The organism is Mesorhizobium sp. ISC11 (genome assembly GCF_037162595.1).
Classification (GTDB): domain Bacteria; phylum Pseudomonadota; class Alphaproteobacteria; order Rhizobiales; family Rhizobiaceae; genus Mesorhizobium; species Mesorhizobium ciceri.
Window position 1 is genome coordinate 5,310,774 of sequence record NZ_JAVSPW010000001.1, and the last position, 115,343, is coordinate 5,426,116.

94 protein-coding genes and 5 pseudogenes (1 of these 99 only partly in view) are annotated in these 115,343 nt (G+C 60.1%); 59 read left to right on the plus strand and 40 right to left on the minus strand.

The window, feature by feature from the left end; genetic code table 11:
- The first annotated feature begins 440 nt into the window (after nucleotides 1-440).
- From RPF88_RS25675 to RPF88_RS25685, 3 genes are all read left to right on the plus strand, one after another.
- Nucleotides 441-1,562 (plus strand): DUF418 domain-containing protein, encoded by a 1,122-nt coding sequence (locus RPF88_RS25675; protein ID WP_024505387.1) that lies wholly within the window; start codon nucleotides 441-443, stop codon nucleotides 1,560-1,562.
- Between the two features lie 1,056 nt (nucleotides 1,563-2,618).
- Nucleotides 2,619-3,629 carry an IS110 family transposase gene (locus tag RPF88_RS25680; RefSeq protein ID WP_337123401.1) on the plus strand — a complete coding sequence of 337 codons (1,011 nt, stop codon included), beginning with the start codon at nucleotides 2,619-2,621 and terminating at the stop codon, nucleotides 3,627-3,629.
- A gap of 816 nt (nucleotides 3,630-4,445) precedes the next feature.
- Nucleotides 4,446-4,658, plus strand: coding sequence for a cold-shock protein (locus RPF88_RS25685; protein WP_127249593.1), 213 nt, complete (start codon nucleotides 4,446-4,448; stop codon nucleotides 4,656-4,658).
- A gap of 228 nt (nucleotides 4,659-4,886) precedes the next feature.
- Here the strand turns inward: RPF88_RS25685 and RPF88_RS25690 are convergent, their stop codons facing one another.
- From RPF88_RS25690 to RPF88_RS25715, 6 genes are all read right to left on the minus strand, one after another.
- Entirely contained in the window at nucleotides 4,887-5,357 is a 471-nt protein-coding gene (locus tag RPF88_RS25690; RefSeq protein ID WP_024505385.1) for a MucR family transcriptional regulator, read from the minus strand.
- An 894-nt stretch (nucleotides 5,358-6,251) separates the two neighbouring features.
- Nucleotides 6,252-6,794 (minus strand): tetratricopeptide repeat protein, encoded by a 543-nt coding sequence (locus RPF88_RS25695; protein WP_081714429.1) that lies wholly within the window; start codon nucleotides 6,792-6,794, stop codon nucleotides 6,252-6,254.
- A gap of 53 nt (nucleotides 6,795-6,847) precedes the next feature.
- Entirely contained in the window at nucleotides 6,848-8,911 is a 2,064-nt protein-coding gene (sctV, locus tag RPF88_RS25700) for a type III secretion system export apparatus subunit SctV (protein ID WP_063169272.1), read from the minus strand.
- Nucleotides 8,912-9,143: 232 nt separating this feature from the next.
- Nucleotides 9,144-10,034: a SctD/MshK family protein gene (locus tag RPF88_RS25705; protein WP_024505382.1), complete on the minus strand. Its 891-nt coding sequence runs from the start codon at nucleotides 10,032-10,034 to the stop codon at nucleotides 9,144-9,146.
- Nucleotides 10,035-10,151: 117 nt separating this feature from the next.
- The gene (locus tag RPF88_RS25710; protein WP_224570034.1) at nucleotides 10,152-10,394 is read right to left on the minus strand and encodes a nodulation protein NopA; all 243 of its coding nucleotides are present in this window, start codon (nucleotides 10,392-10,394) and stop codon (nucleotides 10,152-10,154) included.
- Between the two features lie 72 nt (nucleotides 10,395-10,466).
- Entirely contained in the window at nucleotides 10,467-10,796 is a 330-nt protein-coding gene (locus RPF88_RS25715) for a hypothetical protein (protein ID WP_081714433.1), read from the minus strand.
- Between the two features lie 1,348 nt (nucleotides 10,797-12,144).
- Here RPF88_RS25715 and RPF88_RS25720 point away from each other — a divergent pair.
- Nucleotides 12,145-14,259: a hypothetical protein gene (locus tag RPF88_RS25720; RefSeq protein ID WP_224570035.1), complete on the plus strand. Its 2,115-nt coding sequence runs from the start codon at nucleotides 12,145-12,147 to the stop codon at nucleotides 14,257-14,259.
- Nucleotides 14,260-14,784: 525 nt separating this feature from the next.
- Here the strand turns inward: RPF88_RS25720 and RPF88_RS25725 are convergent.
- The 12 genes from RPF88_RS25725 to RPF88_RS25780 all read right to left on the minus strand — a co-directional run bounded on the left by RPF88_RS25725 (nucleotide 14,785) and on the right by RPF88_RS25780 (nucleotide 24,335).
- Entirely contained in the window at nucleotides 14,785-15,588 is an 804-nt protein-coding gene (locus RPF88_RS25725) for a hypothetical protein (RefSeq protein WP_024505378.1), read from the minus strand.
- 355 nt (nucleotides 15,589-15,943) lie between these two features.
- Entirely contained in the window at nucleotides 15,944-16,981 is a 1,038-nt protein-coding gene (locus RPF88_RS25730; protein WP_024505377.1) for an EscU/YscU/HrcU family type III secretion system export apparatus switch protein, read from the minus strand.
- On the minus strand, nucleotides 16,978-17,796 hold the full coding sequence (gene sctT, locus RPF88_RS25735) for a type III secretion system export apparatus subunit SctT (protein ID WP_063169270.1): 819 nt from the start codon (nucleotides 17,794-17,796) through the stop codon (nucleotides 16,978-16,980). Before sctT ends, RPF88_RS25730 begins: the two co-directional genes overlap by 4 nt.
- Nucleotides 17,797-17,804: 8 nt before the next feature.
- Nucleotides 17,805-18,053 (minus strand): EscS/YscS/HrcS family type III secretion system export apparatus protein, encoded by a 249-nt coding sequence (locus RPF88_RS25740; protein ID WP_081714428.1) that lies wholly within the window; start codon nucleotides 18,051-18,053, stop codon nucleotides 17,805-17,807.
- A gap of 29 nt (nucleotides 18,054-18,082) precedes the next feature.
- Nucleotides 18,083-18,748: a type III secretion system export apparatus subunit SctR gene (gene sctR, locus RPF88_RS25745; RefSeq protein WP_029354851.1), complete on the minus strand. Its 666-nt coding sequence runs from the start codon at nucleotides 18,746-18,748 to the stop codon at nucleotides 18,083-18,085.
- Complete coding sequence (gene sctQ / locus RPF88_RS25750) at nucleotides 18,741-19,769, minus strand: type III secretion system cytoplasmic ring protein SctQ (protein ID WP_095769044.1); 1,029 nt, start codon at nucleotides 19,767-19,769, stop codon at nucleotides 18,741-18,743. The genes sctR and sctQ overlap by 8 nt, the downstream gene beginning before the upstream one ends.
- An 89-nt stretch (nucleotides 19,770-19,858) precedes the next feature.
- A complete protein-coding gene (locus RPF88_RS25755) occupies nucleotides 19,859-20,371 on the minus strand; it encodes a hypothetical protein (RefSeq protein WP_063169269.1) in 513 nt (170 codons plus the stop codon).
- The gene (gene sctN / locus RPF88_RS25760) at nucleotides 20,347-21,705 is read right to left on the minus strand and encodes a type III secretion system ATPase SctN (RefSeq protein WP_063169268.1); all 1,359 of its coding nucleotides are present in this window, start codon (nucleotides 21,703-21,705) and stop codon (nucleotides 20,347-20,349) included. The genes RPF88_RS25755 and sctN overlap by 25 nt, the downstream gene beginning before the upstream one ends.
- On the minus strand, nucleotides 21,702-22,325 hold the full coding sequence (gene sctL, locus RPF88_RS25765; RefSeq protein ID WP_024505371.1) for a type III secretion system stator protein SctL: 624 nt from the start codon (nucleotides 22,323-22,325) through the stop codon (nucleotides 21,702-21,704). Before sctL ends, sctN begins: the two co-directional genes overlap by 4 nt.
- Entirely contained in the window at nucleotides 22,322-23,008 is a 687-nt protein-coding gene (locus RPF88_RS25770; RefSeq protein ID WP_210326671.1) for a nodulation protein NolU, read from the minus strand. The genes sctL and RPF88_RS25770 overlap by 4 nt, the downstream gene beginning before the upstream one ends.
- Nucleotides 22,953-23,816: a type III secretion system inner membrane ring lipoprotein SctJ gene (gene sctJ, locus RPF88_RS25775; RefSeq protein WP_024505369.1), complete on the minus strand. Its 864-nt coding sequence runs from the start codon at nucleotides 23,814-23,816 to the stop codon at nucleotides 22,953-22,955. The genes RPF88_RS25770 and sctJ overlap by 56 nt, the downstream gene beginning before the upstream one ends.
- A gap of 9 nt (nucleotides 23,817-23,825) precedes the next feature.
- The gene (locus RPF88_RS25780) at nucleotides 23,826-24,335 is read right to left on the minus strand and encodes a nodulation protein NolB (protein WP_024505368.1); all 510 of its coding nucleotides are present in this window, start codon (nucleotides 24,333-24,335) and stop codon (nucleotides 23,826-23,828) included.
- 187 nt (nucleotides 24,336-24,522) lie between these two features.
- Here RPF88_RS25780 and RPF88_RS25785 point away from each other — a divergent pair, with 187 nt between their 5' ends.
- The 11 genes from RPF88_RS25785 (at nucleotide 24,523) to RPF88_RS25840 (ending at nucleotide 40,076) form a co-directional block, all read left to right on the plus strand.
- Nucleotides 24,523-25,221, plus strand: a complete 699-nt coding sequence (locus tag RPF88_RS25785; protein WP_024505367.1) for a secretin N-terminal domain-containing protein — start codon at nucleotides 24,523-24,525, stop codon at nucleotides 25,219-25,221.
- A 301-nt stretch (nucleotides 25,222-25,522) separates the two neighbouring features.
- Nucleotides 25,523-27,457, plus strand: a complete 1,935-nt coding sequence (locus RPF88_RS25790; protein WP_024505366.1) for an HrpF/NolX family T3SS translocon protein — start codon at nucleotides 25,523-25,525, stop codon at nucleotides 27,455-27,457.
- 1,056 nt (nucleotides 27,458-28,513) lie between these two features.
- Nucleotides 28,514-28,858: a helix-turn-helix domain-containing protein gene (locus RPF88_RS25795; protein WP_082826567.1), complete on the plus strand. Its 345-nt coding sequence runs from the start codon at nucleotides 28,514-28,516 to the stop codon at nucleotides 28,856-28,858.
- 37 nt (nucleotides 28,859-28,895) lie between these two features.
- A complete protein-coding gene (gene glyA, locus RPF88_RS25800) occupies nucleotides 28,896-30,233 on the plus strand; it encodes a serine hydroxymethyltransferase (RefSeq protein ID WP_063169266.1) in 1,338 nt (445 codons plus the stop codon).
- A gap of 57 nt (nucleotides 30,234-30,290) precedes the next feature.
- Nucleotides 30,291-31,466 carry a methionine adenosyltransferase gene (gene metK / locus RPF88_RS25805; protein WP_063169265.1) on the plus strand — a complete coding sequence of 392 codons (1,176 nt, stop codon included), beginning with the start codon at nucleotides 30,291-30,293 and terminating at the stop codon, nucleotides 31,464-31,466.
- 100 nt (nucleotides 31,467-31,566) lie between these two features.
- The gene (locus tag RPF88_RS25810; RefSeq protein WP_063170366.1) at nucleotides 31,567-32,580 is read left to right on the plus strand and encodes an adenosine kinase; all 1,014 of its coding nucleotides are present in this window, start codon (nucleotides 31,567-31,569) and stop codon (nucleotides 32,578-32,580) included.
- Nucleotides 32,581-32,645: 65 nt separating this feature from the next.
- The gene (tdh, locus tag RPF88_RS25815; RefSeq protein WP_063169264.1) at nucleotides 32,646-33,680 is read left to right on the plus strand and encodes an L-threonine 3-dehydrogenase; all 1,035 of its coding nucleotides are present in this window, start codon (nucleotides 32,646-32,648) and stop codon (nucleotides 33,678-33,680) included.
- Nucleotides 33,681-35,368: 1,688 nt separating this feature from the next.
- Complete coding sequence (locus tag RPF88_RS25825) at nucleotides 35,369-36,055, plus strand: response regulator (protein WP_063169262.1); 687 nt, start codon at nucleotides 35,369-35,371, stop codon at nucleotides 36,053-36,055.
- A gap of 26 nt (nucleotides 36,056-36,081) precedes the next feature.
- Complete coding sequence (locus RPF88_RS25830) at nucleotides 36,082-37,548, plus strand: type II and III secretion system protein family protein (protein ID WP_082826566.1); 1,467 nt, start codon at nucleotides 36,082-36,084, stop codon at nucleotides 37,546-37,548.
- A 12-nt stretch (nucleotides 37,549-37,560) separates the two neighbouring features.
- Entirely contained in the window at nucleotides 37,561-38,121 is a 561-nt protein-coding gene (locus RPF88_RS25835) for a CpaD family pilus assembly lipoprotein (protein ID WP_063169261.1), read from the plus strand.
- Between the two features lie 83 nt (nucleotides 38,122-38,204).
- Nucleotides 38,205-40,076, plus strand: coding sequence for an acyltransferase family protein (locus RPF88_RS25840; protein ID WP_127213821.1), 1,872 nt, complete (start codon nucleotides 38,205-38,207; stop codon nucleotides 40,074-40,076).
- Between the two features lie 106 nt (nucleotides 40,077-40,182).
- Here the strand turns inward: RPF88_RS25840 and RPF88_RS25845 are convergent, their stop codons facing one another.
- Together RPF88_RS25845 and RPF88_RS25850 are read right to left on the minus strand one after the other, a co-directional pair.
- Nucleotides 40,183-41,136, minus strand: a complete 954-nt coding sequence (locus tag RPF88_RS25845) for an IS481 family transposase (RefSeq protein WP_063169259.1) — start codon at nucleotides 41,134-41,136, stop codon at nucleotides 40,183-40,185.
- A 460-nt stretch (nucleotides 41,137-41,596) separates the two neighbouring features.
- Nucleotides 41,597-42,736 (minus strand): porin, encoded by a 1,140-nt coding sequence (locus tag RPF88_RS25850; RefSeq protein WP_063169258.1) that lies wholly within the window; start codon nucleotides 42,734-42,736, stop codon nucleotides 41,597-41,599.
- Nucleotides 42,737-43,417: 681 nt separating this feature from the next.
- Between RPF88_RS25850 and RPF88_RS25855 the strand changes: the two genes are divergently transcribed.
- Nucleotides 43,418-43,774: a hypothetical protein gene (locus tag RPF88_RS25855; RefSeq protein WP_024505577.1), complete on the plus strand. Its 357-nt coding sequence runs from the start codon at nucleotides 43,418-43,420 to the stop codon at nucleotides 43,772-43,774.
- Between the two features lie 464 nt (nucleotides 43,775-44,238).
- A pseudogene (gene hemN, locus RPF88_RS25860) lies at nucleotides 44,239-45,565 on the plus strand (oxygen-independent coproporphyrinogen III oxidase).
- 234 nt (nucleotides 45,566-45,799) lie between these two features.
- Here the strand turns inward: hemN (RPF88_RS25860) and RPF88_RS25865 are convergent.
- The 10 genes from RPF88_RS25865 to RPF88_RS25910 form a co-directional block, all read right to left on the minus strand.
- Complete coding sequence (locus RPF88_RS25865; RefSeq protein ID WP_063169257.1) at nucleotides 45,800-47,443, minus strand: MFS transporter; 1,644 nt, start codon at nucleotides 47,441-47,443, stop codon at nucleotides 45,800-45,802.
- A 173-nt stretch (nucleotides 47,444-47,616) separates the two neighbouring features.
- Nucleotides 47,617-48,600 (minus strand): beta-ketoacyl-ACP synthase III, encoded by a 984-nt coding sequence (locus RPF88_RS25870; RefSeq protein WP_063169256.1) that lies wholly within the window; start codon nucleotides 48,598-48,600, stop codon nucleotides 47,617-47,619.
- Nucleotides 48,597-49,862: an adenosylmethionine--8-amino-7-oxononanoate transaminase gene (locus RPF88_RS25875; RefSeq protein WP_063169255.1), complete on the minus strand. Its 1,266-nt coding sequence runs from the start codon at nucleotides 49,860-49,862 to the stop codon at nucleotides 48,597-48,599. Before RPF88_RS25875 ends, RPF88_RS25870 begins: the two co-directional genes overlap by 4 nt.
- Nucleotides 49,862-50,497 (minus strand): dethiobiotin synthase, encoded by a 636-nt coding sequence (gene bioD, locus RPF88_RS25880; RefSeq protein ID WP_063169254.1) that lies wholly within the window; start codon nucleotides 50,495-50,497, stop codon nucleotides 49,862-49,864. The genes RPF88_RS25875 and bioD overlap by 1 nt, the downstream gene beginning before the upstream one ends.
- Entirely contained in the window at nucleotides 50,494-51,633 is a 1,140-nt protein-coding gene (locus RPF88_RS25885) for an 8-amino-7-oxononanoate synthase (protein WP_024505572.1), read from the minus strand. Before RPF88_RS25885 ends, bioD begins: the two co-directional genes overlap by 4 nt.
- Complete coding sequence (bioB, locus tag RPF88_RS25890; RefSeq protein WP_224570943.1) at nucleotides 51,630-52,598, minus strand: biotin synthase BioB; 969 nt, start codon at nucleotides 52,596-52,598, stop codon at nucleotides 51,630-51,632. Before bioB ends, RPF88_RS25885 begins: the two co-directional genes overlap by 4 nt.
- 174 nt (nucleotides 52,599-52,772) lie before the next feature.
- On the minus strand, nucleotides 52,773-53,654 hold the full coding sequence (nadC, locus tag RPF88_RS25895; RefSeq protein ID WP_063169252.1) for a carboxylating nicotinate-nucleotide diphosphorylase: 882 nt from the start codon (nucleotides 53,652-53,654) through the stop codon (nucleotides 52,773-52,775).
- Nucleotide 53,655: 1 nt separating this feature from the next.
- Nucleotides 53,656-55,197: an L-aspartate oxidase gene (locus RPF88_RS25900; protein ID WP_063169251.1), complete on the minus strand. Its 1,542-nt coding sequence runs from the start codon at nucleotides 55,195-55,197 to the stop codon at nucleotides 53,656-53,658.
- Complete coding sequence (gene nadA, locus RPF88_RS25905) at nucleotides 55,194-56,168, minus strand: quinolinate synthase NadA (RefSeq protein WP_063169250.1); 975 nt, start codon at nucleotides 56,166-56,168, stop codon at nucleotides 55,194-55,196. The genes RPF88_RS25900 and nadA overlap by 4 nt, the downstream gene beginning before the upstream one ends.
- 62 nt (nucleotides 56,169-56,230) lie before the next feature.
- Entirely contained in the window at nucleotides 56,231-57,193 is a 963-nt protein-coding gene (locus tag RPF88_RS25910) for an NUDIX hydrolase (protein WP_024505567.1), read from the minus strand.
- Nucleotides 57,194-57,364: 171 nt separating this feature from the next.
- Here RPF88_RS25910 and panB point away from each other — a divergent pair, with 171 nt between their 5' ends.
- The 4 genes from panB (at nucleotide 57,365) to RPF88_RS25930 (ending at nucleotide 60,649) form a co-directional block, all read left to right on the plus strand.
- A complete protein-coding gene (panB, locus tag RPF88_RS25915; RefSeq protein WP_063169249.1) occupies nucleotides 57,365-58,201 on the plus strand; it encodes a 3-methyl-2-oxobutanoate hydroxymethyltransferase in 837 nt (278 codons plus the stop codon).
- On the plus strand, nucleotides 58,198-59,106 hold the full coding sequence (gene panC, locus RPF88_RS25920; protein ID WP_063169248.1) for a pantoate--beta-alanine ligase: 909 nt from the start codon (nucleotides 58,198-58,200) through the stop codon (nucleotides 59,104-59,106). The genes panB and panC overlap by 4 nt, the downstream gene beginning before the upstream one ends.
- 98 nt (nucleotides 59,107-59,204) lie before the next feature.
- Entirely contained in the window at nucleotides 59,205-59,924 is a 720-nt protein-coding gene (locus RPF88_RS25925) for a LuxR family transcriptional regulator (RefSeq protein ID WP_063169247.1), read from the plus strand.
- 92 nt (nucleotides 59,925-60,016) lie between these two features.
- A complete protein-coding gene (locus RPF88_RS25930) occupies nucleotides 60,017-60,649 on the plus strand; it encodes an acyl-homoserine-lactone synthase (protein ID WP_063169246.1) in 633 nt (210 codons plus the stop codon).
- A 365-nt stretch (nucleotides 60,650-61,014) separates the two neighbouring features.
- On the opposite strand, the gene RPF88_RS25935 is transcribed toward RPF88_RS25930, so the two are convergent.
- Nucleotides 61,015-61,263 (minus strand): DUF6074 family protein, encoded by a 249-nt coding sequence (locus RPF88_RS25935; RefSeq protein WP_063169245.1) that lies wholly within the window; start codon nucleotides 61,261-61,263, stop codon nucleotides 61,015-61,017.
- 599 nt (nucleotides 61,264-61,862) lie between these two features.
- On the opposite strand from RPF88_RS25935, the gene RPF88_RS25940 reads away from it, so the two are divergent.
- From RPF88_RS25940 to RPF88_RS25950, 3 genes are all read left to right on the plus strand, one after another.
- Nucleotides 61,863-62,333 (plus strand): Crp/Fnr family transcriptional regulator, encoded by a 471-nt coding sequence (locus tag RPF88_RS25940; protein ID WP_224570941.1) that lies wholly within the window; start codon nucleotides 61,863-61,865, stop codon nucleotides 62,331-62,333.
- Nucleotides 62,326-62,460 (plus strand): hypothetical protein, encoded by a 135-nt coding sequence (locus tag RPF88_RS25945; RefSeq protein WP_256754986.1) that lies wholly within the window; start codon nucleotides 62,326-62,328, stop codon nucleotides 62,458-62,460. Before RPF88_RS25940 ends, RPF88_RS25945 begins: the two co-directional genes overlap by 8 nt.
- A 174-nt stretch (nucleotides 62,461-62,634) precedes the next feature.
- Nucleotides 62,635-62,880 carry a hypothetical protein gene (locus tag RPF88_RS25950; RefSeq protein ID WP_063169243.1) on the plus strand — a complete coding sequence of 82 codons (246 nt, stop codon included), beginning with the start codon at nucleotides 62,635-62,637 and terminating at the stop codon, nucleotides 62,878-62,880.
- Between the two features lie 189 nt (nucleotides 62,881-63,069).
- On the opposite strand, the gene RPF88_RS25955 is transcribed toward RPF88_RS25950, so the two are convergent.
- Nucleotides 63,070-63,459 (minus strand): hypothetical protein, encoded by a 390-nt coding sequence (locus RPF88_RS25955; protein ID WP_024505560.1) that lies wholly within the window; start codon nucleotides 63,457-63,459, stop codon nucleotides 63,070-63,072.
- Between the two features lie 703 nt (nucleotides 63,460-64,162).
- Between RPF88_RS25955 and RPF88_RS25960 the strand changes: the two genes are divergently transcribed.
- Nucleotides 64,163-65,380, plus strand: coding sequence for a cation:dicarboxylate symporter family transporter (locus RPF88_RS25960; RefSeq protein WP_082826565.1), 1,218 nt, complete (start codon nucleotides 64,163-64,165; stop codon nucleotides 65,378-65,380).
- Between the two features lie 6 nt (nucleotides 65,381-65,386).
- On the opposite strand, the gene RPF88_RS33470 is transcribed toward RPF88_RS25960, so the two are convergent.
- Entirely contained in the window at nucleotides 65,387-65,809 is a 423-nt protein-coding gene (locus tag RPF88_RS33470) for a hypothetical protein (RefSeq protein ID WP_063169242.1), read from the minus strand.
- A 759-nt stretch (nucleotides 65,810-66,568) separates the two neighbouring features.
- Here RPF88_RS33470 and RPF88_RS25970 point away from each other — a divergent pair.
- The gene (locus RPF88_RS25970; protein WP_063169241.1) at nucleotides 66,569-67,570 is read left to right on the plus strand and encodes an ArdC family protein; all 1,002 of its coding nucleotides are present in this window, start codon (nucleotides 66,569-66,571) and stop codon (nucleotides 67,568-67,570) included.
- Between the two features lie 157 nt (nucleotides 67,571-67,727).
- On the opposite strand, the gene groL is transcribed toward RPF88_RS25970, so the two are convergent.
- Entirely contained in the window at nucleotides 67,728-69,383 is a 1,656-nt protein-coding gene (gene groL, locus RPF88_RS25975; protein ID WP_063169240.1) for a chaperonin GroEL, read from the minus strand.
- 65 nt (nucleotides 69,384-69,448) lie between these two features.
- Nucleotides 69,449-69,742, minus strand: a pseudogene (gene groES / locus RPF88_RS25980) (co-chaperone GroES); the annotation flags it as partial.
- A gap of 1,420 nt (nucleotides 69,743-71,162) precedes the next feature.
- Here groES and RPF88_RS25985 point away from each other — a divergent pair.
- The 7 genes from RPF88_RS25985 (at nucleotide 71,163) to RPF88_RS26015 (ending at nucleotide 79,130) form a co-directional block, all read left to right on the plus strand.
- Nucleotides 71,163-71,486: a DUF736 domain-containing protein gene (locus RPF88_RS25985; RefSeq protein ID WP_024505644.1), complete on the plus strand. Its 324-nt coding sequence runs from the start codon at nucleotides 71,163-71,165 to the stop codon at nucleotides 71,484-71,486.
- Between the two features lie 181 nt (nucleotides 71,487-71,667).
- Nucleotides 71,668-71,937, plus strand: coding sequence for a helix-turn-helix transcriptional regulator (locus RPF88_RS25990; RefSeq protein ID WP_024505645.1), 270 nt, complete (start codon nucleotides 71,668-71,670; stop codon nucleotides 71,935-71,937).
- 92 nt (nucleotides 71,938-72,029) lie between these two features.
- Nucleotides 72,030-72,482 carry a S26 family signal peptidase gene (locus tag RPF88_RS25995; protein ID WP_244514236.1) on the plus strand — a complete coding sequence of 151 codons (453 nt, stop codon included), beginning with the start codon at nucleotides 72,030-72,032 and terminating at the stop codon, nucleotides 72,480-72,482.
- On the plus strand, nucleotides 72,470-73,153 hold the full coding sequence (locus tag RPF88_RS26000; RefSeq protein WP_024505647.1) for a lytic transglycosylase domain-containing protein: 684 nt from the start codon (nucleotides 72,470-72,472) through the stop codon (nucleotides 73,151-73,153). The genes RPF88_RS25995 and RPF88_RS26000 overlap by 13 nt, the downstream gene beginning before the upstream one ends.
- Before the next feature lie 178 nt (nucleotides 73,154-73,331).
- Entirely contained in the window at nucleotides 73,332-75,302 is a 1,971-nt protein-coding gene (gene rlxS / locus RPF88_RS26005; RefSeq protein ID WP_063169238.1) for a relaxase/mobilization nuclease RlxS, read from the plus strand.
- 355 nt (nucleotides 75,303-75,657) lie between these two features.
- Nucleotides 75,658-76,644 carry an AAA family ATPase gene (locus tag RPF88_RS26010; protein ID WP_024505649.1) on the plus strand — a complete coding sequence of 329 codons (987 nt, stop codon included), beginning with the start codon at nucleotides 75,658-75,660 and terminating at the stop codon, nucleotides 76,642-76,644.
- Between the two features lie 17 nt (nucleotides 76,645-76,661).
- On the plus strand, nucleotides 76,662-79,130 hold the full coding sequence (locus RPF88_RS26015) for a S8 family peptidase (protein ID WP_063169237.1): 2,469 nt from the start codon (nucleotides 76,662-76,664) through the stop codon (nucleotides 79,128-79,130).
- A 206-nt stretch (nucleotides 79,131-79,336) separates the two neighbouring features.
- On the opposite strand, the gene RPF88_RS26020 is transcribed toward RPF88_RS26015, so the two are convergent.
- The 4 genes from RPF88_RS26020 to RPF88_RS26035 form a co-directional block, all read right to left on the minus strand.
- Nucleotides 79,337-80,896, minus strand: a complete 1,560-nt coding sequence (locus RPF88_RS26020) for an E2 ligase fold family C protein (RefSeq protein ID WP_024505651.1) — start codon at nucleotides 80,894-80,896, stop codon at nucleotides 79,337-79,339.
- A gap of 3 nt (nucleotides 80,897-80,899) precedes the next feature.
- Nucleotides 80,900-81,286 (minus strand): Mov34/MPN/PAD-1 family protein, encoded by a 387-nt coding sequence (locus RPF88_RS26025; RefSeq protein WP_236383243.1) that lies wholly within the window; start codon nucleotides 81,284-81,286, stop codon nucleotides 80,900-80,902.
- Between the two features lie 98 nt (nucleotides 81,287-81,384).
- Nucleotides 81,385-82,002: a putative metal-binding protein gene (locus RPF88_RS26030; RefSeq protein ID WP_024505653.1), complete on the minus strand. Its 618-nt coding sequence runs from the start codon at nucleotides 82,000-82,002 to the stop codon at nucleotides 81,385-81,387.
- Complete coding sequence (locus RPF88_RS26035; RefSeq protein WP_024505654.1) at nucleotides 81,995-82,291, minus strand: DUF2604 domain-containing protein; 297 nt, start codon at nucleotides 82,289-82,291, stop codon at nucleotides 81,995-81,997. Before RPF88_RS26035 ends, RPF88_RS26030 begins: the two co-directional genes overlap by 8 nt.
- A gap of 902 nt (nucleotides 82,292-83,193) precedes the next feature.
- Here RPF88_RS26035 and RPF88_RS26040 point away from each other — a divergent pair.
- The 18 genes and pseudogenes from RPF88_RS26040 to RPF88_RS26125 all read left to right on the plus strand — a co-directional run.
- Nucleotides 83,194-84,087, plus strand: a pseudogene (locus RPF88_RS26040) (terpene synthase family protein); the annotation flags it as partial.
- An 88-nt stretch (nucleotides 84,088-84,175) separates the two neighbouring features.
- Nucleotides 84,176-85,220: pseudogene (gene fni / locus RPF88_RS26045) on the plus strand (type 2 isopentenyl-diphosphate Delta-isomerase).
- An 86-nt stretch (nucleotides 85,221-85,306) separates the two neighbouring features.
- A pseudogene (locus RPF88_RS26050) lies at nucleotides 85,307-85,538 on the plus strand (IS5/IS1182 family transposase); the annotation flags it as partial.
- A 667-nt stretch (nucleotides 85,539-86,205) separates the two neighbouring features.
- The gene (locus RPF88_RS26055; RefSeq protein WP_337123457.1) at nucleotides 86,206-88,512 is read left to right on the plus strand and encodes a S9 family peptidase; all 2,307 of its coding nucleotides are present in this window, start codon (nucleotides 86,206-86,208) and stop codon (nucleotides 88,510-88,512) included.
- Between the two features lie 833 nt (nucleotides 88,513-89,345).
- Nucleotides 89,346-92,810 carry a Ulp1 family isopeptidase gene (locus tag RPF88_RS26060; RefSeq protein ID WP_063169234.1) on the plus strand — a complete coding sequence of 1,155 codons (3,465 nt, stop codon included), beginning with the start codon at nucleotides 89,346-89,348 and terminating at the stop codon, nucleotides 92,808-92,810.
- Nucleotides 92,811-93,029: 219 nt separating this feature from the next.
- Nucleotides 93,030-95,054, plus strand: coding sequence for a conjugal transfer protein TraG (locus tag RPF88_RS26065; RefSeq protein WP_063169233.1), 2,025 nt, complete (start codon nucleotides 93,030-93,032; stop codon nucleotides 95,052-95,054).
- A 116-nt stretch (nucleotides 95,055-95,170) separates the two neighbouring features.
- Complete coding sequence (locus tag RPF88_RS26070; protein ID WP_063170364.1) at nucleotides 95,171-95,584, plus strand: CopG family transcriptional regulator; 414 nt, start codon at nucleotides 95,171-95,173, stop codon at nucleotides 95,582-95,584.
- Nucleotides 95,581-96,549 (plus strand): P-type conjugative transfer ATPase TrbB, encoded by a 969-nt coding sequence (gene trbB / locus RPF88_RS26075; RefSeq protein WP_024502850.1) that lies wholly within the window; start codon nucleotides 95,581-95,583, stop codon nucleotides 96,547-96,549. The genes RPF88_RS26070 and trbB overlap by 4 nt, the downstream gene beginning before the upstream one ends.
- Nucleotides 96,550-96,561: 12 nt before the next feature.
- Nucleotides 96,562-96,870, plus strand: a complete 309-nt coding sequence (locus RPF88_RS26080) for a TrbC/VirB2 family protein (protein ID WP_024502851.1) — start codon at nucleotides 96,562-96,564, stop codon at nucleotides 96,868-96,870.
- The gene (locus tag RPF88_RS26085; RefSeq protein WP_024502852.1) at nucleotides 96,870-97,142 is read left to right on the plus strand and encodes a VirB3 family type IV secretion system protein; all 273 of its coding nucleotides are present in this window, start codon (nucleotides 96,870-96,872) and stop codon (nucleotides 97,140-97,142) included. The genes RPF88_RS26080 and RPF88_RS26085 overlap by 1 nt, the downstream gene beginning before the upstream one ends.
- A complete protein-coding gene (trbE, locus tag RPF88_RS26090; protein WP_063169232.1) occupies nucleotides 97,136-99,586 on the plus strand; it encodes a conjugal transfer protein TrbE in 2,451 nt (816 codons plus the stop codon). Before RPF88_RS26085 ends, trbE begins: the two co-directional genes overlap by 7 nt.
- Nucleotides 99,583-100,308, plus strand: coding sequence for a P-type conjugative transfer protein TrbJ (trbJ, locus tag RPF88_RS26095; protein WP_024502854.1), 726 nt, complete (start codon nucleotides 99,583-99,585; stop codon nucleotides 100,306-100,308). Before trbE ends, trbJ begins: the two co-directional genes overlap by 4 nt.
- Before the next feature lie 33 nt (nucleotides 100,309-100,341).
- Entirely contained in the window at nucleotides 100,342-101,664 is a 1,323-nt protein-coding gene (gene trbL, locus RPF88_RS26100; RefSeq protein WP_063169231.1) for a P-type conjugative transfer protein TrbL, read from the plus strand.
- Nucleotides 101,665-102,396, plus strand: coding sequence for a conjugal transfer protein TrbF (gene trbF / locus RPF88_RS26105; RefSeq protein WP_063169230.1), 732 nt, complete (start codon nucleotides 101,665-101,667; stop codon nucleotides 102,394-102,396).
- Between the two features lies 1 nt (nucleotide 102,397).
- The gene (trbG, locus tag RPF88_RS26110; protein ID WP_164548809.1) at nucleotides 102,398-103,423 is read left to right on the plus strand and encodes a P-type conjugative transfer protein TrbG; all 1,026 of its coding nucleotides are present in this window, start codon (nucleotides 102,398-102,400) and stop codon (nucleotides 103,421-103,423) included.
- Entirely contained in the window at nucleotides 103,420-104,634 is a 1,215-nt protein-coding gene (locus tag RPF88_RS26115) for a TrbI/VirB10 family protein (RefSeq protein ID WP_063169228.1), read from the plus strand. The genes trbG and RPF88_RS26115 overlap by 4 nt, the downstream gene beginning before the upstream one ends.
- A gap of 12 nt (nucleotides 104,635-104,646) precedes the next feature.
- Nucleotides 104,647-104,889: a DUF2274 domain-containing protein gene (locus RPF88_RS26120; RefSeq protein WP_024502859.1), complete on the plus strand. Its 243-nt coding sequence runs from the start codon at nucleotides 104,647-104,649 to the stop codon at nucleotides 104,887-104,889.
- 335 nt (nucleotides 104,890-105,224) lie between these two features.
- Complete coding sequence (locus RPF88_RS26125; protein WP_063169227.1) at nucleotides 105,225-106,571, plus strand: IS5 family transposase; 1,347 nt, start codon at nucleotides 105,225-105,227, stop codon at nucleotides 106,569-106,571.
- Nucleotides 106,572-106,681: 110 nt separating this feature from the next.
- Here the strand turns inward: RPF88_RS26125 and hemN (RPF88_RS26130) are convergent, their stop codons facing one another.
- Nucleotides 106,682-108,031 carry an oxygen-independent coproporphyrinogen III oxidase gene (gene hemN / locus RPF88_RS26130; RefSeq protein WP_063169226.1) on the minus strand — a complete coding sequence of 450 codons (1,350 nt, stop codon included), beginning with the start codon at nucleotides 108,029-108,031 and terminating at the stop codon, nucleotides 106,682-106,684.
- A gap of 152 nt (nucleotides 108,032-108,183) precedes the next feature.
- Here hemN (RPF88_RS26130) and RPF88_RS26135 point away from each other — a divergent pair, with 152 nt between their 5' ends.
- The 8 genes from RPF88_RS26135 to RPF88_RS26170 all read left to right on the plus strand — a co-directional run.
- Complete coding sequence (locus tag RPF88_RS26135) at nucleotides 108,184-108,927, plus strand: Crp/Fnr family transcriptional regulator (RefSeq protein WP_024502861.1); 744 nt, start codon at nucleotides 108,184-108,186, stop codon at nucleotides 108,925-108,927.
- Nucleotides 108,928-109,421: 494 nt separating this feature from the next.
- A complete protein-coding gene (ccoN, locus tag RPF88_RS26140) occupies nucleotides 109,422-111,041 on the plus strand; it encodes a cytochrome-c oxidase, cbb3-type subunit I (protein WP_063169225.1) in 1,620 nt (539 codons plus the stop codon).
- Nucleotides 111,041-111,772, plus strand: coding sequence for a cytochrome-c oxidase, cbb3-type subunit II (gene ccoO / locus RPF88_RS26145; RefSeq protein WP_063169224.1), 732 nt, complete (start codon nucleotides 111,041-111,043; stop codon nucleotides 111,770-111,772). The genes ccoN and ccoO overlap by 1 nt, the downstream gene beginning before the upstream one ends.
- 11 nt (nucleotides 111,773-111,783) lie before the next feature.
- Nucleotides 111,784-111,933, plus strand: coding sequence for a cbb3-type cytochrome c oxidase subunit 3 (locus tag RPF88_RS26150; RefSeq protein ID WP_024502864.1), 150 nt, complete (start codon nucleotides 111,784-111,786; stop codon nucleotides 111,931-111,933).
- 2 nt (nucleotides 111,934-111,935) lie between these two features.
- A complete protein-coding gene (gene ccoP / locus RPF88_RS26155) occupies nucleotides 111,936-112,799 on the plus strand; it encodes a cytochrome-c oxidase, cbb3-type subunit III (RefSeq protein ID WP_063169223.1) in 864 nt (287 codons plus the stop codon).
- 167 nt (nucleotides 112,800-112,966) lie between these two features.
- Nucleotides 112,967-114,526: a cytochrome c oxidase accessory protein CcoG gene (gene ccoG / locus RPF88_RS26160; protein WP_063169222.1), complete on the plus strand. Its 1,560-nt coding sequence runs from the start codon at nucleotides 112,967-112,969 to the stop codon at nucleotides 114,524-114,526.
- Entirely contained in the window at nucleotides 114,523-115,020 is a 498-nt protein-coding gene (locus tag RPF88_RS26165) for a FixH family protein (RefSeq protein WP_063169221.1), read from the plus strand. The genes ccoG and RPF88_RS26165 overlap by 4 nt, the downstream gene beginning before the upstream one ends.
- Nucleotides 115,017-115,343: the 5' end (the start) of a cation-translocating P-type ATPase gene (locus tag RPF88_RS26170; RefSeq protein ID WP_063169220.1), read on the plus strand. The gene runs 1,953 nt beyond the window's last position; 327 of the gene's 2,280 nt are visible here — the first part of the coding sequence; it begins with the start codon at nucleotides 115,017-115,019; the stop codon falls past the right edge of the window. The genes RPF88_RS26165 and RPF88_RS26170 overlap by 4 nt, the downstream gene beginning before the upstream one ends.

Genomic DNA, 115,343 nt, shown 5'->3' on the forward strand with positions numbered 1-115,343 from the left:
GGCAACAGCCACATGGAAGAATATGATTGGCTCGACCATGCGCCGAGCTTTGTCGAACGGATTGGTCGCGGGCGCACCACCACAGATTATGGCAGGTTTACGCCCTGGCCTTGACACCCGGGGTGATCGTCACCGGCGGAGCCGCGGCGTACTGATCGGATATCCAACGTCGCTGAGTCTCTCGTCGGTGCAGTGGATCTCTCGGCTTAGCCATCATGCAAAAAACGACGGTTCCGCGACACCACTTTTCAGGTCCGTGACACAGGCTTTGTGAGCCGATCTGTTGTTCTTACCCCAGGCTAATGGCTGAACAGCTCTGTCGCCGGCTCGATGCGCCAGATGGCGCGATGTTTTGAACCCTTTCACGAGGCGACGGCAGCAGCCGACCGGCTCTCCTATCGCGGCTCCCGCGATCCACACACCCAACAAGGGAATCTACCATGGTAATGAAGGCACCGGTTGCCGACGCTAGGAATGGGTCGGTAGTAGATCGGCTGGTCGGCATCGACCTCGCTCGGGGCCTGGCTGTCTTCGGGATGTATGCCGCCCATCTCGGTCCCGACCCCGGCGAAGGAGGACTAGTCGGGTTTCTGATGGAACTAACCCATGGGCGGCCGTCGGCCCTGTTTGCCGTATTGGCCGGTTTTTCAATCCTCCTGATTACAGGTCGCAAGGCGCCGAAGTCGGGGATAGCCGGTAGACAGGCCATCGCCAGAGTCGCAATTCGTGCCCTTGTTTTGCTCGCGCTTGGCTCAATCCTGGGCTGCCTCGGTACCCAGGTCGAAGTCATCCTAGAATACTACGGAATTTGCTTCTTGTTGGTATTGCCGCTCCATCGGCTCAGCGCATATCAGCTGGGCTTGATCGCTGCCGCTACGGCATTAGTTCTCCCGCAAGTCCGTTCCTCCCTTCTGTCGGTTGCCCCCAACCTCCTCGACCCGGTCTTCAACCTCATGGTCAACGGCTACTATCCCGCGGTGACCTGGGTTCCTTTCCTCATCGCTGGCATGGCCATCGCGCGCCTTAATCTTAATACGCTAGCAGCGCATTGGCGCCTTGGTCTGGCGGGGGTCGCGCTGGCCGTGTTGGGCCATGGGGGATCCTTGCTCGCGCTGAGTTCCCGCGCTTTGACTGAAACCTCCTTGTGGTGGTCTGACGTTGACGGCGCTTTTGAGCCTTCCAAGTCGTCATTTATAGTCAAGTCGTCATGGATAGCCGCACCTCATAGCGAAACGACGCTTTCGATCGTGGGCAGCACCGGTTGCGCAATGATCATCTTGGCGGCTTGCATGCTCGCTGTGGATGCGCTCCCGCGTCTGCGAAAGCTGGTCTGGCCAATAATCGCAGTCGGCTCGATGTCTTTGACGGCCTATGTGCTGCACATTGCGGGAATAGCCTATCTTATGAAGATAAACATTTTCAAAGACGAGAGCCTGTCCACGCTCTTTGGCTTCGTTGTGGTTATCAGCACTTTTGCGGTGCTTTGGCTGCGCGTCTTCCAGCGAGGACCGATGGAAGTGCTGATGGGTAGGGTCGCAGATCTCGCGCGTCACATCCGCTGAGCACCGCCGCGCCCCGGCCTCCCGATCACATTACGGACAAGGTGGGGCTTTGTCCAAAGCTTGTTCGCGGCAGGGGAGGGTACTTCCTCCCACCCTGCCGCCTTGTTGATGGAAGCTAAAACGGTCGCGCAGGCGCTAGAGTTGCATCGGCATAATCAGCTTAAACTCGCGAAGTTAAACCCGCGGTTGGTCTATCTCGGCCCGCCTCACCTGAAAGGCTAAGGTATCCGTTTCGGTCAAGGGTTTTAGGGGCCATTTTCGCTGCGCCTTGAGGAGAGCGTTTGCTAGGATGAGGAGCTTTCGCAACAAGATGATGACCTTTGCGGGTTTGCCTGCCGCCTTTAGCGCCTGGTATTTTGCCTTGAGGTCGGGGTTGAAGCGCAGGGCGAAGGGCCGGGCATGTAGAGGGCCTGGCGAACATTGGCCCGGCCGCCCCGGAGAAGGCGCGGCCGCTCCATTTTTTGCCGAGGCCGGCGAGGCTTGCGGCCTTTGGTTCCGAGTTCCGGCATGTCGATGGTGAGTGTGCAGGCGGTGGCATCCGATGCGCCATATGCTGGTCAGGATTTCGCGGCGCTGGACAGCGTCGGGATCGGCTTTCATGAGGGTAAGCATCGTCTGATCGATATCGCTGAGTTCACGTGGATCTGCTTCCAGCCACTCGTTGTTGTGGCGCCTGAGCAAGGCAAGCGGTCAAGGTCTGGCTCTGGTGCTGGCTGCGGTGCGATCCCCGCACGGGCCAGGTGCCGATCGTGTCGACGATCCACCTCGCCGCGACCAGAGAGCTGCTACTCTCTTCCGCTGTTCATTCTGGCCTCTTCGCAATGAATGTCATAAAATCACCTGTCGCAATTAATGGTTTTTGATTTTGCTCCAACAGCTGGCAGATATCGCCGAGAGTTCCGCAGAGAGCGTCGAAAGTTTTGGCCGCCTTCTTCCGCAGCCGCGCCTTGAGTTTTGAGCAGACCTGTCTTGATTGATGGTGTGGATGGCTCCTGCTCCCGGCGTCGCATTGCGCCATAGTTGGGATGTTGTCATCCCCGAGCAAAGGAGCCATCCATGTCAGAACTTGCCACAGTAGGCATCGACCTCGCGAAGAGTGTCTTCCAGGTCCATGGCGTCGACGAGAACGGTCGGGTTCTCGTGCGCCGCCAGCTTCGCCGAAGCCAGTTGCTGGCGTTTTTCCAGAAGCGTCCGCGATGCCTGATCGGCATGGAGGCTTGCGCAGGTTCTCACGACTGGGGGCGCCGGCTTCAGGATATGGGGCATGACGTCCGGCTGATGCCACCATCCTACGTGAAGCCTTACGTGAAGCGCGGGAAGACGGATGCTGCGGACGCGGCCGCCATCTGTGAAGCCGTGACGCGCCCCTCCATGCGGTTTGTCGCGATCAAGAGCGAAGCCTGCTCGTCGGTTCTGGTTCTTCACCGCACGCGGGACTTTCTGGTTCGCCAGCGCACGCAGATCGGCAACGCGATTCGAGCCCACATGACGGAGTTCGGTGTCATAACGGCGAAGGGCGCGCAAAATGTCGATCGTTTGCGGGAACAACTGGATCGGCTGCCGCAAGCGGCTCGGCTGCCCATAACCCTGCTTTTCGAACAGTTGGCCGAGACGAACGAGCGGATCGAACGGCTGACCGAAGAGATCAAAGAGACCCACGAGCAAAATGAGGCAAGCCAGCGTCTGGCTACGATCCCGGGCGTCGGCATGCTTTCGGCGACGATCATCGCGGCGACGACACCTGATGTCAGCAATTTCGACTGCGCGAGGGACTATGCAGCTTGGCTCGGCCTTACACCCAAACCGCACTCCACCGGCGGCAAGCAGAAGGTCGGCCGAATATCGAAGATGGGTAATCGATATATCCGCCGGTTGCTCTATCTGGGCGCCATGGCACAGATCATGCTCAGATGTAGACTGAAGCGCGAGCCCGGATCGGACTGGCTATCAAGCATGTTGATGCGGAAGAAGACGAAGGTCGTCGCCATCGCTTTGGCGCATCGCATGGCAAGAACAATTTTCGCCGTCCTTAGGGACGGATCACGCTACGAGCCACAGGCAGCCTGACAGGCTCTCGGAATGGTCAGGGCAAAGTGAGGTGATGGCGAACAAACGGAGACGAAGAACCAGGACACCCCGATCAATCCGAAGCGCCTCAAGCGCGCTCGATTGAGTGGGACCTGTTCTCCAAGCGGATATTCATCAGGGCGCGCAGCGATCCCGTTGCACATTCAGACGCCGTATACATGGCCGCAACCGACCTGTTCACCAAACCCGATCTGACACCCTTGACCCGCAGGAGCCATCCATACACGGGTTGAGATCGGGCGAGCATGGCGGCAGGATCAGGAGCCAGTGCCCCTTTGGCCAACCAGTGGGCGGCGCGTACCTTGCCGACAATCTGGGGTTCCGAACCCGACAGTTGGTTTTCAACCCGACAGTGGCCCGCCTCAGAGCAGGCTACCGCCCTTCGGAGCAGGCAGAAGCTAATCGAGGTTCGCGGGTTCCGGTTTGAATGTGCAGGTCGCTGCGCGCCTGATCTTTCGGTCTGGCGGCACATGACAAAAACCCTCATTTTGGCCGACGATACCCGGTCAGGAGCGGGTATCGCAGTCGAGAAGCGACCCGAGCACGTCCACAAGATGTGCCGAGTTTGCAAGGTGTGTCATTGTTTCTGTCAACGTTCGAGCGACAGCGCACGACGAAACGTCTGGCATACGCCTCGTCTGGCACGCGCCTCGCATATGTTGCAGTTGCTGCTGGAGATCAGGCGATCGAGTGGGCCTTGCAATTTTCCGATTTTGATGCGCCTAAAGTCTCGTGTACAAATCAGGCTGGCGTGAATGGCCTGCCTAAGTTGCGACTTATTACAAAGGAATGGATATGGCGACTGGAACGGTGAAGTGGTTCAACAGCACGAAGGGTTTTGGTTTTATTCAGCCTGACAACGGCGGTCAGGATGTCTTTGTCCACATTTCCGCTGTTGAACGAGCGGGCCTGTCGACCCTTAATGAGGGCCAGAAGATCAACTACGAGGTGGAACAGGATCGCCGCACGGGAAAGTCCTCTGCAGGCAGCCTCAGCAAGGTTGGCTAACGGTCCGGGAAAGCCTTGGCAAGGTTCGTCATCGCCGGAACGCATTGACGGCTCGAAACCCGGGCCGGAGCATGCAAGTTAATGCCGCGGCAGGGATTGCTGGAGCCATCATGAATTACTCTGGAAATGAGGCTCTTGGACGGGAAAGGCGGGGCTCATCCCCGCCCTTTGATTCCGCGCAGATTGGGCCAACGGCTGCTGCGCGTCCGAACGACTGTTGATACGGATTTAGGCTGCGACCTTCTTGCGGGTCCGTTTCGCCGGCGCCGTGGCTGGGGCTTCCGGCTCTTTCGGTTTGCGGCCGAGTCCCATGGTCTTGGCCAAGGCGGAGCGCGCAGCGGCGTAATTCGGCGCCACCATGGGATAATCCGACGGCAGACCCCATTTGGCGCGATATTCGTCTGGGGTCAGACCATAGTGCGTCGCCAGATGGCGCTTTAGCGATTTGAATTTCTTGCCGTCTTCAAGGCTAATGATGTAGTCCGGTTCGATCGACTTTTTGATCGGGACAGCAGGTTTTTTTACAGGCACAGGCTCTTCTGCCGGTATGAGTCCAGCCGTGCCGTTTAGAGCCCCGTGCACTTGGGCGATCAGGGCAGGAAGCTCCCCCGCCGGGACGGGGTTGTTGGAGACGTAGGCTGATACAACATCGGCAGTGAGCTCGATGAGGATGTCGGTCTTGTGGGGTTCTTCTGTCATAAACTTCTCCGGGCAGCTTAAAACACAGTTGGGCGAAGTGTCGCTTCATAGTGGCGGTTGCCGCTGAAAGCAAATGGATCGACGGGTGCGCTGCTCCTCCACCATTGAAGTCTCGGCGACGCATCCCGTCATCGTCCATCGCTAAAGGCAGCGTATTGAATTATGGGAGCGGTCGCGCCCGCCCCACCATAGCGATACAGCAAGACAATCAAAAAAGCCGGTCTTTGCTTGGCCCCAAATCTTTTCTCCTTTCGTGAACGCTGAGCTGCCAAGCTGCTACAGTTCACCTCGCGGGGCAACCGTGCACAACACAGGAGTCGCCCGAGCGATACATTCTTCACTTGCCGCTTATCAGCGCTGGTGATTGCACTTTGCAGCCTGCCTCCGGACCCGCAGCGCTCACGCTGTTGGTTTTGCGCCTGCAGGCGTCGGAAGTCGGATCGCCGCAGCTAATTTCCTCAGGCGGACGAATTCAACAAATCGATTGTTTGGATCGAAGGCATCCACACCATCGATGCCTCTAGAATATGATCCAGCTACAATCACCGTGCTGTAATGGCAGGGACGGCCAGCACAAGCGCGACACGATCCGGCGGGTCCATCGCTGCGTTACGTATTCATGGCTACTGCATCGGGCGCTCGGTCGACCGCCTTAAGCCAGGTCGCCGCATTGCGAGACGGTGACCGGCGAGGGAGAGGGCGCTCTGGCAACGAAGCGAGGCGGGTGGCCTTGCGGGTGGCCGCGTGATGTCATCCGGCTCTCCTGCCGATCTCTGCCGGCCAGATCTGGAGCAACTGTTTTGCATAGATATGGCTCTCTTCAGGGGGCCATCTATGATGGGAGCCGAGCGCGTGTTCGAGCCGGGGAACAGGCTGCGCATGCACTGTGCCCACCTATTGCGATCGTGCTAACCTTGGTTGTTTGGACTTGCCGTTAAAGGCAAGCGACAGATTGAAGTTATGCTGCACCATCTGATTGCCTGGCTCGTTTTCGAGAGCTCGCCGATACAGGGCCTGTGCCGCGTCATGCCGCCCCTCAATGTCCAAAATCACGCCCTTCGCATTCAATGCACGTACGTTTCCTGGGGCTGCAACCAAGACGCTGTCGAGCACCTCAACCGCTTCGTGCGGGCGCTTCTGGCCCACCAAGGCATTTGTAAGTCGTATCGCCGCATCAACATTGTCCGGGTGCTGCTTCACCTCATCCCGCAAAGCCCGCTCTTGAACATCCTGACCAACTTCGCGCAAAATGCGTTCGCGCATAGCCGGATCGATTTGATCGGCGCTGAGCAACTCGGGGGAAGATGTCTCCTGCACGGAAAGAGCCGGCTTTTGCCAGCTGGCGCAACCGCCCAAAGGCAGAATGGCGAGTACGGCAAAAAGAAGTGAGTTCCGGCGCAGAAACATAGGCGATGGAGAAACTGTATTGCTATTCATGTTATCTCTCAGTTATCGGGGAGGCGCGTGGCGTTCAGTTAGGAAAGGTGGGACTACTCTAACAATCCGCTGTTCGATCCGTGCGGGAGTGTGACGGATCCTGCGGGGCGAATTGTAAAGTCGGAGGCGAGGTCTTGATAAGACAGCACGGCGAGATCAACCCCGTTTCGCGTCAGAAAGCCGCGGACGAAACGTCGGACATCCATCGACGTCAACAGAATAGGGCGGGTTTGACCCGGTTCTGCGTTCGAAAGGACCTGACGTATCTGTGATAGCATCGCTTCGCTTTGCCGATCCTCCAGTGCGAGATAGGGGCCTGCATCCGAATCTCGAACCGCGCCACGCATCACATCCTCGCTCTCGCGCTCGACGACCAGGGCGGACACGATGCCCTCCGTGTTGGCATGGCGGTGGCAGATCTGTCGCTTCAAACCAGAACGGACATATTCCGTCAGCAGGGCAACGTTTTGCTCACGCTCGCTCCATTCGGCCAATGCCTCCAACACGAGACGGGTGTGGCGGATTGGGATACCTTCCTCCAGGAGGCGGCGCAGAACATCGGCAATCCGAGGAATCGGCGTCGTGCGTAGCACCTCTTTCACAAGCTCAGAATATTCCTGCTCCATTCGGCCCAGGAAATGTCGGGTCTCTTGGATGCCCACCAATCGCGGTGCGTAGCGGGTCAACGCTGCATGGACGCGCAAGGCGAGGAGTTCGCCGGGAGCCCTATGCTCCGTGCCGGCGCCCGTAAGGGCCTTTGCAGGGGTATGTTCAACCGGGAGTCTGTCCGTTTTCGGCTCACGTCTAAGGGGGACACCGCTCGAGTCGACGTGCGCTACATCGGCTCGGAGCGCCATCTGGTTTGGATCTAAGGCGTCCTGTTCGACTGGCACGCCCTCGACATCAATTCGGAATTGCGATTCAGGCAGCTGCTCGTCAACCAAGACAGGGATGCGAGGAACGATAATGCCCAGATCGGCTGTGACCAGGAGCGAAACGCGCCCAATATGTTTTTGCAATTCGGCTTGATCGACCGCCTGCATAAGATCTGGCGCTAGAAAAAATGCGATCGGGAATTCCTTCGCAGGCGCGGCTTGCTTAGGCTCCGCTGCAGTTCCACCTTTCGCATCGGCAGTGCCGGCGCCCAGCACATCAGCCTTGACAATGCTTACCGCAGCGAACACTGCGGCCAGCATCAGAAAGACGGGGAGGGGAAACCCAGGAACGAACCCCATTACAACCAGGACGCCGGCCGCCAGTCGCAAGGCTCGAGTGCTGGCCGTGAGCTGACTGACCATTTCTGTACCGAGGTTGATCCTCGCCGTCCCAGTCACACGGGTGACGATGGTCGCCGCAGTAATGGAGAGCAGAAGGGCCGGAATCTGCGATATCAATGCATCGCCTATCGTCAGCAGAGTGTAGTGATGCAGTACCTCGCCGAAGGACATGCCCTTGGAGAGCAGGCCGATCGAAATTCCACCCAGCATGTTGATGCAGATAACCACCAGCCCGGCGATGGAATCGCCCTTCACAAATTTCATCGCGCCGTCCATCGCGCCATAGAGTTGGCTTTCCTTCTCCAATTCGGCGCGCCGCCGGCGGGATTCGTTGGCATCGATGTGGCCGTTGCGTAGCTCTGCGTCGACCGCCATTTGCTTGCCCGGCAGAGCATCCAGCGTGAAACGCGCCGCCACTTCTGCCACCCGTTCGGCACCCTTCGCGAGGACCATGAATTGCACCATGGTGACGACCAGAAATATGACGAAACCCACCACGATATTGCCTGAAATGACGAAATCGCCAAAAGTATGAATAATGCTGCCGGCCTCCCCCTCGGCCAGAATCAGTCGCGTCGTTGCGACCGTGAGCGCGAGACGGAATACAGTGGAAATCAAAATAACGCCGGGCAAAGAGGAAAAATCAAGTGGAGTACTGACATACAGGGCAACCATCATCAGCAGTATGGCCAACCCCATATTGAATCCTATCAGGGCGTCGACCACCACGACCGGGATAGGCATGACCATCATCGCGACAGCCAGAAGCAGCATCAACGCAACCATTAAATCCGGGCTGGCCGGCGCACGCTTGATGAAGTCACGCAGGACGTTGGCCATCGAGACACCTTTGCAATCGGTTGAGACTTACTCTGCTGTTACGCCATGAAACGTGGCTTTCGAACTCCGAAGGCGCCTCAGCCTTGGCCAGCGCGTGACCCTGCATGAGAGCCACAAGCAGGCGCGAAATGGCTGGGCAGCAAATGTTTCCAACGCAGCCAGCTTGTCAGCACCGAGCGCGACAGGATGTTTGGCTGGCCATAGAGTGCTGCTTGATGGGGCCTGCGAGCTTTCAATATTGGAGAGCAGCAATGCGGCCATTCCTGCTCAGCAGCACACGGCTGTCCTCAATACGTTCGACCACCCATCCATCAGCCAAAATGGCGCCGACAAAATACTTCTCGCTGTCGATGACAATATATGGTTGGACCCCATGCCACACAGCTTCGACCGCGATTGCGGATGGCGCCTTCTCCTCTTTGATGAGCACTCCGTTCACCAGTGTTAGAGTACCCTTGGTGCGACGATCGAACGATTGCTGAAGCTTCTGCCAACTGATGACCGATTCAGACGTGACGGTGCCTTCGGCGGTCACAACACCCTTTGCCGACCCAATCTTGACGTCGAGAAGACCCGCTCGATCGACTTCCTCCTGCAGCTCTTGGGCCGCTGCCTCCGTAAGTTCATTGTCAGCGCGGTGACTGATCGTTCTGGACGCGACTTCAGCCCGAAGTGAATTGGGGCTCGATCCACTTGCATTGCCAAGATAGGAGATCGTGCCTGAAAGCGCGCCGATCCCGAGTGAGCTGATTATGACCATGGCGAGCACACCGATCGGTAGGCGCGGTATGCCGGTCGAACCAGGCGGCTCTGCATCCTGCACGGACAAAGCAATGGACATCTCGCCTACGAGCAGGACGACAGGAAGGGGCACAACAACGGACTGGCCTGCGGCGATATTCCGGTTGCCCTCGATACTGAGTCCGGGTGCAAGCGCCTCCAGTTCGATCGACTTGCCAAGAAGAGTTACACGAAGGTGATGCGGTGCCAGTCCCTGCTCGACAAAGACCAAATCGGCATCGAAGCCGCTGCCGATTAAACACTTTTGAAGATCCGTCTTGCCGGTCAGACCGCAATAGTGCCCCGAACGCACTTCGAAACGGAGGGAAACGGCGTCATCCACAGAGCATCTCTCAAACAGGATAGAAGCCGCATGGCAATTGCCATGCGGCTCATTTCGGGACTACGTCGCGTCAATAAGGAGACGCGCTAGGGGGCAGTCTAAAACCCGCTTCCGACATTACGAAACGCGTTCGTCGGCGGCCTTCTTGATGGTCTGGAGATTGGTCGTTAGAGTGCGCAACTGGACACTCCTTTTCGTCGCCTCCAAGCTAACATTGGTTAGTTCCTGCACTTGCGCCTGAAAAGCAGTAGCATCAGCTCCGCTTGTATTGCCGGGAGTGCCACTGTTAGTTTTATCGGTATTGCCGGCGCTACTGGTATTGGTATTGCCTGATTTTTTATTATTATCAACTGCAGCCATGATCATTCCTTTTTCTGTTGGAGTTGTGCCGTCAATAACGGCCTGTATGACCTCACGCCGGATTTTCCCGCGTCAGGCATCTTCTGTGTCATCCAAAGCTTCATCGGCCTCAGCCATCGCATCGTTCGCGAATTGGAACGCGAACGATCGCAGGATACTTTGGAAGGCTTCACTTTGTGCTGCAGACTGTGAGTTGTCTTGAAGTTGATCATTTGAAACGGTCCGGTTATCCGCCCGATCGTTCCCGCCAGCTGCCTTGCCATCATTCCCACCAGCTGGCTTGCCATCATTGCCATCAGCCGGCTTGCCATCACCAGAATGCTCGGATTTCGAATCCCCATGGCCCTTTCGGATCAAGGAAGTCCCGAGGTTGCCAACTCCACTCCCAATTGCTGCTATCATCAGGTACTCCGGCATTTGCCATTGGCGGCGACGTGTTAAAGGTTAGCCTCGATCAAGCTAAGGGCGGGAGCTTTCGAGAACCTGACGGCTTTTGACAAAAACCGGCCAGCGCAAAAACGTATGCTCTGCAGGATGTTGCTCTCGCATCGAACAGTCGACCACGATCTCGGCTGTTCGGCCAATCCCGCCGTCCACGCATGCCGCGACCGAATGGCAGCCGCAGCAGCTCGTTTGCATCCTCGATGCTGTGGTGTCGAACAGGAGACACGGTCCACGTGCTGCATGACCGCAATGACCGTATTCTTGCTGGCTCCACGGGCGCACGCAACGAGCAGGAACTCGGTCTTTGCATCACCATTCTCTCGCCTGCACATCACGGCCCGGCGCGGTGAGCTCATTGGCTTCGAGAAGGTCGGCGACCGTACGAACATGGGATGGTCTGCCGGCTTTGGGAGGCCGGTGCGGATCCTCTTCTCACCATATCGAAAGCTTGAAGCGGTCGGATTTTCTTGCCCTGTTCGTGAGAACTCCCATCGTCAGCTAATCGTCAGCCAAGCGGTCTATCTAGGCCGGCCGTGCCTGACCTTCGGATCCAAAGGTCCCGTCTCGACACTTTTTGTAACTATAGATCGAAATGGTCCGCGTGATACGCAACGCACACGCTTCTCTGAAGCAAATGTGTGACTTTGTCGGTGGCGAACGAGAGGAGTGACGCATCAATAAAATCGTCAGGCACGTGTCTAGGAAGGGGAGCTAGCCGAGTTGGTCTGATTTCATTCGCTGTTCCTGGAAATCGGCGGACTGAAGCGCTGATAATCTCAGGACATCGATGGCAACGTTGCGAAAGTCCTGTGAGCTCGGGCCAATCTTGGCCTGCTACTGAGAAGCACTTTGGCGGGAACATTACGCCGTCGCGGGTCTGGCTGACCGTGACGTTAACCGAAAGATGCCGCTGGTCTCGTCAGCCGCCAGCACAATAGCAGCACATTCTCGCCTACTACGGAGACGCAATATGAAGGGCATTGGCCGACCACGGAAATCGCAGGCTGAAACTGGAGCCAGCCGCGCGGGGCGGGCGAGCAGTTCCCTTTCGCAATCAAGTCTTGCTGCGGGAGAAGGTGGACAGTCATTCGATTCCGTTGTGGAGCAGATGCGCTCTGGGGACGCCGATAGGAGGCCCTCCTCCCTTCCAGTTGCGCGCGGTCCAGGCGATGCCCGCGAAAGTCTGCCAGGCGCCTCGATTGGCGAAGATCAAATCCTGAACACACCGCCACGTGGAGCCGCTGCGCCACCACGCGGAACCGTAGCGCCACGTGGCGCAGCCGCAAGGCGGCGCGGTTCTCCCTCCATGTCTGAGGGCGAAGCCATGGCGCCGGTCGGTAGCCAACTATCAACCGCGCAGGTGGAAGGCACCAGCTCATCGTCAAATAAAGATATCAGTCCGACACAGCTCAGAATGAACAGTCTTGTTCAACAACTGACTGATTGCGAGGCTGCGGCCAGGAAAACCGACGTCCCCGAGGAGGCGGTGGAGCTGATCAGTGGGGTCGTCGATGCAGCCTCAGCAATTCTGGAGTACCGCGCTAGCCTGCCTGCGGCTGAGGCGCAGACAATTATGCCAGACGACAAGGTGCGTAGATGTTGCCAGATCGTGTGCGACGCCGCGAATGAAGTAGACAAACTTGGCCTGTCGACGATCACGAAATTGGACAAAAAGACCAAGAAAGCGGCAGGTATGGTCGATAAACTCTACTCCTACTCCCAGGCGGACCGGCAGGAGCTGTTGATTTTAAATGTGGAGAACCACCATACGGCGGCAATTAAGTGGTGGGAAAAAAAGGCATGGCGCTCCGAACGGCAGCGATCCGCCTGCGCTGCCACCGCTAGCCTATCCAGTGGAACGCCCGTGATGCGGGAAGCCGAGCGGTGCGCACTGCGGCTGCGTGCCGGCTCGGTACTGAGTGTCAGGATCTGGCTGGTCCGTGAGCGGATCGGTCTTGCGCGGGCCAAGATTGAACTGCGGGCGAGCAGGTTCGAGCCAGATTTGAAGGAACTCCTCGTCGGTCGAAATGGAGTGGTGCAGCTGATGGCAAGCGCCGCTCAAGAAGCTCTTCGCGCCCTCTCTTTGGCGAAGGGCATAATGGATGATGGCAAAACACTCAACGCTCATGATTGCGCGGTTGTAGAAAAAATCATGGAGCGGCTTTCGGATTTTGGATTGGCGTTGCACGAGGTGCATACCAAGCTAAGCCATACCTACCCAGATGCCGGCCTCCCATTGAAACTGTTCGAACGGATCGTGGACGATGCATGGATCACTGCGCACGATGCCATGCACTTGTTGAACCTGCAGTCTCCGCCGTCAGCCATCATGGCGCCACAGGCCCAGGCGGGCGCTGCGATGCCGGCCAGGGCAGGCGCTGCGATACCGGCTGACACTGCTGGTACGGCTGCAGTGTCAGAAGGCACTACAGCGCGAAGGAAAGGGAAGTCAAAGCATAAGTCGGCAGCTCGCGCCGGGACTTCTGCCGCCGGGCAGCCATCAACACCAGTCGCTGCGAACGCCGGCACAGTGCCAGCAGCCAAGGTTCTCGCGCGCTCGGATCAAGTTGCGAGTACACAGGTGAGAGCGCAAGAGGTGGCTGCGAGTTCGTCGGGGGCAGGCTCGACAATCGGGGGCGCCGCGTTGTCAATGGAGGTATTGACGGAGCGGCTCAAACGATTGGACGAACTTTTGCAGTTCGATCTGGCCGGTCAGCAAAGCGTCGTCTCCCAAGTGCGCCAGATGAAGCCTGAGGAGGCCGGTAAGGTCGTGGACGATGTGGCCCAGTACCTGCGAGCCCAGGCCATTGAGATGCAAACCTGTCTCGCCGGGTTGCAGGGGCGTAATGTACGCCTGCTACTCACCTCCACCCAGCTACCCAAAGTGCACGAACGCACAGACCAGCTCAAAGGGTTGCTGAACATGGTGCTGGGACAGGCCAACGCATTGAATGAAGGAAAAGCCGGCATTACGACTGATTGCATGAAGACCTACGCATTTCCGGCGCAAAAATACCTGGAACATTTGTGCAATGCCGACGAATTGATGCCGCCGGAGGCACCGGTCGCGCTGCGTGGCGAGCCAGGAAAGCTGTTTGAGATGAAGCTGCAGCCCAAGATGCTGGTCAATGGTGCGATGCCGAGCCCGATGTGGGTGCACATCCACACGAGTCGCCCCGTCATGGCCAGAAACTTGGAAGGGCTGGCTGATTCCGAATTCACCGCTTGCCACGTTAAATCCAACGAACAGCGCGGCTACAATCGAGAGCGAGAGGAAGCCGATGCTAGGTCCGGTCGCGAGAAGGTCATAATTCATCGCGGCAAACTCACCCCCGCTTTCTGTAAGTCCTTGTTGACCTCAGGGCTTGGCCGCCAACCACGCCATTCGCGTGCCGAGCTCCCGTCGGCGCAGGCTGCATGACAGGGCACTCAGAATGCGGCCGGCCACGCTGTGAGTCAGCGAGCATTTCTCCTGGCCAAACCGCGAATGCCGCTGCGCGAGTTGCGGTCCGGCGATTGGAGTCGATCGGCTACCGTCAGGGCCGATTTGCGATGTCGCGTTACCGGCTGTTGACGTGGCGGCGTATCTTGCCTCCCATCCAACTTATCGCCGAGATCGCGCCGCCAAGATCGAGGCGGAAGGTCTTCCTGCGAGCGCGGAGCAGGCATAGCCGATCCGATCGGGATCGGCGCATCGCAACGACCCAACGGTGTGGTGGAGAAAATTGGATTCGGGAGAGCTCGGTTCCAAGAGGCGGAGTTCCGGCCCGAATACAATCCGCTCGCAAGCACCCACGATGCGCATCCGCAGTTTATTGTCTGGGAGATGGGCTGGATTGCTCGGCGGCGCTGGCGCTAAGGCGGGGCTGTCGCCGGACAATTAGCATTCACTGCCAACAGCCTTGCAACCGTCACCAGTTGCAAGGCTCGGCGGCGGGTCGACAAATCACATGAAATCGTCGTCGGACCCGCTATCGCTGCTGTCGCTATCCTCGGTTTTGTGGAGATAGAGTGGAGGTTTGCCTGCACGCTGCCACTCACCGGCACTGTTCTTCGTCCATTTGTCGGGATGCTGCGTAGGGTCAAGCACCAGGTCGCCATGATCCACTTCAACAAACCCCATCGTCTGCGCGCGCGCTTGTGCTTCCGGATTAGCCGCACGCCAATTCAGCAACGGTCGGTCGCCGTCTATCCGAAGTTGATGCTCCAGCAGAATATCGCCCGCATTTTCGACGAGCGGATGGGCGACTTGAAGATCCACTATGGAAGTGACCTCAGTTCGACCAGGAAATTGTTCCCGCCAACTTTCCGATTCGAACTCGTTCATGCTGAATCCGCCTTCCATTCTCAGCAGTCCGGCACTCCGGTCTCCCAATTGGTAACTGAAATATCGCGCGTGCTCCGTATCTCGACGGATGCCATATTGCTGAGCAACGTCCGCGGTGCGCCTGGCTCGTGACGATACGAACTCCGAATACTCTTGAGGATTGTCGGCGATGTGCGTGATTTCATCACCATGAAATTGCCTCACCTGTCTCCTGAAGGAAGTCCTGTTGATCTCCACCACAGGAGGTCGGGAATTGAGGGAGTATGCTTGGGGAGCCGCCGATGATGAGGCGCCGCTACCTTCCGATCCGGATAAGTGCATTCGGGCAAATGTGTCCGCGAACCCTTCGCTTCCTGCATCCGATTGCTCGCCGGCATTATGCGCGCGGTAACTATCGGATGAGCCACCAATTCGACCATACATGACGATTCGTACTCCTATGTTTCGCAACCGAGCTCAAGTTAGCACGGCTGTTCAACATAGGGCGCTTAGTTGACGACTAGCTGACGAGGGCATTCCAACGGCTGCACCAATCAAATCCGCACTGCCGGCCTCAAAACCTCGGACTGCGCCACGCACCGGCCAGCAGAGGCTGCAAGGTCATGCCCGGAGGACTTGCCGTAGTTGCTGGGTGGCAGATCCGAGGGGAGTGATTGCCCCAGGCCCGCGGTTGCGCGGTTGGCCTGACAGAGACACTGGGGCACGGATGGCCAGCCGACATTTGCCACTAGCATGGAGCCAGGTCAGTTTTGAACTGGGCAGTCGTGGACTTCCATGACTAGGCCAAGCCTGCGGCAAAGAATGCTTTCGCGACAGGCTGGAAATATTGCATAGGAACCGCGTGGCCGAGTTTTGTAGTGCCTATCAGCTGACGCGCTAAGACATGGTCATGGACGATCGTCAGGCGTAGTGCCCGCGCCTCGCTCAACACATGTGAAACGCGCTCACCTTCGGCACGGCAAACTAAGAACGGCACCCCGGTTTCACCGCGAACGTAACGCAGACCGATCAGGACCGCCCTTCCTGTTAAGACCAGCGTGGCGCGATGCACGCCAAGCGCAGGCTCGTCGGCCGCCTCCTCGCGGATGCGACGCTGTTCACCTTTCAACTCTGGCGCTCCTTGCTGATCCTTCGACTCGCGCGTCACTTCGGTATTGGTCATGCGCATTTCGCGCAGATACAACGCGCGCTGGAGCAGAAGATCGATCAGTCCGCCGACCAGCAGTGCGCCGGCGCCAATTCCCATCAGCAATTTTGTCTCCATAAAGATGAGGCCAACACAGCCCATGCCGCAGATCGGCAGAGGGACCATTGTCTTCCACATCCCGAGAAGGACAATGGAAAAGGTTGCGCTGAGAACCAATACCTTGAACATGGTCTTGCAGACTTCGACCATGGAACGAGCAGACCCCAAGCGCTTCAGCCCTTCAAAGGGGTCAATTTTCTTAAAGCTGAGCTTCATCGGCTCCAGAGAGAAGACAAATCCACCATTGGCTAGCAGGCTGGCCAAAATCACCGCGGCGACAAGGGTTCCAAGCAGCGGGCCAACAGCCGCGACTGTGAGTTGGACGAGCACAACCAATGCCTGCGGCACCGCGGTATCGAAAGGTAGGCTCTGCAACTTGGTGGCTAATAGGAGCGCTTCCCGGCATTTGTCCTCGATCACGCTGCCTCTTAGCCAAAGGTAGCCGAGCCCAGCGCAAGTCCCGACCGCGCGGACGAAATCGGAGCTACGTGGCAGCTGTCCTTTTTTGCGCGCTTCACTTAACTTCTTCGGGCTGGCGGCGTGTGTCTTCTCTTCACTTGTGTCGCTCATGGCAGCAATTTGTCGAACCACTCCAGCACGCCGTTGGCACGTGTGACCTCCAGTTTCATGCTCTCCACCAGATAGGCAGCGTAGGTGACCATGAGAACTGGAAAGACAATGTTCTTGATTGCCGGAGACAGTTGGCTCGCCTTAAATTGCGGGGCAAAGCGACGCAGCAGCATCATCGATATATCAATCAGTATCAGGAAGAACACGACAGGCCCCGAAACCAATAATGCCGTGCGCATTATGCTGTCGAGAAGCCCCAACAACTCCATTGCTCCTGGCCCGCTCAGTGTCGGGTGAAACTGATACACCGGCCAGATCAAGTAGCTGCGGTACAGGACACTGATCAAAGTTTCCAGGCCTCCTGATCCGACGAATATGGCAATCGCAGTGATCCCCAGAAAAACGCCCATCGCGGAAGCCTGACTGTTCGTCGCGGGATCGGCCGAAGCGGTCGGGCTGCTGATGCCGCGTTGGTTGTCGATAAGCTCCCCGGCAGCCTGAAGGCCCCAAAGCGGAATGCCAAGAAAAGTGCCAAGGAGTACACCGACAAAAACTTCCTTGAATCCGAGCAGGGTTAGCTGGATCAGGCGCGTATCAGGATCCAGCGCCGGCAATCCGCCGCTGACGTGTGCCAGGCATGGTAGTGCGAAGCCAACAGCCAAACAGCCCCGGATCAGCCCACTGATCTGCGAGCGTGTGAATACGGGAAAGATCAGCATGATGCCCATCGCGCGGGCTGCCCCAAGACCTGCCGCAACGACGAGTTCGAAAGCCGTCTGGATCAGAATTTGAATATCGGCCGATGGCGCGTCCATGGGGCGGACTAGTAGCTAAGTGTCATTGCGGGAAACTCGGTGAAGATCTGATCGGCTAGCTCTATGAGCGGGGCGCTTAGCACAGGAGCAAACAGCCCAATCACCGCGACAACGACCAGAAGCTTCACGGTGAGCGGCAAGCTTTCATCCTGGATCTGCGTCGCCGCCTGGAGGATGCCGATGACGAGGCCGACAACCACTGATGCAATGAGCGGCGGTAGAATCCAGATCATGAAAACCACCAGTGATTGGCTCATAAGAGTAATGATGCTGGATTCAGTGATGATCAGCCTCCCGGTAACGTATAACTCAGCACAAGCCCATGCATCAATTTTGACCAACCATCAATGGCAACAAACAAGAAGATCTTGAACGGGACAGATATAACAGTTGGTGAGACCATCGACATACCCATTGCCATCAAGATAGTTGTCACTATCAGATCTATAACAATAAAAGGCAGATAAAGTAGAAATCCTATCTCAAATCCGCGCTTCAATTCTGATAGCAAGAAAGATGGTACAAGTATTGCAAAGTCATCAGGCGTGGCTGCAGCGTGCATTTCCTCTGGCCAGACCTTTTCTGTCGAAGATAGGAAAAATCGCCGCTGCTCTTCATTTGTGAATTTCTTGAGATGCTCGCGCAAGGGCTCACTTCCGGCTTTAGCGGCGCTTACCCAGTCGTCGAATGTCTGATAGTGGAGCTTGGGATCCGACATGCGGTCATAGGTCTGCTCAGCAACGGGCGCACTAACGAACATAGTGAGGATCATCGCCGCGGCGTACAGCACCACATTGGGTGGTATGGTCTGGGTCCCGAGCGCATTGCGGACGAGGAAAAGAACAATTGATACCTTTACAAAGGCCGTTGTCGTGGCAACTGCTAAAACCAGCAGACCGAGTCCGGCGGTAACCGCAAGAAGCGCCAGGATTGTCGGCTGAGCTTCACTCATTGCATGCAAACCCGCCACGCAGCCTGATGCCCAGCTCTTCTCCGATGCGGACAATGTCGCCACGCCCGATACGCTGACCATTGGCCACTATGTCGACCGGGCCGTCGATCGGCCATCCAAGTTCAAAAATATGCCCTTCGCCGGCACTTCTTAATTCCCCAAGAGAAATAGGCCAGCGGCCGCATTCAAAGACAAGCACGATCTCGACATCGTCGAGATCCTTAGTAAGCTCCAGTTGCGATCCGGGTTGTGTCATATGCGCACTCTCCAAAGGACACGGTCGCGGGCGGAAAGGCCCCCGCAAGATTAATTCATCGCCGTCAAGATCCGCCTCGGCGCACAACTGGCCGACAGCTAGGGTGATCTGGCCGCGGCCGAACGGCGCAATATCGGGCAACAATGCATCACCGACACATGCGCTTCGAAGAAGCGCCGCAGGAAGGCGAAGCGTGCCGACCTCTCCTGCAACAATGAGCGGGAGCTCTGGAGGCAGCCCGCCCAGCTGCCGCGGCAACTGGGCAAGCAGTTCGCCTAGCGCGCGAAACGCAGGCGGTACTAAGCCGTCAAGTGGCGTGAACAGGAATAGACGGCCCTTGCCCTTGACCGCGCCGAAAATGATGTCGAGTTCAAGATGAGGAGCCAGCATCGTGGCTTCGCATACCCGCACGAGTTGCACGTTCAGACGCGTCGTCTCCTCCAGTCGAGTGACAAGCGGCTCCAGAGCGAGTTCGAGAATTAGCGAAGCAGTTGGCTCGGAAGGGAAGGCCAAGCCGTTCTGCACTGTCGTGATGAACTCCTCTACGAGCGGGCGCGACAGTGACAAGATGACCGTTTCGGCTCCCACTCTCCAGACGCAGTCAAGCATCGGAATGGCAGCAGGTTCCTGCTGCCAGACAAGCCCTGCCGTTCGCACCGATAGCGGCACCTCGTTGATCCGGCTTTGAAACGGCGTGCGCGGCGCTGCTGTATCATTGAGCCACGAGACAACCGTGTGGGACAGTTTCAGAACTGGTTCGAACATGGCGGGTGTGACCGCAGCGCCTATCAAAGACTGCACGGTCGTGTCATTCGGACGACCTCTTGCGACCGTCGGATCCGGTTGCGCGGCATTTAGGCAAGCGACCCCCTCGCATATTTCAGCAGTATCTCATCGTCGGCCTCGATCTCGGCTGCGGCCTCCGAATGAGTCTCGACGGCGCGCCGCACGTCGTCCTCGATTTGTTGCCATTTGTCCCTTGCCGCCGAACATATGACCCATAGCTCCCTCGTCCTGGACGCCGCCATCTCAGCCTCCTCTTGAGCGATTTGGGTATCATCAAGCATCTGCCGTCTGGAATTGATCTCAGCGGCAAGTTGTTCAGTGTGAAGGCGGTGACGGTCGAGCGCTGCGCTAGACAAGTTGTCGAGTGACATCAGATGCTGATAGAGCGCTGCTTCTTTTCTTGAACAATGTTGCTGTATCATTGCAAGCTCCCTAGAGGCATTTTGTACGGCTGAGGCGGCCACATCGCGCTGGGCTTCCTTCTTGGACAGCTCGCCAAGGGCACGACGCTCTTGCATTTCCTTCAGAAGCCGTATACTCGAAGACTGAATCCAGTTTACGCGGTCAGACGCGACATCCATGCGACCGTCTCCTCGAAATCTGACGCGTCATCTTCGCTCTGGCGCAGAAACTCCCTCAGTTCGTCGATTGACGCGACAGCCCGGTCAGTCAGGGGATCTCCACCTGGCTTGTATTCGCCAACATTGATCAAGAACTCGGTCTCGGCATAGCGCGACAGGAGCTCGCGGAAAATGGATGCTGCCTTGCGATGTGTCCCCGAAACGACTGCATCCATGACGCGGCTGCGACTCTGCAGCACATCAATAGCGGGGAAATGCGATCGCGCCGCAATAGCGCGTGAGAGGATGACATGGCCATCGAGAATACCACGCGATTCCTCGGCGATTGGATCACCCGTGCCATCACCCTCTACAAGCACCGTATAGAAGGCCGTGATTGAGCCCCGCTCACCCATGCCGGCGCGCTCGAGCAGGCCTGGCAGCATGCCAAAAACGGAAGGAGGAAAGCCCCGTCGCGTCGGCGGCTCACCCGCAGCAAGGCCTATTTCGCGCATAGCGCGGCAGAAGCGCGTCAGCGAATCCAGCATGAGAGCAACGCGTAGGCCTTGATCGCGGAAATATTCCGCGAGCGCAGTCGCCATTGGAGCGCATTGCGCACGCTCTACCGCCGAGCGGTCGGATGTTTCAACCACGACGACCGTACGGAGAAGGCCCTCTTCACCAAGATTCCTTTCGATGAATTCACGAACTTCCCGTCCACGTTCGCCTATGAGCGCCACTATGACGACGTCAGCGGCGGCACCCTTTACGATCTGTGACAACAGCGTCGACTTGCCACCACCTGGCTCGCCATAAATCCCGATCCGCTGGCCCTCGCCGCACGTCAGCAGACCATCGAGGACACGGACCCCAAGCGGGAATGGCCGCTCAATCATGCGCCTCGTCATCGGATTGGGGGCTCTGCCATGCAGGGGCCGAGTTTCGACGGTCTTGATTTCGCCTTTGCCGTCCAATGGGCGGCAACGACTGTCGATCACGCGACCGAGCAAATCGCCGCCGACGGGCACCTCACGCATTCGGCCAGTGGCCACGACCTCTGCGCGGCTGGATAGGCCCACCAAGTCCCCGATCGGTGTCAGCAATACACCATCACCCGACAGGCCGATCACCTCGGCCTCGAGCGACAGCCCGGTTCGCGGGTCCTCTAGGAGGCAAAGTTCCCCAATACGAGTGTCTGGCAAGACGGCATGAACCAGTGTGCCGATAGCCCGCGTGATCCGACCGCGCACCGCACGCGTGTCAATTCGCTTGGCCGCAGCCCTCAAAGACGAGATTGCTGGAACGAGAGCTCGAGTGTGGGCGTCAGCGTTATGTTCTGGGACGGGCTTTCTCATAGCTCGCCTTTCTCACAGAGCGTCCCGAAACCAAGGCGCAGCGCGCGCATCTGGGCGTCAAGTCCAAGGTCAACATTGCCGTACTCGCTCCACAGCACGCAGCGTTGCGGCGACAATGTCGGGTCGGGCTCGATCCGCACCCTTGGTCGACCATCCTGGCCGTCGCATCGAGCAAACTCTCGTGCAAGCATGTCGACTTGCATGGGAGAAACATGAAGGCAAACGTCGGCGCCGCTGTATTGACACTCTATGGCGTGACGAACAGCCCTCACCAATAGCTCGCCCGGATCGAAAGCGCCGATAAGATCGCTCAATATTTCCATCACGAGCTGCGGCAATTCCTGCTCCAGAGCCGCCTTTCGTCGCGCGATTTCGGAGATTGTCTCCGCAATCAACCCTGCCATCTCCTCGGTGCCTGCATTCGAGCCCTCCATGTGGCCGCGCGCCCACGCCCGCTGGTAAACCGCGCGTGCCCAGTTTCGAACGCGCTGCCGATGCCGTTCTGCCGCGGCAAGGGCTTGCGCGGCGCTGTGCCAGGTTTCGAGCTCGCTCGCGGGTATCAGTGGTCCGACTGGACGCATCTGCGGCGCTATTGGCCCCTCGGAAAGTTCGACTGTCATTTCACCGGGGTCTCTGTCTCAAAATGAGCTACTACAAGTGAAAGCAATTGGCCGGCGGCGGTCCAATGCTCATGTGCTGGAGTCTCCGCGGCAGTCCCCTCGGGCAATCGAAGAAGCACGCGGTTACGCTCGGTCGCTGAACTGTCCTGGAGCCAAGCTCCAAGACATGCGTGTCCATCGTATTCGATTTGCTGAGCGAGTTTTTCTGGGTCCGAGATCAGTCTTTTGTCAACAGCATGCAGCAGGTGTCGGATTCCGAATGCGTGTGCATCCACGCCGATGCGTTTAACAAGGATGGCAAGCTCAGGCTGAGAGACAAACGCGACCAGCGAACGGGCATGCCAGATACTACCAGCAAGAAGGGTCGCTCGATATGGATCATGCCCGCGTAGAAGGTCCGGCCTGCAGCCGATGTGGTTCAGATCCACGTCATCGTTGCCCAGCAATTCTGCCAGCCTTGGATGCAGTCTGGAACACTTCTGCAACTTCACTAACGTTTCGGCCGATAACGCTGGATCAAGACGCGCCGCAAGACGGGTTGGATGGGCCGAAGCCGCAAGCTCGCTCGCGCCCGGAAAGTGCGGACCATCAGGTCGGGCGGTCTGTATAGGCATTGGCAATGAGATGTCACCCACGTCCAATTGCAGGCATTCTTTTGCGAATGGCCTCGACAGCAGAAGCATCCCGGCGCCCCTCGACCTTGGAAACGCCGGTTGATTGCTTGCGCCGACGCGTAACAACGCCGATCAAGAGATAACAGGCCACGGCGAATACGGCTGCGGCAAAACCTGTTACGGTCGCCAGAAGTGGCGCAGGAAGAGGTAGTGATGCTTGTGGCAAAACAGCAGTCGGATCGGGCCGTTGCTCGTGTGCGGAACGTTCTACCGGCACCAAAACCACTTCCACCTTATCGTAGGACAGGCCTTCGATGCTGTCGGCTACAAGCATCTTTATCTTTGGCAGCAGAGCCGCGACATTTGTTTTTGCGTCGTGCCTGATAAACACCGAGGCCGAGGATGGCGTGGCACCGGCTCGCACAAGGTCGTTATGCGGCAGCACGACGTGAACACGTACAGAAAAAACGCCATCGATATCGCTGATCGTCCGCGACAACTCTTCGCTCAGGGCATACACGTAACGGGCACGCTCTTCGGTCGGCGAGGCAATCAGGCCTGATCCTTGGAATATCTCACCGAGGTTCTTGAAGGATTGGCGCGGCAGCCCCTTGGCGTTCAGAAGGTTGATTGAGAAGGCGAGCAGCTTTTCGTCAACCTGGATCGTGCTGGTTCCATCCTTGGCGACCACCCGGATCGCGGCGACCCCGTTGTCTTCAAGAAGTGCGAGCATTTCATTTGCCTCACGCTCTTGCAATTGCGTGTAGAGGTCGGCTTTGCAAGCAGTGAGGGCGACGAGAACTGGCAGCATGACAAGTCTAACCGACCGCCACCCTGACAGGCCACGCATGATTTCGCCCTCGGCCAAGCCAATCATGCGCGCGGTTCAGCCTTCCTTCAAAAGTTTATTCACGGATGATGTGACGCCGCTGACGCCTTTGGAGATAAGCGCCACCTGGGTGACGCCGTTGTAAACATCCCGAAGACCAGCCATCATCGTTTCGAAGTCTTGCCCTTGTTGGGGAATGCCCGAGATTCCGGTTCCCGCCTCACCTGGAACGGGAAGCTTCTGCGCCGGTCCCGGTAGAGCGCCCTTCGAAAGGGCTATGTCATGGTCGAGCGCGGGGAAGGAAACAGTGTTGTGTGGATATAGGGAGGAAATCGTCTGCAACACGCGATCGCCCATGCCGCTCGTCGGCGCAGCCGCGCGCTGAACATCCATCGCCGCAGCAACTGGCGCCGCACTCGCTGGCCCCGCGGCGGCATCGTTTTTCAGCGAGTCGGCTGCATGCCCTAAGGCGCGCTCAAACTGGGCCTGCTCGACAATCGACGGTGATCCGACCCTGGGGAGGCCAGCCGTTAGAGTGGCAGAGATCGACGTGACAGGCATCATCATGTAAGGACTCGGTTGCTCTCTCTGACCGGGCGAGCCCCGCCCATTCATCACCCGGTGTCGGCGCAACACTCCTAGGGGGGCAAGCTGACAACAAGCTGACTAACGGCGGCGTCATTTCGACAATCTAAAATCTCTTCGGCAATTTAGTCACTTGTGATGATTTCAGCGTTTGGTTTATCAGTGCGACATGCCGAGAACGCTTATCCAACCCGTCACCCTGCATGTTTTGAGACTTCTTTGTGCCGGGTTTTTTCTGTCCACCGGGATTCACCCGGCGCATGCAGTCCCGCTGTCCCTTCCGGCGACACCCTATAGATACACGGTTCTGGATCAGGAGCTCGCTGCAGCGTTGCAGGAATTCGGCAACAACCTGAATATCAGGGTCAACATCAGTCCTGCGGTGAAGGGGCGAATTCGCGGACGTATGCCTGATTTGCCACCGCGCGCGTTCCTCGACCGCTTGACGAACCTTTACGGTCTACAATGGTACTATGACGGCCTTGTGCTCTATGTGTCTGCTGCACAAGAATCGCAAACTCGAATGCTTTTGATGACGTCGATTCGCTTCGATGCGTTCAAGGGGGCTCTCGACAAGCTTGATATCTCCGACGAGCGCTATGTGGTCAAACCCGTGCCAGGCAATGGCCTCGTCTTCGTTTCCGGTCCACCGCGCTTCGTCGCACTCGTGGAGCAGACCTTTAACGGCTTGGTGGCGCAGGCGCAGGCGCAGACTCACATAGCGGCAACGCCAAAGGAATCAGTGCTGATCTTGTTTCGCGGCTCCTCCACTACGGTCGTTCGCGACGGACGACCGGATGCTTCTTATTCTTCTGACATCCCACAACAGGATAGCGTTGGCGGGAAGCCTGAGCTGGGCAAGAAATGAACATTGAGGATTTCCCGCAGCTCTGAAGAACATGACTGCGGCTACCCCTTTGTGAACTCTTCGCAAACTCGTCAGTTTCTCGAAAGCTAATCCGCTCATGATGAGTCCCGGCAGCTCTCGCGGTGACTCCGGCCATTGTGTTGGACCGAACCTTGGAGCCGGCCCGGAACACAGCAATTGAAGGCAGGGCAGGCGCATTCGTGACCTGCCGACGCTTGGAATTGTCGAATTTTGTGAAACGCAAGGGATCTTCTGTCGGGGTCTCTTGTGGGGATTTCAACGTCACGTCTGAGGATGCATAATGTCGGCCAGTAATCTTTCAACTTTCTACCGCTCAAATTCGCTACAGTCCGCAAGGGGTTGGCCGGGCCTGAAAGTTTCCCATTTTGCGACCCAGCATCAGCAAAGTGCATCGTGCTTCGAAGCGATGCTGTCCACTTGTGTGCTGGCAGACAAGCCCGGCTCTTTCGCGCAAGGGGATCTGCCAGCGTCGAATCTTGATTCGACAATGGATAAATTGCGGCAGGACCCTTTGGGCCATCTGGCACCGGATGTCTTGACATTGAATGGCTTGGAGCAACACCCACTGGATCTGCTGCCGCCAAATATGAGGGCGGCTCTCAAGGAGGACCAATCGCAACGCTCCAAGGCGACTGAAGCCCAACATCTGCTCGGCGTCACTCCGAAGATCGAGCCGGCTCCCAGGCCGAGCCCCGGAATCACGTGGAACGGTGGGTCGCTGACCACGGCTGAGTTGCAGATTGTTGCGGTACTCAACCGTCACAAGGACCAATGCCCGCTTACTTGGAAGTCGTTGACCGACAAAGCCAATGATCCCTCTACGCCACCGGATCTGAAAGCGGCGATCCAGGGACTGCAGCAGGATTCGGGACTTTTTTATGCGATTGGCTCGCAGGGCGACGGCCGCTGTGGAGGCAAGATCAACGCCAAGGACTTGGCCGGATTTTCAAACCACCACCCACAAGTTGCTGCATTTCAGGAAGCCCAAGCGCGAAGCTACGAGCAGAACTACATACCATCCGACGGCAGCGGAGGTTTGCAGCCTTCGGTCATGACCTTGAGCGATGCCTTGCGGGAGTTTTACCGGTACTCCGAAAATCTGTCCAAGGACCTGAGTCTGGATGAGTTCAAGAAAATGGTCGGCGGCGAATCGAAAAACGGCAAATTTCCGCCCCAGGTCATTGCGGCGGCGCAATATTTCCTCGATCACCCCGATGCTTGGAACCAGTTGTGCGGTGGCTCGAAAGGGAAGATGCACAAAGAGGATTTCCTGCAAGTCGCCTCATCGTCGATGAGCCTCACGCAAACTGAGCTGAATACGGTCGAGATGATCAAGGACCATCAGGACACGTTCTTTGGAAGCGGTGTTCTGACTCGCGACAAACTGGCGAAAATGAAAGACGACAAGAGCCTTGATCCGAAAGTGCGGGAAGCAGCCTCTCAGCTCCTTTCAGATCCTCTTTTGTTTGGCCTCCTGAACAATTCGATCACGGGCTATAAGACCCATCATAAATTCTTCGACTTTGGCGGCGGGCATACGGTTGATTCCGGCAATATCAGCAAAAAAGACTTTGCCCATTTTTGCACAAACATGTCGTCTGCGAACCGCAACGTTCAGCAGCCAATCACCCACGGCGCCCAAACCGCAGAAGAGCAGAATGCCGTCGCGGACATGAAGATGGGCCTGATGGACCAGCCTGACATTAAGTCAGCCAAAAAGAACGGCGGGGCCGTCATGCACGTCGTCGACTCCGTGCTCAAAATCGAGACGAAAGTGCTCGACTTGGCGGCAACGGCGGTGGGACTGCTCAGCTTCATTCCGGGCCTCGGACAAGTAGCCGATCTTGCCTCGATGGTTCTCGAGGCTGAGTCGCAAGCAGCCAATCTCCTGCGTACGGCCATTAACGGAGGCGATATGAAGCGAGCGCTGGAGGAAGCTGGCCTCAATATGGCCGCGCAGGCGATCGGCCTTATCGCAGGCCCCGAGGTCAAGCTGGCCATTCGAAATGGGCTCGTAAAGCACCTGATGGAAGAGGCCTTGGCGGCAGGCATTGATCTTTCGGTCTCGACGGCGCAGGACTACGCAGAAGGCTATGTGAATAACCTCAAAGCGCGCCTTGCAGGCGGCCCTGAGCAAAGCCTAGGCCTTCCGAGCATGCCATCATTCCAGAGTGTGGCAAGCAATGTGCCCTTCGTCGGCATTGCCTTATCCTAGCCGTCGCCTTGCGCGGAAGCTTTGGCTCGCGCGCTGACATAAGGGTCATTGTGGCACAAGCAGGGGTTCATCCGCATCAACGCAAGCGGTGTTCCTGACGCCATCTGGATCGGACTGTGAGGGGGATGTCCGAAGTCTGTGAAGACTTCGGTATATGACGACTTCAGAGTTACGCTGAGCCCAGCCATCTCGAGCCGGTGCGCCGGGTCGAGGTTTTCACGGGCGCCGGCCGGTAGCGGGAATGGTCTCCGGAAGGCACGGCGCGGATGGTGGCGGAGCGGCGCAGCCGAAGGAACGGCTGTCGCGCGCCCAGGGCGGCCTCCCGAACAGCAGACGATGATCTCCTGCCTTGGGCCTATATCCTCGTGCCACGCTCAAGGCAGTCGGCTGAAAACAGCGCTGATTTAAAACAGCATTATCCTGCACTGCACCCTCGATCCTTGCGCTCACCGATCGCTCGTCGACACGCACGCGGTCAAGTCGTTATCGGCGCTATGCCGATGGGCTTCGAGAGCAAGGTGGACGCTGAGCGGTGCGTCAGCCTCAGGGCGCGGCTGGCCAGCTTTGGGTCTCACGCTCTATGACGGCAACACCCGGCTGATCCACTTGGCCTGTTCGCGGGCTCCCGGCAGCGGCGCGGAAGCCACGGTCCGCCTTCCTCGGCTTCAGGCCAAAGATACCGCAGCATGCTCCAGAGCTATGTCTGCCGCCTTCGCCCCATCGTCGCTGGTCATGTGGAAAGGACAAGCAGGCTACGCACCCTATAATCCCGTCGGGCAGGATTCGACAGTCGACGGCGAGACATTCGCCAAACCTCCCCCTTGATTCTCAGCAACGTTAAAAAAAATTCACATAATGTTCGTGAGTGTAGTCTCCTGTCAGGTGGTACATTAGCCCCAATATCTGGCGTCTTAGTCGTAGAAAGGACTGTGATCTATCTTCCATTAGCATCCATACCAGCGGATTTACAGCAAATGACGAGAGAGGTCTCATGCGGATTGATGGGGATAGAAGGGCTAGCGGCTTGCTGCATCCCGTCCGGGTTGATGCTAACCAATGTTGACACTGGTAAATCGCCTAAGGACGGCAGCGCATCTTGATCGCCTTCGAATCCTGGGCCTTTGCGCGCATGCGGATCTAACCGTCGGCGAGCTGGCCGATATTACCGGTCTGCCTCGCGAGCAGGTTCGACGCCACGTTCGGCGGCTGGTCAGAGCCAACTTTCTTTGCTGCAACGAACAACGTCCGCAGTCTTCGTACCATATGCAAGCAGGAGGCAAGGATGGCGAGCTGGCTCAATTGGTGGTCGATCTCCTGCCCCACGATGATGGCCATCATAAAAGAGACCTACAACGCCTGGAAGCAATACAAGACGCGCGGTTGAAGGGACCGCCTGCTTGATCGTGAAATAGATCAGTCCAAATGGAGCGCGACTACCATGGATAACTCCGCCGGCGGCGCCATCGCGCAGCCCGACACTTACGGGCGGCCTCACTTAGCCGCCGTCGACTCCCGCGTTCACGAACTGCTTCTAAGACAGGAGCGTCAGGAGCGGACAACTCTCAAACTGATCGCCTCCGAGAACTTTGCCTCCTCGGCGGTGTTGGAAGCGACCGGGTCGATTTTCACCAACAAGTATGCCGAGGGATACCCCGGTGCGCGCTACTACGCCGGAAACGAGATCGTCGATGAGCTTGAGACCCTCGCGATCGAGCGCCTGAAAGCGCTATTTGGCAGTGAACATGCCAACGTCCAGCCTTATTCAGGCTCGCCAGCCAACCAGGCTGTCTATCGCGCGCTTTTGAGCCCCCGTGACAAAGTCATGGGCTTGCCTTTACCCGAAGGCGGCCATCTGACTCACGGTTGGTCCGTCAATTTTTCCGGCAGCGATTATCAGCGCGTCCCGTACAGGCTGCACGAAAAGACACAGCAAATTGACTATGACCACTTGCGCGAGACCGCCAAGCGGGAACGCCCGAAGCTAATTTGGGTCGGCGGAACTGCTTATCCGCGTATTTTTGACTACGCGGCAATGGCCGAAATTGCTTCGGAGGTGAACTCGTATCTGGTGGCTGACATCGCCCACATCTGCGGCCTGGTTGTCGCAGGAGTGCATCCGAACCCCGTGTCCCATTGCGATGTGGTCACCAGCACCTCTCACAAGTCGATCCGCGGTCCCCGGGGTGGCTTCATTTTATCAAGGAATGAAGACCGTTATCAGCCCCTCCATCATCCGAAGAGCAAACACAATCTGGCCAAACGTATAGACCGCGCCGTGTTCCCTCTTCTGCAAGGCGGACCGCATATGAATACTATCGCCGCGCTTGCCGTCGCTTTGCAGGAAGCAGCGAACTCGTCCTTTCGTGTCTACGGTCAGCAGATCGTCCACAACGCCAAGGCTCTGGCCCAGGCACTTCTGGAGCGAGGTTATGAACTCGTCACCGGGGGCACTGACAATCACATGCTGATCCTTGATCTTCGGGACCGGTCGCTGTCAGGCAAAGCCTATGCGGAGCGCTTATCGCGTGCAGGCATCATTGCGAATTTCAATATGGTCCCGGGCGACCGGCGGCATCCGGCGCTGACAAGCGGCATCCGCTTAGGGACACCAGCGGTGACGTCCATGGGCATGCGCGAAACGGAGATGGTGCAGATCGCCGCTTTCATCGACTCGGTCTGCCGCCAGCCCGATGACCAGGAAGTTCATGCGAGCGTACGAAGAGACGTTGCCGACTTCTGCACTGCGTTCGATGTTCCCGGCATCCCCGACCGATAAGCCACCCCAATCCAGAAACTCCTCACTAACTCCAGCACTTGAAGCGAGGGCATTTTTATGACCAGGCAGTTCGTGTTCTCTTCCGAATCCGTCGGCGCGGGACACCCCGATAAGATGGCAGACAACATCTCCGATGCCATTCTCGATGCGGTCCTGCGCACCGATCCGAAGGCGCGCGTCGCCTGTGAAGTGTTGGTGAAGACGGGGATGGTCGTTGTGGCTGGCGAGATCACCAGCCATGCCCACATCGATTACAGCCAAGTCGCCCGCGATACGATACTCGATATTGGCTACGACGATGATGCGATTGGCTTTGATGGTCGACGTTGCGCCGTCGTTCTGGCCCTCACCGAGCAGTCGCCCGACATAAGCCAGGGCGTTGATGAAGGACGAGGGCAGGATCTCGGGCAAGGGGCAGGGGATCAGGGCATCATGTTTGGATTCGCATGCAACGAGACGGATACATTGATGCCCCTGCCGATCCAACTCGCTCACCATTTGACGAAAAGACAGGCCGAGGTCCGGAAAGCGGGACAGCTTGGCTGGCTGCGTCCGGACGTGAAATCTCAAGTGTCGGTACGCTACGAAGGGCTCCGCCCGGTGGCGCTGGATACCATAGTCCTGTCAACGCAGCATGACGAAGCGGTCTCACAAGCCACGGTCCGCGAAGGCGTCATTGAGGAGATCATAAAACCGGTCCTGCCGGCCCACCTGGATACTTCGGGGATCAGATTTCTGGTCAACCCAACAGGGCGGTTCGTGGTCGGTGGGCCTGCCGGCGACTGCGGCCTCACAGGACGGAAGATCATCGTCGATTCCTACGGTGGGACCGGGCGTCACGGCGGCGGTGCCTTTTCGGGCAAGGACCCATCCAAGGTTGACCGCTCGGCGGCCTATGCCGCCCGGTATGTCGCGAAGAACATCGTTGCCAGCGGCCTTGCGGAGGTCTGCGAGGTTCAGCTTGCCTACGCGATCGGCGTGGCCAGTCCGGTTTCTGTCATGGTCAATACCTTCGGAACCGCAAGGATCGAGGAAAAAAGGATCGAGCGCCTTGTTCTCGAGGTTTTCAATCTCCGACCGAAAGGCATCATCAAGATGCTTGATCTCTTACGGCCGATATACCGCAAGACGGCGACATACGGACACTTCGGGCGTGAAGAGCCTGAGTTCACTTGGGAGAAGACGGACAAAGCTGACGATTTGCTGCGTGAAGCCGGACCGGCAGCTGCGTGAGGGCGGCTGGATCAAGCGCATGCGGCAACCCATTTCAACTCGCGAGACCACGCCCGGCCGGCGTGGCAAGAAGCCGGCTCGGGTTTTGGCGGAGATTTTGATGCCGGATTATGACGTGCTTTGCATCGGCAATGCCATTGTCGACATCATCGCCCAGTGCGACGAGGAATTCCTCGAGACCAACGGCATCATCAAGGGCGCGATGAACCTCATCGACACACAACGCGCCGAACTGCTCTACAGCCGCATGGGCCCGGCGATCGAAGCGTCCGGCGGCAGCGCCGGCAACACGGCGGCCGGCGTCGCCAGCTTTGGCGGCCGCGCGGCCTTCTTCGGCAAGGTCTCCAACGATGCGCTGGGCGAAATCTACGCCCACGACATCCATGCGCAGGGCGTCGCCTTCGGCACCACGCCGCTCAAGGGTGAGCCGCCGACGGCGCGCTCGATGATCTTCGTCACGCCCGACGGCGAGCGCTCGATGAACACCTATCTCGGCGCCTGCGTCGAGCTTGGCCCTGAGGATGTCGAAGCCGACAAGGCGTCCGGCGCCAAGGTCACCTATTTCGAAGGCTATCTGTGGGACCCGCCGCGCGCCAAGGAGGCAATCCGCCAGACGGCGAAGCTGGCGCACGCGGCAGGCCGAGAAGTGTCGATGACGCTGTCGGATTCGTTCTGCGTCGACCGCTACCGCGACGAATTCCTCGACCTGGTGCGCTCGGGCACGGTCGACATCGTCTTTGCCAACAGCCACGAGATCAAGTCGCTCTACCAGACATCGTCGTTCGACGAGGCGCTGGCCCAGATCCGCAAGGATTGCCGGATCGCCGCCGTCACCCGCTCGGAAAAAGGCTCGGTGATCGTGCGCGGCGACGAGACCGTGGTGATCAAGGCGACCGCCATCAAGGAACTGGTCGACACGACGGGCGCCGGCGATCTCTATGCCGCCGGCTTCCTGCATGGCTACACGCAAGGCCGCGACCTGCAGACTTGCGGCGACCTTGGCTCACTGGCAGCCGGATTGGTGATCCAGCAGATCGGCCCCAGGCCCCGTCAGAATTTGCGCCGCGAGGCTGAGCAGGCGGGGCTGACCATTCCGGACGTTCAAACGAGTTAGTGGCCTACCTTCCCGTTGTGCAGGCTATCTCGCCAGAAGCGCAATCACGGAATAGGGAAATCCTGATGTCGAACATGATGAAGGCGCTTGTGAAGGCCAAGGCCGAACCGGGCATCTGGATGGAAGAGGTGCCGGTGCCGGAAATCGGCCCCAACGACGTGCTGATCAAGATCAAGAAGACGGCGATCTGCGGCACCGACGTGCACATCTACAATTGGGACCAGTGGGCGCAGAAGACGGTGCCGGTGCCGATGGTGACGGGCCATGAATTCGTCGGCACCGTTGCCGATTTCGGCGCAGCGGTCACCGAATACAAGGTCGGCCAGCGTGTATCGGGCGAAGGCCACATCGTCTGCGGCCATTGCCGCAACTGTCGCGCCGGGCGAGGGCATCTGTGCCGCAACACGCTCGGCGTCGGCGTCAACCGTCCAGGCGCCTTCGGCGAGTATCTGGCGATCCCGCAGCACAATGTCGTGCCGATCCCCGACGATGTGCCCGATGAGATTGCCGCGATCTTCGATCCCTTGGGCAATGCCGTCCACACCGCATTGTCCTTCGATCTGGTCGGCGAGGACGTGCTGGTGACTGGCGCCGGGCCGATCGGCATCATGGGCGCGCTCGTCGCCCAATGCGTCGGCGCGCGCAAAGTGGTCATCACTGACATCAACCCGGTGCGGCTGGCGCTAGCCAAGAAACTCGGCGTCCAGCATGTCGTCGACGCCTCGAAGGAGAAGCTGCGCGACGTCATGCCGGTGCTCGGCATGACCGAGGGGTTCGACGTCGGCCTCGAAATGTCAGGCGCCGCCCCCGCTTTCCGCGACATGATCGACACCATGAACAATGGCGGCAAGATCGCCATTCTGGGCATCGCGCCGACCGGCTTCGAGATCGACTGGAACAAGGTCATCTTCAAGATGCTGCATCTCAAAGGCATCTACGGCCGCGAGATGTTCGAAACCTGGTACAAGATGATCGCGCTTGTGCAGGGTCCGCTGGATGTCTCCGGCCTGATCACCCACCGCATCGGCATCGACGATTTTCAGATCGGTTTCGATGCGATGAAGAGCGGCAGTTCCGGCAAGGTGGTGATGGACTGGTAGGGATTGCCTTGGCCGCTATTCAGGAAAAGCTGACGACAGCACCTCTGGTCCGCCGGACATTTTCCAACTAGGGGAACATGGCTGGGTGGAGAGCTATGGCTCCGCTACGTGCGCTCGCTAATCATATACGGCGACGTATCGCGGCCCACCCGGTGACGGTCGATGGGGCAATTCGCTTCAGTCGATGACGGAAACCCGGTGAACCGATGCTGAGGCCCCGACGCGATCGTCTATTTCCTATGATCTGCGATTGAGGTCGAGGTGTTGCCGCTTTCAGCGGGTAAGATGCGATAGACGACTTCCGGTACCCTTCCGGTCAGCGAAAAGGAAGGCAACGAGCCGCATTGCCTCAAGCAAAATGTTACCAATAGTGTCCTGTTCCAAAGGGGATGGACAGGTCGTGCCATTCCGGTTCGGGGGAAGGATGGCGCGGCTCAGCATGGCGACACGGTGAAGCGGCGATCGTGGAGCTTTATTGCGGCGTTGACAAGCGGCGCATTCTGGATGAGTTCGAGGCGGTAACCGGCTATTATTCGCAAGCGCGCGATCCGTCTTATGAACCGTCGTGAGCAGAGGCCGTCTGCGGGCAAGAGCCGCAGCCGCTGTTACGGCAGCGATGTCCGCGACGCGCTCATCGTGTTGTGGGAGGATTCGGAGCGGCTGGGTCCGCATCGACGCTCGCGGCGGCCAGCGCCGCCGGGCAGGAATGAGTTCGCAGTTCGCCGCTCGGTGCCAGCCCGCACCTTCGGCGATTGGAAAGATCCGCCGCCCGGCTTTGTTGAGCGCATTCGGGCACGTCTTCGTCAGGGAGCTTCGTGCAGACGATGGTGCTGACCGGATTGCCGCCGGCTGGACCGATTGCATTCCGCTCCGCACGCGCGACAGCGGCAATGTGATCATGGCGATCAAGCAGGCCCGCTCCCGGTTTCGCTGACCCTGTGCTGCTGTTTGCCGGCATCCGCCCGCACAGGAAGAGCTTGTAAAAGTGCGGAAATCGAGGAGCCGTTGGTCGTCGATCTTCAGCCTGAACGCGGTCGTTTGCTGGTGCCGCAAATCGGCTGTTGCATGTACATCCCTGTCAGACGTCAGTTTTCCTCGCCTATTTTGGTGTCGAGCGCGAAGTGCTCCAACCAGATTGCAAGGCTTTTTGGAAATGAGAGCGGCTTTGCGCAGGGCGCTCCGTTGTTGAGCATTCAAGCTACCAAGCCAATGACGCGCAGGTTCCACCAGGCTCGCCAGCCTTGAAGGACAGCGAAAAAAGCAGAGCACGACAGACACAACAGTGCATCAGGACGCCGCAGTCGTTGAAGATGGTGCGCTGCATCCATACCGTGGATGCATTCGATCCAAATAATCGATTTGTTCAATCAGTTTCTCGAAAGCTAACCCTACCCTCTGTGGGAATCGGGCTCTGAGCCGCGACGCTGCCTTGCGAGCGCAGGGGCTGCACGTAGGAGAGATGATGCAACGAGAAATCGCACGCGGGTTGCTGGCCTCGTGGGTTCGCCGACCGGCGTATTTGAGCCCGTCAGTTGGTCCTCACCCGCGCCTATTGCCACCGAGCGACTTGCATGTCCCTCCGACTCGGACCAGTTCCGAGAGCTGCGACGAGTTGCGCGCCGTGTGCTCCGATCAGATGGCCGCCGGTGACGCGTTCGATGGGCCGTCCCTCTTCGAGAGGAGATGAAATGCGAACGCTGCTCGTGGATCATCATGCGGATCTTGCGCGCGCCATGCGACTTGCGCTCGGGGATGGCGGCTTCGTCGTTGATGTCGTTGGTACTCTGGAACTGGCTTCGAGTGCATTTTCTTGCGCCAGCTATGAAATTCTCCTGCTGGAATTGGCTCTGCCAGATGGCGATGGCTTGGGTTGGCTGAGGCAGTTGAGGACCCACGGGCATTCAGTTCCTGCCGTCATTATGAGCAGCCTTAACGATCTCGATAAGCGAATTGCGATCTTCAACGGTGGTGCGGACGACTTTCTGCTCAAACCCATCTCTACCGATGAGCTTATTGCCAGAATGAGAGCCATTCTGCGCCGGGCGACACAGATGACCGACCTGAGGCTCGTATTTGGCAATCTCGACTTTGATCCGGTCGCCCGCCAGGTTTTCGTTGATGGGCACCCAATGATGATCGCACGTCGCGAACTCTGTGTTCTAGAGCACCTGCTTAACCGGGCAGGCCGCATCGTGCCCCGTGCGCAATTGGAAGATCACCTCTATTCATTCAACGACGACGTGTCTGCCAACGCGCTTGAAGTCGGAATTTATCGTTTACGGGGACATCTGACCAGATCAGGTGCAACGCCACGGATCAAGACCATCCGAGGCATTGGTTACATCCTAGAATTGACTGACGCCTCGTCCGCATAGTTTGTCGAATCGAAAGAAGATCTATTTTGCTGATCCTTCAACATCCTTGCGCTGCGCTCAATTGGCGGGCGATCGCCAACAAGGTTACAAGACCTGCAGTGCCCCGTTACCTGGGCCATCTCCTCTGCGCGCTTATTGTGACTTTCCCACTTGGTGTCGCGGCGCAAAACAAGCAGGACAAAGGCCCGCCGCATGCGGCTTCGAATAGCATCAACGCCACGCTGACCCTTTCCTCTTCGCTCGGGGAGACCGTTCATCTGCCCGGGCCAGCCACGACCATCTTTGTTGCTGACCCCACGATCGCGGATTTTCAGGCGCCATCGAGCAAAACAATCTTCGTCTTTGGCAAGAAATCGGGGCGGACCAGCCTATTCGCCTTGGATGGCAATGGCGAGCCTCTCGCCGAATTGCGTATCGTTGTCACGCAACCGATCGGGGATTTACGCGCCATGTTGCGGGAGCAGGTCGGCGACTATCCCATCCGCGTCAACTATACGCCGCGCGGCGCAATCCTTAGCGGGACGGCGCCCGACGCAGAGGTCGCCGACACCGCAAAAAGAGTCACTGAGCAATATCTGGGCGACGGAGCGCAAGTCGTCAACAACATCAAGGTCGCTGGATCCCTGCAAGTTAACCTCAGCGTGCGCGTAGCCGAAGTCTCACGCAGCGCCATGAAGTCACTCGGCGTCAACTTGTCCGCCTTCGGTCAAATCGGCAATTTCAAAGTGGGCGTTCTAAGCGGAAGCGCTGCAAGCGCTGGGTCTGGTTCAACCCAGGGTGGCGGTACAGCAGAAATCGGATTCGACAACGGTGCCGTCAACGTCAGCGCGGTTCTCGACGCGCTCGCCAAGGAGCATATAGCTTCCGTCCTGGCTGAGCCGAACCTCACCGCTATGTCGGGTGAAAAGGCCAGCTTTCTCGCGGGCGGCGAATTTCCCATTCCTGTCCTGCAGGAAAACAGGCAGGTATCGGTTGAATTCCGTCACTTCGGCGTCAGTCTGGAATTTGTGCCGACAGTTCTCAGCAACAATCAAATCAACATTCACGTAACGCCCGAAGTCAGTGAACTGTCGACGCAAGGTGCCGTGCAAATCAACGGAATTTCCGTGCCGGCAGTTTCCACGCGCCGAGCCGATACGGTCGTCGAACTCGCCAGCGGCCAGAGCTTCGCAATCGGCGGTCTAATCAGGCGGAACGTCAACAATGATGTCAGGGCCTTTCCCTGGCTCGGAGAACTGGCGATCCTGGGACCGCTTTTTCGCTCGACCTCGTTTCAAAAAGAGGAGTCAGAACTGGTCATTCTAGTTACGCCTTACATTGTAAGACCAGGCTCCAACCCAAACCAGATGAGCGCACCGACCGAGCGGGCGGCACCGGCTTTGAACGGAGGGGGCGCTCCGACGAATTCCGTGACAAGTCCCCCGCGAGACCGCGCTGCTATCCGTGCGGGCGCGCCAAGCGCCCAGGGCGGTCTCGGCTTCATCATCGAATAGTGTCATCCAAAGATGTTGCGTTTTATAATCCTCTTTGTCGCTCTGGCACCAAGCGTAAGTGGCTGCACAAGCACTACGCCAGTTGATGTCGAACCATCGGCACCAATGCTTGTCCGAGAGGAGACCACCGTCCTGACGTTGCAAAGCCTGCGCGCTTCCGAACGGCAGCGTTTGCGTGTTTTCCTAGACAAGGCCAGTCGCGGCCGGTTCGATGCCATCCACCTCCTCATCAGCGGTTCGCCCCAGCTCAGCGCAGGGGTAGCCCATCAGGCCAGGCAGTTGGCAATCGAAGAAGACAACATTCAATTGCGCGATCAACACGACGCCGGCTCAGTGCGAATTGAGGCGATTGTCTATCACGCCCGTCCGCCGGTCTGTCCCTCATATGGTGCCTTACCCAATGAAGAATCCTTCAAACAGCCGCTTGGTTGTTCGACAGGACATAACCTGGCCGTGATGGTCAACGATCCGCGCGATCTGCTCGACAATCAGGCCGTCAAGGCCGGCGATGGCGATCGTGCTTCTGTACCAGTTGCAACTTACAGAACATTCGGGACGGATAAAGGTGGCTGATACCGCCCTTATCTCGGCAGCACTCCTACCGGAGATTGAAAGCTTCCAATCGCGTCCTGATCTAAAATAAAAGGAACCGCTGGATGCAATATAGGCGCTATATCGAGGGCCTTAGGGCCGTTGCTGTACTTCCGGTCGTACTCTTTCATTTCGGAATTTCGGCGATCCCGGGTGGCTTTAGCGGGGTCGATATCTTCTTCGTCATCTCCGGCTACCTAACCAGCGGAAGCCTCCTGGATGACCTTGAACGCGGCCAATTTTCCATCGTCAACTTCTACTGGCGCCGTGCCCGGCGCATTCTGCCGGCGCTCGTCTTTGTGATGCTTCTCACCTGCATTGCGGCATTGTTCATTCTTCTGCCACCGGATCTGCGCGGATTCAGTCTTAGCATCATAGCTACCTCGACCTTCTGGTCGAACGTTTTCTTCTGGAAAACGTCAAGTTACTTCTCTATCGATGCCGCGCTTCTACCACTGTTGCACACTTGGCCGCTTTCCGTAGCGGAGCAGTACTACATCTTCGCACCAATCCTGATGTTCCTAATCTATCGCTACATCGGGAAGCGCTGGCTGACGACACTTCTTCCGATAATTCTCTGCAGCTTCGTAGTGGCGGTGATGGCGACATCGCTGGCACCCACCGCCGGATTCTATCTGCTGCCGACCCGAATCTGGGAACTCATGTTGGGCGCCCTGCTCATGCTCAAATGCCCCTCGCCGCTGGGCAACCGATTCCTGATGGAGTCGGTGGGGGTGGCCGGATTTGGCCTTCTCGCCATCGGGTTCTTCGCGATTTCGGCGAGTGATCCGTTCCCAGGCTACAACGCCTTGTATCCATGCATCGGAACGGCCCTTCTGATCTATGTTGGCCAAAATACCCCCTCGACGGTCGCCACCCGCATGCTCGAAGTCAGGCCGCTGGTCTGGATTGGGCTCATCTCGTATTCGTTGTATCTTGTTCACTGGCCTCTCAATGCGTTCGCGCACTATCTTTCGTTCCAAAAACTCGATCCGTTGATGACCGGTGCGATGTTGGTGGCAAGCCTCGCATTGGCTGCATTCTCCTGGAAGTTTGTAGAGCAGCCGTTTCGACAGAAGAGGGCCTTCACCTCCCCGGGGCCTATCTTCGCCTTTTCAGCGCTCGCGATCGTTGTCCTTTGTGCCGGCGGAGCGGCGGGGGCGCTCGGCAACGGCTTTCCGCAACGGTTTCCGGACTATGTCCAGCGGCGCATTTCCGTCGGGGACTGGAGGAATGGCATCTGTTTCAACGAGGGCACCAGCCGGATCGAAAGCTGGAATATGGAGGATTGCACGCGCACCAGCGGTTTTCCAACAACGGTTTTTTTGTGGGGCGACTCCTTCGCCGCGCACTATGTTTCCGGCTTGGGTGCTAACATAAATCGATTGCAGGCGAACATCGTTGAATATACGTACGCCAGCTGCGCGCCGATACTCTATTACTACCCGTACGATCGTCTTGATTGTGTCCGGTTCAATCGCAAGGCCTTGGACGTCATCTTGGAAGCGGACATCAAGACGGTTATCCTCAGCGGTAGATGGAGTGACTATGAGGTCAGAGGTTTCGACGGTCTTCAGCAAACAATCGCTACGCTTCGTGCCCTGGGCGTGCGCGTGTTTGTCATCGGCCAGTCTCCGCAGTTCCCAACTGACGTCCGGAAAATTGCGTTCTTCGCCAAGCGCCAAAATCTGGACGATACGTCCTGGCCGATCGCGATGGACCCCGACGTCAACGAACGTGTGCGCTCATTTACCAAAGGCGCCACATTCATCGATCCGCTGAAATTCCTGTGCAGCGCAGGACGCTGCGCCTATTTCGATAGAGGAGAGTTTTTATATTTCGACTATGGTCATTTCTCTTCAGCCGGCGCCACACTGGCAATCTCGAAATACTGGCCGGCTTTTGGCAAGGACAATGCTCTTCCTAAGACGAAGTAGCGGCTCAGCGGCTGACAAGCACCAGTACGGGTCCCAGTGATAGCTCCTGCTTCCGCAGCAGCCGCGACGATGGAGCTGTTCAGGTTTAAGGCCCCCCGATAGTGACCTAGGTGTGGAGCTTCAACAGGTTGTCCTCGATCAGGGCGAGGCGACTGATAGGCGTTTTTGACTTTAGGCTGCCATGTGGACGATGCCAATTGTATCTGTGCAGCCAGACAGGCAGTTCGGCGGCACGATGATCGGATGTCGGATAGGCAATGGCGTAGGCCCATTCGCGCAGTGCTGTCTGGATGAAGCGCTCGGCCTTGCCATTGGTCTTGGGCGTATAGGGTCTTGTCGTGACGTGCTTGAGGCCGAGATCGCGGCAGGCCTTGGCGAAGGCCTTTGATCTGTAGCAGGAGCCGTTGTCGGTCATGACGCGGGCTATCGTGACGCCGAGGCTGGCGTAATAGGCGACCGCGGCCTTGAGGAAGGCGATGGCGCACTCCTTTTTCTCGTCGGGCAGGATTTGCGAGAAGGCGATGCGGGACGCGTCGTCGATGCAGACATGGACGAACTCCCAGCCGGCGCCGCGCGACTTGCCCTTTTGCGGATCGCCGGTGATACGATGGCCGACTTGGCTGAAGCGGCCGAGCTTCTTGATGTCGATATGGATCATCTCGCCGGGATGCTCCCGCTCGTAGCGCCGGACCGGTTCGGCCGGCTCGATATCCCTGAGCCGCGACAGCCCGGCACGCTTGAGAACCCGGCTGACGGTGGCGGGCGAGACGCCGACCTCATGGGCGATGTGCTTGCCGGTCAGCCGCTGGCGACGCAAGGCTGCGATGCGCTCGGCCACGGACTGTTCGGTCAGGCTCGGCATGACGGTGGGCCGCGACGAGCGGTCGACCATGCCGGCCCGCCCTTTGGTCTTATAGCGCTCGACCCAGCGCGCCACGATCTTGGCCGACACGCCATAGACGCGCGCCGCATGGGCTTTGGAAAAAGCGCCTTCTATCACCGATAACGCCATCTCCTCTCGACGCAGCGGTGTGAGACGGGCATTCTTGTGGATGTTCATTCGGACCCTCCGATGGATGCTGAAGCGTGGTAACTCCAGTCTCCTCGGTCCGGTCCGAATGGACAACCTCTCGAAAGCTCACACCTAGGATGGGTGCTGCCACGCGGCTCGGACTCAGCGTGCATTATCACGTAAATGTTGAGAGAATGAATGGCGCCGCGAAGGGCAATTCCAGCCGTCCAAAGCGACAGGCGTGTCGCGGCCTCGACATTGCAGTGGCGCTTACCTAACACGGCCTCACACTGCCCTCTAAACGGCCCCGAATTTGAACTGACGGCCCCTGGCCGGTTCATCGGGCAGGTCAAGGGCTAGGTGTAGTACACAGGGCTCATAACTTTCAGTTTCTAGTTGGTACGATGGGCCGTGGACGGTCGATGCAGACTTCAAGATGGCGAACGAAGCTCTCCATGCGTGCGTTGTCGAGGCAAGTGCCTTTGCCATGCTCGCGACTGGAGAGATTTCAAAATGAGCCTTGTAAGCGGAGAATGCCGCCGACGCTGTTCGGCTTGCTCGTGCCCTTGACGGCGGTAGGCTCGGCAGGGCCGAGGCCAGAGTTGCCGTAGTGGTCGTAATCGACCTCGGCTGTGACCGTGAAGCCGGGAACGACCATGTAGGCGACGTTTGCAGCCACACCAGCATCCTTGAGCTGATCACCCGAGACCTGAAGGTTGAACGAAGTTTTCTCGTCAAACTCGTAGGTGGCGCCCGCCCAGAAAGCCCACTGGCCGTTCCAGATTTTGTACGAGCCGCGCCCATGATTGGCAATTGCGCCGTTTGAGTCCTCGTTGAGACTGGCATTGGAACCGTAGCCGAAGAGTCCAAACAGCGACAGCTGGTTTGTGACAGCGACGTCGACGCGGATCTTGCCGGCAAAAGCTTCGTAATTGCTGTCATAAGCCGCGACGCCGATGATCGAGCCCCAGCCTTGCGTGTATTTCAAGCCGGCGACAACGTGCGGAATATAGCTGTCGATAGTACCGGCTGAGCCCGATCCTTGTTCGAGCGAAATCACAGTCGAAATGCCGTTGCCGGCGTCGAAGTGGTACTGAGCCACGTTGGTGTCGAAGCCGGCCGACGGAACGAGCATACTATCGAGAACGTTGCCAGCGTAGCTTGCAAACGTATCGAAGGCCGACCCCTCCTTGCCAACTCGCAGGCCTCCCAGCTCGACCCAGGCAGAAGCCAGTGCGAGGCCGCTGTTGAAATCATAGTTCTGAGGACTGTCATGCGAGTTAGCGCTGTTGCCAAAATTCACCTGGGTTTCGGTATAGGTCGTCAACGCGCCGAGCTCGGTCTGCTGGCCGGTCCAAGTTTTGAACGTGAAGCGTGTGCTGTTTCGCCAAGTGCCTTGGTCCTCGCCAGTTCTCACGTCCGAGGTTCTTGCGCTGTCATACGATCGGACGTCACCCAGGCCGATATCGTAACGGACATAGCCGCCGATGCGCAGGCAGGTCTCGGTGTTGGGAATATAGGAATATCCCGAGCCGAGGACGTCGCAGATCTTGATGTACTCGGCCGGTTCCCGCTCGGCGCCAGCTGCTCGACCGACGGAAATGGTCATCAGAGCAGTTAAGCCGAGAAGAGGACTCTTGATGTACATGTCTAGATCTCCATGAAGGAATAAAAAGGATAGAGGCGAAAGAGCAAGCTTTTCCTCTAAATTTTGTGCGTGTTGTCTCCAATATGTGGACGCCAAAGCGCTTGACACGAGAGGTGAGCCAGCGTAAAAGCCACATGTACTTATAATAGTGTTTTCTGCTAGGAGATTCATTATCGTTTACATGTGAAACACTCCGGTCGGACCGCTGCAGCTCTCCGAATAGAGCAGCAAGCGACATGCCAACCTGAAGCGTAGATGCGGCCGACACCAAAATCGGGCCGACGCGCCTTCGTCTCGCTGGAATCACTTTTTTTGAGGGTCACTGCGAAAAGAAATGTGCGACACGGTTCGCCATGTTCGATATGTGACAGTCTCGTTTAACAGCGACGGCTTCCCGTCTGACCGCAACGGAGGCCGCGCCATCCGCTACCGAGAAGGATCACTGCGCGTACGCTCCGCAAGGGCTGCGCCAGGAACAGAGGGCGTGCACGTCCGAGGCGTCGCATGGTGGCCGCAGCACCTTTTCGCCGCTGTAAGTTCGCCGTGCAGGTACATTGCGCGGCCGGAAGCGAGAGGGAGCGCACCCTGAAACGGCTGCCTACGGCTCGCCTCGAGTAATTGGCGATGAACAGTATTCTCGAGAACTTAGTCTCGACGGAAAGAGCAACGAAAGGAAGCCGCTTGGACGAGCACGATCCGAAGGAAGAACCGATCGAGACCATTTTCCGCAACGGCACAATCACTGCCGTGGGTATCCTGCTTGCCTTTTCCCTCGGCTTCCTCACTCATTGGGCCGCGAACCCCTTGCCATGGCAACTCTACGATCTGTTCGCCGTAGTGCCGATCCTGCTCGGCATCGCACTGCAGATGAGAGCGCTGTCCATGCTGCTCGACATGAGTTCCTTGCGGCGCCCCATCTACGAACGCGCCAATCGCATTTTCATGGTCGGCCTCATCCAGACCGCGTGTGGCGTCGGCATGGCCATCTTGGTCGATCTTTTCGGGATATCGGTAGGGGGCACGCTGCCCGGCGCTTGACGACAAGCCACACCGCTCTTCGCTCGAAGCGACGTCAAGCCGGGGAACCTTGTGCACCCCCTAGCGGCGTCCTCCTTTCATCAAATGAGCCGACGTCAGCTTTAGAGCGTCTCGGTGGCTAAAGCCGGTATGGTTTTTCGGCCGGCAGGGAAGGCCGCTGGCTGGACCTGGATGGCGTCTGAACGAGGCTTGACAGGTCCGTTGCGTCGGACATGAATTTCGCATTGCAAAGTTCTTCCGCAGACGCCTCAAGCACACTGCACTGGCGTCACGTACTCAGACGTTGAATGCGGCACCGCACCATCACCTCAGGCGCAACCATGGCACGCGCGCTCCCCGGCGTGGTTGACCCCATCCTGTCCAAACGAGACTGCGACATAAGCGGGACGCACTGACTTAGGTCAGAGACCAGGACGAGCGCGCAACGAAAGAATGATGGATGAGCGACGTGGGATGACAGCTCCTTGCACACCTCAATCCTGACAAAGTACCGGGACCCCCGGCCGCCTTGGTATACCATCTATCCGACTGTGCCAGACTTCTCTGCGGCAGTTGGTGCTGACGATTATGAGGAATGGCTGGGGGGCCTCCCGGCCGACGAATCGGTGTCGCTCTATTTCCACATTCCGTTTTGCCGATCCATGTGCTGGTATTGCGGCTTCCCTACCGCGGTCATCCGTCGCAACGGCCCGATCCTTAATTATTTAGCGGTGCTGCGTCAGGAGATCAGTTTGGTGTCGGAGCAAGTGCGGCAAGGGCTGCCGGTGAGCGATGTGCATTTCGGCGGCGGAACGCCTCACCTTATCGGGCCAGCCGAGCACTTGGCGCTGATGGAATTTCTACGCCGCCACTTCGCTTTCAGCAAAACTGCTGCGATCGCCGTGGAGATCGATCCCCGAACGTTCACACCGGAAATGGCCGAAGCCCTGGCAGCTAACGGTGTCAACCGCGCGAGCATCGGATGCAGAGCTTTGATCCCGATGTGCAAAGGCGATCAATCGGATCCAGAGTAAGGTGCAGACGGCCGCTGCAGTCCAAAATCTCCGCCGGCATGGCGTTGGCCATATCAACTTCGACCTCATCTTCGGTCTACCGAAACAGACTGTGCAGTCCTGCATCCAGACCGCGATGGCTGCGGTCGCCATGCGCCCCAACCGGCTTGCGGTGTTCGGATACGCGCATATTCCTTCCGTGATAAAGAATCAGCGCCTAATCGAGCAGGCAGGTCTACCGGACGGCGATCTTCGCGCCGAACAGGCTGCAACTGTCGCCGAGACACTGGTTGGCGCTGGCTACCGGGAGATCGGGCTCGATCATTTCGCTCCGCCGGACGACGAACTTGCGCTAGCGACAGAAGACCGGGCGCCTACGGCGTAATTCGCTGGGATACTCGGCCGATACTTGCAAAACGTGATCGGCTTCGGCGCGTCGGCTATTGGCCGAGTCCGCGAGGGGTATGTTCAGAACGAAGTAACACGGGATTCTTACGCCCGGCACATCGCAAGTGGACGTCTGGCGACATCAAAGGGTCACCGTCTGACCGACGATGACCGGGTGCGCGCAGCGATCATCGAGCGACTGATGTGCGATTTGGAGGCCGACGTGCCGACCATCTGTGCCGCCCACGAAATCGAACCAGCTCGTTTTCTCGATTCAGTTGAGAGTTTGGTGACGCTGGCTGAGGAGGGGATCCTGGACGTCGAAAACGGCTTCATCCGCGTGCGGCCGGAGCACCGCTTTGTTGTTCGCGCCGTTGCTGCTGCATTCGATGCTTTTCTCGCGAATCGATGAGTTGAGGCCACGACGCCGAAAGGCATCAGACCTTGTTTGGCGCTCGTCGGCATGGGCTCTCGCAGAAGACTCCGCAAGCGTATGCAGGGGACTTCCACTTGACGCCGCGTTCACCATCATCTCGCCTGGGTGCGCGCGAAAGCGCACAACCCGGAGCACGCTGCTCTCGGTGTGAGGCTGTGCTCTGCAAAGCACCGGTGATCCACCCTGTCCCTGGACAGCAGCTTGATGGCGTCATCTTGGAGGACGAGAAAAGATTGTCGAGGTACGGGTACGAATTGCCTCGGTCGTCCGTTCAATCGAAAGCACTGTCTGCGGAGGCACCTCTCCTTCATGCAGTGACAGGAGATGCTGGGCGACTTCCTTATCTGCTGCGGTGAGTCGATGATTTAGGCGGAGAAAGTCCATCCAGGTGGGGGTGCGGAATGTCTCCGTCCAAAGTGACGGTGTTTGCAGATTTCGCTGGAGCGTCCAGTTTCGTGCACCGGCACGGCTCTGGACGTGTCGCCGCGTGCGCATGGAGCCCAGAAAGGCCTCGATATTTTCCTCCGATATCAAATACTCGACCTTGGCCACGATAGGGCCACTTCTGGGTTTCAGATCGAGAGCCACGTCCGGCGGATGAAAAACTGAACTTTCTTGATCGGTTTCTTCCCAGGGACGGACCGGCAACACGATCCCCGCTGCTGCAACCAGCAACAGAGCGCCTGCGGCGCCCTCCAATGCTGAGGTCAAGGAATAGTTTTGCGCGACAGAACCCCAGATCCAGCTGCCAGCAGCCATACCGCCTGCGCTCAAGGCGTAGTAAATGGAGAGCGTGCGGCCTACAACCCACCTTGGGCTTGCCAACTGCACCGACACGTCAATGCCCGTCCAGGTGATAAGCCAACCCGCTCCGCCGAGCGCCAGCGAAATGGCCGCCACAGGAAGCGACGATGTAAGGGCAAGGGAGAGGCAACAGACTGCACAAGCCACAGAGGCGAAGGCCACCAGCCTGTTTTGAGACGTGACCTTCCTCAAGAAGCCGTTGCCCATACCCGCGATGAAAGCACCCATGCCGAAGCCGGCCAATAAGATACCGTAGACAATTGGCCCACTCTTCAACTGATCCCGGACGACGAGGGGGAGCAACGCCAGAATGGAGATGCTTGCCAACCCGAAAAGAGCGGCTCGGGCGGTCGCTGCCCTGATCTCCAAAGACATCGCCGTAAAGCGCACTCCGTCATGAATTGCCGTCGTCATTCTCTCACGAGGGAGAGGCGAAGAGCGGACCTCCCATTTGGTGCGCCATATCGCGCTTATGGGCGCCAGATCACTCACCGCAGCCAAGGCGAAAGCGGCCAGCGGCCCAAAGACGGCCAGGATCACGCCCCCCAAGGCTGGACCAACGCTGCGCACAATGTTGTATCCGACGGACATAAGCGTCACTGCGGCCGGAATGTCGCGTTTGTGAAGGATATCGCCGACCGAAGCGTGCCAAGCCGGATCATTCAAGGCAAAGCCGCAGCCGGCCAGGAAACCTAACCCGAGAATCAGCCAAGGACTGACAAATCCCAGACCCACAGAAATCATCAGCGTCGTCGACGCCGATGCTATCAGGCAGTGTCCCGCAAACATCACCCACCGGCGGCTGAAGTTGTCGGCAATGGCTCCGGCGAAAACTGAGAGGAAGAACACCGGCAATGTGGATGCGGCCTGGACGAGTGCCACCATGAGGTCGGACGCTGAAATCGTTGCCATAAGCCAACTGATGGCGACCGTTTGCACTAGCCAACCGAGGCTGGAAATCTGGGTGGCCGCCCAAATTGAGCGAAACACCTTGTTTCGAAATGGGGCGAGCGTCTTTGAAACGGGCGGTTGGGGATTTTCGCTCTGCATGAGGTATTGCTGGCCTTCGATGAGCGCTGCGATTTGAGCAAGCGGGTCGATACTTAGACATCGCGGAGCACCGCACGGACCCCAGCTCTATGGAGCTTGCCGGCGACTATTTGCGTATTGAGCCATTCTCATAGTCTCATTCATGAGCAGTCCTGTGCGCAAGCATTGCTTTGCTAAATTCCCACCACAAGCGCGCCGCCGCTGAGACCCGCACCCGCTGCCGCCAAGAGGACTTTCTCGCCAGGCCGAAACGGCTGCGCCCGATGGGCCAGCGACAATGAGAGCGGGATCGTCGCGGCGGAAGAGTTGCCATATTCGGCGATCGTCTTGACGATCGAGTGATCAGCGATGCCGAGGTTCCTGCCGACCGCGTCGAAAATGCGCGCATTGGCCTGATGCGGCACGAAACGATCGAGGTCTTGCGGCCTCAGTCGGGCAGCAGTGAGCGCATCTCTCGAGCAGGCGGTCATCATCTCCACGGCCTTGCTGAATACTTCACGGCCGTCAGTGATCGTCATCCGTGTCTGCGCGAGGTCGAGGTCGGCATGGAACGGAGTGTTGCTTCCCCCGGCGGGAATCTGGATTAGCCCGTAGCGCGAGCCGTCGGAATCCACCGAAGCGCCGAGAATGCCTCGATCCGGGTCATCGCAAGGACTGATCACCATGGCGCCGGCGGCATCGGCAAACAGCACGGCGCTGGCGCGCTCGGCCAAATTGATGCGGTGGCTGAGGATGTTGGCGGCGATGACAAGGCTCGCTTTGCCGTGCAGGCGGGTGAACCCGTCGGCGAACATCAGCGCATAGATGAAGCCGGCGCAGGCGCCGGTCAGGTCGATCGCTCCGGCGCGGCCTAGCCCCAGCCGATGTGCGACCAGCGGCGCGCTTGGCGGCAGAAGGTGATCGGGCGTCGACGTGGCGAGCAAGAGTAGACCGACGTCGCCGCGGTCGATACCGGCATTGGTCAGCGCCATGTCGCCGGCAGAGGCGGCAAGGCCCGACAGCGTGTCTTCGTCTGTTGCCCAGAAGCGCGAGCGAATTCCGGTGCGCCGCTCGATCCAGCCGGGCTCAAGCCCGAGCCGGTCTTCGATTTCCGGGTTCTCGACCTTGCGCGTCGGCGCATGATGGCCGAAGCCGAGAACGCGCGACGATAGGTTCATGGCCGCGAGCCGAAGCGTTCGCCGGCCTCCTCTATCGCGTCATAGAGCCCGTCCAATTCGTCGCTGGTGATGCAATAGGGCGGCAGAAGATAGAGGACATTGCCGAGCGGGCGCACCAACAGGCCGCGCTCAAGGAAAAAAGCGCGCAGTTTTGGCCCGATCTCGGCCAGATAACCGGCTGAGCCGGTGCGTAGGTCGAGTGCCGCGATGGTGCCGGTTGTCCGGCAGTCGGTGAAATATGGATTGTCCCGGAAGCGTTGCAGCCCCGCGGCCTGCCTCGCGCTCAAGACCGCGATCCGCTCGGCCACCGGCTCGTCACGCCAGATCTCGACATTGGCAAGTGCTGCCGCGCAGGCGATCGGATTGGCGGTGTAGGAGCTCGAATGGAAAAACGTCTTCTTGCGATCCTCCGAAAAGTGAGCGTGGAAGATGGCATCGGTGGCGATCGTGGCGGCCAGCGGGATGGTACCACCGGTCAGACCTTTCGAGGTGCACAAGATGTCGGGCGAGACGGACGCCTGTTCGCAGGCAAACATGGTTCCGGTGCGCCCCCAGCCGGTCATCACTTCATCGGCGATCACGAGCGTGCCGGAGGCTTCGGCGATCCTCTTCAATTCGGCAAGAACCCAGGCCGGATACATCAGCATGCCGCCGGCGCCAAGCACCAGCGGCTCGACGATCAGCGCGGCTGCGCGCCGGTCGCGGCTAACGGCCTCGAACCGATCCAGCGTTTCCTGCTCGCGCCCGGCGGCCGGGAAGGGGATGGTGTCGACCTCGAACAGCAAAGGCTCATAGGCGGCGTTGAAGACGCCACGGGCGCCGACGCTCATCGTGCCGATGGTGTCGCCATGATAGCTGTGCTCCATGACGGCGATGCGCGAACGCGACGCGCCGATGTTACGGAAATAGCCGAGCGCCATCTTCAGCGCGACTTCGACTGAGGTCGAGCCACTGTCGGAATAGAACACCCGGTGGAGGCCGGCGGGTGCGATGCCTACAAGCGCCTCGGCCAGCCGTTCGGCCGGCTCGTGGGTGAAGCCCGCGAAGATGATCTGGTCGAGGCTCGAGGCGGTCGTCTCGATGGCCTTCATGATGCGGGGGTGGCGATGGCCATGGGTGACGACCCACCAGGAAGAAATCGCATCGAGGATGCGGAAGCCGTCGGCCTTGTGGAGATAGGCGCCTTCAGTCAGCACGATTTCAGGGAGCGAGGGCTCTAGCGCGTGCTGCGTGAACGGATGCCAGACTCGAGACTCCGCCATCAGTCGCCTCCGGCAATCATGGCCAGGTCGAAGCCGGAAATCATTGCATCTCTCAACGTTTCACCCGTCAGCGGACCGAGGTGCGGCAGCCTGCCCAGCTGCGGCACGCCGCCGAATTCCACGATTGTCCTTTGTGTATCGGCCACCTCTTCGCCAATGAAGGCAATGCCGATGAGCGGGATGGAGCGGGCTCTCAGGGCCTCGATCGACAACAGCGTATGATTGATGGTGCCAAGCGCGGTGCGGGCGCACAGTATGACCGGCAGCCGCCATTGTTCGAATATGTCAATGAACCTTGTCTGTCGATTGAGCGGCACCATCAGCCCGCCGGCGCCTTCGATGACGAGCGGTGTCGGCAGGACCGGAAATGAAAGATCGTCGGCCTCGATCGCGACGCCGTCGATTTCGGCTGATCGATGCGGCGACAGCGGCATCGTCAGTCGATAGACTTCGGGCAGCACGCGTCCGTCGGGCAAGCCGGAAAGCCGGGCGACGACCTCGCTGTCGGTCTCCTCGTTGAGGCCCGATTGCACCGGCTTCCAGTAGAAGCCGTCGAGCAGCCCGGCAAGTCCGGCCGAAAACACTGTCTTGCCAATTCCAGTGTCTGTTCCGGTGACGACGATGCGTTTGGTCATGCTGTGGCCAACACTCCGACGAGAGCCTCGACCATGGCGGAAATGTCGGCTTCGTCGACGTTGAGAGTCAGCGAAATGCGCAGGCGCGACGTACCCTCAGGCACTGTCGGCGGGCGAATGCCGCGTATGTCGAAGCCGCGTGCCTGCAGTCCTGCCGCCACCGCCATGGTGCGGCTGTTATCGCCGATCACAAGCGGCTGGATCTGCGAGCCGCTGGGCATCACGCCGCAGCGTTCGGCCAATTGCCGGCTCGCGAAAGCGACACGCTCGTGCAACTGAGCACGACGCATAGGCTCGTCAGACAGAATAGTCAGCGCCTCACGTGCCGCGACTGCCATCAGCGGCGATGGTGCGGTCGCATAGATGAATGGCCGGCACCGGTTGATAAGATAGTCGCACAGTGTTCGCGGTCCGGTAACGAGCGCGCCGGATGCGCCAAGCGCCTTGCCGCATGTGTGGAGCGTGACGATGTTGTCGCGGCCTTCATACGCGGCGGCCAGTCCCCGGCCGTCCGGTCCCCAGACGCCGGTGGCATGCGCTTCATCGACGACGATGAATGCCTGGTACCGATCAGCCAGCGCGACCAGGCTCTCCATCGGCGCACGGTCGCCATCCATGCTGTAAAGGCTTTCGAAGGCGATCCACACCCGCCCCATGCCGCCTTCGGCGCGCCAGCGGGTGATTGCGTCCTCGACAGCGTCGACGTCGTTGTGCGCGGCCAGCTTGAACTCAGCGCGCCCGGCCTGGGCACCCTCATGCATGCTGGCATGAGCGAGCTCGTCGAGGACCAGCAGGTCGCCTTTCTGCGGCAGGGCCGTCAGCAGAGCGAAGTTGGCGATATAGCCGCTGCCGAAGAACAGTGCACGCTCGGCTCCGAAAAATGCCGCTGCGTCCGCCTCCAGTTGCTCATGTTCCGGTGCATTGCCGCGCAACAGCCGCGATCCGGTGGCGCCCACTGGCGTGCCCCGCGCAATCGCCGTCGAAACCGCATCGCCCAGTCTTTTGGAGGCGGCAAGTCCGATATAGTCGTTCGACGAGAAGTCGAGCCCGGCGCGCGGTGCGAGCGTCCGCAACCGGTCCTTGCGCCCCAGTCCCCGCAAGGTTGCGTCATAGCGGGCAAGAATTGCCTCCTTCATTGCGTGGCGAGTTCCATAGGCTCAATGCCGAGGCGCCGGAACAGAAGGGTATCCTTGTCCTCGCCGGGATTTCCCGCCGTCAGCAGCGTGTCGCCGACAAAGATCGAATTGGCGCCGGCAAAGAAGCACAGCGCCTGCGTTTCGTCGCTCATCGCCGTCCTGCCGGCGGACAGCCTTACATAGGATTTCGGCATCATCACCCGCGCGAGCGCAACGATGCGGACGAAATCGATCGGATCGATGGCGTCGGCCGCGGCAAGCGGCGTGCCTTCGATGGGAATAAGCATGTTGATCGGCACGCTTTCCGGCGGCTCGGGCAGGTTCGCGAGCGTGACCAGCATGTCGATGCGATCGGTCTTTTCTTCTCCCATCCCGACAATGCCGCCGCAGCAGACTTTCATCCCAACCGCGCGCACGTGCCCAAGCGTTTTCAGCCGGTCGGCAAAAGTCCTGGTTGAAATAACCTCGCCATAGTAGCGCTCAGAGGTATCGATGTTGTGGTTATAGTAGTCGAGACCGGCCTGCTTCAGGCGAGCAGCTTGCTCAAGATCGAGCATGCCGAGCGTCATGCAGGTCTCCATGCCGAGGGCCTTGACGCCCTCAATCATGGCGACCACAACGTCCATGTCGCGCTCCTTGGGACTTCGCCACGCCGCGCCCATGCAATAGCGCGTTGCGCCGCCATCACGCGCCTTGGCCGCTTCGTCGATGACATGCTTGACGTCCACCAGCTTCGACGCCTTCACACCGGTTTCGTAATGCGCAGACTGGCTGCAATAGCCGCAATCTTCGGGGCACCCGCCGGTCTTGATGCTAAGGAGCCGCGACAGCTGCACTCGGTTTCGATCGAAGTTCTGGCGGTGGATCGTCTGAGCCAGGAACAGCAGATCGTTGAATGGCATGCCGTAGATGGCCTCGGCCTCTTTGCGGTTCCATCGCGGAGGCGTTCCGTCGACCGATTGCATGGTCTGGTTCACGTCGAACTCCGAGTTCATTCCAATCGTCATCGTCAAACCTTTGTTTGCTAGTCCGGTACGCCTTCTTGGCTTTGGGGCGCACTCGCTAAAGGCGAGCTGCGGCACGTCTTTCCAGCACCTCCTACGCCTGCCGAGCTGATGTTGCTCCTCACGCCGTAATCCTCAGTTCAAGTGCTTGCAGATGTTCTGGTGGTCCGGCATGTCCAGGCCGATGTCGAGGATCGGGGCGCTGTGCGTCAGCCAACCCATGGAGATGAGATCGACACCGGTCGCCGCAATCGCCGCCGCCGTTTTCGGCATCACCCGACCGGACGCCTCGGTGATCGTACGGCCATCCACTATAGAAACCGCGCGGGCAAGATCCTCGACCGACATATTGTCGAGCAGCACCGCGTCAACACCAATCGCGAGCGCTGCATCGAGCTGCTTCAGCGTGTCGACCTCGACCTCGACCTTCACCATATGCCCTGCTGCGGCGCGCGCCCGCTCTATTGCTGTGCGCATATCGCCGGCGATCGCGATGTGGTTGTCCTTTATGAGCACGCCGTCATCGAGGCCGAACCGGTGATTGGCACCGCCGCCGACGCGCACGGCGTATTTCTCCAATGCCCGCAGCCCGGGCGTCGTCTTTCGCGTCGATACAATCCTCGCCTTGTGACCGCGCACGGCCTCAACCATGGCCGCTGTGGCAGTGGCAATGCCGCTCAGCCGGCATAAGAAATTGAGGGCCGTGCGTTCGGCCGTGAGCAGGCCTCGTGCGGGTCCGGACAATCTTGCAATGGTTTCCCCGGCCCCAACCTCGCTGCCATCAGGGCGCCAGATCTGGATGTTGATCGCCGGTTCCACGAGAAGGAAGGCATACGAGACCAGATCGAGCCCGGCAACGACGCCCGCCTGCCTCGCTTTGAGCACCAACGTGGCAGTGCAATCATACGGGATAACCGCATCGGTGGTCAGGTCGCCGGATCTGCCCAGGTCTTCGAGGAGCGCAACGCGCACAATCGGTTCGATCAGGGTCGCGGGGAGGGGGGAGAATGAAGTCATATCAAGTGCTCCGTATGGTAGCCCGGCAATCGAGTGCGGCCGCGGCCCGCATTGCGCTGTGCAGTGTCAGCCGTGATGGGCGCACGTTGGCATCGTGGAGCGGGAAATCGGACCGACAGTGCGCGCCTCGACTCTCTTCCCGCCTCAGGGCCGCCGCGGCGATCATCAGTGAGACCAAAGCCGGACCAGAGGCAGCGACACTATTGGCTGCGATCGGCAGCAGGGTCGCCACCGCTTCGCGCATTGCCTCGCCGTCGCGGATGATACCCAGGGCGGCGGAGACAATCGGGCGGACCACGGAAGCGTCTGGTCGTGGAGGGACGAATGTGGAGCATCTGCGCGGTCGCCGGGTATACGACGTGCCGGCAACGCTTTCGGCAACCCAGCTCGCGGTGACCGCCGCTTCGGTGAGCGAGTTGCTGGCCAGGCGGTTGGCGCCGTGCAGGCCGGTACAGGCCACCTCACCGCAGGCCCACAATCCCTCGATGGAGCTGCGGCCGGCGCTGTCTACGGCGACGCCGCCCATGTGATAATGTGCCGCCGGGCGCACCGGGATCAGGTCGGTCGCTGGGTCGATTCCTGCGCTCCGGCACAATTCGGCGATGCCTGGAAAACGCTTGCCAAATCTCGGGCCGAGACTTTGCCGTGCGTCCAGGAATACGCGGCGTCCAACGGCAAGCTGGTGCCAAATGGCGCGCGCTACGACGTCGCGAGGCGCAAGTTCACCGCCAGGTGTGTCGGCGAGGAAGCGCTCTCCTCGCTCATCGATGAGCACCGCGCCTTCGCCACGCACGGCTTCGCTCACCAGCGGCATCGGCCGGCGCGGACCGTCGAGCGCAGTTGGATGGAACTGTATGAATTCCAAGTCGGCGAGTTCCGCCCCCGCCCATGCGGCGAGCGCCAGCCCGTGACCCCATGAGCCAGCGGGGTTTGTCGTGTCGCAAAACAGCCCGCCGACGCCGCCGGTCGCCAGCACCGCGCGACGCGTGGGCAGAGCGAGCGCGCCGGCTCGTCCTGCTGCGACCACGGCGATGACCGACCCGTCCTGCACGACCAGCCGGCGGACCTCCACATTTTCGATAATGGTGATCGAGGCTGTACGCCGAACCGCGGCGACGAGCGCGCGCACCAACTCGCGACCGGTGGCGTCGCCGGCTGCATGCACAATCCGCCGTCGCGAGTGTGCCGCCTCGAGCCCAAGTCGCAACGCGCGGTCAGGGTGCTGGTCGAAGTCGACGCCGAACCTTTGGATCGTCCTAATCGCTTCGGGTGCAGCTCGTACCACTCGCCGCACCGTGGCCTCATCGCAGAGTCCGTCGCCGGCAGCTATCGTGTCGCAAAGGTGAAAATCTGGGCCGTCGTCGCCCCCGAGACTTGCCGCAAGACCGCCCTGGGCAAGTTCACTGCAGGCTCCGGTTCCAAGCGGCGCGTTGGTCAAAAGCACGACCGGTTCCGGCGCCAGATGAAGCGCCGTCATCAGGCCGGCAATGCCGCCGCCGATGACGACCGGCGCCCCCGCGATTTCGCGAACCTCCAGACTCATAGGGAAAGCATGCGCTCGACCGCGCGGCGGGCGGGGCCGGCAATTTCGGGATCAATCCGGACCTCATGCCGGTTCTGCTCGAGTGCGGCGCGAATGTTGGCCAGGTTGATGCGCTTCATGTGCGGGCACAGATTGCATGGGCGAACGAACTCGACGTCGGGATGCGCGACCGCGACGTTGTCGCTCATCGAACATTCGGTCAGAAGGACGACACGCTTCGGTTTCTCACGCTCGACATAATCCGACATCGCCGCGGTCGAGCCGGAGAACTCCGCCTCCGCGACAACGTCTGGTGGGCATTCTGGATGGGCCAGCACGATGACGCCTGGATGGGCATCGCGCAGTTCCCGGATGTCTGCTGCGGTGAAGCGCTCATGCACCTCGCAATGGCCTTTCCAGGCGATGATCTCGACGTCTGTATCGGCTGCCACGTTCCTCGCCAGATATTCGTCCGGGAGCATCAGCACACGCGCCACGCCAAGCGATTCCACCACCGCCTTGGCGTTGCCGGACGTGCAGCAGATGTCGGACTCCGCTTTTACGGCGGCGGAAGTGTTGACGTAAGTAACAACGGGGACCCCCGGATACCGCAGCCGCATTAGCCGCACGTCGTTTGCCGTGATCGATTCGGCCAGCGAGCAGCCGGCGCGGAGATCCGGGATGAGCACGGTCTTGTTCGGATTGAGCAGTTTTGCCGTCTCGGCCATGAAATGAACGCCGGCAACCACGATGATGTCGGCGTCGACCGTCACCGCCTTGTGGGCCAACGCCAGGCTGTCGCCGACGATGTCTGCCACGCAATGAAAAATTTCGGGCGTCTGGTAATTGTGCGCCAGCACCACCGCATTGCGCTCACGCTTCAGCGCTAAGATGGCTTCAATATCGCCGGCGAACGCGGGCCATTCAACGGGTGGGATCACCCGCCGGACACGCTCATACAAGGACGCAGCCATAGGTAACGCCCCAGTCATTGGCGCCTCGATTATATTCGGTTTGACAATAAGGGAATATATCTACCTTGACTATAAGTATGTCAAGCCCGCGCCAGCGGTAATTTTGTCCCGGCGATAGCCCTGTCGTCGAGGACGGCATGCCGGAAGCGATAAAGCTTCGCCGGTCGGCCGCCCGTGTCGAGGGAGGTCTCCCCGGTCTCCTCAACAAGTTCCTGCTGCTCGACCAATCTCCGGAAGTTCGGCTTGTTGATCAGCCTGCCAGCCAAAGCTTCCACGGTTCGCTGCAGTTGCAGCAGCGTGAAGGAAGGCCGCATAAGCTCGAACACGACCGGCCGGTATTTGATCTTCGAACGCAGCCGCGCGATCCCGGTTGCCAGAATACGACGGTGGTCAGCGACCATTGGTTTGCCAGCCGCGGCCGCAATCGCGTCCCTGCCGCCACCGGCCTCCTCAATCAGAGCAGCTTCATAGAGCAACTCGTAGCGTTGGAGCGTGAGTTCCTCGTTCCAATGGCGGTCGTCGAAGCCGAAGGCTATCGCAGCGCGCTGCCGGCGCTCGCGTTGAGTGGTCGGCTCGCTGGCGCCGCCGGCCCACTCAATCAGGCGGGGCCGCAATCTATCGAGCAGCACAGGCGGCGTGCCGAAGCGGTGGTCCTCCCAGGGAAAATATTCGTACCAACTTTGCCAGCCGCACGCGGCCGAGTTCGTTGCCTGTTCCTTCCTGGTCAATGCGAGATAGCTGATTGAGATGACGCGCTGGTGGCGCTCAGTGCCGATGCGATCGCGATCGGCGAAGGTGTAGAGTTGCTCGATGTATCCAAGTGCATGGCCGGTCTGCTGCTCCACCCACCCCCTCAAACCCGACTGCAGTGATCGATGCTCAAGGGCAAAAGGTCCAGAAGGGAGGGTGTCCGCATGACCGACTGTGAGGACACAGGGCTCACTGTCGTTTACGGCGACCACGACGGCAGTCAGGTCCACTTTGGCTTCGTCAGCTTTGACGGCGGCTTTGCCTTTCTTGGTTCTTCTTGTCTGAGGATCCATGTTTGCGAAAGCGGGTTGGCCCAACGGAGCGCCTTAATCGATTGAATGTAACCTTGGAAGCCAGCACGTCAACACCGGAGTACTCAAGCGCTGTTTTTAGCTCTTCGCAGTCGCACAAAAATATGCCAAACGCGACACCCGCTGTTGGTAACGTAAGGGAAGGGGCCTCGGTTGAGCGCGGCTGGTGAGATAAAAGGGATGACTCCTCCAGATATTCGATCGCGAAAAGGCCAGACGCCACTTGTATGCTTGACGGCCTACACCACGCCGGTCGCGAGGCTGCTCGATCGCCACTGCGACATCGTTCTTGTCGGCGACAGCGTCGGCATGGTGCTGCACGGCCTGTCGTCGACGCTGGGGGTCACGCTCGACATGATGATCATGCACGGACAGGCCGTTCGCCGCGGCCTTGAACACGCGCTGATGGTCGTCGACCTGCCCTTCGGTTCCTACGAGGAAAGCCCAGAGCACGCTTTCGGCAACGCTGCGCGCGTGATGGGTGAGACCGGTTGTTCAGCGGTAAAGATCGAGGGCGGCGAGACCATCGCGGAAACCATCCGCTTCCTTACCGCGCGCGGCGTACCTGTCATGGCCCATGTGGGCCTGACGCCGCAGGCGGTAAACACGTTTGGAGGCTATCGTGTGCAGGGCCGGGGAGCCGATGCAGAGCGGATCAGGCGCGACGCCAGGGCGGTAACTGAAGCTGGCGCCTTCTCCTTGGTGCTGGAAAAGATACCGGAGCAGCTTGCACGGCAGATAACCGCCGATATCGACATACCCACCATCGGCATCGGTGCCTCGCCAGCTTGCGACGGCCAGATTCTGGTGAGCCACGATATGCTCGGGCTCTTCACCTCATTTCGGCCGAAGTTCGTCAAACGCTATGCCGAGCTCGGTGAGCAGGCTGAGGCGGCAATCGCCGCTTACGCCACCGATATGCGGAACCGGCACTTTCCGGCGGTCGAACATCTCTATGTCAACGCCTTGAAGGCCGGTGACTTCACATGAGCGTGCCGATCGCTCGAACCGTGAGCGAGCTGCGCGGCGTCGTTGCGCAATGGCGTCGCTCGGGTGCCACGATCGGTATTGTGCCGACCATGGGAGCCTTGCACGACGGGCATCTGAGCCTCGTGCGGAAGGCGCTCGAAAGGGCCGAGCGGGTGATCGTGACGCTGTTCGTAAACCCCAAGCAGTTCAACAGCCCCGCCGACCTGATTGCCTACCCTCGGACGGAAAGCGACGATGCTGCCAAGCTCGCTCTGCTGGGCACGCATCTGCTCTATGTGCCGGACACAGAGGAAATGTACCAGGTGGGCTTCGCCACGGCCGTTTCAGTGTCCGGCATCAGCGAATGCCTTTGCGGCGCATTCCGGCTCGGCCATTTCAATGGCGTGGCGACGGTCGTGGCCAAGCTCTTCCTGCAGGCCGGCGCTGACTTCGCCTTTTTTGGCGAAAAGGATTTTCAGCAACTTCAGCTTGTCAGGCGCTTGGTCCGGGATCTCGACATTCCGATCACTATTGTGCCCTGTCCGACAGTCCGCGAAGCCGATGGTCTTGCGCTATCGTCGCGTAACGTGCGGCTCTCCCCAGCCCAACGCGCCATTGCCCCAAAACTAGCATCGGTCCTGCTCGATACGGCCGAGCGGCTTGCACGCGGCTCCCCCATCCTGCCTACGCTTGATGAAGCGCGTGCAGCAATTCTGGCTGCCGGCTATCGCGAGCTCGAATACCTGGAGCTTCGCGGAGAAACAGACCTGCAATCGTTAGCAAGCCTTGACCGACCGGCACGCTTGCTTGCTGCGGCTTGGCTTGGCGACACGCGGCTCATCGATAACGTCGCAATATCACCCATCGGTAGTTGGTCAGGTGGGCGGAGCTCTCTCCAATCGGAAGCAGCACAGCAATTGCGGTGATGACGGCGGCGCGTCGTATGCCCTGCAGGGACAGGCCATCATTTAGAACCACGTCTCCGTCGGCTTCCAGCAACCTCCGCGAGGTACGCTAAGCGCAGATGCATCGCGTATTTGAAACCTTGGTCGAGCAACTCTCTGCAAGCGTCGATGCCGTCGATCTCCATGAGGCAATGGCGTCCGCCGCAGCCGGGTTCGACTTTCCGCTCTTCGCTTATTTCACCTACCCATCCGCTTCCGGCGACAGGCCGCGATTGATCTCGAATTATCCATCATCATGGACATCACATTACCTGCAACAGCGCTACCACAGCGTGGATCCCGTGATCCTGCGGGGACTGCGGGGCTGGGATACCTTCGACTGGGGTGTGGACCGCGATCACCGTTATTTGCCGACCTCTCAGCAGGAAGTCCTGGAAAAAGCAGCTGAGTTCGGCATTCGCGGCGGACTGACCATGTCGATGCATGATCATCGCGGCCGGTTCGCCGCACTGACCTTCGCCTCCAACGAGGCGCATCCGCCATTTCTGAGGTCGCTGACGCGCTACGAAAAAGCAATGCAACTGGTTGCGATCAACGTTCATATCCATGCCCGGCGCAGGCTCGCCGAAGATTGCGTGGTAGATGGCATAATGCTCACCCGGCGGGAGTTCGAGTGCCTGAAATGGGCGGCGTGCGGCAAGTCGGCCTGGGATATCAGCCAGATTCTCGGTGTCTCGAAACGCACCGTGACCTTCCATCAGGAAAACGCCAAGGCGAAGCTTGGCGTGCGAACCATCAACCAGGCCGTAGTGCGGATGGCTGCTCGGGCGAGATCCTGATCCTCTCCAAGTCTAGCTGTAAAGGTCTACAGGCTGCATTCATGACGGCTTTGCCCTTCGATTGCGTGGACACATCCCGCACGGAGACGACAATGATGCAGCTGATAACACCCGACTGCTACGCCGAGTTTGCGAGCGAACTCAAGGAAATGCACGGACTTAGGTATCGGGTTTTCAAGAAGCGGCTCGATTGGGAAGTGCAGACCGAAGGCGAAATGGAAACGGACTCGTTTGACAGCCTGAACCCCGTCTACCTGCTTCTCAAGGGGTCCGATTGGCGAACTTGCGGCTGCGTCCGCCTTTTGCCGACCACCGGACCGACAATGTTGCGCGATACGTTTCCGACGCTGCTGGATGAGATGGTGGTCCCTGCGAGTGCCGATATCTGGGAGAGTAGTCGTTTCGCGCTCGATCTCCCTGCGACAGCGCCGAAGGCAGCTGGCGGCCTGGCCCAAGCAACCTACGAGCTCTTCGCGGGGATCATCGAATTCGGCTTGGCCAACAATCTCTCCGGGATCGTAACGGTGACAGATACGCGCATCGAAAGGATCCTTCGTCTCGCGACCTGGCCGTTGTCACGTATCGGACAGCCCAAGCAGGTCGGCAACACCGAGGCAGTCGCCGGCTTCCTCGATATTTCCTACGCCAGTCTCTTGCGCATCCGCTGGAGGGGACGCCTCAACGGGCCGGTGTTGTGGCAACCAGTTCTCATCCAATCGGCATAGCGCCTGCGGATGCTCAGCCGTGACTTGAGTTAAGTCTGCTCACGGCCGCCACCGCCGCCGTGAGGGTGAGCGGACCCGCCCCACGAGCTTTCGACTGTTCCGGTCGATTGGCTCGCGCGGCCGGACTTTGGATTTCCGTAGGCGCAACCCGCAGTCCAGCGTGAGCACGCCAAAATGGCGCCCCTCCGCTTCGTCCAAAGAAGCCAACGTGGCTTCTGAGGTCGTCTTAGAATATTGGACCGGCCGCCGTGAGCGATCGCAACCTCAAAGCTTTGCCGGTATGCCGGTTTGGCCGGACCGTCGGCCAGTCGGAGCAGTCCCCCGATAAGGACCCGAGCTGACGCGCGGTCCAACAGCGCCCGAGCCTATGCTTTGTGCATTACCGTTCGGTTGGCCATGTCGTCCAAGACCGCATGAAGAAGGCTTCCAACCTCCTGCGCAGCGAGCTCTGGCGCAATTCCTACATCGGACAATTGAATGAGCATTTTCTTGGCGGCACAGCGCCAGAACGCGCTCGCCGCCTCGCCGTTCTTGGTCTCGAGGGCCTGGGCGATACTTTCGACCAATATACGTCGCCGATGCAGCGGAAATACGCAAATGTTTGATTCATGCATCAATCACCTCACAGATTCAGTTCCACAAAGAAAAACACCGGCGTCTTCAAAAGAGCCCCGCTAGCGCGGTGACGGTTCGCGGCGACATGACGAGTTCCACTTCCCCATCGACAAGCCATTGGGAGATGAGCCGCCGGACCGCATATCCGGGACCGCACATAAGGTGAACCACCATTGCTCATCCGGCTGCATTTTCCTGGGCCGTTCGACGAGGCGTTCCAGCCGAATTGACGTCCAATGACTTGATCTCTGAAAGGGCAGGGCGGTACGAATCACCCGACTGTTCCGCTGCTTACATTCCTGCGAGCTTGTGTATGAACGATTAAAGCGTGCCCGAGCCGTTCTTGGTGGCCGCCGCAGAAGGGAATCATGTCATCCGCTGCCTATCGTAGGCGGCGCGACTTCTAGCATGACTGCACTGCCCCGACAGGGCTTTGCAATCGCGCGTTTCGAAGCCTATGCTTTGGCATCGGCCGGCATTTACTTCGGTGCAGCCGACAGTAAGACGTACGCGCTCTTGCCCCGTTGGAAGAGAGCCTTGCCCGATCCCTCTTTCGCGACCAGGTGCTGAAGCCCTCACCCCGCAGGACTTCGCGCTTTTGCGACCATCGCTGCATCACGTCGAACCGGGCATCAAGGACAAGTTGGAGGTCGCGCATCAGCCGATCAAGAACGTATATTTTCCCGAGAGGGGCATCGCGTCGGTGGTCGCCACCATGACCGGCGGGCGGCAAGGTGAAGTCGGCATTGTCGGCTATGACGGGATGAAAGGAATTGCCGTCATTCTCGGAAAGGAAAGCACTACCTGGCGCCTGCCGGTTGAAAACCTTCGCCCTGCGATTAGCCCGTCGCTTCGCACCTCAGTGCTGGACTATGCCCACGCGTTCCTCGTCCAATCATGCCGGACGGCACTGGTCAATGGCCACTCCAAGGTCGAAGAACGGCTGGCCCGCTGGCAGCTGATGGTCCACGACCGTGCGGAAGGAGATAAGATCCTCCCGACGCATGAATTTCTGGCGACCATGCTCGCGCCCACCGCCCGGGGTCACCACGGCCCTGCAAATGCTTGAGTATCGAGGACTGGTGCACGCCAAGCGCGGCGAGATCACGATCATCGACCGTGCCGGATTGATAAAGCTCACACATGGCGCTTATGACAAGGAGGAGCAGCGTTATTTCGGCCTGGCCGCTGCCTGAAGCATGTCGGTTGAAACGGGTTCAGCCGACGTCTCCTTGCCCCTCACCAGGTCGCCCAAAAGCATCAGCGGTTTTGAACGAATCGCAGCGATTGTCCGCAATCGGACATAGGCTTGAAGGCGGTCGAATTCGTGCCATAAGTCGGGTTGGTCAGGGTTCAGGGAGGAATTCGTCATGACCAATTCGTTTCACACCGTCACCGTCGAAAAAGCCGCAGAAGCCTATGTCCTTTCCAGGGGAAGGGTCCGCTTTCTCTCCATGGCGCAGGCGATCCGCGCCATCCGAACACTAATGCCGGCATGCAAGGCCACCGACCGCGAGTTGGAGGAACTGTTGGCGGCCGCTTCCTTCGTTCATGGCGTGCCCGTCGCCTTCGACACAAAAACAGCCGATGGTGTAGAACCACGGCTGCATTCCTAAGAGGGCATGCCGCGCCATGCAGACTGTCAGAGGGCATTCGTCAGATGGTAGTCCGCTAACTTAACTGCAGAGTCTAAAGGACGTGTTCCAGCATTGCGAACTCACCGATCGCTTTGTTGCCAAAGCTGCCAGCAAGCGATCGCCTCATCCAGCCGTTTGCACCATCTCATCACAGACATCATCGCGATGCTACCTGTCCAGCATATGTCCAGCATTTCGCAAGGCGGCCAGAAGGAGCCTCGCATAGCCTGTGACATCGATCTGGGCCTGCATCGAAAGGGGCATGCTGGTCCAGTTCTCCAACGGTGCAATGAAAGGTGAGAAGGTGCCATTGACAAGGCAACAACAGCTAACAAGGCCCTCTCGGTCCAATGCCACCACACCGATCTTGTCGCCTGGATATCCAATGGCTGCGACTCGCTGGACCTCCAGGTCACCGTCCACCCGCACGTCAAAAAGAAGGCTACCACGGCTCCTCGTGGCTATCTCAGCCGCCTTCTCATCAAAGCTTGAAGAGAGCAAGCGGACGCTTTCCACCGCCATCTGGAAAATCACCAAATCCAGTTCATTCACGGCCATATGGGCATTTCCGCGCAACGGGTGGTGATTGCAATGACACATACTGCTTGTTCACAGATGTCGGTCACGAACGATCATTCGTCGGGTTCCGGTTCCGACCAACGGTGTCGCCACCTGATCGTGCTGCGGTTCGAACCTTCCGAACGCGAGCCGAGCGCGCTATGAGGTTGGAGTCTAGGTCTCGGACCCTGCCTCGCGGCCTGCTCATCTTTGGCAGACCCGTTGCAACGCCGCCGCGATGGCGCAAACGCCAGATGACGCTGATCCATCGCTTGATCGTGAACTGAGCTTCTGAACACCATTGGGACAGCAGGGTGGAAGGGCTTGACCAACGCTGCCCCCGTTTTCCAAGAGGACCCGTCCTCGATTGAATCTTTCGAGCCCCGTGCAGCGCGCAGCCAAATGATGACCATCTGGACCCAGCTCGCAGACCGCAAGGCAAAGAGGGAACCTTCCAGGCAGCCAAGCTGCGTCGACGCAAAGAGCGGCCTTTGGAGTTCCCAGAATCGACCCTTCCATAGTTGCGACAGGCAACCACTGCACGAGTGTGGGAGAGCGAATCGCAAGCATTGCGTGAGGTCCTGCGCGTTTTCCCCTCTTGCTATTTGGCACATCGTTTGCGCCGAAGTGGGCGCAGCGTTCGACCGGAGCACTGCATGGGAGAGGGAGGAGCCCCACCCCGATCCGGTCAAGGAGAGAGACGGTGTTGGTTCCAAGAGTTCCCCGCGCGATCTTAGCGCCCCGCAAGCGCCATTTTGCCCGGACCTACGTGCAGGTACTTGCCGCCATAATCCTGGGTGCCGCAATCGGCTATTTCCATTTGGAGACCGGCCACAGCCTGAAGCCGCTCTGCGATGCCTTCGTCGATGTCGTCAAGATAATCACCGTACCTGTCATCTTCCTGACAATGGCGACCGGCATTGCCGGCATGAGCGATCTGCAGAAGGTCGGCCGAGTTGCCGCCAAGGCGATGGTTTATTTCCTTACCTTCTCGACGCTAGCACTCCTTGTCGGGCTGATTGTCGCGAATATCGTTCAGCCTGGCGCCGGCCTCAACATCGATCCGGCCTCGCTCGATGTCGAAGCCGTTAAGGGCTATGTGGCCACGGCTCACGAGCAGTCCGTGACCAGCTTCCTGATGAACATCATCCCGTCAACGATTGCCAGTGCCTTCGCGGAAGGCGACATCCTGCAAGTCTTGTTCCTCTCGGTCCTGTTCCTCTCGATCCTGTTCGGCGCGGTCTGCCGCTACAACGGCCGCTCGCTCTTCTCTCTCGTCCGATACATCAAGGACGAGCTGCTGCTCGCAATGTCCTCCTCAGAGGCCGCGCTGGCCTCGCTCATGGAGAAGATGGAAAAGGCCGGCGCCACGCATTCGGTCGTGGGTCTCATTCCATTCAATCTGGACGGCACGAATATGATGCTCGCCGCCCTTTTCATCGCCCAAGCGACGAAAACTGATCTCCCGATCGGCTGCCGGATCCTCATGCTGTTTGTCGCATTGTTCCCTTCGAACGGAACAACCCGCATTACCGGTGCAGGCCTCGTCACAATGGCTGCAACGCTCTTTCTTGTTCCGGCCGCACCGGTCACCTCCGTGGGGCTTATTCTTGGCGTCGATCAGCTTATGTCCGAATGCCACGCGCTGACGGTTTTTCTCCGCAGCGTAGCGGCAACGCTGGCTGTCACCCGGTCCGGGGCGAGCGGGATAAACGACGATTCGGGGAGCGCCTCACTAGCGGACCGTTCAGCGCTCTGGCGGTGGACGGTCAAGTCGCCCGGCGTGGTGAACACAATTCCCCGTGCGAACGACGCTCAGCTATTGGGGTGGACCCGATGGCGCAAAGCCGTATTTGAGAAACCGCCAGATCGCACCGGCACCTGTGCGCCTGTAGCAACTGCGGGGCACGATCAAAACTGACCCATTTTACACCAAAAAGGCGGCCGTTGCTGCCACGCCGTCCATGGATTGGAGACTCATGTCTAAGCCGACTGCCATCACTGTCGCAGCTCTTCTTTTACTCCTCGCCTTGCTGGCGAGCCAATATAGCGCGAACCTGCACCGGCAGGCGTGGTCGACCGACAGGCAAAAGTGGAGCGGCGCATTCGACAACGATCTCCTTCGCCAATCGCCGGCAACCCGCAAGGCGATGCCGTTCTGGTCATATTCAATGACTACCACAACTGTCCGCATTGCAGACTGGCTGATATCAACTACCAAAAAGCCTTCAAGCATGAGCCCAATCTGAAGCTTGTGATCAAACAGTTCCCGGTCCTGGGACCGGATTCCCAATTCCCAGCCTTCGCCGCACTCGCCTCGAGAAAACAGGGAAAGTTCGACGAATTCCACCGCGCCCTTATGATTTCCCCCAGTTGAAGGGTCACTCTCAAGATCGCAGCGCGTGTAGGCCTTGACGTTGAGCAGCTCAAGCGGGAATGCAAGATCCGGCCATCGCAGATGAAATGCGCGCGTCCGCGCACTCGCGAAAGGTCTGCACTTAGACGGTACGCCCGCGTTGGTGGTCGGCGATATAGTGGTCGCCGACCTTGTGGACATGGCCAGCTTGCAACGCTTGCATCGCCGATGCGCGCTCAAAGCGTGCTGGCTCTCGTGCGGGGCAGCATCTGTAGACCGGCCACGCTGTTGTTGCCGGAGCGTGCCGTTTGTGGCAGCTGGCTTTGCTGTCGCTCCTCGTAATCTTGTTGCGGTCATCCAGCTGCCGTGGGCGCCAACAACAATCCTGAGCGCCCGCGCCTGAAGTCGCTGGCCGGGTGCTCGTGAACCGAGCCCGCTTTTCTTCGGCAAGCTCAGGCGGTCTTGGCCCTGCGGCATCGCCCCCTGGCGCGGGGCAGCCTTCGGCTGCTGACGGTCGCCGGCCTGTCGGCCGGCGTCTTTCTATTGTGGCCTTCCCCCTGGCGCAGGGTGGGCAGCACTCCCTTCTAGGCCCGCCGCGGCGTCCCGCAACCCTTCGCTTGTCGCTTTCGGGTCCTCCACTCCGTTCCGGTCCTGCTGATGCAGTCCGCCTCCGACGGCGGGCCTTTCCGGTCGCTTTTGCCGCCCACCCCGCTTCCGGGGAGGGCGCGCGATTGTAGAGCGGAGGACATCACGATGCGTGCAAACAACAAACGTTGCGGCAGCCGACAGGCTGGCGCAGACAGCGGCGGGCGCACCGGCGCCAGCCTTTATCAGGAAATCACCGACCGCATCATTGCCGAACTGGAGCGCGGCACCGTGCCATGGGTCAAGCCGTGGGGCAGGGCAAGGACAGGCCTCGGCCTGCCGCGGAATGCGGCCACCCAGCGCCGATATTCCGGCATCAATATCCTGATCCTGTGGGGCGCGGTCATCGAGCGCGGTTTCCCCAGCCAGAACTGGCTCACCTTCCGGCAGGCGCTTTCGCTTGGCGGCAATGTCAGGAAGGGCGAGCACGGCACCACCATCGTTCACGCTGACCGCTTTGTTCCCAAGAACGAAAAGCAACGCGCCGACACCGATGGCGACGAACCGCAGGCGGTGCCCTTCCTGAAGCGCTTCACCGTCTTCAATGTCGCGCAGTGCGATAATCTGCCCGAACATCTTTACGCCGCCGGCGAGCCTCTGCCTGAGCGCGAGATGGTCCCGCAGGCCGAGGCGCTCATTCATGCAACCGGCGCTGATTTTCGCGTCGGCGGCGAGCGCGCCTTCTACATGCCCGGCAGCGACACCATACAGGTGCCGCCGCAGCCGGCTTTCTTCCACCAGATCGACTATTACCGGACCTGCTTTCACGAGCTTGGCCACTGGACCGGCCACCCGAGGCGACTCGCGCGCGACCTGTCCGGCTCCTTCGGGTCCAACACCTATGCGCGCGAGGAACTGGTCGCCGAAATCGCATCAGCCTTCATCTGCAGCAGTCTCGGCATCGAGCCGACCGTGCGCCATGCCGACTACATCGGCTCATGGCTGACGGTTTTGCGCGAGGACAACCGCGCCATCTTCCGCGCCGCAAGCCATGCCTCGAAAGCCGCCGATTTCCTGCTTGGCCGCAATGTCGATGTCGAAGGCGAGGCACATGCCGAAACCGCCTATGGGAGCGCGCAATCCTCACACGCGACCGCCTTGCGCCTCTGATGACGCAAAGCCGCGCGCAACCAACTCGACAGTTCTTTTGAGGTTGCCCTAACGCCGATGGCCGGCGTTGGCGTCGATCGTTCATCGGACCGAGGTTCGCAAAAAAAGAGGGCGGCATTGATGCCGCCCTCTCGTTGCGAAAGCTGCCAGAGCTGGATTAGAAATCCATGCCGCCCATGCCGCCCATGCCGCCGCCGCCCATGCCGCCAGGCATGCCGCCGCCAGCCGACTCCTTCTTCGGAGCCTCCGCGATCATGGCTTCGGTGGTGACCAGCAGGCCGGCGACCGAGGCCGCGTCCTGAAGAGCCGTACGGACAACCTTGACCGGATCGACGATACCCATGGCGATCATGTCGCCATACTCGCCGGTCTGGGCGTTGTAGCCGAAGGTCGCGCCCTTGTTCTCAAGGATCTTGCCGGCAACGATCGATGCTTCCGCACCGGCGTTGGCCGCGATCTGGCGGGCCGGAGCCTGCAGCGCACGACGCACGATGTTGATGCCGGCGGCCTGGTCGGCATTGACGCCGGTGGCCTTGATGTTGGCCGAAGCGCGCAGCAGCGCGACGCCACCACCAGCAACGATGCCTTCTTCGACGGCCGCGCGGGTCGCGTTGAGGGCGTCATCGACGCGGTCCTTCTTTTCCTTGACTTCGACTTCCGTCGCACCGCCGACGCGGATCACCGCAACGCCGCCGGCGAGCTTCGCCAGACGTTCCTGCAGCTTCTCCTTGTCGTAGTCCGAAGTGGTCTTTTCGATCTGCTGCTTGATCTGGGCAACGCGGCCCTGGATCTCGGCCTTCTTGCCGGCGCCGTCGACGATGGTGGTGTTCTCCTTGGAGATCGACACCTTCTTGGCGCGGCCGAGCATGTTGAGGCCGACGTTCTCGAGCTTGATGCCGAGGTCTTCCGAGATGACCTGGCCACCGGTGAGGATGGCGATGTCTTCCAGCATGGCCTTGCGGCGATCACCGAAGCCCGGCGCCTTGACGGCGGCGATCTTCAGGCCGCCACGCAGCTTGTTGACGACCAGCGTGGCCAGAGCCTCGCCTTCGACGTCTTCCGAGATGATGAGCAGCGGCTTCGAGGTCTGCACGACGGCTTCGAGAACCGGCAGCATGGCCTGGAGGTTGGACAGCTTCTTCTCGTGCAGGAGGATGTAGACGTCCTCGAGTTCGGCAACCATCTTGTCGGCGTTGGTGACGAAGTAGGGCGAGAGGTAGCCGCGGTCGAACTGCATGCCTTCGACGACTTCGAGTTCGGTCTCGGCGGTCTTGGCTTCCTCAACCGTGATGACGCCTTCGTTGCCGACCTTCTGCATCGCTTCGGCGATCATCTTGCCGACCGAAGCATCGCCGTTGCCGGCGATGGTGCCGACCTGGGCAACCTCTTCGGAGGTCTTGATCTTCTTGGCGTTCTTGATCAGGGTCGCAACGACGTCGGTTACCGCGAGGTCGATGCCGCGCTTCAGGTCCATCGGGTTCATGCCGGCGGCAACGGCCTTGTGGCCTTCCTGGACGATCGACTGCGCCAGAACGGTCGCGGTCGTGGTGCCGTCGCCAGCGATGTCGTTGGTCTTCGAAGCAACTTCGCGGACCATCTGCGCGCCCATGTTTTCGAACTTGTCCTCAAGCTCGATTTCCTTGGCGACGGTGACGCCGTCCTTGGTGATGCGCGGGGCGCCGAACGACTTGTCGATGACCACGTTGCGGCCCTTGGGGCCGAGCGTGACCTTCACCGCGTCAGCGAGGATGTTGACACCGCGCAGCATGCGCTCGCGGGCATCGCGGGAGAATTTTACGTCTTTGGCAGCCATTTTTAGCTCCTGGCAGGGGCTTCAATCGAGCCCGGGAATTCAGTTGACGAAAGGGCCTGATATGAGCCGATGATGCCCATGATGTCGGATTCCTTCATGATCAGAAGGTCTTCGCCATTGAGCTTGACTTCCGTGCCCGACCACTTGCTGAACAGGATGCGGTCGCCGGCCTTGACGTCCAGCGGGACCAGCTTGCCAGCTTCGTCACGAGCGCCGAAGCCGACAGCGATGATCTCGCCTTCCTGCGGCTTTTCCTTTGCCGTGTCGGGGATGATGATCCCGCCAGCGGTCTTGGATTCGGATTCGACCCGGCGAACGACCACGCGGTCATGCAGCGGGCGGAACTTCGACTTTGCCATTTTCGGATTTTTCCCTGGTGCGCTGTTGAGGGGTTTTTGTTAGCACTCGCGATGGACGAGTGCTAACGCGATAGTGAGGTAGGCTGTAAGCGGGCACTCGTCAAGACGGACGAGGGCAGGCGAGGAGCTCTGGCCCCCTCCCCGGTGGAACCCAACGCATACGCGGCATCCGCGTTGATGGCTGCGAGCCCCACATTTCCATTGAATTCGGCGTCATGACGCCAACTTGCTCGCGCCGCTTCCAAGTCGTCAGTCGTGCTGCCGTCAGCACGAACATAGGGCTGCGCTTCACTTCCCGTCGAAGCCGCGGCAAGCAGCGTCGCCGTCAGCACGCTCCTTTGCAGATGCTTGCCAAAGGTGGACAGTGAGCGCACCTGCGCCGGGCTGTTGGTGCGAACGTAAGACGTCATTGACAACTCCTTTTTGCAAGTCGAGCCCCTTCTCCACCTTCGGCCGCCGTCGACGCGAAGAAGTCCGCATCGCGTTGAAGACGAGCTGCGAAAAAGAGAAAGATGTGTTTGATGGCTGCGGCCCCAACGGTGCCTTCAGATTTGAGATCACTTCCGCCGCGAGCGGCTGAAGCTCCTCGCAACGTCAAATCGAATCTGCTGCCAAGCCTCCAGGAAAGGAGAGCATTGCTCATCTCGCGCTTGTGCATGCAGTCAACCTTCGATCCGTGTTGCCACATCAAGAGCAAATGCCGTGCCAAAGCTCACTGGGAAGTGAACGCATGGCTCTCCCTGAAAACCTCACAAATCCAGCATGGTCAATTGTGCGGAACCCGACATGCGTCTTCTGCCACTGTCAGCTTTCGGACAGGCATGACGCGTTTCGCGCCGACCACCGGTCGATCGGTTTTGGGGCCGGTCTGTTCGCCTCATAAGAGCGCGTTACATTGCGTAGCGGTTTCCCGAGCGCCGCCACATGACACTGGACCTGCAGGTAGCACCGGCTTCTCATCCAGCCTTACTTTGGCCCCCTCGCGTATCAAATTCCCGCTGGCGAGCCCTGCTTTCATAGATCGCACCATGCCGGATGTCTGCTCTGGCGCCCGACCCGCTGGCACGATCTCGATCCGGCATAAGGGCGCAGCATCTTTGCAGGCCGTTTCATCCCGGCGTCCTGCTTGGCTGACAGACCGCACTTGGCGAGCGGTCTCCATGCTCTCTCCAAGGACCATCCCTGCGGCTGGCTTGTCGACCTATGGGCGGGTCCGGCCGCCCGAAACCCTCGCGCCATCAGCTTTTTTCCCCGCCGCCTGCGGCGGCTTCCTCGCGCCGCTTCGCTCACAAAAAAGCTGCCCGCTCGGGTCCTTCACTGTCGCTGCGGCCCTGTCGGATTCAGGCGGTCCTGACGCGCCCATTACGGTGCGCCATCGCAGGGGATGGTCCCCGGCGAAACCACAAAAGGAGACTTCGAAATGACCGCGATCGGTTACGTCAACAAGCAGGAAAACGGCGCCTACAAGGGCCAGTTCAAGACGCTCAGCGTCCGCGCCGACATCGATATCGTCCCCAACCAGGCCAAGAGCGCCGATAACCATCCCGACTTCCGGGTGCTTACGCAAGGGGTCGAAGTCGGCGCTGGCTGGATCCGCACCGGCGAGACTTCCGGCAAGGATTATGTGAGCCTGTCGATTGCAGCGCCGGAGTTCGGACCGCGCAAGCTCTACGCCAATCTCGGCCGAGCCGCCGGCCAGGACGATCACGACACCTACGCCATCATCTGGAACCCGGCCGACTGACCGGCCGAGATAAGAGCCTCGCGCCGCAGCCCCGGCGCGGGGCTCATTCCCAGGAGTTCCACCCAAACCCCGTCCGCCCTAAAGGGCGGCGAAAACTCTCCCCCGACTCTTCGCCCGTCCCCGAGACGATCTCCCTCGCCCATCCTCGCCCTCGCTTGTCCGAAGCGAAACGAGGATCATCATGGACGACGAAAACGAACGCGCGGCCCGCGCGAAAAAGGGCAGCCCGTTTCTCAGCACAGCCCAAGCCGCCTTCTATATCGGGCTCTCCCAGCGCACGCTCGAAAAGATGCGGCTCAAGGGCGGCGGCCCGAAATTCCGCAAGCACGGCCGCTATGTCCGCTATCACATCGACGAACTCGACCATTGGTCGAAAGGACACCCGCAGCACTCCATCGCCGGCGATGGCAAGGCCGGTTCCGGCCAGGGCGGCACGGGAGGCCGTTCATGAGGCGGCGCCCTTCCATCCATCTGATCGGCAGCCGCCTGAGGCGTGTTCGAGCCCGTAAGACGGTCGCCTTGGCCGCGGCCGGTCTCGGTCTTTTGGGCTTCACGGCGCTGGGAAAGCCCGCCCCTTGGCTGGTCTGGAACGCCTCGGCCAGCGCGCCGATCGGCCTTTACCGCATCGCTGCGGGAGCGCTGGCGCGTGGCGATCTCGTGCTCGTGCGCCCGCCTGAATACGCGGCGTATCTCGCCGCCGAGCGCAGCTATCTGCCTCGCAATGTGCCGCTGGCAAAACGTCTTGCAGCGCTGCCGGACGATAATGTCTGCGCCTTCAATGACGCCATCATCATCGGCGGCGACATCGTCGCGCGCCGGCTCAAAATCGACGCCGAAGGCCGACCTTTGCCATGGTGGAACGGCTGCCGAGCGCTCGGGGATAACGAGGTTTTCCTGCTCGGCAGCGACAAAAACCGCTCCTTCGACAGCCGCTATTTCGGGCCTGTTCCCACTCAAAATGTCATCGGGAGGCTCGTACCACTATGGACCGAGTGACCCTCCTCTTGTTGGGCATGATCGCCATTGCGCCATGCGCCTGTTCCGCCTCGACCGGCGCTGAGCCGGTCGCCATCTCCCAAAGTCCGCAGCTGCGAAAGTGGCAGACGTTGGTATCGGAAGCAAGCCGGCGCTTCCATATTCCCCAAGCCTGGATCTATGCCGTCATGGCTGCCGAAAGCGGCGGCAAGACAATGCGCGGCGGCCGCCCCATCACCTCCCCCGCTGGCGCCATGGGCCTCATGCAGGTGATGCCCGGCACCTATGAAGAGATGCGGGTCGAACACGGCCTTGGGCCTAACCCCCACGATCCGCGCGACAATATCCTGGCCGGCACGGCCTATCTCAGTGCCATGTATGACCGCTTCGGATTTCCTGGCCTGTTTGGCGCCTACAATGCCGGTCCCGAGCGCTACGACGAGCATTTGAAGCGTGGCAAACCGCTGCCAGAAGAGACCGTCGAGTACCTCGACCAACTCAAGGCGGCCGGAGTTTCGGCGGCCGACATCGAGGCGTTCGAAAGCCAATCTGTCGCTCCAAAGGCGCAAATCGCTCCTCTCGGACGGTCGCTGTTCTTCATTCATGACGGTGTTCACTCAGGCGTGCGAAACGGCGATCTCTTCGTGCCGCTCGGCAAGGACGGCGCGCAGCCGAAGGAGCCGGTGCGTTAGCCATGGCGGACGGGGGCGCGTCTGGCGGGGCTGGGCGCGGAAGGCAAGATAAAGGTACCGCCTCCAGGAGGCGGTTAAATCTTTGTCTGCACATCGTTTTTCCGGGAGGCTGCCGCCGGTGCCAAGAGGGTTTGACGTGTAAGTGTCTGATTTTGCTTGATATGTCTGGGAGGCTCGCATTAAGGATGACGAGTTCAGGCCGAAGCTCGGCAAAATCGGGTCGCGCGGCTCGAAGGCCGGCAAACGCTATGCCGGCCAGGTTCGTGCGGCGATCAACCGGGCTGGCGGCCGGCCGCAACGCGGTGGTCGCTTCACAGGAAGCCGGACAGGGCGCGGCGGGGCGGCCGCCGCACTGCTGAAATCGCGCGACCGGTATGCCGCCTTCCGCCAGCGCCGGGTGATCGTCAAGGCGCGGGTCGTCAAGCTCGCCGGCAAGGGCGCGGACGGGGCGCGTGCCCATCTACGCTATCTTCAGCGCGACGGGGTCACCCGCGAAGGTGAACCTGGCGAGCTCTACGGCGCCGACAGCGGCCGCGTCGACGGCAAGGCGTTCATCGATCGCGCGGACGGCGACCGCCATCAGTTCCGCTTCATCGTCGCTGCCGAAGACGGCATCGAGTACGACGACCTCAAGGCGCTGACGCGGCGGCTCATGGCGCAGATGCAGGAAGACCTCGGCACGAAGCTCGACTGGGTCGCGGTCGATCATTTCAACACCGGCCACCCGCACAGCCACATCATCGTCCGTGGCAGGGACGACCGTGGCGAGAACCTGGTCATCGCGCGCGAATATATCTCATCTGGCATCCGCGAGCGGGCGGCCGAGCTGGTCAGCCTCGATCTCGGTCCGCGAACCGACCGCGAGATTGAGCTTCGCCTGCGCCGGGAAATGGAGCAGGAACGCTTCACCAGCATCGACCGTCGGCTGCTCAGCATGCGTGATGATGACGGCCTGGTCTCGCCGGGCGGTCCCGACGCCATTCGCCAGACGCTGCACCAGGGACGGCTGCGCAAGCTCGAGCGGATGGGTCTGGCCGCGGAGGTCGGCGCTGGCTCCTGGCGCCTCGACGATGAGCTCGAAGCCACGCTGCGCCGCACCGGCGAACGCGGCGACATCATCAAGACCATGCACCGCGAACTGACCGGCAAGGGGCTTGCCCGCAGGGCCGCCGACTGGGTGATCCACGATCGATCCGGCGAGCCCGTCCAGTCTCTCGTCGGTCGCGTTGTCGCGCGTGGACTGGCCGACGAGATCAATGACCGCCATTACATGATCGTCGACGCCGTCGACGGTAAGAGCCATTGGATCAACATCGGTAGAGGCGAGGCGATGGAAACGATGCCTAATGGCTGCATCGTGCGTGTCGCGCCAAGGAACACCGAGCCGAGGCAGGTCGATCGTACCATCGCCGAAATCGCCGCCGCGCATGGCGGCCGTTACGACGTCGATATGCACCTGAAGCATGACCCATCCGCCACCGAGAGCTTTGCGCGAACGCATGTGCGGCGGCTGGAGGCGATCCGCCGCGCGACCGGCGGCGTTGAGCGAGAGCCGAACGGCACCTGGCTCATCGCGCCGGACCATCTCGATCGCGTCGCGAATTATGAGGGCCAGCGGGCCAGGGCCGAGCCTGTCGTTGCCGACAAGCTCTCCTCAATGGCGCTGGAGCGACAGGTCAGCTTCAACGGCGCCACCTGGCTCGACCGGGAGCTGGTTGCCGATAGACCCGAGCCTTTGCACGGATCCGGCTTCGGCCGCGACGTGAGAGAGGCGCAAGCTCGCCGGCGGCAGTGGCTGATCGCGCAAGGCCTCGCGCATAAAGAACAGGATGGGATCGTCTATCGAGCCAACATGCTTTCGATCCTGCGCCAGCGAGAACTGAACCGTGTTGCTGGCCAACTGTCGGAGGAACTTGGCCTGCCCTATGCCGAAGCGCGATTCGGAGGACGAGTAGAGGGTACGCTCCGCCGCTCCGTCGAGCTTGCCAGCGGAAAATATGCCGTCGTTGAAAAGTCGCGCGAGTTCACGCTGGTGCCATGGCGGCCGGTGCTTGAGCGCCATGTGGGCAAGGAGGTCTCCGGTGTCGTGAGTGGGGAGGGGATTTCATGGACCGTCGGCCGGCAAAGGAGCGGACCTGGTGTTTCGTGAGATGGTGTACAGCTTTTTAGCCAGCGGCGCGGGCAGCCATGCGAGCCCGCGTAGACCTTATGGCCGCACGCCCGCAATCGGTCGCATGGACCTGCCAGGCGGGGCGGCTTTGGAGCGTTCGGACCCGACACGCTGCGTGAGTGGCCAGACTTCGAGCGCTCGAAGATGCGGACTGTTGTCTGCTGGCCGGCGTTATTCCGGCTGGCCTATGACCGCGGCGCAACAGTTCACCGCTGAAGTTGCCACGGGCGAACATCGACAAGAGAAAAAACACCATTGCGCGTTACAAATCGCCGTTGAAAGCGTTTAGGTTGCATGCGCTTCGCCAAGTAAACGGATACCCCAGAAGAGAGCCATGACCACGGCCCGCCATATCGTGACGCTGCTTAAAAGCCACATTGCCGGCGACGAGGATCGTTTCCTCTCTATCGCGATGCAGCTTGCTGCGCATGAGGCACGTCAAGGCCATGGCAAGCTTGCTCAGGAGCTCAAGGATCTGGTCGACGCAGCCAAGAGCAGGGACGCCCGGATTGCCAAGAGCAGTCGGCCGGTTCCCCTTTTTCAGCCAAAGGGCGAACTCGCAGGCCTCCTGCATGTGCGCTATCCGGACCTGCGACTGACGGACATGATTTTGCCGGACAGTCTGCGCTCGCGCCTGCACCGCGTGCTGGGAGAGCAGCGCCAACAAGCAAGCTTGCGCGAGCACGGGCTTGTTCCCCGTCGCAAACTGCTTCTGGTCGGCCCGCCAGGATCAGGCAAGACGATGACCGCATCGGCATTGGCCGGGGAGCTTCATCTGCCCCTTTTCATGATCGTCCTCGATGGTTTGATCACCAAGTTCATGGGAGAGACTGCCGGAAAGCTGCGGCTTGTTTTTGATGCAATGCAGGCGACGCGGGGCGTCTACTTCTTTGACGAATTCGATGCCATCGGCGCGCGTCGAGGCGAACGCCAGGATGTTGGCGAGATTCGGCGCGTGCTGAATTCGTTTCTGCAGTTTCTCGAGCAAGACGACAGCCACAGCCTGATTATTGCGGCAACAAATCATCCCGAGCTGCTCGACAGAGCTTTGTTCCGCCGTTTCGACGATGTCATCGAATACGCCGTGCCCGATCGGCCGATTATCGAGGCGCTGCTTCGGGCTCGACTCGACCGCTTCGACACCAGAGGGCTTGCCTGGAACGAGGCGATCTCTCAGGCAGAGAGACTGTCGCAGGCCGAGATCACCCGCGCGGCCGACGACGCTGCAAAAACCATCATATTGCGGGGGGGGAAGCGGATCACCTCGGAAGCGCTCATCGACGCTCTGAAGGAACGCCGGCAGGCTTCGCTGTCTGAGTAGCGACAGCACAGATCATAATGGCAGACGATTTTCCGCGCGACCGCGCCCATATCCACCTTCGCAACAACGGCATTCGGGAAGCCTATCGGCGGCCCAACCAACTTATACATGCACCGCCGCTGCCGGCGCGTGATCGGGCGTCGCATGCTGCGGCCTTGACGCAATCCATCGAACAAGCGGTCGAAAGTGCACGCCAGCAGATTGCGGCGCGTGACCCCCAGCTGTCGGTCGGCACGCCTGGCTTTTACCTCGAGATCGATCTGCCCATGTCCGGACGGGCGGCCCTCGACCAGTTGGCCGATCGTCGCCAGCACATGGAGCTGGTCGCCGTCCATGAGCCAACTCAACCCGGTGCTCCCATCACAGCGTCGGTGTTCCTGCCGCAAAGCGCGCAAGCCTATTATTTGCGGAAAGTCGAGGCGTATCGAGACGTTGACACTGACCGCGGCAGACCGCGCAACGAGCCGCTCGTCTCCCGCATGGAGACAGTCAGGCTGGCGACTGCACGATCGTTGTTTACCGACCACGACGACCTCTTCCCCCAGGCCGCTGACGAGCAGGTGTGGTGGGAAGTCTGGCTGCGCGACGGTCGCCGCGAGAACTTCGAGCACATTGCCGAAGCCCTGAACATCACTTTGCGCACGCATGCGGTCAGGTTTCCGGAGCGGGTGGTCATGCTGGCACTCGCCAGCACGGCAATGCTCGACCGCATGATTGCGCACAGCGATGTCGTCGCCGAGCTGCGGCGCGCGAAGGATACGCCGTCCTTCTTCATGGGCCTTGGCGGCGCGGAGCAAAGGGACTGGAGCGACGAGCTTCTCGGGCGCGTCAGACCGCCTCAATCCGATATTGCGGTCTGCATTCTCGACAGCGGCGTACGTCGCACCCACCCGTTGATCGAACCCGCACTTGCCGTTGAAGACTGGCACACCGTCAAACCGGCATGGGGCAGCGACGACACACCTGCGTGGAGCGGCCACGGGACGCGAATGGCAGGTGTCGGCCTGTACGGTGATCTGGTCCCGCTCCTGGTCGGAGGCGATCCAGTTCCATTGCCCTTTCGGCTGGAGAGTGTCCGTATCCTTCCGCCAGAAGACGAGGCAAACGATCCAGAACTCTATGGCTCGATCACCGCGGAAGCGATCGCCCGCGCCGAGGTGCAGGCGCCGGAGCGCCGCCGCGCGATCGCAATGGCTGTGACAAGCGCCAGTCCGGCGCGTGGAAGGCCCACATCGTGGTCTGCCGCTATCGACCAACTCTGTTTCGAAGAGGAGCAGCGACGCTTGATCGTTCTCTCTGCCGGCAACATCGGCGATGACCTCATGCCGGCCGAGCATTTGACGCGCAACGATCTGGAAGCAGTCGATGATCCTTCTCAGGCCTGGAATGCGCTGACGGTCGGCGCTTTCACAGAAAAGGTCGATATCATTGACACCGACTTTGCGGGCTACGCTCCGATCGCGCCGGTCGGCGAGCTCTCGCCGCGCAGTCGCACTTCGGTCGTTTGGGACAGGCAGTGGCCGGTGAAGCCCGAGGTCGTCTTCGAAGGCGGCAATCTCGCCCATGACGGTGTGTTGCCTGGCGAGCCGATCGACGATCTGCAGATATTGACCACTTTCTATCGACCCGAACTGCGCCACTTCACCACCCTCGGAGATACGAGCGCGGCAACGGCCCATGCCGCACGGATGGCGGGACTAATTCTATCAGCGCGCCCCGAGCTGTGGCCTGAAACGGTTCGCGCCCTGATCGTCCACTCGGCCGAATGGACTCCGGCGATGCGCGCACGCATCGATGCGTGCAACGGAGCGAAGGGCGAGATCCAGGCGCTCGTGCGGCGCTATGGTTACGGCGTGCCAGATCTTGGGCGCGCGCTTCTGTCAACGGTGAACGACCTCACGCTTATCGTTGAAGATGAGCTTCAGCCTTTCCAGCGCGAGGGCGGCGCGGCTGCCAAAACGCGTGACATGAAGCTGCATCGCCTGCCTTGGCCGAAGGAGCAGCTCGCGGCGCTCGGCGCTGCCCAGGTCGAGCTCCGCGTCACGCTGTCCTATTTCATCGAACCCAACCCCGGTGAACGCGGATGGACCCGCCGGCATCGTTACGCGTCCCATGGTCTTCGGTTCAGAGTAAAGTCAGCGACCGAGACAGTCGACGAATTCCGAGCCCGCATCAATCAGGCCGCTCGGGACGAGGAGGAAGGGGCGCCTGCTGGAGGCGGAGAAGAGTGGCTGCTCGGCACCTTCCGCGATCGCGGCTCGTTGCACGCCGATTTCTGGTCGGGCAGCGCCGCCGATCTCGCCGAGCGTGATGCGATCGGCGTGTTCCCGGTCGGGGGCTGGTGGAAGGAGAAGCCTTACCTGGAACGCGTCGACGCTCTGGCTCGGTACGCCCTGATTGTGACGATGCGGGCGCCTGGGGTCGATGTTGACATCTTCACACCCGTCGAAGCAGCCCTGACTGTCGAGACGTCGGTCGAGACCTGATGCAGCACTGTCCAAATCGGCCAACAACGGAGGTTTGACCAGCCTCTGGTGCCATGGCGGCTGGTGCTGGATCATCACGTCGGCAACAGGGATCATGCGCGGAGGACGATAGGCCGGCAAAGGAGCGGGCCAAGCGTGTGATAATGGCGCCCATGGTCACGCCCACAAGCCGCGCCCCCTGCGTCTACGGAGAGGTGCGCGTCTGTTTAGGCGGCCGAGACATCGCTTACCTGATCAACGCGCTCGCCGTATTTGCGCCTGTAAGCGGCAATGAAATCGTCGTCGCTACAGATGCAGCGGCCGCTGGAGTCCTTGGCCTTCGGATCGTGCAAGTGAGAGCCAAGGGGGCGCAGAAGATTCACCCGAGTGCTCGTCGTCGGGCTCATGGGAAACCCCGCACTATGTTTGACCAAATCCGCGGCAAGCATAATCCCGGCAAGCACCGACTGAAAGGCCATCGGAACCACAGTTCGAACGCGGCGACTTCCTTCGCTAAGCTGGAACACCAGACCGCCGCAGATAGCCTGCTGATAAAAGGAGCGCAGGGGCTGGCCGACAAACGGGGCTAGCGGTTCAAACGGCACAGCCATCGCTGTAGCCACGCGAACTACAAAGTCGTTGGGAACTCCGGCATTGGTCTGCAGGAGCGTTTTCACCTGCTCGTGTGCTTCCGGTATTCCGAGTTCCTCGGCAATCAGCTGGTGCTCGTCCTTGGATTTTCCGGATGGCAGGTACATGCAACAAAGGCAAGCCTGGCCGTCATCGAAACCATGCCGGGAGATACCGAGATCGTGCTCCTGCGTCCAAGCGTTTGCGATCCATCGCGGCAGTGCACCTTGGACAGCCAGACGGTCGGCGGCGGTGTCAAGCGCCACACCCACTTGGTCGAAGACCCAATTGCCCCGGCGCGCAACATATTCTGCCCACGTCAGAGGGTGCGCCTCGACCTCAAGGGCAGTCGATCTAAGGGCGGTGGCTGCAAGAACCGCTTTGGACATACCAATCTCCGCCTGGCCAGCCAATGCGTAGCGCTGCAGGTTTGAGAGTTCGATCGCTTCGTGATCGATTACATGCAGACGACCTTTGAGATCGGGTTGTCTCGCTAGCGCCCAAAGCGAGCCATGGCCTATCGCACCGAGCCCAACGAGGTGGGTTTCGCCAAGGTCGACTGGGAAGTCGATCGGGCCAGGCTCTCCGGCTTTGGTCTTGTCGTAGCTGCATAGCGAGAGGTCGATGGTTTCGTCCAACTCGGCGCCGGTCAACTGGGCAGCGAAGATAGTTCGAAAGACGTTGGCGGCGCCGAAGCAACTGGCGGCGCCAGCTCCATAAGGCAGCAGACTTGGGCCAGAGCCCACCGGGTCCGTACGCGACAGCTTTGCCGCCCAACCGTCCGATCCCACGAAAAAGATCGGGCACCGGAGTGATGGGCGCGTTACCCCTGCAACGACGCAGACGGTGGCAGACTTGCCGGAACGCCGGATGCCGACTTTTGGATTGATCGACTTTGCCAAGCGCTCCAGCGCTTGGGCTTGAGAGCTCGCCGCGCTGTCCAGCGGGAGTATCGCCAGAACCGGGTAGAGCCTAGCGAGCAATCTCACCGCAAGATCTAGTGTCGCCTGGCCTTCGGCGCAGGAAGCGGCCTGATGGTCGAAGGCGACTGCCACGACCTGCTTTTCAAGAGCTGCTTTGAAGTCTCCCAGATGAAAATCGGCCAGGACCTGAGATGCCGCCGTGGCGGCGCGATCGATGAAGTTAGCGAATGCCATTGTTCAACTCGATATCATGATCATTCGCGACAGTGCCGCGGGAGGGAGCGCATTCCATTTGGCCTTTTCGTCAAGCCGATAGGCGGCGACCCGAGCAAAATCGAAAGGCTCGCGGGCGAAATTCGGCACTACCAGCGACAGACACCCAACCGTGGTAGCAACCGCATAAGCGTCGTCCGTCGTCGAATGGTAGGCGCGGCCCGGATGGCTGTGAATCTGGGCCAAGAGTTTCAGGCCGCTTTTGTAGAGCCAGACATTGAGCCGGTGCAGTTCTTCGGCCGCAACGATCACGCAAACGCCATCGTTTGTCCGAATGTGACGCTGCGCCGGGATAACCGTCTCTGTTACGGCAAAGTGCCGCTCTTGCTGAACGCCGACCCAGAGCGCCATCCCCTCATTGCCCTCGCGACCAACTGAGCGCAGATGCCCATGCGTGGTCGAGATGCAGCCGCGCGGGAGAGTCACGATCGTTACATCTCTCAAACCAGTCATTCTTGTATCGCCTGAGGGGATACCACCATTCCTACGATTGTCGGTTGGAGTTGAATCTGCAACTGCTCTATAGGAACGATTCCGTACTTGATGATCTTGTCCAGGATGAAGGCCAAACAGCCTTCGCCAGAACCCCGATGAAGCAGCCATGGATCACCTGAATGGGCTGGATTGTCGTGGTATTCCCGGACGCCCGCCATGCACAGGAATGGTTCGTCCTCGGGACTGTTGGCCTGGATGAAGTCCGTCAGCGGCACGGCGTTCTGCTGGATGAGAGCTCCTATCATCTCCGGCGGCGTTCCGGGCAGCGGCGGACGTCTAAGCATTTTCAGGTATAGATCTTTCCGGGCAATCGGATGACGCGTAAACGGATCGACGAAGACCACGGACGGTGGTCTTAAGTCGTAGTCGGTGAAGTCGACCTCGCTCGCTGCGCTGACCACCCGTGGCTTTAACTTGGGGCTGGCGAAAATGAAGAAAGCGCGCGGAAAGGTCGCCTCGATCAAGAAGCAGCCCTGAGCCCGATAGACATCAGCATATGGCCGGAACCGGCCGATCTCCCGATCAAACTTCGCTCGGGAGACCTCCGGATCCACACTTTGGTGTTTAGGCACCTGCGACGCCCGCCTTCAGGCTGAGGAACAGGGTCACAGTATTCGGGAAACCGAAGTCGCCAAGCTTCTTGTCGACATCGAGCAAGTTGCCGGCCTCATCCTTGAATTCCCAATTCTCGGCTGGTTGGGCGACATTCTGCGTGTTCTCAAGGGCTTTGGTACGAATGACGTGAAGCGGCTGGTTGGGATTGGCTTCGACCTGCGTGGGCTGGCCGTTCACCACCACCGTGATCTCGATCTTGCCCGGTCCGCCGCCGTGATTATCGCCCTTACCCGAATCCTTCGACATTGTCCTACTCCTGTGGCTTGCCAACCGCCCCACGCCCTGGCGCCCACCTGCGAGTGAGACCGGCGGTCTTCAATCGTTCACCCGGCGCCACGGCCGCGAGTACGCGAAAGACAGGGGATAAGCTACCGAATCGGTGCTTGCCTTCTTTTATGGGTGACTTGAGCCGCAAGTAAATGGTCTCAAATTGCTCCTCACAACTATAATCGATTAGAGCAATGCAAAAATATTGGCGACACGCCTATTCATCTGCTCTCTCACTCGCCTGCTCCGTGCTTGGCAAGGGGAGCTTTGACTGCGTCACGCGTCCCCCAAGCAGCCGATTGCGCCGGCAGCGCCGTAGGAACCGTCGTTCAGAGTCTTCACCACTCAAGCAGCCGCATGGATGCAGCCGACGCTCGTCTCCACAAACAGCGCAAGTGGTGCCTTGTTGGATAAGGTCGCCTCGTCCCTGGTGCAGCATCTGTCGGAACGGGTCCGCTGCGAGACCATGCCTCATCATCGCGCATGCGCAGCAGCCGGCGGTCGATGCTCGTAAGGCGTTCTGCTCATTTCGTGGCGAAGGCGCTGCTCGACTCGCGGACATATGCGGGCACCGAGGCGGAGGCTGACCAGTCGGCGCCGCGTTCGCGGATGTCGCTTGCAATGTGCTCGCGTGCGTTTGCCGCCGGCGACCTTGCCGTCCTCGCCTGCTATGGCGAGCCGGCGCAAGCGGATTGCTCGATACTGCCGGCGAGGCTGCGGGCCGGTCCTAACGGCCGTTCACAAGAGCTTGCATCAGCAACTGGCAATCGGATCGATAACTTCGCGATCGCCGTTATGGCGCGGAGATGCGGTCTCGCCGGGTTGTGGCTGGCGCTTCGTTGTGGGCGGCGCGTCGTAGCCGAGGGAGCAGGGGCGGCGCCATGATCCAGACCGAACGCGCGCTGCAGCAGGTGCTTGAGTGGGGGCGTGCCCTGACCGGTTTCGCGGATGAGCATGCTGAGGAAGCGGTAAGGGGCGGCCAGTATATCCTGCAACGCATTCACCCGAGCCTGCGCGACACCAGCGCCCGCACCGGCCGCGATCCGCAGGACGAAACGCTGATCGTGGCGTTCTATCGCGAACTGGCGCTGCTGTTCTGGCTAGACGATTGCAACGACGTTGGCCTGATCGCGCCGGAGCAGCTCGCCGCCCTGGAGCAGGCGCTGGGGCACGGCGTACCGTGCGTGCTCTCCGGATTCGAGGGCTGCGCTCAGCTGCGCGCTTCGCTGGCTGCGCTCGCTTACGATCGTCACGACTATGCTCGGCTTCTCGACTATACCCGGTGCTACTGCGCGGCGCTGCGCGCCGGACACGCGCAGGCGGCAGGGGCGCGACGCTGGTCTTACGCCGAGTACCTGCACAACGGCATCGATTCGATCGCTTACGGGACCGTGTTCTGTTGCCTGTCGCTGCTGTGGGGGCTGGACATGGCGACCTTGCGCGCGCGTCCAGCGTTTCGCCAGGTCCTGCGGCTCATCTCAGTGATAGGGCGCCTGCAGAACGATCTGCATGGACGCGACAAGGACAGGTCGGCCGGCGATAACGCGGCGATCCTGCTTCTGCAGCGCTATCCGGCTATGCCTGTGGTTGAGTTCCTCAACGACGAGTTGGCCGGCCATACGCGCATGCTGCACCGGGTGATGGCGGAAGAATGCTTTCCCGCGCCGTGGGGACCGTTGATCGAGGCGATGGCGGCGATCCGCGCGCAGTACTACCAGACTTCGACCAGCCGCTATCGCAGCGACGCTGCAGGGGGAGGCCAGCGTGCGTCGGCCTGGACGCGCCGGAGGCGGCGGCTTGGGCGCGCTGCCGTCGGTTCGATCCGACGCAACGCCGTCGCCCGCTGCTACGGATGGAGCGAGCATGAGCGACACCGCCCTGAGCCGGGGAAGGACGAACATCTGGACATCGTGCTGGATCGGCGAACGGCGCCGGCCACGGTGGCCGCTGGCTGGGAGTACATCCATCTCGAACACTGCGCACTGCCCGAGTTGGACCTGACGCAGATCGACCTGCGCGCCTCGCTGCTGGGCAAGGCTATGCGCGCGCCGCTGCTGATCAGCTCTATGGCCGGCGGCATGCCACGGGCCGAGGCCATCAACCGGCATTTGAGCGAGGCAGCGCAAGCCTTGGGGATCGCCATGTGCGGTTCGCAGCGTGTGAGCCTGCAATCCCGCAACTCCCAGGGGCTAACGCGCGCGCTGCGCCGCCTGGCGCCAGACATTCCCTTGCTGGCCAATATCGGCGCCGCGCAACTGCGGGAGGCCGACGGCCTGGACCTGGCGCGTCGCGCGGTGGACGCGCTGGAGGCCGATGGGCTCATCGTCCATCTCAATCCGCTGCAGGAAGCGGTACAGCCGGAGGGCGACCGCGAACTGGCGCGGCGTCCTGGCGCTGATCGCTGGCGCCGCGCGCATCGTGGGCGTGCCGATGGTGGCCAAGGAAGTGGGGGCGGGCCTGTCCGCCTCGGTGCCTGTGCGCTCGTCGAGGCGGGCGTGGCGGTAATCGATGTCGCCGGCGCCGGCGGCACCAGTTGGGCCGCAGTGGAGGGCGAGCGCGCCCGCAATGCCGCCGACCGTGCAGTGGCGATGTCATTCGCCGATTGGGGGATTCCACCCTGACCAGCGTGCAGGCGGTGCGTCGGGCGCTGCCAACGGTGAAGCTGATCGCGTCGGGCGGGATCCGCGATGGCGTCGACGTGGCCAAGGCCATCCGCCTGGGCGCGGACATCGCCGGGCAGGCGGCCAGCGTGCTGGGCGCGGCGACAGTGTCCACCGGGGCCGTTGTCGCGCATTTCGAGATCGTCATCCGCCAGTTGGCCGTCGCCTGCTTCTGCACGGGCTCGGCTGATCTGGCGGCGTTGCGTCAGGCGCGCTTGTTGCCCTCGTCGCATTTGTCCGCCGGTTGATGTCGGCGTCGTCCGCACGCTAACAGCAGGCTGCTGAAATACCTACGCCAAAGACAGACTATTGATCCCCCTGGCGAGACGGCTCGATTGACGGGAGCGATGTGTTCATGGAGCAGCTGTTCACGATGAAGCGGTTGGAAGATTTCGTTCCAGCCGGTCATCCTGGTGCCCGCACCGGCTGATGATCAATGGAGCGCTGGTGCGGCTAGACGGCATCCTTTCCGGCATGTACGCCTGCAGTGCCAAAGGCGGTCGCCCCAGCGTTGCGCCGGAGAAATTGCTGCGGGCCGTGTGTTGCAGGTGTTCTACAGCGTCCGTCGGAATTGATGCAGCAGGTGCTGCTGTGGCAAGGCCAAGACCCGGGAATGCCGTCAGCTTTGATCAGGCGCTTCGGGCCGTCGGAAACGCGCGAAGAGTCCGGCTTTCGAAAAAGGCCGAACGCCTCAGATAAAGCCAGAACTCCTTGGGTCACCATCAAACCAATTTGACGCCCCGGGACAATTTCGTCCGGCATTGTCCGGTGTGCGACGATGTTGGGGATGCGACATAGGCGGATTGCCGTGTATTTAAACCGCTTTTCCTTTGGCACGCATATTGCGCCCTATCGGTAAACCTCGTCATGGGCCGGCGGCAATCGCTCGGAGATTGTCGAAATAGCACAATGATTTCTGCCGGGGTGACATCCGGCCCGACTAGAGCAGGACCTTTCAGATGATGCAGAAAAGCAAGCGGCCATACTCGCGGGGAAATAGTCGCGTCAGGGCTGCATGGACGCTCTTTCCTGGTTGTTTCGGCGGCGGACGCCAACTCTTCAATCGGCACCCGAACCAGTGCCTGGATGTCCAAGGAGCGCCCCTGTTGCGCGTGCCTGGCTGCACCCGCGTGCTGGCTCTCCTCCAAGGCGACGCTTCGGCGCTGCTGCAGACCGGCGACGAGAACCCAACTTCAAAATTAGCATTCCGAAAACCGAAAGAAGTGAACAGGTATGTCCAGGATCGGCGCTTTGGCGCGCGCCGCATGGCGATCGGCAACTCAGACGCTGGCCAAGGGTTCGAAAAGTTTACACCCGACGCTAGCGCCGGCCGATTTCAAGCGCGCACTTACGATCAACGATCGATATGGCGGGCTCACTGTCAATGTCCCCAAAATGCCTTTCTGGCTGACCGGGGGTGAAGCCTTCGTCTACCGCCGGACTAGCCACGGCGAGCAGCAGTTCATGCAGGTCGATGCTGCCACGGGTTTCAAGCGGCCCGCTTTCGATCAGGCGCGTCTGGCGGCAGCGCTAAACAAGGTGAGCCATGAGAGCTATCAAGCCGGCAATCTTCCGTTCGACCGTTTCGAACTGAGTGAGGATGGTCGCAGGCTCGACTTCCAGATTGAAGACACCCGGTGGAGCTGCGACCTTGCAAGCTATGACTGTACCAGCACCACATTCGATGCAAGGAAAGGGGACCGTAGGGAGCTCAGCCACCGCTACACGCCGCCAGCGGAGAACAACCCCGACAAGAGCAACGCGTCGCCCGACGGCAAATGGATCGCCTATATCAAGAACTGCAACGTTTTCCTGCGCAGCGAGGACGGATTGCAGGATGTTCCTCTGAGCCGGGACGGAGCCGAAGGCAATTGCTACGTCTTTTCGACGCTGAGCTGGTCGCCGGACTCGCGCCACCTCGCCGCTTACCTTGTTCGCCCCGGCTATAGGCGAGAGGTCCGCTACCTCAATTCTTCGACGGACCAGTTGGAGCGGGAATATTCAACAAAATTCTATCCCAGGCCGGGCGATGTCCTTCCGCTGCCCCAGCCAGTCCTGTTCGACATTGCCGGCCGGCGCCAGATCGTGATTGACGGTGCCCTCTTCTCGAACGTCTTCGAACTTTCCCCTCTCCGGTGGTGGGCGGACAGCCGCGGCTTCACTTTCGAATATAACCAGCGCGGGCATCAGCTTTATCGCCTGGTCGAGGTAGACGCCGCCTCGGGCCGCGGGCGCTCCCTGATCGATGAGACCAGCGAGACATTCGTTGATTATTTGCCGCTGGGGCATGGCCAGGAGGATGCCGGAAAAATCTTCCGTTACGATGTCGATGACGGGAAGGAGATCATCTGGGCATCAGAGCGCGACGGGTATGAGCATTTGTATCTTTTCAACGGCCGGACAGGCGCGCTCGAAAACCAGATCACGCGAGGTGAGTGGGTCGTCCGGAGGGTCAACCATGTCGATCCGGTCAAGCGTCAGATCTGGTTCGAGGCGAGCGGGATGAACTCGCAGGAGGACCCCTATTGGGTCCATGCTTACCGCATCGGCTTTGACGGCAAGGGACTGACTGCACTGACGCCCGAACCGGCCAACCACCATATCGAGTTCTCGCCTGACAGGCGCTATTATGTCGATCTCTGGTCACGCATCGATCTGCCCCCGCGCATGGCACTCTACCGCGCCAGCGACAATGCCAAGCTCCAGCAGATCGAGACGGCCGACATTTCTGAGCTCGTCGCCGCAGGCTGGCAGCCGCCGCTCAGTTTCCATTCCAAGGGGCGCGACGGCAAAACTGACATCTGGGGCGTGCTCCACCTGCCAGCCAACTTCGACCCGACGAAGAAATACCCGGTTGTGGAGAATATCTATGCTGGACCCCACGGCTCCTTCGTCCCAAAATCCTTCTCGCGGTGGACAGAGCCGCTCACGCAGCTGGGCTTCGTCGTTGCTCAGATCGACGGCATGGGCACCAACAACCGCTCCCGCGCCTTCCATGATGTTGCTTGGAAGAATCTGAAGGACGCAGGATTTCCCGATCGCATTCTGTGGCACAAGGCGGCGGCCGCGCAATATCCATGGTACGACATATCCAACGTCGGCATTTTTGGCGCATCCGCCGGCGGCCAGAGTGCAGTCAGCGCGCTGCTCTTTCACCCCGATTTCTACAAGGTCGCCGTCGCCAAAAACGGCTGCTTCGACAACAGGATAGACAAGACCTGGTGGAACGAACTTTGGATGGGGTGGCCGGTCGGCATTGAATATTCGCAATCCTCCGCCGTTGACAATGCTCACAGGCTGCAGGGCAAGCTGATGATCGCGGTCGGCGAAATGGATGATAATGTCGATCCGTTTTGCTCGTTCCAGCTTGCCGATCGACTCATCAAGGCAGGAAAAGATTTTGACATGGTCTACGTTCCTGGTGCCAATCACCATACTCTAGGCACCTACACCGAGCGCAAACTCCTAGACTTCTTCGTTCGCAACATTCTCGGTCAGACCCCGCCCGACTGGAACACCAAACCGATCGAGCTGGAATAGCTTGTGGCTCTTGCAATTGTTAGCTCGCCTTATCAGCTGTAATCAGGGCGAGGCGCGAGCAAATCTGCACCGAAGGACGATCGTGGAGTCTAGGACTTGCGCTGCGTATTGAGGATCGGCTCGCCGCGACGTTGGTCTGAGCAAACTGCTTGATAGGCACGCCTGCAGACCGCGTGTGTGCGATTGCAAGATCCCCTATCAGCCTGGTGTGAAGCGTTCAGGGGAAAAGCCGCACCCAACGCCGCTTCCGCTCGCCGTAACGCTACGGCGGTGCGGCCCACCGATCCGCTCGACGAGCATTGGAACACATAGGTCCCCGAACGGACGATTGCCTTGGCAATAGAAGACCCTCGTCGGTCATCGCCGCTGTGGGTGGCAGCCCGTCGGTCTGGAGCTGCCACGATTCTCATCCTCGCGTCACATATGAGCTGAAGCTTTCCGGATCGGGTATCCAATCGGCATCCAGTTGCTCGGCGATATGGTTGAATTCTGCCCTCAGGACAAGAGTGAGTAGAGCAGCCCCGCTACGAAAATCCCATCCTGGTTCGTTTGACGCATCGACTATTCAGATTGATTGGCGTGATACCCGGCGCGGCCGCAACACGCGAGGCCGTCAACCGCTGAGCAGAAAACCAGCCTTCGCCTTCCGCGGCGGCGGACCTCGTCAGCCTCTCGAAAGCTTGCCTGAGTAGGTTGCTCATGTGATCTGTGGAAGTGAGGATAGCGTGCACCCGTACAAACTAGACATTCATCGTGGCAGCTTGGCTGCAGGTGCAGCACGCCGTACCGCACGAGCAAGCGGACAGGCCGGCCAAGCCGGTTTTGAGCAGCACTTGGGCGAACTGCAGGCGGCGGACGAGTTGATGGGTGCGCTAGGCGAGGAGGTCCTCGTCAATGGCTCGCATGGTAAAGGTGAGTTGAGACCAACGAAGAGGCAGAGGATCCAAAGCAATCTGCAGCATGCTGTCACTGAGCGGCAACCAGGTGAGGTTGGCAACTCAGGCGCTCGCGTGATGATGCAACTCCCCACCGATCAGGTGGGTACATCGGAACGGGAGGCGCAACTTGTGATGCAGGGGGACGAGCACGAATACACCCCAGCACCGCATCTCGACGGGTCGATGCCCTCGACAGTGCAGCCGGATCGTCCAATTGTGGTCCCCGACGGTGCCGACAAGCGTCCTGTTTATTCCAACGATGCCACCGCCATCGAAGGGCTGAAGTCAGCACTCCTTGCGGGTAAAGCCAGGCCGGACACGGTCACTCGCAGCACAAATTCTCTTTTCGGCTTTAGTCGTTGGCTCTTTCAAAACAACAAGCCAGGGCTTGCTGCTCGGCTTTACCATCCGTCGCTGAGCCAGGATCTCGAGGAGTACGAGAGTAGGGGTGGTTCCTCCACCGTGGCTGGCGCACTGCGTCAATTGATGAAGTCGATGGGCGGAGCCGGCCCGATTGTGGGTCGCGCTGTCCTGAACCCCCATCCTGACGACGCCGCGCTCACCAGACATTTCAGATCCGCGAGCGGCTACGCAACTGCTCTTAACCATTTCAGTCATTACCTACGTCAAAATGACAAGCTCGGAATTGCGGGTCGCATTTACGATAAATCGCTGGATAAAGATGTTGAGAGCTACAAGGCCGCCTCCTCTAATGGTGGAGCTCCGATCGAATCTGCGCTGGTTTATCTCCGCAAGAACCCGCCGCGCGTTATACTCGGGAATCATCTGGAAAACGCGGTCAGCATGGAGGCTCGTCCCCGTGGCGACGCTGCTCAGCATACCGCACCACAGCAGGGATTCGATTGGCCAGAGGAGCTCCTGCCGGTAGGTTATAAGGAGGGCACCGATCTACCATTGTCTCTCGCCCCAACCGCGCACCAACACCAAGCGCCCGACTTTGGAGAGGCCGTCCCTCACTTGAACTGGCGCCACGGCGACCAGGGCGCCCCGGAGGAGCTGGTAGCTGCACGGGACAGGAGCAGCCCGCTGCCAAGCGAGGCGGTGCCACATAAATCTGGACGGGGACTCGCTACGCAGCCCAGATTGTGGGCGGAGAAATCCGCCTCGCCAGAGCTCTTTCGACGGCGGGCGGAGCAGGCTCTGCCGGCGTCCGCCAGAGGTGTGGAGACATCCTCCGCGGTTGATGAAGCCGCGCAGGCCGCTCGCCAAGCTTTGGCTTGGTTGCAGCAGGAGATGGAGGGGATCGAACCGATGCAGGATCCTCATGAGGTGGCTACACCGGAATGTGAGGCGCAGCTCGTCAGGCAGAGGGATGAGCACGAATCCACCCCAGCACCGCATCCCGGAGGTGGTGGGTCGATGCCCTCGACAGTGCAGCCGGATCGTCCAATTGTAGTCCCCGACGGTGCCGACAAGCGTCCTGTCTATTCCAACGATGCGACCGCTATCGAAGGGCTGAGGGCAGCATTCCACGCGGGTAAGGCCAAAGCGAACACGGTCACTTACAATGTAAATTCTCTTTTCGGCTTTAGTCGGTGGCTCCTTCAAAACAACAAGCCAGGGTTTGCTGCTCGGCTTTACCATTCGTCGCTGGATCAGGATCTCAAGGAGTACGAGAGTACGGGTGGTTCCTCCACCGTGGCTGGCGCACTGCGTTACCTCAAGAAGTCGACAGGCGGAGCCCCGATTATGGCTCGCCCTGTCGTGATCCCCTATCCTGACGATGCCGAGCTCATTAGAAATTACAGAGCCGCTTCGACCAAGGAGTACCTGGCAGCGCCTGCGACCGGACGGAATCCAGATACCGTGGGCGGCTATACAAATTTTCTTAGACATTTTAGTCAGTACCTGCGTCAAAATAACAAGCTTGGGATTGCGGCTCGGATTCACGACAAATCGCTGGATAAAGATGTTGAGAGCTTCAAGGCTGTCTCCTATGGTAATAGGCTAAGTATCAGTTCTGCATTGGCTCACCTCCGGGATATCCTGCCGCGCATTGTGCTCGGGCGCGAAACTGTCCTTTCTGCTCATCCGGCAGACGCAGTCACCAGGCGCGTTGGGGCCGCTGCTGAAGCTGGGCCAGCGGCACCGGCAAGAGCTCCCCAACCCGCCTCGCCAGCAACCGCTAGGCTGCCAGGCACCTACCGCGGCCTTCCACTGGTTGATGTGACCACACTGACTACCAGTTCCTCTGGGGCTCAGATCGGGGCGCTCGATCCGACAGCCCCGTCCAACGTTGCAACGGGGCGGGTGCTCGGCGCCGCCGAATGGCTGAGCGACGCCCATATCCAGAGAGATTACAATTTGCTGGAGGGGCAACTGCAGGGGATCAATCCGGCGCTCGCTGCCCGGACTCGGCTGGTGGATCCTTCCGTATCCCATCTACTGCGACACACGTCGCCGCAAGACGCTCGAGGCATATTGCAGTCCATCTATAATCAAAACAACGCCACAGCCGACTTCCTGTTCTTGCCAGTGAATAATGGCACGGCTACTAGCCCCGGCACCCATTGGTCGCTGCTGCTCGTTGATCGCCGCGACCCGGAAAGGCGGTTCGCCTATCACTACGACTCCCTCCAGCGAGAGGGATATAACGACGTGCCTGCAAAACAGCTCGCAGGACTGCTGAATGCCACCTTGGCGCCAGCCCCCATGGCCAGACAGACGAACCATTATGATTGCGGCGTATTTGTCCTGGAGGGCACGTGGGCGCTGGTTGAACGATTGGTGAAAGGGCAGCGGCCAGACCACGAGCCGCTGCCCCTCGACAACCTCGTTGCCGATCGGCAGGCGCTGCAAGACCGGCTAAGGAGGCGCTTGCCGCACGAGGAAGAGCCGCGGCAGCTGCTGGAGGATGAACCCGCCTCCCCACCGATGATGGCATTCGAGCCAGGGGAACTGCGGCAACTGTTGGAAGACGAGCCTGCCTCCCCACCAATGATGGCGTTCGAGCCAGGGGAACTGCGGCAACTGTTGGAGGACGAACCTGCCTCCCCACCAATGATGGCGTTCGAGCCAGGGGAACTGCGGCAACTGTTGGAGGACGAGCCTGCCTCCCCACCAATGATGGCGTTCGAGCCAGGGGAACTGCGGCAGCTGTTGGAGGATGAACCCGCTTCCCCACCGATGATGGCGTTCGAGCCAGGGGAACTGCGGCAACTGTTGGAGGATGAACCCGCTTCCCCACCGATGATGGCGTTCGAGCCAGGGGAACTGCGGCAACTGTTGGAAGACGAGCCTGCCTCCACTTGGGCACAAATCAATTCGACCCCACATGCGCGAGCGGACGGTGTTCATCAGCCAGCCCAGGCGCCGTGGCTCCCTGAACGCAGAAGATAACTTTGCGGAGGAGCGGTCACGCAACTGTCGGCGGCGCCGGGCCTCAGGGTGAATGGAAAGGATGGAGTGGCGGATGGTGTCGCGTGAAGGCGCAACACGCGTGCTGACCGACCTGCATACGTAGGAAGTCGTTCATTGCTCCCAAATCGTATGTGAGGAACATTCCTGTCCCGGCTGCGCCGCGCGATGCTAGGTCGCGTTGTTCAGCGGGCCAAGCCGATGACACCTACGAAGCTACTGATCGGGCAGATCGCCGTTGTGTGCGCAATTGTCATTATCGGCGTATGGACGGCAACCCAATGGTGCGCTCAAATGCTGACCTACCAGACGCCTCTCGGCGCACCATGGTTTCTCTTCGCCGGCTGGCCAATCTACAAGCCGTGGAAGCTGTTTGAATGGTGGTTCCACTTCGATGCTTATGCGCCGGAGGTCTTCGACAAAGCCGGTACGCTTGCAGGCGCCAGCGGATTCCTGGGTTGTGCCGCCGCAATCGCTGGCTCGCTTTTGCGCGCGCGACAGCGCGGGTCGGTTACGACCTATGGGTCTTCACGGTGGGCCACGACTCATGAGGTCGAGACGGCAGGGTTGTTACGGCCGGCGGGCGTTTTCCTCGGTAGGCTGAACGATCGCTATCTGCGCCATGACGGCCCGGAGCACGTCATGGCATTTGCGCCGACGCGTTCGGGCAAGGGCGTGGGGCTGGTTGTTCCAACGCTACTTTCCTGGACCGGGTCTGCCATCATTCATGATATAAAAGGCGAAAATTGGCAGTTGACCTCCGGCTGGCGGTCGAAATTCTCGTACTGCCTTCTGTTCAATCCGACCGACCCGAGATCGGCACGCTACAACCCGCTGCTGGAGGTGCGCAAAGGCCCAGATGAGATCCGGGACGTTCAAAACATCGCCGACATCCTCGTCGATCCCGAGGGCGCGCTGGAGCGACGGAACCACTGGGAGAAGACCAGCCATTCACTCCTAGTTGGCGCCATTTTGCACGTGCTCTACGCTGAAGAGGACAAGACGCTGGCCCGCGTCGCCACCTTCCTGTCGGACCCGCAACGCTCGTTTGCCGCAACGCTACGGCGGATGATGACGACAAACCATCTCGGGACGGGGCATAACCCTCAGGTCCATCCCGTAGTGGCCTCGGCGGCTCGCGAACTCCTGAACAAGTCGGAAAACGAGCGCTCAGGCGTCCTCTCGACCGCCATGTCCTTTCTCGGGCTTTATCGTGATCCAACGGTCGCGGCGGCCACTTCGTCCTGCGACTGGCGCATCGCTGACCTAGTGGATGGAGAGCGACCGCTGTCGCTCTATCTGGTCGTGCCGCCTTCGGATATCTCGCGCACCAAGCCTTTTGTGCGACTGATCTTGAACCAGATCGGCAGGCGGTTGACGGAGCGTCTGGAGGGGGACCCGAAGAAGAGCCGTAAGCATCAGCTGCTCATGATGCTGGACGAGTTTCCGGCGCTCGGTCGCCTCGACTTCTTCGAAACGGCGCTCGCCTTCATGGCAGGTTATGGCATTCGCTCCTATCTGATCGCACAATCTTTGAACCAGGTTTCAAAGGCCTATGGCGAGAACAATGCTATTCTCGACAATTGCCACGTGCGAATTGCCTTTTCCTCCAATGACGAACGCACGGCCAAGCGCATCTCGGATGCCCTCGGCACCGCAACCGAACTTAGGTCGATGCGCAACTATGCGGGCCATCGGCTTGCGCCCTGGCTTTCACATGTCATGGTGAGCCGCCAGGAAACCGCGCGCCCGCTCCTGACGCCAGGCGAGGTGATGCAATTGCCGCCGTCAGACGAATTGGTCCTGGTTTCTGGGTTGCCGCCGATCCGCGCCAAGAAGCTGCGCTATTATCAGGATCAGAATTTCACAGATCGGGTGCTGCCTGCGCCGGTGCTGCACGACGGACCCTATGCGGACTGCCCTGCATCACGCCCGGACGGCTGGACTGGACAAGTGTGCAGCGTCGATAGCCGACTTGCTGCGGACGAGGAAAGCGCCGACGCGCCAGTTGAAGACGAGGGAGGCGTTCAGCAGCAACGCCATCCAAGCCTGCCCGAAGAAGACGTTGTTGTCTCTCAAGAGCCCGATCAGGCCGATCTGTACAAGCCCGCAGACGATGACAGCGAAGCGCTCGCGGACAAGCGTGTCATGGATCGGATTTCCACTGCGGCCCGCGTCTACGGTATCAACGAGGGCAGGGGCGACGATGTCATTCCCGGCTTCTGAAGTCCGCTGAGTTGCAGAGCGCACCTCAGCGTAGATAACGGCCATAAGCAATTTTGAGCGTCTGGCCGATGCTTCTCCCGTCGCCGGCGCAACGCCGGGCCGTCGGAACGATCCGCATGAAGCCGCACCGCATTCGCCATCAGTTTCTGCTTGAGCCGGAGCTCAGCGAGAAACTGGACAACCTCAGTCGCGATCCGTCAACGACCAAATCAGCGATCGTGGGGAAGGCGATCGAGGCGTTCATCGAGCGGCGTGGCGAGAGCGAGTTCGATCGGCGCTACGGCGTAAGGCTTGACCGGCTCTCCCGCGATCTTGCCCACGTCAGGCGCGATTCCGAGGTGATCCTGGAGAGCCTGGCGCTCTTCATCCGCTTTTCGATCACCCTTCACGCCCACACGCCGGTCCCGGATCGGGCAACGCAGGCTATTGCCCAAGAGCGTTTCGAGAAATTCGTTGAGAAGGTCGGCCGCCAGATCGCTTCCGGCAAAAAGTCGCTTAGCAAAGACAATGGTGGGGGAGGGGAAGGATGAGCTCTCATCCCGAGGCCGACCACCGGCGGCGTGTCATGCTGCGCACCGCCATGGGTCCGGCAATCACCGAAGCCCTGGCCGATCCGTCCGTCATCGAGGTGATGGTCAATCCCGACGGCGCGCTGCGACTCGACCGGTTAGGCGAAGGTCGGGTCGATACCGACGTTCACATGCACCCGTCCGAGGCAGAACGTATCATCCGCCTGGTTGCTTCGCACGTGCGCGCCGAGGCGCACGCCGACAACCCGATCGTCAGTGCCGAATTGCCGTCTGGCGAACGCTTCGAAGGCCTGCTGCCACCTGTGGTGTTGGCGCCATGTTTTGCCATCCGCAAGCCCGCCGCGAAAGTCTACACCCTGGCCGACTATGTTGCCGAACGCATCATGCTGCCGCTGCAGGCCGATGCGCTGAAAAAGGCCGTCCGCGAGCGGCGCAACATGCTGATCGCCGGCGGCACTTCCTCGGGGAAGACAACACTCGCCAACGCTCTGCTGGCTGAAGTCGCCGAATGCGACGATCGGGTGATCCTGATCGAGGACACACGCGAACTGCAGTGCGCGGCCAGGGACTGCGTTGCCCTGAGAACAAGGCGGGGCTCGGTCACCCTTGCCGATCTCGTGCGCTCGACGCTGAGGCTCAGGCCGGACCGCATCATCGTGGGCGAGGTGAGGGGCGCGGAAGCGCTCGACATGCTGAAGGCATGGAACACCGGGCACCCAGGCGGCATCGCTACCGTACACGCCAATTCCGCGCGCTCGGCTCTCTATCGCATTGAGCAACTCGCCCAGGAAGCGGTGGTCACCGTTCCCCGCCGGCTCATCGCTGAGGCGATAGATCTGATCGTCTTCATAGCGGGACGCGGCTCGTCGCGCCACATCGACGCAATCGCCGAGGTCACCGGTCTCGACGGCAGCGGCGATTACGCCGTTGCCCCGCTCACGCTTTCGCAACTCCAGCAGCTTTGAAAGGCCTTCCTCATGCGCAAGAAGCTTCGCTTTCTTTCGTCCACAGCGCTCGCGTTTCTTATCACGGCCCCGGTTTATGCCGCCGGCTCCGGCATGCCGTGGGAGCAGCCGCTGCAGCAGATCCTGGAGTCCGTGCAGGGACCGGTCGCCAAGATCGTTGCGGTGATCATCATTATCACCACCGGCCTGACGCTTGCCTTCGGCGACACCGCCGGTGGTTTTCGGCGCCTGATTCAGATCGTCTTCGGTCTGTCGATCGCCTTCGCGGCATCGAGCTTCTTCCTCTCCTTCTTCTCCTTCGGTGGTGGGGCGCTCGTCTGATGGCCGCCGGGGAGCAGCATATCGAGGGCTTCGCAGTACCGGTCCACCGGGCGCTGACCGAGCCGATCCTGCTCGGCGGGGCTCCGCGCGCGGTGGCGATCCTCAACGGTACAGTGGCCGCGGCCATTGGCTTCGGCTTGCAGCAATGGATTGCTGGTCTGGTGCTTTGGATCGCAGGCCACTCGTTAGCGGTGTTTGCCGCAAGACGCGATCCGGACTTCGCCAGCGTGCTTGTGCGCCACCTACGTCTGAAGGGGTGGCTTGCATGCTGAACCTTTCGGAATATCGAAGCAAAGCCGACCGGCTTGCCGACCATCTACCCTGGGCTGCCTTGGTGGCGCCCGGCATCGTGCTCAACAAGGACGGCAGCTTTCAGCGGACGTTGCGGTTCCGCGGCCCGGATCTCGAAAGTGCGACGGAGGCTGAACTCGTCGGCATTTGCGCCCGGGCGAACAATGCTCTCAGACGCCTTGGCTCTGGCTGGGCATTGTTCTTTGAGGCCGAGCGCACAGAAGCGCTGGGCTATCCGAACTCGCATTTTCCTGACGCCGCGTCGTGGCTGGTCGACGAAGAACGCCGCGCTGCTTTCGAGGGGAAGGTAGCGCACTACGAGAGCCGCTATCATCTGACCTTGGTGTTTATGCCACCGCCGGACGCCCAGGCGCGCGCAGAAAGCACGCTCGTCGACTCTCATTATTCCCGAGGAGAAAGAGACTGGCGCCAGGATCTGGCGAGGTTCCGTGACGAGACCAACCGCGTGCTCGATCTCTTCTCGGGTTTCATGTCCGAAGTACGCGTCCTCGATGATGCTCAGACGTTGACCTACCTCCACGGCACGATTTCGCCTCGTCGCCATCCTATCATGGCCCCGGAAACGCCGATATATCTGGATGCAATCCTGGTCGATGCGCCGCTTACCGGTGGCCTGGAGCCGATGCTGGGTGAGCAGCATCTTCGCACACTGACCATCCTCGGCTTTCCGAACCTCACCCGGCCCGGAATCCTCGATACCCTCAATCATCAGGATTTCGCCTATCGCTGGATGACGCGCTTCATTCCGCTCGAGAAAACGGAAGCCACGAAGACGCTGACGCGATTGCGCCGGCAGTGGTTTGCCAAGCGCAAATCGATCGTGGCAATCCTACGCGAGGTCATTACCAACGAGCCGGTCCCGCTTGTCGATAGCGATGCCGACAACAAGGCGCTCGATGCCGACGAAGCCCTTCAGGCATTGGGCGGTGATCATGTGAGTTTCGGCTATCTCACCACCACCGTGACGGTGTGGGGCGAGGATCGCCAAGCCGCTGCAGAGAAGCTTCGCGCGGTCGAGCGCATCATCAATGGGCTCGGCTTCACCACGATCCGAGAAGGCGTCAATGCGGTCGAGGCTTGGCTCGGCTCATTGCCTGGCCATGTCTACGCTAACGTTCGCCAACCGCTCGTTCATACATTGAACCTTGCCCATCTCATGCCGCTGTCGTCGGTTTGGGCCGGTCCTGCGACAAACGAGCATCTCGCGAAAGTCACCCAAACCGAAGCGCCACCGCTTTTCGTTGCCGAGACCAGTGGGTCGACACCGTTTCGGCTTTCCACCCACGTCGAAGATGTCGGCCACATGCTGGTTGTTGGTCCGACCGGCGCCGGCAAGTCGGTTCTGCTTGCTCTGATTGCTCTGCAGTTCAGGCGCTACGCCGGCGCCCAGGTTTATGTCTTCGACAAAGGCAATTCGGCCCGTGCTGCAACACTTGCCATGGGTGGAGAACACCACGCGCTAGGAGCGGACGGTTCCCTTGCCTTTCAGCCACTGCGCAGCATCAACGACCAGGCTAGCCGAAGCTGGGCGGCCGAATGGATCGCCAGCCTTGTTGCCCACGAGAACGTCACCGTCACGCCGGAGGTGAAGGAGGCTATTTGGTCAGCGCTGGCCAGCCTTGCCACCGCGCCGGCGCAGGAACGCACACTGACCGGTCTTTCGGTCCTGCTTCAATCCAATGCGCTGAAGACCGCATTGATGCCCTACACGCTCGACGGTCCCTTCGGCCGCCTGCTCGATGCCGATCATGATGGGCTGGCCTTGTCGGATGTGCAGTGTTTCGAGACCGAGGAGTTAATGCACAGCCAAAGCGCTTTGCTGCCGGTGCTTACCTATCTGTTCCAGCGACTTGAGGAACGGTTCGACGGACGGCCCACGCTGATCATGCTCGACGAGGCGTGGGTCTATCTCGACAATCCGCTGTTCGCCGCCCGCATCCGCGAATGGCTGAAGGTGCTGCGAAAGAAGAACGTGTCGGTTGTCTTCGCTACGCAGTCGCTGGCTGATATCGCGGGCTCTGGCATAGCGCCGGCAATCATCGAAAGCTGCCCGCAGCGCATTTTCCTTCCCAATGATCGTGCCGTGGAACCCCAGGCGCGCACAGCCTACGAGCGCTTCGGTTTAAGCGAGCGGCAGATCGAATTGATCGCCCGCGCCACGCCGAAGCGTCAGTATTATCTGCAATCGCGCCGCGGCAACCGTCTGTTCGAGCTCGAGCTTGGCCCCATCGCTCTTGCGCTTTGCGGTGCTTCCGATCCGGCCACGCAGACTCTGATCGACAGGATCATGTCCGAAGACGGGCAAGGCAGCTTTGCCTCGCAGTTCCTGATCGCGCGCGGCCTCGATTGGGCCGGCGAACTTCTCAAGCAATTCCCTCAACCAGACAAGGAGCAATTCTCATGATGCGGCGACGCCTTCTCTCCGGCCTGATCACCGTTTCCCTGATCGCCAAGCCTATGGCCGACTATGTGCAGCCCGCCTACGCCCTTATCGTGTTCGATCCGTCCAATTATGCGCAGAACGTGCTGACGGCCGCGCGCGCATTGGAGCAGATCAACAACCAGATCCAGTCGCTGCAGAATCAGGCGACCATGCTGCAGAACATGGCGCGCAATCTTCAGCGTCTGGATTTCTCTTCCGTTGGCCAACTCACCGGTTCGCTCCATCGCATCGACGGCTTGATGGACCAGGCGAGTGGCCTCAGCTTTGATCTGGGCAAGCTTCAAGACCAGTGGCGCAGCCAATATCCGGAAAGCTACGACGCCACGATCAAAGTCAGCGATGTGGCGAGTGCTGCGCGGGAGCGTTGGCAAACCGCCATGCAGGCGTTCCGCCAGACCATGGGTGTCCAGTCGCAAATCGTCGAGAACGTCCGCGCCGACGGCGATCTGCTCGCCGATCTCGTCAACCGCAGCCAAGGGGCGGCCGGTGCGCTTCAGGCAAGCCAGGCCACCAACCAGCTGATGGCGCTTTCGACAAAACAGCAGATGCAGATCCAGACGCTGCTCGCAACGCAGTTTCGAGCTGAGGCCGAGGATGCCGCCCGCAAGGCCCAGTCAGACGAAGCCGCCCGCGAGATGACGAAGCGATTCTTGGGTACCGGCTCGGCTTATCCCGGCAATTAATCACGAGTTCATCACGACGAGAAAGGCAGCGGCATGAACGACCTTGGCGTCATCGATCGCTTCATGGAGACCTTCATCCGCTACATCGACAGCGGGTTCGGTCTGCTATCGGGCGACCTCGCCTTCCTCACTACCATTCTGATCGGCATTGACATCACACTTGCCGGCCTGGCGTGGGCGCTCGGCGACGAAACCAGCGTTCTCGGCCGGCTTGTCCGCAAGGTGCTCTATGTTGGCGTCTTCGCCTTCATTCTGAACAATTTCAAGAACCTCGCCGATATCGTTTATCGTTCTTTTGCCGGTCTCGGGATTAAGGCGTCGGCCGGCAATCTGTCGGCAGACAATCTCTTGCGCCCGGGCCGCATTGCCGCGACCGGTTTCGAAGGTGCTTGGCCAATGCTTGACCAAGCCAGTCAGCTCCTGGGCTTCCCGGAAATCTTCGGCAACGCACTGACCATCTTCGTGCTGCTGATGGCCTGGTTCCTGGTCATCATCGCCTTCTTCATCCTTTCCATCCAGCTTTTCATCACCATCCTTGAGTTCAAGCTCACCACGCTGGCAGGTTTTGTTTTGGTTCCATTCGCACTTTGGAACCGTTCAGCGTTCCTGGCCGAACGCGTGCTCGGCCATGTTATCTCGTCAGGCATCAAGGTGATGGTGCTCGCCGTCATTGTCGGTATCGGCTCCACGCTCTTCGGGGAGTTCGCTTCCGCATTGCAAGGCAAGGAGCCGGATCTTGCCGGTGCCATGTCCCAGGTACTGGGCGCACTGGCATTGCTTGGCCTTGGCATTTTTGGGCCGGGGATCGCGTCGGGTCTTGTCTCAGGCGCACCGCAGCTTGGGGCGGGCGCCGCCCTCGGCACGACCGCGGCGGCAGCGGGTGTATCACTCGTTGCTGGAGGCACAGCATTTGCTGGCGCGCGTATGGCAACCAGCGGCGGTGTCGCCGCCATCCGAGCCGGCACAACAATGGGATCGGCTGCTTCCACGTCATGGCAGATCGGGCGCGCAACCTCGCCCGACGCTGGCCTCTCCGGTGTGGCTGCTGGAATGCATGGTGTAACCAGTGCAGCTGGCGGCGCCGCTATACGCATAGCGCGATCCGCCACTGCAAGTGTTGGGCGCAACGCCGATGCCGGGCGCGATGCCGCGTGGACCGCGACCGGCGGCACGCCGACAGCGCCAATGACCGAACGCTCTGCCGGTTCGGCCACTGTTTCGGCGCCGACGTGGGCAAGGCGCCTACGTTCTGAACAGACCGCCCGTGCAAATCGCCACGCTGCCATGCAAGCTGTCCGAGACGGAGACCGGCCGGGAGGCAGCGCCACCCCCTCTCTCAACGACAAGGATGACTAGATGCTCTTCAAGCGACCCGTGCACCGTTACGGCAAAACACCCGAACCGGTCACGCCGTATCAAAAAGCCGCCCAGCTGTGGGACGAGCGCATCGGCTCATCTCGACTGCAGGCCAGGAACTGGCGGATCATGGCCCTTGGCTGCCTGGCCTTGGCGACCGGGCTTTCCGGCGGACTCGTATGGCAGTCGATGCAAAGCCGTGTCGTGCCTTATGTCGTCGAGGTCGATGGCTTCGGCGAGACGCGCGCCGTCGCGCCGGCGATCCGGAATTATGAGCCCTCGGATGCTCAGATCGCCTGGCATCTCGGCCGCTTCATCCAGAATGTCCGTTCCGTTTCCACCGATCCGGTTTTGGTACGGCAGAACTGGTTGGCAGCGTACGACTTTGCTAGCGATCGCGCAGCGCTCTTCCTCAACGAATACGCCAAGGCGAACGACCCCTTCGGTCAGATCGGAACGCGCAGTGTTTCGGTACAGGTCACCAGCGTGGTCAGAGCCTCCGAAAGTTCATTCCAGGTCAAATGGACCGAGCAGGTGTTTGAGCGCGGAAGCCTTGCCAGCACGATGCGCTGGACTGCGATCCTCACGATCGTGATTCGCTCGCCAAGCAATACGGATCAGCTGCGCAAGAATCCGCTCGGCGTCTTCATCAATGCCATTGACTGGTCACGCGAGCTCGACAGCGCCGTCCCAACCCCCCTTTCTCCGACGGAGTCCACCAATGAAAGGTAAAATGTCACCGATTCGTGCCGTGCTGATCCTATCGGTGTCGGCAGCGGTCGTTTCCGCTTGTGCATCGAAGAAGGTGCCGCCGCCTGAGATTTCCTATGACGCTGCCGACTTCAAACCGGCCGCGATCGAAAAGGCGCCGGAGAGGCCGATTAGAATTGTCGAGGTGCCAAAACCACTGCCGCTGCCTGGCCAAATGCAGCCCGAGCCCGGCAAGGCCGAGGACAAGCGCCCCCCTGAAGAACGCGTCGCTGATGCCAACAAAGCCGCGACCCAGCAACCCACCAAGTACGGGTATGTTAATGCCGTGCAAGTCTACCCCTTCACCGATGGCGCGCTTTATCAACTCTATGCCGCGCCGGAGCGCGTGACCGACATCGCTCTGCAGCCGGGCGAGAAACTAACCGCCGTGTCGGCTGGCGACACCGTGCGCTGGGTCATTGGCGATACCGCAAGCGGCACCGGTGACAATCAGCGCACCCATGTTCTGGTAAAACCCTTCGCGCCGGGTCTTGCCACCAATGTCGTCATTACGACGGACCGGCGGACCTATCATTTGCAGCTTCAAAGCACCGAGAAGACCGCAATGGCGGCAATCTCCTGGACCTACAGCCAAGACCAGATCATCGCGCTTCGCCAGCGCAATGCTCAAGCCGAGGCAGTTACACCGGTCGCGTCGAATATCGCGCTCGAAAACCTTCGCTTTCGCTACTCAATCAGTGGCGACACACCGCCCTGGAGACCGACGCGAGCCTTCGACGACGGCAGCAAGGTCTATATTGAGTTCCCTCGTCGCATAGATCAGGGCGAGGCGCCACCACTCTTCATCGTCGGCGCAGATGGGAGCAGCGAGCTCGTCAACTATCGCGTGCGCGGCAACTATTACATCGTCGATCGGCTCTTCGCCGCGGCCGAACTTCGCCTCGGCACCAAGCGGCAGCAGGTGATCCGCATCAGCAGGATTGACGGCAGGCAACCGCAACGGCGGATCTCGCTCTTTCGCGGCAGCCGGCGAGGTGAGGACTCATGATCGAAAATTCCCGCTCTGGCATCCCGCCGAAACTGGATCCCGAGGAACTGCAGCTTCGGGCCTCTCCCCGCCGCGTGGTGCGGTTCAGGCGCGGTGTGATCATCGCGATCGCAGCGCTCGGATCCGGCGCTGTCTTCGGCGTTACCATGATCGCCCTCCAGGGGCCGGCCCTTCGCATCAGGGATCAGGCGGAAGATCTCTACAACACTGAGCGCAAACCAACCGCCGAGGGGCTCGATACGCTTCCCCATGACTATTCCGGCATGAAGCCGAAGCCTCCCGTCCTTGGGCTACCTTTGCCGGGCGACCTCGGCCGCCCCATCCTCGAGCGGCAGCGCCAGCTCGGCATCGTGCCGGGCCAAGACATCTCGGCCGAGGAGCAGCGTCTAGCGCAGCAGGCGATCGAAGCGCGTGAATCGCGGGTGCTTTTCCGCGTCGAAAATCGAGCTCAAAAGACAGATGTCGGAGAGAGCGTGCAAACTGCTCAGCATCCATTTGAGGCGCTTCCCCAATCCGAAGCAGGACGCGCGTCAGCCTCGGTGGCGGCGGCGGAAGGCGACCAGAACAATCAGCAGCGAAAGCTTGATTTTCTCAGCCAGCGGAGCACTGGCGGGATCTACAATCCGCATGCGCTGCAGACGCCGATCTCGCCATATCAACTGATGGCTGGCAGCGTGATTGCCGCCAGCCTGATCACCGGCATCAATTCCGATTTGCCGGGCCTTGTCGTCGCGCAAGTCACCGAAAATGTGCACGACACGGTCACGGGCAACATATTGCTGATTCCGCAGGGCTCACGTCTTATCGGCGTCTACGACAGCGTCGTCGCGTTCGGGCAAAAGCGAGCGCTGCTGGTCTGGCAGCGCATTCTGCTGCCCGACGGCTCGTCGGCCGAAATCGACAATCTGCCCGCGAGCGACACCGCCGGCTACGCAGGGCTGGAAGACGAAGTCGATTTCCACACTTGGCAGATGATCAAGGGAGTGGCGCTTGCCACATTGCTCGGTGTCGGCACAGAATTCAGCCTCGGCGAAAACGAGAGCGATCTGGTCAAGGCGATCCGGGAATCAGCCCAGCAGAACGCCAGTCGAGCCGGCCAGCGCATCACCGAAAAAAACCTCAATATCCAGCCCACCATCGTCGTCCGCCCAGGTTGGCCACTGCGCGTCATCGTGCACAAGGACATCGTGCTGCGGCCATACGCCAGTTGAGCAGGAGTTATCATGGCTGACCTGAAACTTGGAAAACTTCCGGACCGAACAGCTTCGAAGATCACCATTACCGTCAGCGCGGAGCTGAGCCAAACACTCAAGGAGTATGCTGCACTTTACCGTCAGACCTATGGTCAGTCTGAAACCGTGGCAGAACTCATCCCTTTCATGCTGGCGGCGTTTCTGGAAGGCGACCGAGCCTTTGCCAAGGCCAGAAAGGAACGTCTGCCGACGGAGCTTGCCGGAAAATCGTGACTCCTCCGCTAGGGCAGCTGGAACATTGCCTAGCTGTCGCGACCTACCTGCTCCTCGCGAAGCATAGGATCAAACACCTTGGAATGCAGGTATGCGCAAGAGATGATGTGGAAGGAGATACCGCGCAACAGCCTAAGTTTGCATTTTCGATTTGGTCGGCCGTGAACTATCCGCAAGCCATTGATCTGGCCTGTTGATTGAGGCGGATAGCGGCTTTGGAATTGCAGGATTAGCGGTATTTGGACGCTGTTTTCCTGCAATTCGGTTTTGCGATTCCCTTGTGGCGCGGAGCGTGATTCACTCGGTTCGGCGGCGGCGAATCGAGGGGACAGCGAATGTCCAGGCCACGCGAGAAGCGCGAGACGGGAGAGCAGGACCTGTTCCGCTCCCGGCTCGACCAAATCATCAACATGAAGCACGAGCTGGTGCGGCTGGCGCAGGCGATCGACTGGCCGGTGCTGGAGGAGCGTTTCGGCGCCGTCTATTCGGACGGCCCCGGCATGCCGCCGCTGCCGACCCGGCTGATGGCGGGGCTGGCGATCCTCAAGCACACCTTCAACCTGTCGGATGAGGTGCTGTGCGAGCGCTGGGTGGAGAACCCTTATTTCCAGTATCTCACCGGCGAGACGTTCTTTTGCCATACGCTGCCGTTCGACCGCTCCTCGATGACGCGTTGGCGCAGCCGTATGGGCGAGGAGCGGATTATGGTGCTGTTGCAGGAGAGCCTCAGCCTCGCGGTCAAGACCGGGGCGATGAAACCGGCCGACACGCGCCAGGTGATCGTCGACACCACCGTGCAGCCGAAGAACGTCATGTTCCCGACCGACGCCAAGCTCATCCATCGGGCACGCGAACGGCTGGTGCGGCTGGCCAAGAGGACGGGTCTCCATTTGCGCCAGAGTTATGTGCGGGTCGGCAAGCTGGCGCTGATCAGCCACCAGCGCTATGCCCACGCCAAGCAGTTCAAGCGGGCCAACAAGGCGCTACGCAAGCTCAAGACCTATCTCGGCCGGACCATTCGCGACATTGGTCGCCAGATCGCCGGCGATCAGGGGCTGGACGCGCTGTTCAAATGGCCGCTCTACCAGGCCGCCACCGTTCTCGAGCAACGCCAGCGCCAGCGCGGCCGCAAGATCTACAGCCTGCACGCACACGAGGTGGAATGCATCGGCAAGGGCAAGGCGCATGCGCCCTACGAGTTCGGGGTGAAGGTGTCGGTGGCCACCACGCTGAAGCGCTCCAGGGGCGGCCAGTTCGCCCTGCATGCAAAAGCACTGCCCGGCAATCCCTATGACGGCCACACGCTGGCAAGCGTCATCCCCGACATGGAAAAGACCATCGGCAACGAGATCGGCCGCATCCTCGCCGACGCCGGCTATCGCGGCCACAACGCACCGCAGAGCCACAAGCTCAGGGTCTTCACCGCGGGCCAGAAACGCCGCGTCACCCCAGCCATCAAGCGCCAGATGCGACGGCGGTCGGCGGTCGAGCCCGTCATCGGCCACATCAAGAGCGAACACAGAATGGGCCGCAACTACCTCGCCGGCCAGCAGGGCGACACCCTCAACGCCATCCTGGCCGCCGCCGGCTACAACTTCTCCCTCCTGCTCAGGTGGCTGAAGGGGTTTTTGTCGCTCTTGATTGCCCTGCTTCAAATCCGGCCGAAGCCGGTCGCCGCTTAGGGCTCGGATTGTTCACGGTCGACGATTTGATGCGGTAGTCGCCTATGAGCGGTCAAAACGAACGCAGCTGGTTCGCCGATCGACCAAACGGCGAGCGCACTGTGCTTTGCTCAGACCGCCACCGAGTGCCTCGCCGTTCCCCCTTTGAAATATGTATCGAACTTGGCCGCGATGGTTCGAATGAAGGGGCGACTTTCAGTCCGTACGAGGAAACTGTCACCATCGAATTCAAGCGCTCGGGCAGGATCGTGGAGTGCGATGGACCTCGAGCGATGAAGGAGCTGCTCGCCGGCTTTGCCGAACCGCTCCACCAGGTCGACTGCCGAGAAGGCAAAATCACACATCAGCCGCTCGATGATCCAGCCACGGACGCGATCGTCGTCGGAAAGGGCAACGCCGCGGACGGCAGCCAACCCGCCATCCGCAACCATGCGCCCGTACCCGGCAGTCGAAGCCATGTTCTGCACGTAGCCTTGGCGAAAACGACCGATGGACGAAGGGCCAAGTCCGATCAGTGTCGGGCAGCGATCCTCAGTGTAGCCCTGAAAATTGCGATGCAAAACCCCTGCGCGGGCCGCTATGGCCAGCGCATCGTCGGGCTTCGCGAAATGATCGAGTCCTATTGCCTCATATCCCTTGGCGACAATTGCCCGCGCCGCGAGTTGAGATTGGGCGAAACGCTCAGTGGGACTCGGCAGCCATGCCTCGTCGATCATCGTCTGATGCTTCTTGAACCAGGGCACATGTGCGTAGCCGAACAGGGCCATCCGGTCTGGCTCCAAGGTCAGTGCCTGCGCCACCGTGGAACAGATCGTCTCGCGTGTCTGATTCGGGAGCCCGTAGAGCAGGTCCAGATTGACCGATTCGACGCCCCGCGAACGAACCCCGTCGACGACTGCCTTGGTCTGCAAAAAACTCTGCTCACGATTAATTGCTTTTTGCACTTGCGGATCGAAATCCTGCACGCCGAGGCTCGCCCGCGTTACGCCGATTTGAGCAAGTGCATCAAGGCGCGCCTTGTCCATGTCGTTGGTTTCGATTTCGATGCTGACCGTAGCATCCGGGAGAAGGTCGAAGCTGTCCCGCAAGGCCGCTCCAAGAGCAACCATATCATCGGGCCTCAGAATAGTTGGCGAACCGCCACCGAAGTGGATTGCACGGACATGTGCCTTGCCGCTCACCAGACCGGCAATCGTGACGATTTCGGCATTCAGCGAGCGCAGATAAGCGGCCACCGGCTCATATTGGTGCGTCTGCTTGGTGTGGCAGGCGCAGAACCAGCAGAGCTTGTCGCAGTAAGGAATGTGCAGGTACAGCGAGATTTCGTCGCCGCTTTCCAGCGTCTCCAACCAGCCACGGTAAATGGCAGCATCGATCCCCGAATGGAAATGCGGCGCCGTCGGATAGCTGGTGTAGCGTGGGACGTTCTCGCTGAGTTTGACAGCTATTTCCGATTGCATCTCGCGTTCACCGTGTTGCCCGCCGGAACACTGCACGCATCGCTGAAGCAGACCCTGATCTCGATCAGCCGCGCTCATGGACAAACCGCCGCAGGATTTCTCTACCCTGGATGGGTATCCTGCCGGCAGTTAGGATCGGGTAAGGCGAACGCATGACCTTTCGGCAAGACATTCATAGTTCCGGCATTCCTGTTCTTTGCTTCCCTTGCGAGGCACGGCGTCGCGGTGTCTGCGGTGCGCTCGATCCAGACAATTTGGTTGGGCTCGCCAAGACTTGCTCGCGTCGCCGGATCGAGTCAGGAATGGAGTTGACCGGCGAGGCACAGAACGTCGACAGCTACTCCAACGTGCTTTCAGGCGTGGTAAAGCTATCAAAGAGCCTGTCGGATGGGCGCCAGCAGATCGTCGGTCTCCAGTTTGCACCGGATTTTCTGGGACGTCCTTTCAAGGAGGAAAGCTCGATCAATGCGGAAGCGGCAACAGCAGTCACGCTGTGTTCGTTTCCGCGAGCGGCCGTCGAACGGATGATGAAGGCGTCACGGGAATTCGAGCATCGCCTGCTCAAACAGACGCTGAATGAACTCGATGAGGCGCGCGAGTGGATGGTGACGCTGGGGCGCAAGACAGCTCCGGAAAAGGTGGCGACTTTTCTCCTCATGATGGCCCGGAATATCGATTCCAGTCTCGATGCGGCTTCCGGGTCGGCCTCCTTCGATCTGCCGCTGACGCGTGCCGAAATGTCTGATTTCCTTGGAATCACCAGCGAGACCGTGAGCCGCCAACTGACGCGATTGCGGGCTGACGGGGTGATTCGGATTGAGAACGCACGCCATGTGACGGTGGACAGCATAAGCCGTCTGGAGAAGCGCTGTGGCGGCGGACGCGAGCGGCCCTAAGCGGCGAGGCCATGTCGCATGACTCCGGGGCGGGCCGTGTTTGCCTTTTAATGCGATGTCGCCGCGCCTTCGACGAAGCGGCGTCACGGTTGTCGAGACAAACAGCTTTCGGGCTTTGATAGGAACGTGACCAATCGCCAGGTGTGTTTCGGCACATACCGGCGAAGCATGGTCCTTAATCTGCCACGGCTCGGCGGAACGATCGCGTTCGTTTCCAATGGGATCCGAACAACGTTTGGCAGGGCATCGGCAATAGCATCCAACGCGCGCAGAGCCTCAGCTTTCGCCTCAGCGATCGCGTCTGCGCCCGCCCAACCCAGGGAACGCCTTCCATGAGGGAGTGAGCCCGCGCTGCGTTCCTCGTTCATTCGCCACCTGCTGATTGCGCCGCACAAAATCGTGCGGCCTGACATAGATCAGGGCGAGGGGGCGGCGGCTGCGCGATTAGTGCGCTGCGGATTTGGCATCCACCAGATTCGAGATCGGGATCTGCAATGAAATTCGGCACAGAGATCGTCCTTCTAAGCGTGTTCGCTTTTGCGGCCCTGGTGGCCGCCGGCTTCGGCGTGGATGAACCTTTCCGCCGACACATGTGGGTGTTGTTCTTCGCAGTGGCTGGTTTCACTGCGATCCTGTTGCGCAACACGGAGTTCAGGCCAGCAGCTCCGATTGACCCATCCGCTTACATGGATGGTCCGATCCGCTACGGCGCGATCGCCACCGTGTTCTGGGGTGTCGTCGGCATGCTGGTCGGCGTGGTGATCGCGCTGCAGCTCGCCTACCCCGATCTCAACATCCAGCCCTGGTTCAATTTCGGTCGTTTGCGGCCGTTGCACACATCCGGTGTCGTTTTCGCCTTCGGCGGCAACGCGCTGCTTTGCACGTCTCTGTATGTCGTGCAGCGCACCTGCCGCGCGCGCCTCTTCGGCCGTGATCTCGCCTGGTTCGTCTTCTGGGGCTACCAGCTGTTCATCGTCATGGCCGCGACCGGCTACCTGCTCGGCATCACCGAGGGCCGCGAGTACGCCGAACCCGAATGGTATGTGGATGTCTGGCTGACCATCGTCTGGGTCGCCTACCTCATTCTGTTCCTTGGCACGATCCTGAAGCGCAAGGAACCGCATATCTACGTGGCCAACTGGTTCTACCTGTCGTTCATCGTGACCATCGCGATGCTGCATGTGGTCAACAACCTGTCCATACCAGTCTCGTTCCCGGGCTCCAAGAGCTACTCCGCCTTTTCAGGGGTCCAGGACGCCTTGACGCAATGGTGGTACGGCCACAACGCGGTCGGCTTCTTTCTCACCGCCGGCTTCCTCGGCATGATGTATTATTTCGTGCCCAAGCAGGCGAACCGGCCAGTCTATTCGTACCGGCTGTCGATCGTCCATTTCTGGGCTATCATCTTTCTCTACATCTGGGCCGGGCCGCATCACCTGCACTACACCGCCTTGCCCGATTGGGCGCAGACGCTCGGCATGGTGTTCTCGATCATGCTGTGGATGCCGTCCTGGGGCGGCATGATCAACGGCCTGATGACGCTGTCCGGCGCCTGGGACAAGCTGCGCACCGATCCGATCATCCGCATGATGGTGATGGCCGTCGCCTTCTATGGCATGTCGACCTTCGAAGGCCCCATCATGGCGATCCGGGCGGTCAATTCGCTGTCGCATTATACCGACTGGACCATCGGGCACGTCCATTCGGGTGCGCTCGGCTGGGTCGGCATGATCTCGTTCGGCGCGATCTACTACATGGTCCCGAAGCTCTGGAACCGTCAACGGCTCTACTCGCTGAGGCTCGTCACCTGGCACTTCTGGCTGGCGACACTCGGGATCGTCGTCTACGCCGCGGTGATGTGGGTGTCCGGCATCATGCAGGGCCTGATGTGGCGCGAATATGGCGAGCAGGGCTTCCTGGTCTACTCCTTCGCCGAAACCGTCGCCGCCATGCACCCCTACTATGTCCTGCGCGCCATCGGCGGCGCCATGTACCTCTCCGGCGCCCTGATCATGGCCTGGAACATCACCAGGACCATCCTCGGCCACCAGCGCGAGGAGGAGCCGATGCCGAGCCCCGTCGCCATCCGACCTGCGCGATCAGGAGCCAGGTAATGGGCTTGATGGACAAACACGCAATCATCGAGAAGAACGCCACGCTTCTTCTCGTTGGCTCGCTGCTCGTGGTGACGGTCGGCGGCATCGTCGAGATCGCGCCTCTCTTCTATCTCGACAACACGATCGAGAAGGTGGAAGGCATGCGCCCCTATTCGCCGCTCGAACTTGTCGGGCGCAACATCTATATGCGCGAGGGCTGCTACCTCTGTCATAGCCAGATGATCAGGCCGTTCCGCGACGAAGTTGAGCGCTATGGCCACTACAGCCTGGCTGCCGAGTCCATGTACGATCACCCCTTCCAGTGGGGATCGAAGCGCACCGGGCCGGATCTCGCCAGAGTTGGCGACCGCTACTCGAATGCATGGCATGTCGCGCATCTTACCGACCCGCGCTCGGTGGTGCCGGAATCGATCATGCCGAGCTATGGGTTCCTGAAAGACACGCCGATCGACGTGAAGGATTTCTCGACGCATCTGGTCGCCAACAGGCTTGTAGCCGTCCCTTACACCGATGACATGATCGCCCACGCCAATGCGGATCTGGCGGCGCAGGCCGATCCCAATGCCGACACATCAGGCCTTGAGGCGCGTTACCCAAAAGCCAAGATCGGCGACTTCGACGGCAACCCGCAACAGGTCACCGAAATGGATGCCCTGCTCGCCTACCTGCAGATGCTTGGCACACTGGTCGACTTCAAAAATTACGACGAAGCCGCCGGCTACCGCTGAGGAGAACGCTGATGACCTACAATTTGATGCGGGCGTTTGCCGACAGCTGGGGCCTGGTTGCGATGGCGCTGTTCTTCGTGGGGTGCATCGCCTTTGCCCTACGCCCCGGCAGCCGAAGGCTGGCCGACGAAGCGGCCCGCATTCCGCTCGAGGACGAGTGATCATGAGCGACGAGCATATCGATGAAATCTCTGGCGTCTCGACCACCGGCCACGAATGGGATGGTATCCGGGAGCTGAACAACCCGCTTCCCAGATGGTGGGTTATCACTTTTTACGTCACCATTGTCTGGGCGATAGGCTACACCATTGCCTATCCAGCATGGCCTCTGTTGCACTCGGCGACAACGGGTGTGCTCGGCTATTCCAGCCGCAACGAGGTCAGGAACGAGCTGACCGCGGCTGAGGCCGCCAAGGGCAAATATATCTCGGCGGTGGAGTCCAAGAGCGTCTCGGAAATCGCCGCGGACGACGGCCTGCGCGAATTCGCAATCGCCGCCGGTGGCGCCGCTTTCAAGGTCAATTGCGTACAATGTCATGGCTCCGGCGCCCAGGGTTCCAAGGGCTTTCCCAATCTCAACGACGACGACTGGCTGTGGGGCGGCAAGGCCGAGCAGATCCAGCAGACGATTACGCACGGCATCCGCTTCGCATCCGATCCGGACACGCGCCTGTCGGAAATGCCGGCCTTCGGCGACATCATTACCGCCGACCAGATCGCACAAGTCAGCGCCTACGTGGCCAGCCTTTCCGGCAAGGTCCGCGATGCAAGTCTGATCCAACCCGGCGCCAAGGTCTTTGCCGAGAATTGCGTGGCCTGTCACGGCGACAATGCAAAAGGCAACAGGGAATTCGGCGCCCCCGACCTGACCGATGCGATCTGGCTCTATGGATCCGGTGAGACAGCCATCGCCGCACAGGTCCGTGCGCCAAAACAGGGCGTCATGCCGGCCTGGGTTGGCCGTCTCGGCGAGATCAAGGTCAAGGAACTTGCAGTTTATGTCCATTCGCTTGGCGGCGGAGAATAGGAATGGAAGGTCCTATTCTTCGGTCCCCCCTGCCAAGCGGACGAGGCCCGGCGTGAGCCGGGCCTCGACACCATCCCTAATGCGATCTGCACAACCCGGCAAGGCTATCCTACGGCGAGGCTTTACGACAGGTGCCCCTGACATTGGCTGGGAAAGTGGAGTTGCACATGCGTGACAAGACGCAGTTGACAGGGCTCGAAACAGAAACTGTCAATTCCGCCAAAACCCGCAAGCCGCTTTATGCCGCGCGTCAAAAGATCTTTCCGAAGCGCGCCTCGGGCAACTTTCGTCGCTTCAAATGGCTGGTGATGACGATCACACTTGGCATCTATTACCTGGCTGCGTGGCTGCCTTGGGCTCGCGGTCCATTTGCCCCGGACCAGGCAGTCCTGCTCGATCTCGCGAACCGGCGCTTCTACTTCTTCTTCATCGAGATATGGCCCCAGGAATTCTTCTATGTGGCCGGCCTCCTGGTCATGGCGGGCGTCGGTCTTTTCCTGATCACCTCGACTGTCGGCCGTGCCTGGTGCGGCTATGCATGCCCTCAGACGGTGTGGGTCGATCTGTTCCTCGTCGTCGAACGTGCGATAGAGGGCGACCGTAACGCTCGCATGAAACTCGATGCAGGCCCCTGGACCGCCCGCAAGCTGATGCTGCGCTTATCGAAGCACGCCGTCTGGCTGGTCATCGGTGCGGCGACCGGCGGCGCCTGGATTTTCTATTTTGCCGATGCGCCGACGCTGGTTGGCGAACTCTTCACCGGCACCGCGCCACCCGTCGCCTACATCACTGTCGCCGTGCTGACGGCTACCACCTACACGTTCGGCGGTCTGATGCGCGAGCAGGTCTGCACCTACATGTGCCCATGGCCGCGCATCCAGGCAGCGATGCTCGACGAAAGTTCTCTCACCGTCACCTACAATGACTGGCGCGGCGAACCGCGTTCTCGCCACGCCAAGAAGGTCCTTGCCGCAGGGCTGCCGGTCGGTGACTGCGTCGACTGCAATGCCTGCGTCGCGGTCTGCCCGATGGGGATCGACATCCGCGATGGCCAGCAGATGGAATGCATCACCTGCGCGCTGTGCATAGACGCCTGCGACGGGGTCATGGACAAGCTCGGCAAGGAGCGCGGGCTGATCTCCTATGCGACACTGTCCGACTACAACGCCAACATGATGCTGGCGACCGCGGGCGGCTCCAGTTCAGTCAACCCGTCGCAGGTCAGGACCGCTGATGGCCTGTTCTCCGACAAGGTGGCGCATTTCCATATCCGCAAGATCTTTCGGCCACGCACCTACGTCTACATGGGTATCTGGTCGCTGATCGGCCTGGGTCTGCTCTATTCGCTGCTGACGCGCGATCGGCTCGAAGTCAACGTGCTGCATGATCGCAATCCGCAATTTGTCACGCTGTCCGACGGCTCGATCCGCAACGGCTACACCGTCAAGCTGCTCAACATGATCCCCGAGCCAAGGACGATCGTTGTCGCGATTCAAGGCTTGCAGGGCGCCGAGATGAGCGTGGTCGGCGACGACATCCCGGAAGGCCGTTCTTTTGCCATTCCGGTCGAACCCGACCGCCTGAAAATGCTGAAGGTCTTCGTGCGCCAGCCGGCGGATCAAATCCAGGGCACAGCGCAGACCTTCAAGTTCCGTGTCGAGGACAAGGCGAGCTTCGAGGCGGACGAATACACCGCCACCTTCAACGCGCCGGAGACTGCCAGATGACCGCTAACGCTGAAAAACCCCGCGTATTCACCGGCAGGCACATGCTGGCCATCATCCTAGCCTTTTTCGGGGTGGTCATCGCGGTCAATCTGACGATGGCAACGCTCGCCAACACGAGCTGGACCGGCCTTGTCGTCGAAAACACCTATGTGGCGAGCCAGCAGTTCAACAAGAAGGCCGAGGAGGGGCGGGCGCAGGCAGCGCTCGGCTGGACCGGCAAGCTGACCATCGCATGGGGCGAGGTCCGCTATAGCCTTACCGACGCCGTCGGCAAGCCGATTGCCTTGCATGGCGTCAAGGTGCTGTTTCGCCATCCCGCCTACGAGAAAGAGGACAAGGCGGTCAACCTCGCCCTCGCCTCCGGCCAGGAATTCGCAGCCCAGCACATGCCGAAGGATGGCGTCTGGATCGTCGAAGTCGACGCTGACGCCGGTCTGGCCGAGCCCTACCGCGAAGTCCGCAGGATCATGATTTCCCATGGAGCGCTGAAATGAGTTGTTGTGCACCGGGCGCCGAAATGGCGCTTGATCTGGGCAGCACCACGTCGGTCCTGCCGTCTAGTCAAGAGATCAGGCTGGCGAGCCGATCGCTTGGAGATGATCTCCGCCAAACCGATCTTTCGGTGCCGAGCGTTCATTGCGCAGCTTGTATCCAGACGATCGAGACGGCGTTGGGAACGCTCGATCGCGTCGAGAGCGCCCGCGTCAACCTGTCGACGAAACGGGTCTCGGTCCGCTGGCGTGGCGACGAGGTTCCACCGTTCGTCGCCGCGCTTGGACGGCTCGGCTACCAGGCGCATCTCTTCGCCCCCGAGATT

Excerpts from the sequence above, each read along its gene's own strand:
- RPF88_RS25675 (WP_024505387.1), top strand. The coding sequence starts at position 441 with ATGGTAATGAAGGCACCGGTTGCCGACGCTAGGAATGGGTCGGTAGTA.
- RPF88_RS25680 (WP_337123401.1), top strand. The coding sequence starts at position 2,619 with ATGTCAGAACTTGCCACAGTAGGCATCGACCTCGCGAAGAGTGTCTTC.
- RPF88_RS25685 (WP_127249593.1), top strand. The coding sequence starts at position 4,446 with ATGGCGACTGGAACGGTGAAGTGGTTCAACAGCACGAAGGGTTTTGGT.
- RPF88_RS25690 (WP_024505385.1), bottom strand. The coding sequence starts at position 5,357 with ATGACAGAAGAACCCCACAAGACCGACATCCTCATCGAGCTCACTGCC.
- RPF88_RS25695 (WP_081714429.1), bottom strand. The coding sequence starts at position 6,794 with ATGAATAGCAATACAGTTTCTCCATCGCCTATGTTTCTGCGCCGGAAC.
- sctV (WP_063169272.1), bottom strand. The coding sequence starts at position 8,911 with ATGGCCAACGTCCTGCGTGACTTCATCAAGCGTGCGCCGGCCAGCCCG.
- RPF88_RS25710 (WP_224570034.1), bottom strand. The coding sequence starts at position 10,394 with ATGGCTGCAGTTGATAATAATAAAAAATCAGGCAATACCAATACCAGT.
- RPF88_RS25715 (WP_081714433.1), bottom strand. The coding sequence starts at position 10,796 with ATGATAGCAGCAATTGGGAGTGGAGTTGGCAACCTCGGGACTTCCTTG.
- RPF88_RS25720 (WP_224570035.1), top strand. The coding sequence starts at position 12,145 with ATGTCTGAGGGCGAAGCCATGGCGCCGGTCGGTAGCCAACTATCAACC.
- RPF88_RS25725 (WP_024505378.1), bottom strand. The coding sequence starts at position 15,588 with ATGTATGGTCGAATTGGTGGCTCATCCGATAGTTACCGCGCGCATAAT.
- RPF88_RS25730 (WP_024505377.1), bottom strand. The coding sequence starts at position 16,981 with ATGAGCGACACAAGTGAAGAGAAGACACACGCCGCCAGCCCGAAGAAG.
- sctT (WP_063169270.1), bottom strand. The coding sequence starts at position 17,796 with ATGGACGCGCCATCGGCCGATATTCAAATTCTGATCCAGACGGCTTTC.
- RPF88_RS25740 (WP_081714428.1), bottom strand. The coding sequence starts at position 18,053 with ATGAGCCAATCACTGGTGGTTTTCATGATCTGGATTCTACCGCCGCTC.
- sctR (WP_029354851.1), bottom strand. The coding sequence starts at position 18,748 with ATGAGTGAAGCTCAGCCGACAATCCTGGCGCTTCTTGCGGTTACCGCC.
- sctQ (WP_095769044.1), bottom strand. The coding sequence starts at position 19,769 with ATGTTCGAACCAGTTCTGAAACTGTCCCACACGGTTGTCTCGTGGCTC.
- RPF88_RS25755 (WP_063169269.1), bottom strand. The coding sequence starts at position 20,371 with ATGGATGTCGCGTCTGACCGCGTAAACTGGATTCAGTCTTCGAGTATA.
- sctN (WP_063169268.1), bottom strand. The coding sequence starts at position 21,705 with ATGAGAAAGCCCGTCCCAGAACATAACGCTGACGCCCACACTCGAGCT.
- sctL (WP_024505371.1), bottom strand. The coding sequence starts at position 22,325 with ATGACAGTCGAACTTTCCGAGGGGCCAATAGCGCCGCAGATGCGTCCA.
- RPF88_RS25770 (WP_210326671.1), bottom strand. The coding sequence starts at position 23,008 with ATGCTTCTGCTGTCGAGGCCATTCGCAAAAGAATGCCTGCAATTGGAC.
- sctJ (WP_024505369.1), bottom strand. The coding sequence starts at position 23,816 with ATGATTGGCTTGGCCGAGGGCGAAATCATGCGTGGCCTGTCAGGGTGG.
- RPF88_RS25780 (WP_024505368.1), bottom strand. The coding sequence starts at position 24,335 with ATGATGATGCCTGTCACGTCGATCTCTGCCACTCTAACGGCTGGCCTC.
- RPF88_RS25785 (WP_024505367.1), top strand. The coding sequence starts at position 24,523 with ATGCCGAGAACGCTTATCCAACCCGTCACCCTGCATGTTTTGAGACTT.
- RPF88_RS25790 (WP_024505366.1), top strand. The coding sequence starts at position 25,523 with ATGTCGGCCAGTAATCTTTCAACTTTCTACCGCTCAAATTCGCTACAG.
- RPF88_RS25795 (WP_082826567.1), top strand. The coding sequence starts at position 28,514 with ATGTTGACACTGGTAAATCGCCTAAGGACGGCAGCGCATCTTGATCGC.
- glyA (WP_063169266.1), top strand. The coding sequence starts at position 28,896 with ATGGATAACTCCGCCGGCGGCGCCATCGCGCAGCCCGACACTTACGGG.
- metK (WP_063169265.1), top strand. The coding sequence starts at position 30,291 with ATGACCAGGCAGTTCGTGTTCTCTTCCGAATCCGTCGGCGCGGGACAC.
- RPF88_RS25810 (WP_063170366.1), top strand. The coding sequence starts at position 31,567 with ATGCCGGATTATGACGTGCTTTGCATCGGCAATGCCATTGTCGACATC.
- tdh (WP_063169264.1), top strand. The coding sequence starts at position 32,646 with ATGTCGAACATGATGAAGGCGCTTGTGAAGGCCAAGGCCGAACCGGGC.
- RPF88_RS25825 (WP_063169262.1), top strand. The coding sequence starts at position 35,369 with ATGCGAACGCTGCTCGTGGATCATCATGCGGATCTTGCGCGCGCCATG.
- RPF88_RS25835 (WP_063169261.1), top strand. The coding sequence starts at position 37,561 with ATGTTGCGTTTTATAATCCTCTTTGTCGCTCTGGCACCAAGCGTAAGT.
- RPF88_RS25840 (WP_127213821.1), top strand. The coding sequence starts at position 38,205 with ATGCAATATAGGCGCTATATCGAGGGCCTTAGGGCCGTTGCTGTACTT.
- RPF88_RS25845 (WP_063169259.1), bottom strand. The coding sequence starts at position 41,136 with ATGAACATCCACAAGAATGCCCGTCTCACACCGCTGCGTCGAGAGGAG.
- RPF88_RS25850 (WP_063169258.1), bottom strand. The coding sequence starts at position 42,736 with ATGTACATCAAGAGTCCTCTTCTCGGCTTAACTGCTCTGATGACCATT.
- RPF88_RS25865 (WP_063169257.1), bottom strand. The coding sequence starts at position 47,443 with ATGCAGAGCGAAAATCCCCAACCGCCCGTTTCAAAGACGCTCGCCCCA.
- RPF88_RS25870 (WP_063169256.1), bottom strand. The coding sequence starts at position 48,600 with ATGAACCTATCGTCGCGCGTTCTCGGCTTCGGCCATCATGCGCCGACG.
- RPF88_RS25875 (WP_063169255.1), bottom strand. The coding sequence starts at position 49,862 with ATGGCGGAGTCTCGAGTCTGGCATCCGTTCACGCAGCACGCGCTAGAG.
- bioD (WP_063169254.1), bottom strand. The coding sequence starts at position 50,497 with ATGACCAAACGCATCGTCGTCACCGGAACAGACACTGGAATTGGCAAG.
- RPF88_RS25885 (WP_024505572.1), bottom strand. The coding sequence starts at position 51,633 with ATGAAGGAGGCAATTCTTGCCCGCTATGACGCAACCTTGCGGGGACTG.
- bioB (WP_224570943.1), bottom strand. The coding sequence starts at position 52,598 with ATGCAATCGGTCGACGGAACGCCTCCGCGATGGAACCGCAAAGAGGCC.
- nadC (WP_063169252.1), bottom strand. The coding sequence starts at position 53,654 with ATGACTTCATTCTCCCCCCTCCCCGCGACCCTGATCGAACCGATTGTG.
- RPF88_RS25900 (WP_063169251.1), bottom strand. The coding sequence starts at position 55,197 with ATGAGTCTGGAGGTTCGCGAAATCGCGGGGGCGCCGGTCGTCATCGGC.
- nadA (WP_063169250.1), bottom strand. The coding sequence starts at position 56,168 with ATGACTGGGGCGTTACCTATGGCTGCGTCCTTGTATGAGCGTGTCCGG.
- RPF88_RS25910 (WP_024505567.1), bottom strand. The coding sequence starts at position 57,193 with ATGGATCCTCAGACAAGAAGAACCAAGAAAGGCAAAGCCGCCGTCAAA.
- panC (WP_063169248.1), top strand. The coding sequence starts at position 58,198 with ATGAGCGTGCCGATCGCTCGAACCGTGAGCGAGCTGCGCGGCGTCGTT.
- RPF88_RS25925 (WP_063169247.1), top strand. The coding sequence starts at position 59,205 with ATGCATCGCGTATTTGAAACCTTGGTCGAGCAACTCTCTGCAAGCGTC.
- RPF88_RS25930 (WP_063169246.1), top strand. The coding sequence starts at position 60,017 with ATGATGCAGCTGATAACACCCGACTGCTACGCCGAGTTTGCGAGCGAA.
- RPF88_RS25935 (WP_063169245.1), bottom strand. The coding sequence starts at position 61,263 with ATGCATGAATCAAACATTTGCGTATTTCCGCTGCATCGGCGACGTATA.
- RPF88_RS25945 (WP_256754986.1), top strand. The coding sequence starts at position 62,326 with ATGCTTGAGTATCGAGGACTGGTGCACGCCAAGCGCGGCGAGATCACG.
- RPF88_RS25950 (WP_063169243.1), top strand. The coding sequence starts at position 62,635 with ATGACCAATTCGTTTCACACCGTCACCGTCGAAAAAGCCGCAGAAGCC.
- RPF88_RS25955 (WP_024505560.1), bottom strand. The coding sequence starts at position 63,459 with ATGGCCGTGAATGAACTGGATTTGGTGATTTTCCAGATGGCGGTGGAA.
- RPF88_RS25970 (WP_063169241.1), top strand. The coding sequence starts at position 66,569 with ATGCGTGCAAACAACAAACGTTGCGGCAGCCGACAGGCTGGCGCAGAC.
- groL (WP_063169240.1), bottom strand. The coding sequence starts at position 69,383 with ATGGCTGCCAAAGACGTAAAATTCTCCCGCGATGCCCGCGAGCGCATG.
- RPF88_RS25985 (WP_024505644.1), top strand. The coding sequence starts at position 71,163 with ATGACCGCGATCGGTTACGTCAACAAGCAGGAAAACGGCGCCTACAAG.
- RPF88_RS25990 (WP_024505645.1), top strand. The coding sequence starts at position 71,668 with ATGGACGACGAAAACGAACGCGCGGCCCGCGCGAAAAAGGGCAGCCCG.
- RPF88_RS26000 (WP_024505647.1), top strand. The coding sequence starts at position 72,470 with ATGGACCGAGTGACCCTCCTCTTGTTGGGCATGATCGCCATTGCGCCA.
- RPF88_RS26010 (WP_024505649.1), top strand. The coding sequence starts at position 75,658 with ATGACCACGGCCCGCCATATCGTGACGCTGCTTAAAAGCCACATTGCC.
- RPF88_RS26015 (WP_063169237.1), top strand. The coding sequence starts at position 76,662 with ATGGCAGACGATTTTCCGCGCGACCGCGCCCATATCCACCTTCGCAAC.
- RPF88_RS26020 (WP_024505651.1), bottom strand. The coding sequence starts at position 80,896 with ATGGCATTCGCTAACTTCATCGATCGCGCCGCCACGGCGGCATCTCAG.
- RPF88_RS26025 (WP_236383243.1), bottom strand. The coding sequence starts at position 81,286 with ATGGCGCTCTGGGTCGGCGTTCAGCAAGAGCGGCACTTTGCCGTAACA.
- RPF88_RS26035 (WP_024505654.1), bottom strand. The coding sequence starts at position 82,291 with ATGTCGAAGGATTCGGGTAAGGGCGATAATCACGGCGGCGGACCGGGC.
- RPF88_RS26055 (WP_337123457.1), top strand. The coding sequence starts at position 86,206 with ATGTCCAGGATCGGCGCTTTGGCGCGCGCCGCATGGCGATCGGCAACT.
- RPF88_RS26065 (WP_063169233.1), top strand. The coding sequence starts at position 93,030 with ATGACACCTACGAAGCTACTGATCGGGCAGATCGCCGTTGTGTGCGCA.
- RPF88_RS26070 (WP_063170364.1), top strand. The coding sequence starts at position 95,171 with ATGAAGCCGCACCGCATTCGCCATCAGTTTCTGCTTGAGCCGGAGCTC.
- trbB (WP_024502850.1), top strand. The coding sequence starts at position 95,581 with ATGAGCTCTCATCCCGAGGCCGACCACCGGCGGCGTGTCATGCTGCGC.
- RPF88_RS26080 (WP_024502851.1), top strand. The coding sequence starts at position 96,562 with ATGCGCAAGAAGCTTCGCTTTCTTTCGTCCACAGCGCTCGCGTTTCTT.
- RPF88_RS26085 (WP_024502852.1), top strand. The coding sequence starts at position 96,870 with ATGGCCGCCGGGGAGCAGCATATCGAGGGCTTCGCAGTACCGGTCCAC.
- trbE (WP_063169232.1), top strand. The coding sequence starts at position 97,136 with ATGCTGAACCTTTCGGAATATCGAAGCAAAGCCGACCGGCTTGCCGAC.
- trbJ (WP_024502854.1), top strand. The coding sequence starts at position 99,583 with ATGATGCGGCGACGCCTTCTCTCCGGCCTGATCACCGTTTCCCTGATC.
- trbL (WP_063169231.1), top strand. The coding sequence starts at position 100,342 with ATGAACGACCTTGGCGTCATCGATCGCTTCATGGAGACCTTCATCCGC.
- trbF (WP_063169230.1), top strand. The coding sequence starts at position 101,665 with ATGCTCTTCAAGCGACCCGTGCACCGTTACGGCAAAACACCCGAACCG.
- trbG (WP_164548809.1), top strand. The coding sequence starts at position 102,398 with ATGTCACCGATTCGTGCCGTGCTGATCCTATCGGTGTCGGCAGCGGTC.
- RPF88_RS26115 (WP_063169228.1), top strand. The coding sequence starts at position 103,420 with ATGATCGAAAATTCCCGCTCTGGCATCCCGCCGAAACTGGATCCCGAG.
- RPF88_RS26120 (WP_024502859.1), top strand. The coding sequence starts at position 104,647 with ATGGCTGACCTGAAACTTGGAAAACTTCCGGACCGAACAGCTTCGAAG.
- RPF88_RS26125 (WP_063169227.1), top strand. The coding sequence starts at position 105,225 with ATGTCCAGGCCACGCGAGAAGCGCGAGACGGGAGAGCAGGACCTGTTC.
- hemN (WP_063169226.1), bottom strand. The coding sequence starts at position 108,031 with ATGCAATCGGAAATAGCTGTCAAACTCAGCGAGAACGTCCCACGCTAC.
- RPF88_RS26135 (WP_024502861.1), top strand. The coding sequence starts at position 108,184 with ATGACCTTTCGGCAAGACATTCATAGTTCCGGCATTCCTGTTCTTTGC.
- ccoN (WP_063169225.1), top strand. The coding sequence starts at position 109,422 with ATGAAATTCGGCACAGAGATCGTCCTTCTAAGCGTGTTCGCTTTTGCG.
- ccoO (WP_063169224.1), top strand. The coding sequence starts at position 111,041 with ATGGGCTTGATGGACAAACACGCAATCATCGAGAAGAACGCCACGCTT.
- RPF88_RS26150 (WP_024502864.1), top strand. The coding sequence starts at position 111,784 with ATGACCTACAATTTGATGCGGGCGTTTGCCGACAGCTGGGGCCTGGTT.
- ccoP (WP_063169223.1), top strand. The coding sequence starts at position 111,936 with ATGAGCGACGAGCATATCGATGAAATCTCTGGCGTCTCGACCACCGGC.
- ccoG (WP_063169222.1), top strand. The coding sequence starts at position 112,967 with ATGCGTGACAAGACGCAGTTGACAGGGCTCGAAACAGAAACTGTCAAT.
- RPF88_RS26165 (WP_063169221.1), top strand. The coding sequence starts at position 114,523 with ATGACCGCTAACGCTGAAAAACCCCGCGTATTCACCGGCAGGCACATG.